At 64.3% G+C, this 112,070-nt stretch carries 108 protein-coding genes (2 of these 108 only partly in view); 48 read left to right on the top strand and 60 right to left on the bottom strand.

All coding sequences use genetic code 11. The features are described from left to right. The 6 genes from KVF90_RS00810 to KVF90_RS00785 form a co-directional block, all read right to left on the bottom strand. A protein-coding gene (locus tag KVF90_RS00810; protein WP_264392959.1) for a DUF5682 family protein crosses the window boundary here: on the bottom strand, nucleotides 1–1,679 show its 5' portion. The gene continues 613 nt to the left of window position 1, outside the view; the window shows 1,679 of its 2,292 coding nt (coding positions 1–1,679); it begins with the start codon at nucleotides 1,677–1,679; its stop codon lies beyond the left edge, outside the window. 7 nt (nucleotides 1,680–1,686) lie between these two features. After that, complete coding sequence (locus tag KVF90_RS00805) at nucleotides 1,687–2,769, bottom strand: AAA family ATPase (RefSeq protein WP_264392958.1); 1,083 nt, start codon at nucleotides 2,767–2,769, stop codon at nucleotides 1,687–1,689. Beyond that, nucleotides 2,766–3,269, bottom strand: a complete 504-nt coding sequence (locus KVF90_RS00800) for a hypothetical protein (RefSeq protein ID WP_264392957.1) — start codon at nucleotides 3,267–3,269, stop codon at nucleotides 2,766–2,768. The genes KVF90_RS00805 and KVF90_RS00800 overlap by 4 nt, the downstream gene beginning before the upstream one ends. After that, nucleotides 3,247–4,188, bottom strand: a complete 942-nt coding sequence (locus KVF90_RS00795) for a DUF5691 domain-containing protein (protein ID WP_264392956.1) — start codon at nucleotides 4,186–4,188, stop codon at nucleotides 3,247–3,249. Before KVF90_RS00795 ends, KVF90_RS00800 begins: the two co-directional genes overlap by 23 nt. After that, nucleotides 4,173–5,546 carry an SWIM zinc finger family protein gene (locus tag KVF90_RS00790; protein WP_264392955.1) on the bottom strand — a complete coding sequence of 458 codons (1,374 nt, stop codon included), beginning with the start codon at nucleotides 5,544–5,546 and terminating at the stop codon, nucleotides 4,173–4,175. The genes KVF90_RS00795 and KVF90_RS00790 overlap by 16 nt, the downstream gene beginning before the upstream one ends. A 261-nt stretch (nucleotides 5,547–5,807) precedes the next feature. After that, complete coding sequence (locus tag KVF90_RS00785; protein ID WP_264392954.1) at nucleotides 5,808–6,152, bottom strand: low molecular weight protein tyrosine phosphatase family protein; 345 nt, start codon at nucleotides 6,150–6,152, stop codon at nucleotides 5,808–5,810. A gap of 181 nt (nucleotides 6,153–6,333) precedes the next feature. On the opposite strand from KVF90_RS00785, the gene KVF90_RS00780 reads away from it, so the two are divergent. From KVF90_RS00780 to prfH, 3 genes are read left to right on the top strand one after another with little or no spacing between them, the layout of a single operon-like run. Then, entirely contained in the window at nucleotides 6,334–6,468 is a 135-nt protein-coding gene (locus KVF90_RS00780) for a hypothetical protein (protein ID WP_264392953.1), read from the top strand. Further along, complete coding sequence (locus tag KVF90_RS00775; RefSeq protein WP_264392952.1) at nucleotides 6,461–7,579, top strand: RNA ligase RtcB family protein; 1,119 nt, start codon at nucleotides 6,461–6,463, stop codon at nucleotides 7,577–7,579. Before KVF90_RS00780 ends, KVF90_RS00775 begins: the two co-directional genes overlap by 8 nt. Further along, entirely contained in the window at nucleotides 7,572–8,192 is a 621-nt protein-coding gene (gene prfH, locus KVF90_RS00770; RefSeq protein WP_264392951.1) for a peptide chain release factor H, read from the top strand. The genes KVF90_RS00775 and prfH overlap by 8 nt, the downstream gene beginning before the upstream one ends. A gap of 26 nt (nucleotides 8,193–8,218) precedes the next feature. On the opposite strand, the gene rtcA is transcribed toward prfH, so the two are convergent. From rtcA to KVF90_RS00755, 3 genes are all read right to left on the bottom strand, one after another. Beyond that, entirely contained in the window at nucleotides 8,219–9,235 is a 1,017-nt protein-coding gene (rtcA, locus tag KVF90_RS00765; RefSeq protein WP_264392950.1) for an RNA 3'-terminal phosphate cyclase, read from the bottom strand. Nucleotides 9,236–9,276: 41 nt separating this feature from the next. Continuing rightward, on the bottom strand, nucleotides 9,277–10,503 hold the full coding sequence (locus KVF90_RS00760) for an RtcB family protein (protein ID WP_264392949.1): 1,227 nt from the start codon (nucleotides 10,501–10,503) through the stop codon (nucleotides 9,277–9,279). A 612-nt stretch (nucleotides 10,504–11,115) separates the two neighbouring features. Continuing rightward, nucleotides 11,116–12,663 carry a vWA domain-containing protein gene (locus KVF90_RS00755; protein WP_264392948.1) on the bottom strand — a complete coding sequence of 516 codons (1,548 nt, stop codon included), beginning with the start codon at nucleotides 12,661–12,663 and terminating at the stop codon, nucleotides 11,116–11,118. A gap of 270 nt (nucleotides 12,664–12,933) precedes the next feature. Between KVF90_RS00755 and rtcR the strand changes: the two genes are divergently transcribed. The 4 genes from rtcR (at nucleotide 12,934) to KVF90_RS00735 (ending at nucleotide 17,952) form a co-directional block, all read left to right on the top strand. Beyond that, entirely contained in the window at nucleotides 12,934–14,532 is a 1,599-nt protein-coding gene (gene rtcR / locus KVF90_RS00750) for an RNA repair transcriptional activator RtcR (protein WP_264392947.1), read from the top strand. A 314-nt stretch (nucleotides 14,533–14,846) separates the two neighbouring features. Then, nucleotides 14,847–15,818 (top strand): complex I NDUFA9 subunit family protein, encoded by a 972-nt coding sequence (locus KVF90_RS00745; RefSeq protein WP_264392946.1) that lies wholly within the window; start codon nucleotides 14,847–14,849, stop codon nucleotides 15,816–15,818. A gap of 287 nt (nucleotides 15,819–16,105) precedes the next feature. Continuing rightward, nucleotides 16,106–17,500, top strand: coding sequence for an MATE family efflux transporter (locus KVF90_RS00740; RefSeq protein WP_264392945.1), 1,395 nt, complete (start codon nucleotides 16,106–16,108; stop codon nucleotides 17,498–17,500). Continuing rightward, on the top strand, nucleotides 17,497–17,952 hold the full coding sequence (locus tag KVF90_RS00735; protein ID WP_264392944.1) for a glyoxalase superfamily protein: 456 nt from the start codon (nucleotides 17,497–17,499) through the stop codon (nucleotides 17,950–17,952). The genes KVF90_RS00740 and KVF90_RS00735 overlap by 4 nt, the downstream gene beginning before the upstream one ends. Before the next feature lie 169 nt (nucleotides 17,953–18,121). Here KVF90_RS00735 and KVF90_RS00730 read toward each other — a convergent pair whose 3' ends face one another. After that, complete coding sequence (locus KVF90_RS00730) at nucleotides 18,122–18,997, bottom strand: dienelactone hydrolase family protein (protein WP_264392943.1); 876 nt, start codon at nucleotides 18,995–18,997, stop codon at nucleotides 18,122–18,124. A 131-nt stretch (nucleotides 18,998–19,128) separates the two neighbouring features. Between KVF90_RS00730 and KVF90_RS00725 the strand changes: the two genes are divergently transcribed. Both KVF90_RS00725 and KVF90_RS00720 read left to right on the top strand, forming a co-directional pair. Next, entirely contained in the window at nucleotides 19,129–21,306 is a 2,178-nt protein-coding gene (locus tag KVF90_RS00725) for a PQQ-dependent dehydrogenase, methanol/ethanol family (protein ID WP_264392942.1), read from the top strand. Beyond that, on the top strand, nucleotides 21,306–21,758 hold the full coding sequence (locus KVF90_RS00720; RefSeq protein WP_264392941.1) for a beta-lactamase hydrolase domain-containing protein: 453 nt from the start codon (nucleotides 21,306–21,308) through the stop codon (nucleotides 21,756–21,758). The genes KVF90_RS00725 and KVF90_RS00720 overlap by 1 nt, the downstream gene beginning before the upstream one ends. Here KVF90_RS00720 and KVF90_RS00715 read toward each other — a convergent pair. Next, entirely contained in the window at nucleotides 21,755–22,156 is a 402-nt protein-coding gene (locus KVF90_RS00715) for a VOC family protein (RefSeq protein ID WP_264392939.1), read from the bottom strand. The two genes, KVF90_RS00720 and KVF90_RS00715, sit on opposite strands and share 4 nt — an antisense overlap. A gap of 156 nt (nucleotides 22,157–22,312) precedes the next feature. On the opposite strand from KVF90_RS00715, the gene KVF90_RS00710 reads away from it, so the two are divergent. Beyond that, nucleotides 22,313–22,702, top strand: coding sequence for a hypothetical protein (locus tag KVF90_RS00710; protein ID WP_264392938.1), 390 nt, complete (start codon nucleotides 22,313–22,315; stop codon nucleotides 22,700–22,702). Nucleotides 22,703–22,705: 3 nt separating this feature from the next. Here the strand turns inward: KVF90_RS00710 and purU are convergent, their stop codons facing one another. The 6 genes from purU to KVF90_RS00680 form a co-directional block, all read right to left on the bottom strand. Beyond that, nucleotides 22,706–23,572, bottom strand: coding sequence for a formyltetrahydrofolate deformylase (purU, locus tag KVF90_RS00705; protein WP_264392937.1), 867 nt, complete (start codon nucleotides 23,570–23,572; stop codon nucleotides 22,706–22,708). Nucleotide 23,573: 1 nt separating this feature from the next. Next, nucleotides 23,574–24,587: an NAD(P)H-dependent flavin oxidoreductase gene (locus KVF90_RS00700; protein WP_264392936.1), complete on the bottom strand. Its 1,014-nt coding sequence runs from the start codon at nucleotides 24,585–24,587 to the stop codon at nucleotides 23,574–23,576. 10 nt (nucleotides 24,588–24,597) lie between these two features. Continuing rightward, nucleotides 24,598–25,785 carry a formate-dependent phosphoribosylglycinamide formyltransferase gene (purT, locus tag KVF90_RS00695; RefSeq protein ID WP_264392935.1) on the bottom strand — a complete coding sequence of 396 codons (1,188 nt, stop codon included), beginning with the start codon at nucleotides 25,783–25,785 and terminating at the stop codon, nucleotides 24,598–24,600. A gap of 36 nt (nucleotides 25,786–25,821) precedes the next feature. Beyond that, nucleotides 25,822–26,742 carry a GGDEF domain-containing protein gene (locus tag KVF90_RS00690; protein ID WP_264392934.1) on the bottom strand — a complete coding sequence of 307 codons (921 nt, stop codon included), beginning with the start codon at nucleotides 26,740–26,742 and terminating at the stop codon, nucleotides 25,822–25,824. A gap of 265 nt (nucleotides 26,743–27,007) precedes the next feature. Next, on the bottom strand, nucleotides 27,008–27,682 hold the full coding sequence (locus tag KVF90_RS00685) for a helix-turn-helix domain-containing protein (protein ID WP_264392933.1): 675 nt from the start codon (nucleotides 27,680–27,682) through the stop codon (nucleotides 27,008–27,010). A 104-nt stretch (nucleotides 27,683–27,786) separates the two neighbouring features. Next, nucleotides 27,787–29,058: an aspartate kinase gene (locus tag KVF90_RS00680; protein WP_264392932.1), complete on the bottom strand. Its 1,272-nt coding sequence runs from the start codon at nucleotides 29,056–29,058 to the stop codon at nucleotides 27,787–27,789. Nucleotides 29,059–29,107: 49 nt separating this feature from the next. On the opposite strand from KVF90_RS00680, the gene ubiG reads away from it, so the two are divergent. Next, nucleotides 29,108–29,845, top strand: coding sequence for a bifunctional 2-polyprenyl-6-hydroxyphenol methylase/3-demethylubiquinol 3-O-methyltransferase UbiG (gene ubiG, locus KVF90_RS00675; protein WP_264392931.1), 738 nt, complete (start codon nucleotides 29,108–29,110; stop codon nucleotides 29,843–29,845). 32 nt (nucleotides 29,846–29,877) lie between these two features. On the opposite strand, the gene KVF90_RS00670 is transcribed toward ubiG, so the two are convergent. From KVF90_RS00670 to KVF90_RS00655, 4 genes are all read right to left on the bottom strand, one after another. After that, entirely contained in the window at nucleotides 29,878–30,939 is a 1,062-nt protein-coding gene (locus tag KVF90_RS00670; RefSeq protein ID WP_264392930.1) for a glycerophosphodiester phosphodiesterase family protein, read from the bottom strand. Then, nucleotides 30,918–31,265 (bottom strand): arsenate reductase, encoded by a 348-nt coding sequence (locus KVF90_RS00665; RefSeq protein WP_264392929.1) that lies wholly within the window; start codon nucleotides 31,263–31,265, stop codon nucleotides 30,918–30,920. Before KVF90_RS00665 ends, KVF90_RS00670 begins: the two co-directional genes overlap by 22 nt. A 13-nt stretch (nucleotides 31,266–31,278) precedes the next feature. Next, nucleotides 31,279–31,752: a crossover junction endodeoxyribonuclease RuvC gene (gene ruvC, locus KVF90_RS00660; protein WP_264392928.1), complete on the bottom strand. Its 474-nt coding sequence runs from the start codon at nucleotides 31,750–31,752 to the stop codon at nucleotides 31,279–31,281. Between the two features lie 93 nt (nucleotides 31,753–31,845). Further along, nucleotides 31,846–32,589, bottom strand: a complete 744-nt coding sequence (locus tag KVF90_RS00655) for a YebC/PmpR family DNA-binding transcriptional regulator (RefSeq protein WP_264392927.1) — start codon at nucleotides 32,587–32,589, stop codon at nucleotides 31,846–31,848. Nucleotides 32,590–32,684: 95 nt separating this feature from the next. Between KVF90_RS00655 and KVF90_RS00650 the strand changes: the two genes are divergently transcribed. Then, nucleotides 32,685–33,383: a type II CAAX prenyl endopeptidase Rce1 family protein gene (locus KVF90_RS00650; protein ID WP_264392926.1), complete on the top strand. Its 699-nt coding sequence runs from the start codon at nucleotides 32,685–32,687 to the stop codon at nucleotides 33,381–33,383. Nucleotides 33,384–33,387: 4 nt separating this feature from the next. Here KVF90_RS00650 and KVF90_RS00645 read toward each other — a convergent pair whose 3' ends face one another. From KVF90_RS00645 to KVF90_RS00635, 3 genes are all read right to left on the bottom strand, one after another. Further along, the gene (locus KVF90_RS00645) at nucleotides 33,388–33,735 is read right to left on the bottom strand and encodes a heavy metal-binding domain-containing protein (protein ID WP_264392925.1); all 348 of its coding nucleotides are present in this window, start codon (nucleotides 33,733–33,735) and stop codon (nucleotides 33,388–33,390) included. A gap of 76 nt (nucleotides 33,736–33,811) precedes the next feature. Further along, a complete protein-coding gene (locus KVF90_RS00640) occupies nucleotides 33,812–34,057 on the bottom strand; it encodes a DUF2312 domain-containing protein (protein ID WP_264392924.1) in 246 nt (81 codons plus the stop codon). A gap of 78 nt (nucleotides 34,058–34,135) precedes the next feature. Further along, nucleotides 34,136–34,447 carry a DUF1244 domain-containing protein gene (locus KVF90_RS00635; protein ID WP_264392923.1) on the bottom strand — a complete coding sequence of 104 codons (312 nt, stop codon included), beginning with the start codon at nucleotides 34,445–34,447 and terminating at the stop codon, nucleotides 34,136–34,138. Between the two features lie 65 nt (nucleotides 34,448–34,512). Between KVF90_RS00635 and pyk the strand changes: the two genes are divergently transcribed. Together pyk and KVF90_RS00625 are read left to right on the top strand one after the other, a co-directional pair. Further along, nucleotides 34,513–35,985, top strand: a complete 1,473-nt coding sequence (gene pyk, locus KVF90_RS00630) for a pyruvate kinase (RefSeq protein WP_264392922.1) — start codon at nucleotides 34,513–34,515, stop codon at nucleotides 35,983–35,985. A 4-nt stretch (nucleotides 35,986–35,989) separates the two neighbouring features. Beyond that, complete coding sequence (locus KVF90_RS00625; protein WP_264392921.1) at nucleotides 35,990–36,286, top strand: hypothetical protein; 297 nt, start codon at nucleotides 35,990–35,992, stop codon at nucleotides 36,284–36,286. A gap of 16 nt (nucleotides 36,287–36,302) precedes the next feature. On the opposite strand, the gene KVF90_RS00620 is transcribed toward KVF90_RS00625, so the two are convergent. Further along, entirely contained in the window at nucleotides 36,303–37,916 is a 1,614-nt protein-coding gene (locus KVF90_RS00620) for a ShlB/FhaC/HecB family hemolysin secretion/activation protein (RefSeq protein ID WP_264392920.1), read from the bottom strand. 176 nt (nucleotides 37,917–38,092) lie between these two features. Here KVF90_RS00620 and KVF90_RS00615 point away from each other — a divergent pair, with 176 nt between their 5' ends. The 4 genes from KVF90_RS00615 (at nucleotide 38,093) to KVF90_RS00600 (ending at nucleotide 42,622) form a co-directional block, all read left to right on the top strand. Next, nucleotides 38,093–39,430 (top strand): FecR family protein, encoded by a 1,338-nt coding sequence (locus KVF90_RS00615; protein ID WP_264392919.1) that lies wholly within the window; start codon nucleotides 38,093–38,095, stop codon nucleotides 39,428–39,430. A gap of 19 nt (nucleotides 39,431–39,449) precedes the next feature. Beyond that, the gene (locus KVF90_RS00610; RefSeq protein ID WP_264392918.1) at nucleotides 39,450–41,795 is read left to right on the top strand and encodes a putative bifunctional diguanylate cyclase/phosphodiesterase; all 2,346 of its coding nucleotides are present in this window, start codon (nucleotides 39,450–39,452) and stop codon (nucleotides 41,793–41,795) included. An 87-nt stretch (nucleotides 41,796–41,882) separates the two neighbouring features. Continuing rightward, nucleotides 41,883–42,218, top strand: a complete 336-nt coding sequence (locus tag KVF90_RS00605) for an I78 family peptidase inhibitor (RefSeq protein ID WP_264392917.1) — start codon at nucleotides 41,883–41,885, stop codon at nucleotides 42,216–42,218. Next, complete coding sequence (locus KVF90_RS00600) at nucleotides 42,215–42,622, top strand: RidA family protein (RefSeq protein ID WP_264392916.1); 408 nt, start codon at nucleotides 42,215–42,217, stop codon at nucleotides 42,620–42,622. Before KVF90_RS00605 ends, KVF90_RS00600 begins: the two co-directional genes overlap by 4 nt. Here KVF90_RS00600 and KVF90_RS00595 read toward each other — a convergent pair. Next, a complete protein-coding gene (locus tag KVF90_RS00595) occupies nucleotides 42,612–42,992 on the bottom strand; it encodes a hypothetical protein (RefSeq protein WP_264392915.1) in 381 nt (126 codons plus the stop codon). The genes KVF90_RS00600 and KVF90_RS00595 overlap by 11 nt on opposite strands. Before the next feature lie 126 nt (nucleotides 42,993–43,118). Between KVF90_RS00595 and KVF90_RS00590 the strand changes: the two genes are divergently transcribed. The 6 genes from KVF90_RS00590 (at nucleotide 43,119) to mmsB (ending at nucleotide 47,716) form a co-directional block, all read left to right on the top strand. After that, complete coding sequence (locus KVF90_RS00590; RefSeq protein ID WP_264392914.1) at nucleotides 43,119–44,264, top strand: acyl-CoA dehydrogenase family protein; 1,146 nt, start codon at nucleotides 43,119–43,121, stop codon at nucleotides 44,262–44,264. Further along, nucleotides 44,264–44,659, top strand: a complete 396-nt coding sequence (locus KVF90_RS00585) for a VOC family protein (protein WP_264392913.1) — start codon at nucleotides 44,264–44,266, stop codon at nucleotides 44,657–44,659. Before KVF90_RS00590 ends, KVF90_RS00585 begins: the two co-directional genes overlap by 1 nt. Continuing rightward, on the top strand, nucleotides 44,656–45,714 hold the full coding sequence (locus tag KVF90_RS00580) for an enoyl-CoA hydratase/isomerase family protein (RefSeq protein ID WP_264392912.1): 1,059 nt from the start codon (nucleotides 44,656–44,658) through the stop codon (nucleotides 45,712–45,714). The genes KVF90_RS00585 and KVF90_RS00580 overlap by 4 nt, the downstream gene beginning before the upstream one ends. Before the next feature lie 141 nt (nucleotides 45,715–45,855). Then, the gene (locus KVF90_RS00575; RefSeq protein WP_264392911.1) at nucleotides 45,856–46,653 is read left to right on the top strand and encodes an enoyl-CoA hydratase-related protein; all 798 of its coding nucleotides are present in this window, start codon (nucleotides 45,856–45,858) and stop codon (nucleotides 46,651–46,653) included. Further along, a complete protein-coding gene (locus KVF90_RS00570) occupies nucleotides 46,650–46,838 on the top strand; it encodes a hypothetical protein (RefSeq protein WP_264392910.1) in 189 nt (62 codons plus the stop codon). The genes KVF90_RS00575 and KVF90_RS00570 overlap by 4 nt, the downstream gene beginning before the upstream one ends. An 11-nt stretch (nucleotides 46,839–46,849) precedes the next feature. Beyond that, a complete protein-coding gene (gene mmsB, locus KVF90_RS00565; RefSeq protein WP_264392909.1) occupies nucleotides 46,850–47,716 on the top strand; it encodes a 3-hydroxyisobutyrate dehydrogenase in 867 nt (288 codons plus the stop codon). On the opposite strand, the gene KVF90_RS00560 is transcribed toward mmsB, so the two are convergent. The 4 genes from KVF90_RS00560 to KVF90_RS00545 form a co-directional block, all read right to left on the bottom strand. Next, a complete protein-coding gene (locus KVF90_RS00560; protein WP_264392908.1) occupies nucleotides 47,713–48,435 on the bottom strand; it encodes a hypothetical protein in 723 nt (240 codons plus the stop codon). The genes mmsB and KVF90_RS00560 overlap by 4 nt on opposite strands. Beyond that, complete coding sequence (locus KVF90_RS00555) at nucleotides 48,432–49,784, bottom strand: O-antigen ligase family protein (RefSeq protein ID WP_264392907.1); 1,353 nt, start codon at nucleotides 49,782–49,784, stop codon at nucleotides 48,432–48,434. Before KVF90_RS00555 ends, KVF90_RS00560 begins: the two co-directional genes overlap by 4 nt. Before the next feature lie 127 nt (nucleotides 49,785–49,911). Continuing rightward, nucleotides 49,912–50,178, bottom strand: coding sequence for a hypothetical protein (locus KVF90_RS00550; protein ID WP_264392906.1), 267 nt, complete (start codon nucleotides 50,176–50,178; stop codon nucleotides 49,912–49,914). 118 nt (nucleotides 50,179–50,296) lie between these two features. Beyond that, nucleotides 50,297–50,698, bottom strand: coding sequence for a lasso peptide biosynthesis B2 protein (locus KVF90_RS00545; protein WP_264392905.1), 402 nt, complete (start codon nucleotides 50,696–50,698; stop codon nucleotides 50,297–50,299). 157 nt (nucleotides 50,699–50,855) lie between these two features. Here KVF90_RS00545 and KVF90_RS00540 point away from each other — a divergent pair, with 157 nt between their 5' ends. The 6 genes from KVF90_RS00540 (at nucleotide 50,856) to KVF90_RS00515 (ending at nucleotide 56,197) form a co-directional block, all read left to right on the top strand. After that, nucleotides 50,856–51,743, top strand: a complete 888-nt coding sequence (locus KVF90_RS00540; protein WP_264392904.1) for a hypothetical protein — start codon at nucleotides 50,856–50,858, stop codon at nucleotides 51,741–51,743. A gap of 13 nt (nucleotides 51,744–51,756) precedes the next feature. Next, a complete protein-coding gene (locus KVF90_RS00535) occupies nucleotides 51,757–53,616 on the top strand; it encodes an asparagine synthetase B family protein (protein WP_264392903.1) in 1,860 nt (619 codons plus the stop codon). Between the two features lie 34 nt (nucleotides 53,617–53,650). Continuing rightward, nucleotides 53,651–53,782, top strand: a complete 132-nt coding sequence (locus KVF90_RS00530) for a lasso RiPP family leader peptide-containing protein (RefSeq protein ID WP_264392902.1) — start codon at nucleotides 53,651–53,653, stop codon at nucleotides 53,780–53,782. A gap of 156 nt (nucleotides 53,783–53,938) precedes the next feature. Continuing rightward, on the top strand, nucleotides 53,939–55,066 hold the full coding sequence (locus KVF90_RS00525; protein WP_264392901.1) for a methyltransferase domain-containing protein: 1,128 nt from the start codon (nucleotides 53,939–53,941) through the stop codon (nucleotides 55,064–55,066). Beyond that, a complete protein-coding gene (locus KVF90_RS00520; RefSeq protein ID WP_264392900.1) occupies nucleotides 55,054–55,929 on the top strand; it encodes a hypothetical protein in 876 nt (291 codons plus the stop codon). The genes KVF90_RS00525 and KVF90_RS00520 overlap by 13 nt, the downstream gene beginning before the upstream one ends. Beyond that, nucleotides 55,922–56,197 (top strand): PqqD family protein, encoded by a 276-nt coding sequence (locus KVF90_RS00515; protein WP_264392899.1) that lies wholly within the window; start codon nucleotides 55,922–55,924, stop codon nucleotides 56,195–56,197. The genes KVF90_RS00520 and KVF90_RS00515 overlap by 8 nt, the downstream gene beginning before the upstream one ends. Nucleotides 56,198–56,208: 11 nt before the next feature. Here the strand turns inward: KVF90_RS00515 and KVF90_RS00510 are convergent, their stop codons facing one another. After that, complete coding sequence (locus KVF90_RS00510; RefSeq protein ID WP_264392898.1) at nucleotides 56,209–57,870, bottom strand: ABC transporter ATP-binding protein; 1,662 nt, start codon at nucleotides 57,868–57,870, stop codon at nucleotides 56,209–56,211. Next, a complete protein-coding gene (locus KVF90_RS00505) occupies nucleotides 57,867–59,132 on the bottom strand; it encodes a nucleotidyltransferase family protein (protein WP_264392897.1) in 1,266 nt (421 codons plus the stop codon). Before KVF90_RS00505 ends, KVF90_RS00510 begins: the two co-directional genes overlap by 4 nt. Before the next feature lie 154 nt (nucleotides 59,133–59,286). Here KVF90_RS00505 and rfbA point away from each other — a divergent pair, with 154 nt between their 5' ends. The 4 genes from rfbA to rfbB are packed head-to-tail and all read left to right on the top strand — an operon-like array spanning nucleotide 59,287 to nucleotide 62,624. Beyond that, nucleotides 59,287–60,192 (top strand): glucose-1-phosphate thymidylyltransferase RfbA, encoded by a 906-nt coding sequence (gene rfbA, locus KVF90_RS00500; RefSeq protein ID WP_264392896.1) that lies wholly within the window; start codon nucleotides 59,287–59,289, stop codon nucleotides 60,190–60,192. Beyond that, nucleotides 60,189–60,734, top strand: a complete 546-nt coding sequence (rfbC, locus tag KVF90_RS00495) for a dTDP-4-dehydrorhamnose 3,5-epimerase (RefSeq protein ID WP_264392895.1) — start codon at nucleotides 60,189–60,191, stop codon at nucleotides 60,732–60,734. The genes rfbA and rfbC overlap by 4 nt, the downstream gene beginning before the upstream one ends. Then, nucleotides 60,731–61,588, top strand: a complete 858-nt coding sequence (gene rfbD, locus KVF90_RS00490) for a dTDP-4-dehydrorhamnose reductase (RefSeq protein WP_264392894.1) — start codon at nucleotides 60,731–60,733, stop codon at nucleotides 61,586–61,588. The genes rfbC and rfbD overlap by 4 nt, the downstream gene beginning before the upstream one ends. Continuing rightward, nucleotides 61,581–62,624, top strand: coding sequence for a dTDP-glucose 4,6-dehydratase (gene rfbB / locus KVF90_RS00485; RefSeq protein ID WP_264392893.1), 1,044 nt, complete (start codon nucleotides 61,581–61,583; stop codon nucleotides 62,622–62,624). The genes rfbD and rfbB overlap by 8 nt, the downstream gene beginning before the upstream one ends. Here rfbB and KVF90_RS00480 read toward each other — a convergent pair. Further along, nucleotides 62,621–63,310, bottom strand: coding sequence for an SGNH/GDSL hydrolase family protein (locus KVF90_RS00480; protein WP_264392892.1), 690 nt, complete (start codon nucleotides 63,308–63,310; stop codon nucleotides 62,621–62,623). The two genes, rfbB and KVF90_RS00480, sit on opposite strands and share 4 nt — an antisense overlap. A gap of 142 nt (nucleotides 63,311–63,452) precedes the next feature. Here KVF90_RS00480 and KVF90_RS17355 point away from each other — a divergent pair, with 142 nt between their 5' ends. Beyond that, nucleotides 63,453–63,953, top strand: a complete 501-nt coding sequence (locus KVF90_RS17355; RefSeq protein ID WP_319641040.1) for an acyltransferase — start codon at nucleotides 63,453–63,455, stop codon at nucleotides 63,951–63,953. A 16-nt stretch (nucleotides 63,954–63,969) separates the two neighbouring features. Here KVF90_RS17355 and KVF90_RS00470 read toward each other — a convergent pair whose 3' ends face one another. The 3 genes from KVF90_RS00470 to KVF90_RS00460 all read right to left on the bottom strand — a co-directional run bounded on the left by KVF90_RS00470 (nucleotide 63,970) and on the right by KVF90_RS00460 (nucleotide 66,907). Then, the gene (locus tag KVF90_RS00470) at nucleotides 63,970–65,097 is read right to left on the bottom strand and encodes an acyltransferase family protein (protein WP_264392891.1); all 1,128 of its coding nucleotides are present in this window, start codon (nucleotides 65,095–65,097) and stop codon (nucleotides 63,970–63,972) included. 4 nt (nucleotides 65,098–65,101) lie between these two features. Further along, nucleotides 65,102–65,785 (bottom strand): class I SAM-dependent methyltransferase, encoded by a 684-nt coding sequence (locus KVF90_RS00465; RefSeq protein WP_264392890.1) that lies wholly within the window; start codon nucleotides 65,783–65,785, stop codon nucleotides 65,102–65,104. A 75-nt stretch (nucleotides 65,786–65,860) separates the two neighbouring features. Then, on the bottom strand, nucleotides 65,861–66,907 hold the full coding sequence (locus KVF90_RS00460) for a class I SAM-dependent methyltransferase (RefSeq protein WP_264392889.1): 1,047 nt from the start codon (nucleotides 66,905–66,907) through the stop codon (nucleotides 65,861–65,863). Nucleotides 66,908–67,177: 270 nt separating this feature from the next. On the opposite strand from KVF90_RS00460, the gene KVF90_RS00455 reads away from it, so the two are divergent. Then, entirely contained in the window at nucleotides 67,178–68,617 is a 1,440-nt protein-coding gene (locus tag KVF90_RS00455) for an oligosaccharide flippase family protein (RefSeq protein ID WP_264392887.1), read from the top strand. A 116-nt stretch (nucleotides 68,618–68,733) separates the two neighbouring features. Continuing rightward, on the top strand, nucleotides 68,734–70,134 hold the full coding sequence (locus KVF90_RS00450) for an O-antigen ligase family protein (RefSeq protein ID WP_264392886.1): 1,401 nt from the start codon (nucleotides 68,734–68,736) through the stop codon (nucleotides 70,132–70,134). Between the two features lie 20 nt (nucleotides 70,135–70,154). Here KVF90_RS00450 and KVF90_RS00445 read toward each other — a convergent pair whose 3' ends face one another. Both KVF90_RS00445 and KVF90_RS00440 read right to left on the bottom strand, forming a co-directional pair. After that, on the bottom strand, nucleotides 70,155–72,614 hold the full coding sequence (locus KVF90_RS00445) for a SwmB domain-containing protein (RefSeq protein WP_264392885.1): 2,460 nt from the start codon (nucleotides 72,612–72,614) through the stop codon (nucleotides 70,155–70,157). Continuing rightward, the gene (locus KVF90_RS00440) at nucleotides 72,614–72,883 is read right to left on the bottom strand and encodes a spike base protein, RCAP_Rcc01079 family (protein WP_264392884.1); all 270 of its coding nucleotides are present in this window, start codon (nucleotides 72,881–72,883) and stop codon (nucleotides 72,614–72,616) included. The genes KVF90_RS00445 and KVF90_RS00440 overlap by 1 nt, the downstream gene beginning before the upstream one ends. Nucleotides 72,884–73,038: 155 nt before the next feature. On the opposite strand from KVF90_RS00440, the gene KVF90_RS00435 reads away from it, so the two are divergent. Both KVF90_RS00435 and KVF90_RS00430 read left to right on the top strand, forming a co-directional pair. Next, nucleotides 73,039–74,028: a glycosyltransferase family 2 protein gene (locus tag KVF90_RS00435; RefSeq protein ID WP_264392883.1), complete on the top strand. Its 990-nt coding sequence runs from the start codon at nucleotides 73,039–73,041 to the stop codon at nucleotides 74,026–74,028. 257 nt (nucleotides 74,029–74,285) lie between these two features. Further along, nucleotides 74,286–75,047: a WecB/TagA/CpsF family glycosyltransferase gene (locus tag KVF90_RS00430; protein ID WP_264392882.1), complete on the top strand. Its 762-nt coding sequence runs from the start codon at nucleotides 74,286–74,288 to the stop codon at nucleotides 75,045–75,047. Nucleotides 75,048–75,054: 7 nt separating this feature from the next. On the opposite strand, the gene KVF90_RS00425 is transcribed toward KVF90_RS00430, so the two are convergent. The 4 genes from KVF90_RS00425 to KVF90_RS00410 form a co-directional block, all read right to left on the bottom strand. Further along, nucleotides 75,055–75,969, bottom strand: a complete 915-nt coding sequence (locus KVF90_RS00425; RefSeq protein ID WP_264392881.1) for a glycosyltransferase family 2 protein — start codon at nucleotides 75,967–75,969, stop codon at nucleotides 75,055–75,057. 75 nt (nucleotides 75,970–76,044) lie between these two features. Beyond that, the gene (locus tag KVF90_RS00420; RefSeq protein ID WP_264392880.1) at nucleotides 76,045–77,304 is read right to left on the bottom strand and encodes a glycosyltransferase; all 1,260 of its coding nucleotides are present in this window, start codon (nucleotides 77,302–77,304) and stop codon (nucleotides 76,045–76,047) included. A gap of 72 nt (nucleotides 77,305–77,376) precedes the next feature. After that, nucleotides 77,377–79,587, bottom strand: coding sequence for a GumC family protein (locus KVF90_RS00415; protein WP_264392879.1), 2,211 nt, complete (start codon nucleotides 79,585–79,587; stop codon nucleotides 77,377–77,379). A 4-nt stretch (nucleotides 79,588–79,591) separates the two neighbouring features. After that, nucleotides 79,592–80,314, bottom strand: a complete 723-nt coding sequence (locus tag KVF90_RS00410; protein ID WP_264392878.1) for a polysaccharide biosynthesis/export family protein — start codon at nucleotides 80,312–80,314, stop codon at nucleotides 79,592–79,594. A gap of 236 nt (nucleotides 80,315–80,550) precedes the next feature. On the opposite strand from KVF90_RS00410, the gene KVF90_RS00405 reads away from it, so the two are divergent. Beyond that, complete coding sequence (locus KVF90_RS00405) at nucleotides 80,551–81,132, top strand: hypothetical protein (protein WP_264392877.1); 582 nt, start codon at nucleotides 80,551–80,553, stop codon at nucleotides 81,130–81,132. Here KVF90_RS00405 and wecB read toward each other — a convergent pair. From wecB to cysD, 7 genes are all read right to left on the bottom strand, one after another. Further along, nucleotides 81,107–82,252 (bottom strand): non-hydrolyzing UDP-N-acetylglucosamine 2-epimerase, encoded by a 1,146-nt coding sequence (gene wecB / locus KVF90_RS00400; RefSeq protein WP_264392876.1) that lies wholly within the window; start codon nucleotides 82,250–82,252, stop codon nucleotides 81,107–81,109. The genes KVF90_RS00405 and wecB overlap by 26 nt on opposite strands. Continuing rightward, nucleotides 82,249–83,553, bottom strand: a complete 1,305-nt coding sequence (wecC, locus tag KVF90_RS00395; RefSeq protein ID WP_264392875.1) for a UDP-N-acetyl-D-mannosamine dehydrogenase — start codon at nucleotides 83,551–83,553, stop codon at nucleotides 82,249–82,251. The genes wecB and wecC overlap by 4 nt, the downstream gene beginning before the upstream one ends. A 104-nt stretch (nucleotides 83,554–83,657) precedes the next feature. Then, complete coding sequence (locus tag KVF90_RS00390; protein WP_264392874.1) at nucleotides 83,658–84,908, bottom strand: glycosyltransferase family 4 protein; 1,251 nt, start codon at nucleotides 84,906–84,908, stop codon at nucleotides 83,658–83,660. A gap of 2 nt (nucleotides 84,909–84,910) precedes the next feature. Then, the gene (locus KVF90_RS00385; protein WP_264392873.1) at nucleotides 84,911–86,176 is read right to left on the bottom strand and encodes a nucleotide sugar dehydrogenase; all 1,266 of its coding nucleotides are present in this window, start codon (nucleotides 86,174–86,176) and stop codon (nucleotides 84,911–84,913) included. Nucleotides 86,177–86,296: 120 nt separating this feature from the next. After that, a complete protein-coding gene (locus tag KVF90_RS00380; RefSeq protein WP_264392872.1) occupies nucleotides 86,297–87,061 on the bottom strand; it encodes a 3'(2'),5'-bisphosphate nucleotidase CysQ in 765 nt (254 codons plus the stop codon). Continuing rightward, nucleotides 87,058–88,968, bottom strand: coding sequence for a sulfate adenylyltransferase subunit CysN (cysN, locus tag KVF90_RS00375; protein WP_264392871.1), 1,911 nt, complete (start codon nucleotides 88,966–88,968; stop codon nucleotides 87,058–87,060). The genes KVF90_RS00380 and cysN overlap by 4 nt, the downstream gene beginning before the upstream one ends. Beyond that, nucleotides 88,968–89,870, bottom strand: a complete 903-nt coding sequence (gene cysD / locus KVF90_RS00370) for a sulfate adenylyltransferase subunit CysD (protein WP_264392870.1) — start codon at nucleotides 89,868–89,870, stop codon at nucleotides 88,968–88,970. The genes cysN and cysD overlap by 1 nt, the downstream gene beginning before the upstream one ends. 154 nt (nucleotides 89,871–90,024) lie before the next feature. On the opposite strand from cysD, the gene KVF90_RS00365 reads away from it, so the two are divergent. Together KVF90_RS00365 and KVF90_RS00360 are read left to right on the top strand one after the other, a co-directional pair. Next, entirely contained in the window at nucleotides 90,025–91,107 is a 1,083-nt protein-coding gene (locus KVF90_RS00365; protein WP_264392869.1) for a CaiB/BaiF CoA transferase family protein, read from the top strand. After that, complete coding sequence (locus KVF90_RS00360) at nucleotides 91,107–91,556, top strand: MaoC family dehydratase (RefSeq protein ID WP_264392868.1); 450 nt, start codon at nucleotides 91,107–91,109, stop codon at nucleotides 91,554–91,556. The genes KVF90_RS00365 and KVF90_RS00360 overlap by 1 nt, the downstream gene beginning before the upstream one ends. Here KVF90_RS00360 and KVF90_RS00355 read toward each other — a convergent pair. Genes KVF90_RS00355 through KVF90_RS00340 form a run of 4 tightly spaced genes read right to left on the bottom strand, consistent with a single transcriptional unit; the run spans nucleotide 91,536 to nucleotide 95,882 of the window. Beyond that, the gene (locus tag KVF90_RS00355) at nucleotides 91,536–92,960 is read right to left on the bottom strand and encodes an efflux transporter outer membrane subunit (protein ID WP_264392867.1); all 1,425 of its coding nucleotides are present in this window, start codon (nucleotides 92,958–92,960) and stop codon (nucleotides 91,536–91,538) included. The two genes, KVF90_RS00360 and KVF90_RS00355, sit on opposite strands and share 21 nt — an antisense overlap. 4 nt (nucleotides 92,961–92,964) lie before the next feature. Next, nucleotides 92,965–93,951: an efflux RND transporter periplasmic adaptor subunit gene (locus tag KVF90_RS00350; protein ID WP_264392866.1), complete on the bottom strand. Its 987-nt coding sequence runs from the start codon at nucleotides 93,949–93,951 to the stop codon at nucleotides 92,965–92,967. 48 nt (nucleotides 93,952–93,999) lie between these two features. Next, nucleotides 94,000–94,731: an ABC transporter ATP-binding protein gene (locus KVF90_RS00345; RefSeq protein ID WP_264392865.1), complete on the bottom strand. Its 732-nt coding sequence runs from the start codon at nucleotides 94,729–94,731 to the stop codon at nucleotides 94,000–94,002. Between the two features lie 14 nt (nucleotides 94,732–94,745). After that, nucleotides 94,746–95,882: an ABC transporter permease gene (locus KVF90_RS00340; RefSeq protein WP_264392864.1), complete on the bottom strand. Its 1,137-nt coding sequence runs from the start codon at nucleotides 95,880–95,882 to the stop codon at nucleotides 94,746–94,748. 95 nt (nucleotides 95,883–95,977) lie between these two features. Here KVF90_RS00340 and KVF90_RS00335 point away from each other — a divergent pair, with 95 nt between their 5' ends. From KVF90_RS00335 to KVF90_RS00320, 4 genes are all read left to right on the top strand, one after another. Continuing rightward, on the top strand, nucleotides 95,978–96,652 hold the full coding sequence (locus tag KVF90_RS00335; RefSeq protein ID WP_264392863.1) for a TetR/AcrR family transcriptional regulator: 675 nt from the start codon (nucleotides 95,978–95,980) through the stop codon (nucleotides 96,650–96,652). Between the two features lie 106 nt (nucleotides 96,653–96,758). Beyond that, entirely contained in the window at nucleotides 96,759–98,726 is a 1,968-nt protein-coding gene (ftsH, locus tag KVF90_RS00330; protein WP_264392861.1) for an ATP-dependent zinc metalloprotease FtsH, read from the top strand. 48 nt (nucleotides 98,727–98,774) lie between these two features. Next, nucleotides 98,775–99,485, top strand: a complete 711-nt coding sequence (locus KVF90_RS00325; protein WP_264392860.1) for a 2OG-Fe(II) oxygenase — start codon at nucleotides 98,775–98,777, stop codon at nucleotides 99,483–99,485. Nucleotides 99,486–99,510: 25 nt separating this feature from the next. Next, entirely contained in the window at nucleotides 99,511–100,503 is a 993-nt protein-coding gene (locus tag KVF90_RS00320; RefSeq protein ID WP_264392859.1) for a retroviral-like aspartic protease family protein, read from the top strand. An 8-nt stretch (nucleotides 100,504–100,511) separates the two neighbouring features. Here the strand turns inward: KVF90_RS00320 and KVF90_RS00315 are convergent, their stop codons facing one another. The 7 genes from KVF90_RS00315 to KVF90_RS00285 form a co-directional block, all read right to left on the bottom strand. Beyond that, nucleotides 100,512–101,564, bottom strand: a complete 1,053-nt coding sequence (locus KVF90_RS00315) for a DUF3667 domain-containing protein (RefSeq protein ID WP_264392858.1) — start codon at nucleotides 101,562–101,564, stop codon at nucleotides 100,512–100,514. Nucleotides 101,565–101,630: 66 nt separating this feature from the next. Continuing rightward, nucleotides 101,631–102,362, bottom strand: a complete 732-nt coding sequence (locus KVF90_RS00310) for a ParA family protein (RefSeq protein ID WP_264392857.1) — start codon at nucleotides 102,360–102,362, stop codon at nucleotides 101,631–101,633. 232 nt (nucleotides 102,363–102,594) lie between these two features. Then, nucleotides 102,595–102,939 carry a DNA-directed RNA polymerase subunit omega gene (gene rpoZ / locus KVF90_RS00305; protein ID WP_264392856.1) on the bottom strand — a complete coding sequence of 115 codons (345 nt, stop codon included), beginning with the start codon at nucleotides 102,937–102,939 and terminating at the stop codon, nucleotides 102,595–102,597. A 96-nt stretch (nucleotides 102,940–103,035) separates the two neighbouring features. Next, complete coding sequence (locus tag KVF90_RS00300; protein ID WP_264392855.1) at nucleotides 103,036–104,217, bottom strand: M14 family metallopeptidase; 1,182 nt, start codon at nucleotides 104,215–104,217, stop codon at nucleotides 103,036–103,038. Between the two features lie 14 nt (nucleotides 104,218–104,231). Next, nucleotides 104,232–107,282 (bottom strand): TonB-dependent receptor domain-containing protein, encoded by a 3,051-nt coding sequence (locus tag KVF90_RS00295; protein WP_264392854.1) that lies wholly within the window; start codon nucleotides 107,280–107,282, stop codon nucleotides 104,232–104,234. Between the two features lie 2 nt (nucleotides 107,283–107,284). Further along, entirely contained in the window at nucleotides 107,285–108,238 is a 954-nt protein-coding gene (locus tag KVF90_RS00290) for an alpha/beta hydrolase (protein ID WP_264392853.1), read from the bottom strand. Beyond that, entirely contained in the window at nucleotides 108,235–109,623 is a 1,389-nt protein-coding gene (locus tag KVF90_RS00285; RefSeq protein WP_264392852.1) for a dicarboxylate/amino acid:cation symporter, read from the bottom strand. The genes KVF90_RS00290 and KVF90_RS00285 overlap by 4 nt, the downstream gene beginning before the upstream one ends. A gap of 211 nt (nucleotides 109,624–109,834) precedes the next feature. On the opposite strand from KVF90_RS00285, the gene KVF90_RS00280 reads away from it, so the two are divergent. Then, entirely contained in the window at nucleotides 109,835–111,502 is a 1,668-nt protein-coding gene (locus tag KVF90_RS00280) for an ATP-binding protein (RefSeq protein WP_264392851.1), read from the top strand. Beyond that, a protein-coding gene (locus KVF90_RS00275) for a sigma-54-dependent transcriptional regulator (RefSeq protein ID WP_264392850.1) crosses the window boundary here: on the top strand, nucleotides 111,499–112,070 show its 5' portion. Its footprint extends 760 nt past the window's final position; only the first 572 of its 1,332 coding nucleotides appear in the window; its start codon is at nucleotides 111,499–111,501; its stop codon lies off the right edge, out of view. Before KVF90_RS00280 ends, KVF90_RS00275 begins: the two co-directional genes overlap by 4 nt.

Here is a 112,070-nt window from a genome sequence, read left to right as displayed (position 1 = left end):
ACGAGCGCGCTCAATTGCTCGGACGGGATCGGGCGGGCGGTGCCATAGCGCAGAATTGAGACCAGCGTGGGGACTGTATCCATCAGTTGCACCAGATCGCCGCTGCCGACCGCGGCGGCCTGGAGCCGGGTGATGCACTGCTCGGCGGCGTCGGGCAGGTCGGCGAGCAGGGCGGCCTTGACCAGCCCAGCGAGGACCGCGACGTCATTGGTGTCATGGCTCTGCGCCATCGTCCTGCCCGCGGCGGCCTGTTCGATGGTGACACCATAGACCAGCGCCTCCGCAAGATTGACTGCGAGGCCCGGGTTCCACGCGAGGCGCCAGGTCTGGCGAAACGTGCCGCGCCCGGCCTCGGCATCGAGCAGCCGGCCCCAAGGCACGTTGATCAGCGCCAACCTGTGCAGCAGGGTCGATTTCATCAACCCGGCCTCCGTGCGCAGGTCGAGCGCGATTTCGCGCTCGAGATCCTCGGGCTTTAACCGGCAGCGCTTCTGCCAGCGCTCGAGATCCGCCGCGAGCGGCATCTGCGGCACCGCCGGATCGACAGCACCCACCCGCTCGCCGAACAGGAGCCGGCGCTCGATCAGGCGGTAGGCGATCTCGTCGCCGTGACACAGCGCTGCGAGGGTTGCATCGTGCATATCGGCGAGCCCCGGTGTCGCCTCCCCGCGCAGTGCGGCGAGCGTGATGGCCAGCCGCGAGGCCTCGATGGTCGAGGCCGAGGCGACCGCATGGCCTTCCTCGCGCAGCAGGCCCGACACGCGCGATTGCCACCCGGCGGCGAAAGCTTCAGGCGAGATCGCCTCGCTCTCGCCCTGAAGCTGCCAAAGGTGGCGATACCAGCCCGGCGCCGTCACCCCCGCGCCGTACCCCGATGCCGAAGCAAGCCGTGAGTCGCTCCAGGGCACCCAGGCGGATTCTACCTTCACCTTCTCCAACGCACGGATGGCCGCCTTGTCCTCGGCCTGCGGCACCTTGGCGCGCAGGGCAGGGACATGCCACGCGCCGACCACGACCGCGATGTCGCCCGGCTCGTCCTTGAGCGCAGCACGCAGAGCCAACCGCATAAAGGCTTCGCGGACCCTGTCGCGCGCCTCGCGCTGCGGGCTAATGCCACCTTCCGCCTCGCTTGCGCCGCGCAGTTCGGTGATGGCCGCCTCGATCGCAGCAAACATCGCCGCGCCCGGCTGGCTACTTTCGACTAGGGCGTTCCACCACGCCTCGCCATCGGAGTAGCCCGCGACCGCCGCGAGCATATCGAGCGGGTCGGAATAGGTTGGCGGCGGGACCGGTTCAGGGGGGGTATCTTGCTCATCGCCGTCCCCCTCCGGCGGTGGCGTATCCTGCTCCTTGCCATAAGCGAGGGCATGCGCGGCAGGCCAGTCGATGAAACGGATTGGTCGACCGCGTGCGAGCGCCCAGCGTATCGCCTGCCACTCTGGCGAATACTCCGCGAAAGGCGCGAAGATCGCATTGGCGGGATCATCTGCCTGATAATGCAGGATCGCCAGCGGCGGCTGCATTCCGGCAAGCGCGGCATATCCGGCCAGCGGCTCGGCCTCGGGCGCGCCCTCGATCAGCACCAGCGCCGGATCGAGCGCATCGAGCGCCGCGACTAGGCTCGCTGCCGAGCCCGGCCCATGGTGGCGGATGCCGAAAAGATGCGCGCGCGAGTCCATCCTCGGCTTACATCACATCCCGGATCGCGCCGTAGAGATCCTTCCAGCCATCGCGCTTGCGCACCACGTTCTCGAGATACTCCTCCAGCGCCAGCGTGTCGGCTCCCGGGTCCTTGACGATCGCGCCGACCAGGTTGGCCGCCATCGCCGACGCATCGATCGCGCCATTGCCGAAATGCGCCGCTTCCGCCCATGCGCTGATCCCCACCGAGATCGCCTCGGCGGTCGACAGAGAACCGCTGACGGTCTTGAGGCGCAGCTTGCCGTCAAGCGTCTGGCCAGAGCGCAGCTCACGGAACAGCATGACGATCCGGGCAATCTCCTTGTCTGCCGGAGCGACGGGCGGGAGCGAGAGGTTCGTTCCGATCTCCCGGACGCGGCGGGTGACAATCTCGGTCTCCTCGTCGATCGTCGCCGGGGGCGGCAGCACCACCACGTTGAACCGCCGCTTGAGTGCGGAGGACAGCTCGTTCACGCCCTTGTCGCGGTTGTTTGCGGTGGCAATCACATTGAAACCGGGCCGCGCGTGCACCGCATCGTCAAGCTCGGGGATCGGCATCATCTTTTCCGACAGCACCGTGATCAGGGTGTCCTGCACGTCCGATCCCATGCGGGTCAGTTCCTCAAGGCGGACCAGTGTGCCATCCTGCATCGCCCGCATCAGCGGGGTGCGCACCAGCGCCTCGTGGCTCGGTCCTTTGGCGAGCAGCAGCGCGTAGTTCCAACCATAGCGGATCTGGTTCTCGTCGGTGCCCGCGGTGCATTGGATCACGCGGTTGGACGTGCCGGAAACCGCGGCGGCGAGGTGTTCGGATACCCACGACTTGGCGGTTCCGGGCAGGCCCAGCAGCAGCAACGCGCGGTCGGTCGCCAGCGTAGCCACGGCTGTTTCGATCAGGCGGCGGTTGCCGACGTACTTGGCGCTGATCTGGGTGCCATCCCTGGCGGTGCCGCCCATGATGTAATCGACCACGGCCTGCGGCGACATCGCCCAATTGGCCGGGCGCTGCCGGTCATCGTCGCGCTTCAGCGCGTCCAGCTCGGCAGCATAGATGTCTTCGGCGCTATGGCGCAGGCGAGGGTTGGTCATGACGGGCGAGGTCCTTCCTTGAGACGTATGAGGATGTTGGCGAGCAGTTGCACGCGCCCGGCTATGTCAGGGGGCATCTGTCCGAGCATGAGGCTGACCTCTTCGAGGCCGCCGTCGGGCATCAAGGCAACGGCGGCGGTAAGCATTTCGGATGTGATGTGGCGCGATCGGGTCGCGGCTTGAAAGATCGCGCGGGCCTGTGCCAGCGGCAAAGGGCCCTCCATGGCGCGGTGCAGCGCCACAATCTGGAACGGATCATGCCCCGAATGGCCCGGCTGCGCCCGAATGGCTGCGCTTGCCCAATCCAGCCGTTCGCGAGGGGTGACGAGGCCGAAGTTGGCAAGACCGGTTTGGAGAAACGCGGTCCAGACCTCTGGCCCATGGCCATTGCAGATATCCGAAAGCACCGGCCAGTTGCGCTCGGCACAGGCCGAAAAGGCGATCCCGCGTATCAAGCGGGCATCAAGTTGCGCGGCATCAACCATCGCCGCGGGCGTCATCCCGAATGCCTGAGCCAGTGCAGAGCAGCCAACCCCCCCCGAAACTGGACGCCAGCCAATCGGTCTCGGCGGTGGCCGATTTGACGTTGGCGGGCATTTGCAGGGTCAGGGTGACGCGCTTGCGCAGAAGTCCCGCGCTGCCCCGTGTGATCCGCGACAGCAGCTCGGCAATCTGCGCCTCGGCCGCGCCAGTGCCGGGAAGTCGCGCCAGAAGCCGGGTCACCGCGCGTTTGACTGTGGGTGCGCGGTCCCCCGCCAGGCTTTCCAGCAGGGGGCGATCATCGGTGCTCAGCCCCGCGCCCAGAGCATCTATCAGGCGCAGCCTCACTTCGGCCTTTTCGAGCGGCAATTGCGCCTCGACGAGAGCACGCGCCTTTGCCGGGTCGCTCAGGCGCAGATCGGCGATGAAATTGGCCTTGTGCGCCGGTGTGGCGAGCATCCAGGTGCTCTCATCGAGGGTTTCCCAGCTCGTCCAGTGATTGCCGGTTTCACCCTCCGCTTCGGCCAGTGCGATGCCGAGGAGGTCCGCATGCTTGCGCACGAAAGTTGCGAGGCGCGGGACATCGAAGGGATGGAGCCGGTAGCCGTGGCGATCGAGGCTCTGCGCCAGAGCCAGCGCCGCCGGATCGTCGGTCAAGTTGCCCTTGCCGGTTACCAGCTTCACGATCAGCGGCCGCACATCCTCGGGCACGATCGGGCGCTCATCGCGGGTAGCAGCGGCAGATTCTTCGAAACGCTCAGGCGACGCGGGCAGGTCGTAAAGATGCGCGTGGACGGCGAGCGCGAGCATTCGCGCGGGTGTGTTGTCCGACCCCGCATCGAGCCCCTCCCCCAGCACGCCAGCGGGCTGGAGCGGGCGGCGCCCGGTCCCTTGCATCAGAGCGTCGAGGATCGCGGCTGGCGTCACGGTGCGACCCACTCGCCGAGCGCTGTCTCCGCCAGCAACGGCGTCAATTCGCGCCCGTCCCACAACCCGAACAGGCTGATTGCATCGACCGTACAGAGCGGCCGCGCCGCCTCGTCACTGGCCGCGGCGAGCGGCAGGGCGAGATCACCTGCGCAGGCATAAAGGCGGTCACCGGCCGCGCGTACCCGCACCTGCGACGCGGCGAGCGGATAGGTATCGAGCCACGGCTTGCGGGCGAGCGCCCCACGCCATGCGTCGATGGCATCGGGAAGCGAGTTATGTTCGCCCGCCCAACTGTCCGCTGCGGCCCGCGTGCCCCGATGGGCGATGATCTGAGCGCGCAAGGGGACGGGAGAGGGGTAATAGACCAGTTCGGCGTCCAGCACCTCGCCCGGCACATACAGGTTCCCCGTCGCTCCGCCGCTGACCGGGATGAAGTCGATCAGCACGGCGCAATGCCCGCCTGCGGCATCAGTCCGCAGCCAGGTCTCGATCCGGCGCAGGCGATCGGGTTGCACTTCGTCGCGCGCCGCCAGTACCCGCCATTGCCCATCGACGCGCAGCAGGCTTGCGTCCGCCAGCAAGGCCTCGCGCGTCAGGTTCCAACCCACGGTCTGGCGGACATCGGCCCTGAGCAGATCTGGCAGATTGTCCTGCCGGGTATAGGCTTGCCCGATGAGATAGGCGGCAGCCAGAGCGCGAGCGGCAACTTGCGGGCGCTCGTCCTCGGGCACCCGGAACAGCGCGGCAGGCAGCGCGGCGATGCGGTTCGCGAGCCCGCCCGCCTTGGCGTCGACCAGTCGCTTGGCGAGTGTGGCACAGTCCTGCGCGGCACGCTGATCGAACCCTGCCAGCCCGCGCTCAAGCTGATCGGTGATCCATTGCTCCATCGCGCCAATGCCCTCGGCGATAAGACTTTCGCGCTGCGCACGGTTGCGCGCACGCTGCGCCTCGGCCCGCGCTTCCGCTTCGGCATCCGGCACGGGCGCCGCATCGTCGACCACTGCTGCGATCGAAGGGCGGTCGGCGGCAGGCTCGGCCGCCTTGGGCGCGGCTGCGCCCGGCGTTGGCCCGCGCCTCCGTCCCAGCCAGTCATTGACCCATTGGGGCGGCGTGCCTGTCGAAAAGGGGGCGCGGTTGTCGGCGCGCATCCACATCAGCGCGAGAGTGTGCTTGCACGGGAACTTCCGGCTCGGGCAGGTGCACTTGTACCCTGCATCCGCCTCCGTCACGGCGATCCGGTAGGGCGTGGCACCAGAGCCCTGGCATTCCCCCCAAACCAGCCCCTCGCCATTTTCCTGCAAGGACGGCCAGAGCGATGGCTTGAGCAGCTTCTTCGCCGCTGCAAGAGAGCCTTGGTCAGGTGCCATTTGCTCGATCTTCTGCAGAGATAGTACCAAGCGGGCCCCCGAATTGGCTATGCGCTTGTTCCTAATGGCAAATCGTTTCGGTTTAGCAAATGGTCTGTTTTGTCCGAGGGGCCATTTGCAATGTCCCTCGTCCTGCAGGTGCTTTGGCGAGGCGCGATATCGCGTTCCCATCCCTTTGAAATGAAAGCTCTGCCGCCCCGGATCCCGATCATTCCCATGGGTCCGCGGGAATGCCGGATGGCGTGGTCAGATGAATATTTGTCAGGAGCGGGGTGGCCCCATCACCGGAAGATGTTGAGCCATGCGCGACTTTAGCAACCTCACAAGTTCGGGGTCCATGAAGTCATAATCGTCGGGAATATCCAGACAGATAACGCGCTGTCCACGTAGCGCATTGCGAAAGCGCTTTTGAAGCTTTGTCCGGTGCTGGCGTTCCATCACAACGATAATGTCGGCCCAGGCGACCAGTTCGGTCGTCAGAGGGTTTTCGGCGTCTTGGTTGGTTCCTGCCGAGGAAACCTGAATTCCCGGATGCTCTGCGAAAACCTGCTCAGCAGTCGGACTGCGCAATCGGTTCTGGCTGCAGATGAACAGGATGTTTTTCAAGATTTTGTTCGATCCGATTAATGCCCGCGCGGGAGACGCTTGTATCAGAGCCGATTCTCGGATAACCGGCCGCCGCGCCAATAACGGCCTGTTCTGAAAAAGGAAAGGAGAAGACCATGCGTGCAACTTTCGCCCGTCACCACCGTCAAATCCTATTCCCCTGTGTTCAGGAACAGATTGCATGGGCAATTCTCTCAAGGGCGATAGCTATCGCCTGATTGCTGTAGGTGGCATTGAAGCCGCCCACTTTCTCAATATTTCGAATGTCGTTGCCGTCACGGCCTATCCTCATCCGGGGGAGGCTCGCCATGCGTGACGACATGAGCCCGATCACTCTGATCGCGACCGACCACCGGCGCTTCGATCCCCTTGCCGTCGACCAGCTTGAAAAAACGGCAGGCTATGAAGGGATGGCGCGTGTTGTGGGTCTGCCGGATCTGCACGCCGGAAACGGCATCGCCGTTGGTGCAGCCTTCTGGTCGCCGGATCGGATCTGGCCGCATCTGGTCGGAAGCGACATCGGCTGCGGCATGGGTCTGTGGGAGACTGATAGTCTCGTCCGCAAGTTCAGGCTGGCTGCGGCCGAACGCAAGTTGCGGGGGCTGGACGAGCCGTGGTCGGGCGACGCGAGAGCCGCCCTGGCCGATGCCGGATTGTCGCCTGATCTTGCAAGTCCGGCAATCGGCACAATTGGCGGCGGCAACCACTTTGTCGAATTCCTGCGGATCGAACAGGTCCCGGACGAGGGCCGCTTTGCGGCGCTTGGGCTTCGGCACGACCGGGTGTGGATGATGGTCCATAGCGGCTCGCGCGGGTTGGGTCAGGCCGTGCAGCAGGCGCATCGGCAGGCCGACATCTCCCACGGAATCATCGCCCACACCCCCGAAGCCCAAGCCTATCTCGCCGATCACGATGCGGCTCTACAGTGGGGGATCGTCAACCGCGCGATCATTGCGACGCGCTTTTTCGAGTGCCTCGGCATGAATGGCAGGCAGGTGCTGGATATCTGCCACAACAGCGTGACCCCACATCAGGGCGGCTGGCTGCACCGCAAGGGCGCTGCACCTGCGGACCGTGGTCTGGTGACAATCCCGGGCTCGCGCGGGGATTTCAGCTATCTGGTCGAGCCGCTCGCCGATCACGCCGACCATGCGCTGCATTCGCTCGCGCATGGTGCGGGCCGCAAATGGAGCCGCAAGGACGCTCACGCCCGCCTCTCGCGCCGCTTCAGCGTGGCGGACATGCAGCGCACCGGGCTCGGCAGCCATGTGATCTGCGAAGACCGCCGCCTGATCTTCGAGGAGGCACCCGATGCCTACAAGGACATCGCCATGGTGATCGCCGATCTGGAGCAGGCGGGCCTGATCCGTGTGATCGCGCAGCTGCGCCCGCTGCTCAGCTACAAGACGAGGGGGCGGCATGGCTGAGGTGATCCTTCACATCACGGCAGGCAAGGGCCCGCAGGAATGCCGCTGGGTCGTCGCGCAGCTGGCGCGCACCTTTGCGCGGGAGGCGCGGGATAGCGGGCTGGAGGCCGAAGTGCTCGACGGGGCCGAGGCGTTGCCAGCCTCCGTCCTGCTGCGCATTCTGGGCGAGGGAGCGTCCGCCTTTGCTATGGAGCGGGTCGGCACCAACCAGTGGATCGGCACCAGTCCCCAGCGTCCAGGGCACAAGCGCCGCAACTGGTTTGTCGGCGTGGCGCTGGCTCCGCAGCCCGATGCCGTCCCCGATCTGGGGGAGCACGACGTCGCCTATCAGGCCATGCGCGCGAGCGGGCCGGGCGGCCAGCATGTCAACAAGACCGACAGCGCGGTGCGGGCGACACACCTGCCCACCGGTCTTGTCGCCACGGCGCAAGAGCAGCGATCCCAGCACGCCAACCGCAAGTTGGCGCGGCTGAAGCTCGCGATCATGCTGGAGGAACGGCGTGGGCAGGCGCTCTGCGATGCGCGCCGATCCCAATGGCAGGCCCATCAGGAGCTCGAGCGCGGCAATGCGGTGCGGGTCTATGCCGGCCCTGCCTTCAAGCTGAAGGCGTGACGTGTGCTGGGATGGCGGTGGCTGGCTTACCCGAGGCTCGCCAGCAACCGCCCCTCGGCATCCTCGTTGAAGGCAAACTCACGCCCGGTGAAGCGTGCGATCAGCGCCGCAGCGGTGCGGGTGTGTTCGGACAGCTTGACTGTCGTGAACGCCCCCGCGCCTGCCATTGCGAAGGGCAGCAGCAGCTGGTCCTGCAAGTACGGCCCGGCGAACGCGCCGGAGGCAAGGTAGCCCGCCATCCGCTTGGCGGCGGTCTTGGCAAGGCGCTCGGCCGGAATGCCGATCTGGCCAAAGGCGGACATCACCTCGGTCACGTGGTCGCATTCCGCCGTGATCAGAAGCGCGTTGCCGGGACCGTGGTCGGCGGGTAGCTGGACCGGGCCAAAGGCGTCCTCGGGCCAATCGGCCAGCACCTTGCGCGCGGCCTTCAGCTCGCGGTCGGCGATGTCGAAGGGGATGCCTGCGATCAATGCCTCGACCTTGCCACTTCGAAACGCGCCGCGTTCGATACATGCGATGGGCGCGAGCGGCGCAGGCGCAATCTCCAGCACGATCCGCCCCCCGCCGCGCGGGAAGAAGCCGTGACGCTCCAACGTCACCGACAGGCGCGGACCCATGCGGGCGAGCACCGGGAGCAGGGTGTGGGCGAGAAACTCGAACGGCGGGGCCGAGGCCGCGTGAGTCCCGCCCTCGATCACGATGCGCGAGGGCGCGTCCGCCAGCATCAGCGGAACGAGCACGGTCTGCACCACCAGCGCGGTGCTGCCGGCAGTGCCGATGGCGAAGTGGTATTCGCCGGGCATGACCGCGCCGGGACGGAAGGTCAGCTCGGTGGAGCCGACAGCGAGGCCCGAGCACTCCGCCGAGCCAACCGCTGCCGCCGCCTCGATGGCCGTGACGTGTTGGCGCATCAGGCCGGGCTTGGCCCGCCCGCCACGGATCTTGGCAATGGTGAAAGGCTCCCCGGTCAGCAGCGAGAGCGCCGCCGCATAACGCAGCACCTGCCCCCCGCCTTCGCCTTCTGAGCCGTCGATGGTGATCATTGATCTTTCTCTGGAATTGGGCAGGTGGTGCCCGCGAAAGGTTACCCCTTCACGCACACCACCTGCTTCAGCGTGTGTACGATCTCAACCAGATCGGCCTGTGCGGCCATCACGGCTTCGATCGGCTTGTAGGCGCGCGGCGTTTCGTCGATCACGCCCGCGTCCTTGCGGCACTCCACGCCCGCCGTGTCGGCGAGGTGCTCGTCGAGCGTCACCAGCTTCTTCGCCTCGGTCCGGCTCATCACCCGGCCTGCCCCGTGCGAGCAGCTGTCGAAGCTTTCGGGGTTGCCCAGCCCGCGCACGATGAAGCTTTTCGCGCCCATCGAGCCCGGAATGATCCCCATCACGCCCGTGGCTGCACGCACCGCGCCCTTGCGGGTGACCAGCACGTTTTCGCCGAAGTGATGCTCGCGCGTCACGTAGTTGTGATGGCAGTTCACCGCCTCGCACTCCGCATCGAAGGGCTTGGCAATCTGGCTGCGTACCGCATCCAGCACATGAGCCATCATCACCTGCCGGTTGAGCCGGGCAAAGTCCTGCGCCCATTCGACCGCCTCGACATAGTCATCGAAATGGTCGGTCCCTTCCGGGAAGTAGGCCAGGTCCTGATCAGGCAGGTTGATATGCCACTTGCGCATGTCCTGCTTGGCGAGTTCGATGAAGAACGTGCCGATCGCGTTGCCCACTCCGCGGCTGCCGGAGTGGAGCATCACCCACACGCGCTGTTCCTCGTCGAGGCACAGTTCAACGAAGTGGTTGCCCGTCCCCAGCGTGCCGAGGTGCATCAGGTTGTTGGTGTTGCGCAGACGCGGATGCTTGGCGACGATCCGGCCGAACCGTTCGGCAAGCTTCGCCCAGGCATCGACCGCCGCGCGGGGCGGTTCGCCCCACGCGCCCTTGTCGCGCTTGCCACGCCCCGCCGTCCGACCGTGCGGCACCGCCGCCTCGATCGCCGAGCGGATGGCCGCAAGGTTATCCGGCAGGTCGCTGGCGACCAGCGAAGTGCGCGCCGCCATCATGCCGCAGCCGATATCGACGCCCACTGCCGCCGGGATCACCGCGCCCTTGGTCGGGATCACCGAGCCCACGGTTGCGCCGATCCCCACGTGCACATCGGGCATCGCCGCGACATGCTTGAAGATGAACGGCATCTGCGCCGCACGGGCCAGCTGCTCGCGCGCCTTGTCATCGACAGGCACGCCGCGCGTCCACATCTTGATCGGCGATCCGCCCTCTGCCTGATGGTATTCGTAAGTCGTCCGGGTCATCGCGACCTCCTGTTATGCTTTAAAAGTGCCGACGGCGAGGGTGTGGCGAGACGTTTTTCTGAGCTACTCCGGTTGCCCGGGGGCGGACTTGAACCGCCGAACTTCTGCTTTCGCAGACGCTCTACCCATGTAGTCCCGCCGGCATCCGCCAGCGTGTTGTTCAAGTAATGCTTCTCTCGGCGACGAAGGTTTGAAAGGACATTCCTGCTCTACCAGCTGAGCTACAGGTCCGCATTTGGTGGACCTGGCGGGATTCGAACCCGCGACCAGGCGATTAACATTCGATGTAGTCCTTCCGGCATTCGCCGTGAGTTGGGAAAAGGTCGTGGCGACGAAGATTTGTCGAGACGGCGGCCCTTAAGCTACTGCTCCAAGAGGGATTTGAACCCTATCTCCCCGGACCGTTGCCGGAACCGGGGCGCTTTGCCCGACGGGGCCTTCTTCGTGGTGGATGTAGTCCCGACCGGCATTCGCCCCGACCATTTCCCAAGTTGTGTTTGTGCGGTCGCGGCGACGAGGTTCGGGAAAGACGGGCGCCCTCAGCTGAGAGCCACCATCGTTGCAGGATGTAGTCCTTCCCGGCATTCGCCGCGACCGCACTGTTCAATTCATTCAAATCTCCACTTCGTTGACGACTTCGACCCAGTCGCGCGCCGTCCCGTTGGCAAAGCGCGCCATCGTGTCGAACACCGCGTCGGTGAACCCACCGACATTCATGATGTCCTTGCGGTCCTTGGCCTGCGTCGAGCCGTAAGGCTGGATGTCGATGCAGATCAGCTTCGCTTGCCGGTTACGGGTCTTCAGCCGGGTCCACTCGTTCATCGTCGCCGTTGCCCCGCGCCGGGAAGGATCGAGCCAGGATTCGTTATCCGACACAATCACCACCACATCGACCTTGGCCTTCTCGCGGTTAAGCAGTTCGAGCGGCGCCGACACGCTGGTGCCCCCGCCGCCGACCGCCGCCAGCTTCGCCGCATTGACCGCGACGCGCGCTTTGGGATCAAGCTTCACGTCCACGACGCGGTTCTCGAACGGCAGCACGCGGGTCTGCGGATTGCTCCGCAGCATCGCGGCCGCCACCAGTGCGGCGATGTCGATGCAGCGCACGACCGAGGTCGCACCCTTGCGGTACCCGGTCGCGGGCGAGCTCATCGAGCCCGACACGTCCGGACACACCACGACATGACCTTCCAGCTTCGGCACCCGCGCCAGCGAGGCTTCGAGCGCCGTTTCCAGCGCCGCCTGCACCAGCAGCGGAACCCCGTCGCCCACTTGGCCGAGCGCGGTCATCAGCTGGTAGGGCGCGGGACGAACCTTCGCCATCGCCGTCTCGTCCGACAACCGGGCCGCGACCGCCTGGGTCACGCCGTCGATCTGGAACGCACCCTTGCGGGCCAGCGTGTTGAGGTTCATCCGCAGCGCCTGCCAGCCCATGCGCTCCGCCAGCACAGCCCATTGCTTGGCCGTGAGGTCGAAGGCGGTCAGCCATTCGAAGGGCACATCGGGCAGCGGCCGCGAACGGTCCGCCTTCCATGCTTCGAACGCCGCGAGTTCCGCCGGCAGGGCGGCGACGTCATAGGGCTTGCCGATCAGCCAGCCATAGAACGCGCGCCGCTCGGCCGAGGCCGGGGCCGGGTGAACCATCTTGACGATGTCCGCCAAGCTCGGATCATTGCCGGTCGCCGCCTGCATCAGCTGGCGGGTCGAGGCGTTTTCCAGCCACTCGCGCACAAGCCGCTTCGGACGCGAACCCAGTGAGGTCCGTCCGGCCTGGCCCGAGCGCATGATCTGCACGAAAGTGCGCAGCATTCGCCCGTTGTCGATCACGCGCCGGAACACCGGAACCATCAGGTCCGGGTCCGCCGTCGAGAGCACCGCGGTGAGCAGCGCCGGCATGTCCTTCATCGCGCCTGACTGGCGGGCATAAACTGCACACTTGGCGACCCACAGCGGATCAACCGCGCGCGCTGCCTCAAGCGCCTTGGCGAGCTGCGTTTCGGCATCGGTATAGAAGCCGTCCGAAAGCGTACCCGTGGCGGCGAGCTGCGCAAGCAGCGCCTCGGGGCCATAAGCATAGGCGACACCGCCTGCCTCATTGACCGTGTCGGTTCGCGGCAGGAAGCGCGAGAGCGCCGAAGAAAAGAGCGTCTTGTTGGCCATCGTCCAACTCCATCGTGAATTCGTCCTGCGGGGCTTTGGGCGGCCGGCCCATTCCGGCCGCCCTTCATCCCGCATCACGCCGGGTGTTCGACCGCCCGGCACTTTTCCTACAGCATGGGGCGTGCCAAACCGACTTGGTACGCTTGGAGATTTCTTATCATACTGATTTTAAATGACTTGATGGCGGACGCGAGAAAGGGCCGCTTCGGGCAGCAATCCCTGAATTAGATATACTTGTATCGCAGTCGATAAAAATTTATCGTATGCGGCATGAAACCTACGACCGTCATCGGCTTTCTCGGCTCAACTCTTGATGCCGCCAAGTTCGGGCCCTCGCGCTGGAACAAGTGGCGGCCCACGGTCAGCATTTGCATGCAGGAGGATCTGAGGGTCGATCGCTTCGTGCTGATCCATGGCAGCTACCACAGCCGTCTTGCCGAGTTCATCGCCGAGGATATCCGCAGCGTCTCGCCGGAGACGGAGGTCGTCCCTCACGTGATGGACTTTGCTGATGCCTGGGACTTTGAGGAGGTTTACGGCAAGCTGCTCGATTTCGCGCGCGGCTTTCCTTTCGATCCCGAGGTGCAGGACTATCTCGTCCACATCACGACCGGCACGCACGTCGCGCAGATCTGCCTCTTCCTGCTGACCGAGGCGCGTTATCTGCCCGGCCGCCTGCTGCAGACCCAGCCGGCGCGGGGCGTGCCGCAGCCGGTGGGGACCTGGGCCGCAATCGATCTCGATCTGTCGCGCTACGATTCGATCGCCACCCGCTTTGCCGAAGCGAGCGTGGAGAGCGCCAGCTTTCTCAAGAGCGGTATCGACACCCGCAACGCGGCCTTCAATCGCATGATCGAGGAGATTGAGCAGGTCGCGGTGCGAAGCCGCGCACCCATCCTGCTGATGGGGCCAACCGGCGCGGGCAAGAGCCAGCTGGCGCGCAAGGTTTATGAATTGAAGAAGCTGCGTCACCAGGTCAGCGGGCCCTTCGTCGAGGTCAACTGCGCAACGTTGAAGGGCGACAGCGCGATGTCGGCACTGTTCGGGCACAGGAAGGGTGCGTTCACCGGCGCCGCGCAGGATCGCCCGGGCCTGCTGAAGAGCGCCAACAAGGGCGTATTGTTCCTCGACGAGATCGGCGAGCTTGGTCTCGACGAACAGGCCATGATCCTGCGCGCGATCGAAGATGGGCGATTTCTCCCCGTCGGCGCTGACAGCGAGACGAAGAGCGAGTTCCAGCTCATCGCCGGCACCAATCGCGATCTGGTCAGCGCAGTCGCAGCCGGATCGTTTCGCGATGACCTCTTCGCCCGCCTCAACCTGTGGACCTTTACCCTGCCGGGGCTTGCCGAGCGGCGCGAGGATATCGAACCCAACCTCGATTTCGAGCTCGACCGCTTCGCAGAAAGAGAGGGCACGCGAGTGACCTTCAACAAGGAGGCACGCGAGCGCTACCTCGCCTTCGCCACCGGCCCGTCAGCGCGCTGGGCAGGCAATTTCCGGGATCTCGCGGCTAGCGTCACGCGGATGGCGACACTCAGTCCCGGCGCCCGCATTGACGCTGAGACCGTCGCCGCAGAAACGGCCAGATTGGCACGGCTGTGGGCGGGCGAGACACTCGGCCGCCAGTGTCTTGAGGCGTTGTTCGCTGCCGGGCAGCTAGAAGAAATCGATCCCTTTGATAGGGTGCAGCTCGACTATGTCGTCTCCGTATGCCGCCAGAGCGCGAGCCTTGCGGACGCTGGTCGCCGTCTGTTCGCCGCATCCCGGCGCCAGCGCAGCTCGACCAATGACGGCGACCGTCTTCGAAAATACCTTGCCAAATTCAATCTCGATTGGAACGCCGTTACCGGAGTCGAGCGCGGCTGAGGCGAGCGGTTCGGGGACCGGGCTCTGGAAACTGAAGCTGGGAATTTACGGCAACGAGCAGAAGCTCACCTTCGGCACCTACCCTAAAGAGCGATTCAAGCGGGGTCTAAAGGGGGTCTAACCGGGGTCTGGAGCGCGCAAGGTCCAGCCGAGGGGGCATCTGGCGGCGGGCAAAATTCCCCCGGGCAGCGGGCCTGCGCGCGAACGATGCGGCGCCGACCCGCAACAGCCCCCATCGCACCCCTTGCCTCTCCGCTGCGCTTGCCGCAAAGCGCTGCCAGCACACAGGCAGCCACCAAGAGCGAGCACCCCCCATGCCCTCCGCATCCATCTCCTCCCCGCTTTCCGGCCAGCTGGTCACGATTTTCGGCGGCACCGGTTACATCGGCAACTACGTTGCGCAGAGCCTTCTTCAGCGCGGCGCGCGTGTTCGATTGGCGAGCCGTTCGCCCGGCAAGGCGCAGAGCCTCAAGCCGCTTGCCAATCTCGGCCAGCTTCAGCTGATGCCTTGCGACGTCACCCACGAGGAGCATGTCGCCGCCGCGCTTGAGGGGGCGAGCCATGTGGTCAATCTGGTCGGCGCTTTCGATGGCGATCTCATCAAGCTGACCGGCGAGACGCCCGGCACCGTCGCGCGGCTGGCTGCTGCCGGCGGCGTCAAGTCGCTCGTCCAGATCAGCGCCATCGGCGCCGACCCTGCCTCGCCCACCGCCTATGCGCGCGGGAAGGGGCTGGGCGAGGCCAATGTCCTCGCCGCCTTCCCCAAGGCGACGATCCTGCGTCCCTCCATCGTGTTCGGCAAGGACGACAATTTCCTCAACCTGTTCGGCGGCATGATCGAGATGCTGCCCGTGCTCCCCGTGTTCGGGCCGCAGGCGAAGCTGCAACTGGTCTATGCCGATGACGTGGCCGAAGCGGTGGCAGTGGCGCTCGAACATCCGGAGCTGCACGGCGGGCACACCTATGAACTGGGCGGGCCGGAACAGCTCACCATGATGGAAATCCACGAGCGGATCGCTGCCGCACAGGGCAGGAAGCGCACCTTCCTCGCCATGCCGGACGGGATCAGCGCGACCTTTGCCGCGATGCCGCTGACGCCGATGAGCCGCGACCAGTGGGCGCTGCTCAAGCCCGGCAGCACCGTCGCACCGGACGCGCGCGGCTTTGCAGAGCTCGGCATCGAGCCCAAGCCGCTCGGCCTGTTCCTCGACAAGTGGATGCTGCGTTACCGCAAGCACGGGCGTTTTGGCGCGGCGAACGAGCGGGCCAAGGTGCGCAAGGGGTAAGGGGGCGGCCCCTTTATTGCGCCTGCTTTCCCCGAGAGTGGGCCAAAGGCTGCGAGGCAGCCATCTACCCCATAGCAGTCATCTGGCACCCCTTCAGGAGGGCATGACCAGCATTGACATTGATATGACCTCGCCGCATTGGGCGCCGAGGTGCCGGGCACCTGCCGCCTGCAGACGCAAGTCACGGTGAAGCCCGGAACAGACAAAACCCTCACCCTCGAAGAGCATTCGCAGGTGGATAACGCAGGCACCCGCCCATTTTGAATGCTCTTTGTGGAGAGTGGGCGATGTCGTCTGTACCTTCTGAAGAATATTCGTTCCTGACAGCCCCTATCGGGCGTTTGTTGGCTGCCAATGCCGTGCCCATGGCATTTGTCATGGGGATGAGCGGACTGCTCAATGTCGTCGATGCCGCATTCCTGGGGCATTACGTGGGGCCTGACGCACTGGCCGCGGTGACCTTCAGCTTTCCCGGCGTCATGATATTGATCGCCTTGGGGTCATTGGTTGGCGGCGGAATGTCGAGCCTCTTTGCGCGCTATCTGGGAGCGGGCGACCGCACATCGGCTGCGATGATTTTCGCCAGCGCGCATGGCCTCTGCCTGATTGTCAGTTTTGGGTTGGTTGCGGTCTTCTGGCTCTTTGGCCCTTCGAGTTTTGCGGCGATGGCGAAAGACAAGGGCGACGTCGCTTCGCTTGCCAGCGCCTATCTGCTCATCCTCGTCAGCGGGGCTCCCATCCAGTTTCTGATGAATCTCCACGCCGACGCTGCGCGATGCGAAGGGCGGGCGGGTTTCATGGCGATCCTGTCCGTTGGGGTGACAGTCGCAAACATTGCGCTCAATTATGTATTGATCGTCATTCTGCAAATGGGTGTGGCGGGGTCTGCCTGGGGCACGGTGCTGGCGCAGGCCCTTGGGCTGGCTATGCTGATCGAACTGCGGCGGCGAGATTCACGCCTTCTGCCCCTGGCGACGCTGCTGCGTTTTCCCTGGAAGAATAGCTGGCGGGCGATCCTCGCGCTTGGTCTGCCGCTCAGTCTCAGCTTCATCGGCATGGCTTTGGTATCTGGAGCGGTAATCGGCGCAGTCAACCGGACCGGGGCAGAGGATCACAACGCCGTCGTCGCGGCCTATGGCATCGTGACACGCATCCTCGGATTTGCCTTCATGCCGTTGATGGCGCTTGCCCTGGCAACCCAGACAATCGTGGGAACCAACAGCGGAGCGGGTCTCGATGCACGATCGGATCAGGCTCTGACCCGAGCAGTTGGTCTGGCCTTTGGATATTGCCTGCTGCTTGAGCTGGGTCTTTTCACGGCAAGCGGATGGTTGGGGGCAGGTTTTGTCGATGACGCGCAGGTCGTGTCCGCGGTCGGTATGATCATTCGGCCAATCCTGATCTTCTACCTTTTTTCCGGGCCGATCCTTGTCCTGGCGATGTATTTCCAAGCAATCGGCATGCCCACTCGAACTGCGTCACTGATGCTGCTGAAGCCCTTTGTTCTGGCGCCCCTGGCGATCTTCGCCTTTGCAAACCTTGCGGCACCGGATCATCTCTGGTTCGCTTTCCCGGTGGTGGATGGCGCAGTTCTCATGGTCGCCCTGATGTTGTTCGCTCGGCATATCGGATCCGCCGATCATCGGGGAAACGGGGCTGGCAAGAGGAGCACCCGAACATGATCGTCCACTCGATAGAAGAGGCCAAGGCCCGGGCAGTTCACCTTCGGAAAATGGAGGCCGATAAGGGCCAGTTGCTGTCTCATGGCAAAGCGCTGGAGATGGTCGCGAAGGAGCAGGGAGCACAGGACTGGAATACGCTGGTGGCGCGGCTCTCCAAGGCCGAAGCAGCCACCCGGAAGATCGATTTTCTTACCTTGCATCACGGAGCGATGGTGGAAGGGCGTTACATGAATCAGCCTTTCACAGGCCGGATAGTGAGCGCGTCCGAAGACGGTCAGAAACTCCGGCTTGCAATCCAGCTCGATCAGGCAGTCGACACCGTAACCTTTGCCTCATTCTCAAATATGAGGCGCCGGGTTCAAGGGACAATCGGAAAGGACGGACGATCGGCCGAGCGGACATCAAACGGGATCCCTCACCTTATGATCACCAAGATCGTCGAGAAGGATTAAGTCCTGGGGGCTTGTCCGGCTGCAGATTGCGATGTCGAAGGCAAGGGCCGCCTCCCGGTCAGCATTCCTGTCTCCGGGTCAAATTCTGCCGGGCTCATCTCCAGCCATTAGCGGCCATCAGCTGGTCGATGAGCATCACCCGGAAGCGGACGGCTTGCGTGGTTGACCTCTAAGCCAGCGCGTTCGCGTAGAGCGCTTTCAGGTCGGCCTCGCCCCGCGCGGCGGCGGTGGCGTCGTAGGCCGGGCTGTCGGACACCATCCAGCCGTGATCGCCGGGATAGACGGTGACGACCGCAGAGACCTTGGCGGCTTCGGCGGCTGCGGCAAATGTCGCCTTGTCGTTCGGTGCCTCGGCGTCATCATCCTGCGCAACGGCGATCAGCAGCGCGGCATCGACCTTGTCCAGCAGCGCGTGCGGGCTCATCGGATTGTCGGGGCGCACCAGACCGCCGCCGTGGAAGCTGGCTGCGGCCTTGATGCGGGACGGCACTGCCGCCGCGCTCCACACCGTGAAGGGCCCACCCATGCAATAGCCCTGCGTGCCGATGCCCCTGTTTTTGTCGACACCCTCTTGCCCGTCGAGCCAATCCACGATCGCGGTGGCGTCGCGCATGATCGCGGCGGCATCCAGCTTCTTGCGCCACGGGCCGACCTTGCCGAACCCGCCGCCCGCGATGAAGCCCGCAAAGTCGGCGAACTGTTCGCCCGCGACGTCGCGGTAATAGGGGTTCACCACCAGCACGGCATAGCCTGCGGCGGCCAGCTTGCGGGCGATGCCGCGCTTGGCCTCGCGGATGCTGGCGATGTCGGGCCACAGGATCACGGCGGGGTGGTTGCCGCTCTCCGGCTGGACGAAGAACCCGTCCATCGTGCCGTCAGCGGTGGCAAAGGTGACGCCGCCTTCCTTGAGGCCCGCCGCGCTGTTCTGCGCTATGCCTTCACCGGGCGCACAGGCGGCGAGCGCGGCCGCGCCGGTCAGCGCGCCGAACTGGCGGCGGCTGATGGTTTGCCGGGCCCAATCGGCCAGCTTGCTCTCATCGCACATGCAAATCTCTCCTGTTGGCCCCTCAGCCACACCGCAGCTTGTGGCGCGGCCGGGCGCGGGTCGCAAGCAGCAATGGACAAGCCTGCAATCGCGGGGCAACATGCCGCAAAAGAAAACAGGGAGAGGGATCGATGGACCTGAAGCGGTGGGCGCTTGGCGCGGGGCTATTGCTGTCAGCGGGGATGCTGGCGAATTGCAGCCAGATTTTCGGTGGCAGCGCAGAAGGTGAGGGCATCACCACCGCCATGCTCGTCGGCGCGGATGGCGATAGCGCCAACTGGATCAGCCACGGGCGCACCTATTCCGAACAGCGCTATTCCCCGCTCGACGGGGTGAACCGTGAGAATGTCGGCCAGCTGGGCCTTGCCTGGTATGCCGATATGGACACCGGGCGCGGGCAGGAGGCGACCCCGCTGGTGATGGATGGCAAGCTCTACCTCACCACCGCGTGGAGCAAGGTGAAGGCGTTTGACGCCACCACCGGCAAGGCGCTGTGGGAGTATGATCCCAAGGTTCCGGGCGAGACCGCGGTCAAGGCCTGCTGTGACGTCGTGAACCGGGGCCTTGCGGCTTACGGCGACAAGCTGTTCTTCGGCACGCTGGATGGCCGGTTGATCGCGCTTGATCGGGACACCGGTGCCGTCGCGTGGGAGACAGTCACGGTCGACCAGTCCAAAAGCTACACCATCACCGGCGCGCCGCGCGTGATCGATGGCAAGGTGATCATCGGCAATGGCGGGGCGGAGTTCGGGGTGCGCGGGTTCGTTGCCGCCTATGATGCGGACAGCGGCAAGCAGCTGTGGAAGTTCTACACCGTGCCTGAAGGCGGTGACGCGAAAGACCAGCCCGCGTACCTCCAGAAGGCCGCCGAAACGTGGAACATGGACGTGCTCGGCGCGTCGGACGCGATTGGCGGCGGGGGGACCGTGTGGGACTCGATGGCCTATGACCCCGATCTCGACCTCCTCTATATCGGTGTCGGAAACGGCTCTCCGTGGAACCGCGCCTATCGCAGTCCCGGCAAGGACGGGACGGGGGAGGGGGACAACCTCTACCTCTCCAGCATCGTCGCGATCCGGCCCAAGACGGGCGAGTATGTCTGGCACTATCAGACCACGCCGGGCGAGACCTGGGACTACACCGCCACGCAGCACATCATGCTCGCCGACATGGAGATCGAGGGCAAAATGCGGAAGGTGCTGATGCAGGCACCCAAGAACGGCTTCTTCTATGTGATCGACCGCGAGACGGGGAAGTTCATCTCCGCCAAGCCCTATGTCAGCGTCAATTGGGCAAGCGGCATCGACCCTGTGACGGGCCGCCCGATCGAGAACCCCGAAACGCGGGTGGACAAGACCGGCAAGCCAGCACTGGTCACCCCCGGCGCGCTGGGCGGGCATAACTGGCATCCGATGGCCTACAGCCCGACCGAGAACCTCGTCTACATTCCGGCTTTCGAGGCGGGGATGATGTACGCGCCCGAGGCTGACTGGAAGCCCGACACCGCGCGCGGGTTCAATGTCGGTTTCAACCTCGGTGCTGGCGATCTGCCCCCTGACGGTGGCTTCCGCAAACAGGTCGCGGGGACGCTCAAGGGGATGCTGGTGGCGTGGGACCCGGTGGCGCAAAAGCCGCGCTGGACGGTCGAGCATCCCGGGCCGTGGAACGGCGGCTTGCTGGCCACGGGCGGGGGCCTTGTGTTCCAGGGCACCACCGGAAGCGAGTTCAACGCCTATGATGCGGGCAGTGGCAAGAAGCTTTGGAGCTTCGCTGCGCAGACCGGCGTGGTCGCGCCGCCTGTCACCTACACCGTCAATGGCGAGCAATATGTCGCAGTGCTGGCCGGGTGGGGCGGAGCCTATGCCCTGTCGGTCGATGGCGACCTGATCAACCGCAAGGCCCCGGTGCGCAACATCTCGCGCCTGCTGGTGTTCAAGATCGGCGGGACTGCGAAGCTGCCGCCCGAACCGGCGCTGGCCGACTTGCCGCTCGATCCGCCGCCGAGCACCGCTTCGCCCGAGGTGATTGCCGTGGGGCAGATGAAATATGGCCGCTACTGCGCCGTGTGCCATGCGCCGGGCGCGGTGGGATCGACCGTGCTGCCCGATCTGCGCCGCGCCGGATCGCTCGAAAGCGCACAGGCGTGGAGCGCGGTGGTGCATGACGGAGCGCTGAAGGACAATGGCATGGCCAGCTTCGCCGGATCGCTCAGCAAGCCGGAGATCGAGGCAATCCGCGCCTATGTCATCAAGCGCGCCAACGAGGACAAGGCGCTGGAGACGGGGACGAAGAAGGTCGCCCGGCGCTGATGCAGCCGGGCGATCCTGCGGACATCCGCAACTGGCAGCGGCGGCCCGACGGGATCACCACTTCGGGCAAGCTCGAAGCCGGTGACCCCGCACGCCTCGCCGCGATCGGCGTGCGCCATGTGGTGAACCTCGCGCTCAACACGCACCCCGAGGCGCTGGCGGATGAGGCTGCGCTTCTGGCTGCCGAGGGGATTGCCTACACGCATATCCCTGTGCCCTTCGATGCGCCCACGCCCGATCATGTCGCGGCGCTGGAGCAGGCGCTTGCCGCACAGCCGGGCCCTATCCACGTGCATTGCATCATGAACTGGCGGGTGACCGCGTTCTTCTACCTGCTCGACCGTGCCGGCGGTGTGCCGGAGCCCGAGGCCCGCGCGCGGATGGCGGCTATCTGGAACCCGCTGGAAGACGAGAATGCCCCCGCCGCATGGCGTGCCCTGCTGGAGGGCTAGCTCGCGAAGAAGTTCAGCTCCAGCAGCACGTTGTTGGGATCGGCAGTGAAGATCTGCCGCAAGCCCACCGATGATAGGTCGTTGATCGTGTAATCCGCGCCCCGCGCATCGAGCCGCGCTTTCACAGTGTCGAACGCACCGCAGCGCAGCGCGACATGGTGGATCGCCCCGGTCTCCGCCCCCGGAGCGACCGCGCGATCAAAGGCGCGCGGGCAGTCCACGGAATTGAGGTGCAGGATCGCATTGCCCGCGTGGTCGTACATCCACCGCACATGCTCGGGCAGCAGCGGCGGCGGGCCGTCGCGCTCCTCCAGATCGAGCAGTTCGGCATAGAACCGCGCGGTCTCGGCAAGCCGGTCGGTGATGATGTTCACATGGTCAAGGCGATGTACGATCATGCACGGCAGGATGCGGCGCCGCTGGCCTTTGCGCCACTGGCAAAAGCGTCCGTTCAGATAAACCCCTCCAAACCTTTCTGCCAGATAACCGAAGCGTTCAGGAAGGCGTCAAAGCGGCCAAGGCAGGCTGGTGTCCTCACTATCGGGGGAGATATCATGAAGCCGCTTATTCTTGCCTCTGCCGCGATTGCCGCCGCAGCCGTGCTGCCCGCTGTCCCTGCCACCGCGCAGGCGCTTTCGAGCGGGGACTACGCCCAGTGTACCGTTTATGACCGGGATGGCCGCAACCGCGGACTCGACAGCGTGTGTCTGGAGCGCAAGCGCACCCAGCTGCTCCGCTTGCAGAACCAGCAGAGCTTCTACAGCGCGCCGGTGCCCTATGCCTATGGCAGCGAGCCCTGCCCGCTGTGGGCCAATGGCGGGCGCGGGTTCAGCTACACGGTCTATTCCTATGGGACGCCGCCGATCGCCGCTGCGTTCGACTCGGTGCAGAACGGGCGGCCCTGCATGCCGCAGATCAATATCCGCCTGCCGGGCATGCCGTAAGGCTCAGCCTCTGAATACCACCGTGCGGCCTGCGTTCATCAGCACGCGTTCCTCAACGAACAGCCGCACGGCTTCCGCTAGCACGCGGCGCTCGATATCGCGGCCCTTGCGCACGAGATCCTCAGGGGAATCGGCATGGGTGATCCGCTCGACATCCTGATGGATGATCGGGCCTTCATCGAGATCGGCGGTGACGAAATGCGCGGTCGCACCGATGATCTTCACCCCGCGCGCATGCGCCTGATGGTAGGGCCGCGCGCCCTTGAAGCCGGGCAGGAAGCTGTGGTGGATATTGATGCAGCGCCCTGCGAAATGCGCGGATTGTTCGTCCGAGAAGACCTGCATGTAACGCGCCAGCACGACCAGTTCGGCGTCGGTTTCCTCGGCCAGCGTGCGAAAGGCGGCTTCGGCCTTTGGCTTTGTGTCGGGGGTTACCGGGATGTGGTGGAACGGGATATCGCCAATATCCACCCGGATCGCGGCGTCACGCGGATGATTGGAGACGATCGCCGCCGGATCAATGGCAAGCTCACCCGTCCGCCAGCGGTAGATGAGATCGACAAGGCAGTGGTCGAACTTGCTGACGAGGATGATGGTGCGGCGCGGGCGGTCTTCCGCCGCCATCTTCCATTCCATCCCGAAATCGCTCGCAAGGCTGGCGAAGTCGGTGCGCAAGGCTTCGGGCGTGGACCCGTCGGGATCGAACACGACGCGCATGAAGAAGCGGTCTTCACCGCCGTTGCTGGCGCGATCATTGAACTGCTGCGCGTCGAGGATGTTGCAATTGCGCTCGAACAGGAACCCGGTGACCCGCGCGGTAATGCCGGGCCGGTCAGGGCAGGCGAGGGTGAGGATCAGCGGTTCGGCCATTCTAGCGGTCGAGCGCCGCCTCGCATTGCGCCATCAGCTCGGCGATGATATCGGCGGCGGGTTCTTCCTTGGTGACCATGCCGACCGACTGGCCCGCCATGACGCTGCCGTTCTCGACATCGCCGTCGATCACCGCGCGGCGCAGGGCGCCGGCCCAGAAGTGTTCGATCTGGAGCTGGGCCTCAAGCATGTCGACTTCGCCCGCATCCAGAAGCGCGGCGACTTCGCGCTGCTTGGCGGTGAATTCCTCGGTGCCCTTGTTCTTGAGCGCACGCACCGGGATCACCGGCAGGCGCGGATCGACCTGAACGGAGGCGACCGCCTCGCGGGCCGAGGCGCGGAAAAAGGCCTTCTTGAAATCGGGGTGGGCGATGCTCTCGGTCGCGCAGGCGAAGCGCGTGCCCAATTGCACGCCGGCCGCGCCCATTTCGAGGTAGCTCGCGATCGCCTCGCCCCGGCCGATGCCGCCGGCGACGAAGATCAGGTGTTCTTCGGCCAGAGCGGGCAGAATTTCCTGCGCCAGCACCGAGGTGGAGACCGGGCCGATATGGCCGCCCGCTTCCATCCCCTCGATCACCAGCGCGTCCGCGCCGGAACGCAGCAGTTTCTTGGCGAGCGCAAGGGTCGGCGCGAAGCAGATCACCTTGATGCCGCTCTCGTCGGCCTTGATCGCTTCTACCGAGCCCTTGGGCGGGATGCCGCCTGCCAGCACCACGTGGGTCACGCCATGCTTGCGGCACACCGCGATCAGATCGAACAGCGCGGGGTGCATGGTGATGAGGTTGACGCCGAAGGGCTTGGAGGTCAGCGCCTTGGTCGCTGCGATTTCCTTGTCGAGCAGTTCGGGCGTCATCGCCCCGCAGGCGATCACGCCAAAGCCGCCCGCATTGGAGATGGCGGCGACGAGGTTGCGTTCCGACACCCAGCTCATCGCGCCGCACAGGATAGCGGTCTCGCAGCCGAGAAAGTCGGTGCCGCGCTTCATGAGGGCGGCGGTCTTGGGATAGGTTTCCATGGGCCGCGCCCTAGTCGGCTTCGGGCGAATAGACAATCCGCACCGCATCGGCAGCCTGTTTGGCCAGGTCGACGGCGCTGGCAGCATCGGCGGCGCGGGCCAGCGCCACGCCCATCCGGCGGTAGGGGCGAGTGACAGGCTTGCCGAAGATTCGCACGTCGATGTGCGGAGAGAGGGCGAGCGCATCGGCCAGCCCCTCGAAGGCGAAGCTGTCGCTGTCCCGGTCGGCGAGGATCACGGCTGAGGCGGCGGGGCGTGCAGGGATGTCGTCCGGCACTGGCAGGCCGAGGATCGCGCGGGCGTGGAGGTCGAACTCGGTGAGGTCCTGGCTGGCCAGCGTGACCATGCCGGTATCGTGGGGGCGGGGTGACAGCTCGGAGAAGATCACCTCCTCGCCCTTTACGAAGAACTCGACCCCATAAAGCCCCCAGCCGCGCCCTTCGCCTTGCAGCGCCATGACGACTTTCGCCGCCATCTCCTGCGCGCTTGCGAGGGCGGCGGGCGACATCGCGGCAGGCTGCCAGCTTTCACGATAATCGCCGCGCTCCTGCCGATGGCCGATGGGCGAGCAGAAGCTGATCCCGCCTGTATGGCGCACGGTCAGCAGCGTGATTTCATAGTCGAAGGCGATGAATTGCTCGGCGATCACCCGCGCCCGGTCGCCGCGCATATTGGCGACGGCATAATCCCATGCGGCTTCCAGCGCCTCGGCGGAATCGACCTTGCTCTGGCCCTTGCCCGATGAGGACATCACCGGCTTCATCACCAGCGGATAGCCGATGCGCGCCGCGACCTCCCGCGCTTCGGCAAAGCTCTCGGCATAGCCATATTGCGAGGTTGTGAGGCCCAGCTCACCCGCCGCCAGATCGCGGATCGCATCGCGGTTCATGGTCAGCTGCGCTGCACGGGCCGAGGGGACAATGGTGAAACCTTCGGCCTCCAGATCGGCCAGCACTTCGGTGCGGATCGCTTCGATTTCAGGGACGATCAGGTCGGGCCGGTGCTTTTCCGCCGCCGCGCGCAAGGCCGCACCGTCGAGCATCGAGAACACCTCGCGCCCGTCCGCCATTTGCATCGCGGGGGCGTTGTCATAGCTGTCACAGGCGATCACCCGCGCGCCGAGACGCTTGGCGGAAATGACGAATTCGCGGCCCAGTTCGCCCGAACCGAGCAGCAGGATGGTGGCAATGTGGCTCATGGGCCGGGGTTTAACCATCCATCGCCGTGAGTCCAGTTATGCCACCCGGTGATACCCCGCGACGCCCACCTGCCGCCCGCCGCCTGCTCGCGCCATCACCAGCCCGAGCTCTGCCTCGCGCAGGGTCCAGTCGACTGTGCATTCGACCCGCGCGAGGCCCGCGCTCGCCGTCAATTGCGGCGCCTTGGCGGAGGCAGGTGCGGCAAGGCCTGCGAAGGTTGCCACCACATCCTGCGCCCATTCGCGCGCTGCGCGGGCTGTCAGTTCCGGCAGAAGAACCGCAAACCGCTCGCCATCGAGCTGGGCGAGCTCCTGACCGGGCAACGCCATTGTTTCGAGGAACTTGGCAAACCCCCACTGCACTTCATCCGCCGTGCGCTGGCCATAACGCAGCAGCAGCGCGCGCATTCCATCGACTGCGAAGACCGCAACCATTTGCCCGCCGCCCTTGGCCAGGTGCCGCCTCAGGCTCGCGCAGAAGGCCTGGCGGTTGGCGAGGCCTGTCAGCGGATCGGTGACCGCGCGGGCGTGCAGCTCGCCCTCAAGGCTGCGCACCTGCTGGACCGAGCGCATCAGGCACATCGCGCCATCGGGCGTGCCAGTCGAATCGCGCATCGGCCGCAGGCTCAGCGCATACCAGCTCTGGCAACGCCCCTCGCGGCAGGTCTCTCGCTCCGCGCAGGCAATGACCGGGAATTCGACCCAGCCGAGGCGTGCTTGTCCCGCCAGCGCCGCAGACACGTGCTCGCCAAGAAAAGCGGAATAGTCGCGGGTCGCCAGATCGGTGATGTGCGGCAACAGCAGTGCGGCGGAAAAGTCCTGCCCCAGCTCCGCAATGTTTGCGGAGGCGTGAATGATGAAGCCATGCCGGTCGAGCCTGATCACTATATCGCCGGAGGTCTCTTCCAAAAGACCATGCAGAACATGACCTTCGACGTCACTTAAACCAATTCTCATACCGACAGTGCCCCAGCGGTCCAACGAAAGACTCGTCCATTCGCTTCTAGTCAATGCTACTTGGTAACTAACGAGAGGCGGCAATAAGAAAACGTTCCCCTGTTTTCCGATAACCGAACAGTAAACTTGTTAGTTTAGTAAAATTACAAGACTAAAAAACGAATCACCTTTGGGTTTTGTTTACCATAAATTTGTACAGTGCCAGTCGCTTCGATACGTATTTAGCGCAATTGGCAGGTTTTGCCGGTTGCCCGACCCTTGCGAATTACAATTCGATCATGATCCGCACGGCGGCTGGCGCAGTGCCGCAGGCGTCGGCAATCCGTTGGCGGCATTCGGCAATGACCGTGTCGACCTCGCGCAGGCCCGGATTCGTCGAGAGAAGATCGGGCGCCACGCCCAGCGCAGCGGCAATCGCGTCGAGCCGTTCGGGCAGGGGGCGGGCCTTGCCCTTTTCCCAGGCCCACACGGTCGGCTTGCTGACGCCGAGAGAGGTGGCGACATCGGCGAGCGTCAGCCCGGCTTCGCGCCGCAACCGGTTGAGCCGCGTGCCGAGCGTTTCGCTCGAGCCAAGCGCGGCCGCTGACGGCATTTGCAGTGTCTGGGTGGGGACGCCCGGGGCAAAGCCCTGAAGCTGCGCCGCCGCCAGCGCCGCCGGGCCGAGAGCCTGTTCGAACGCGCAGCCATACAGCCGCTCGCTGCGCCAGGCGACCGTGGCGGTGACCGCACCAGCCTCTGGCAGATCAAGCGCCAGCTGCTCGCCCGTTGCAAGGTCGAGCCCGGTTTCGAGCAGCAGGCCCGCGGCCGAGATATTGTGGATCGTGACGTTGGCTTCCGCCCCGGCCGCAAAGCCAGAGGTCTCAAGGTGCAGCGCACGGCGCGGCGCAATGCGCTGGCCTTCGCCTGTATCGTGTGAATCGAGGTGGGCCTTTATGGCCATGGTGTGCGCCCTTTCGCTCCCAGTGCGAGAGCGCGCACATTCTGGCCTTAAAAGTTAAAGCGCAGTCACCAAGAATGGTTAATTCCGGTGAAGCGGGCTACCTTTCAGCTAACTGCATCCAGACCGTAAGCTGTGTGGAGCACACGCACCGCCAACTCGGTCTCGTCCTCGTCGATCATCACGCTGATCTTGATCTCGCTGGTCGAGATCGCCTGGATGTTGATGCCGCGATCCGAAAGCGCGCGGAACATCGTGCTGGCAACGCCCGCGTGGCTTTTCATGCCGACGCCCACGACAGAAATCTTGGCGATCTTGCTGTCGGTGATGATGCGGTTGAAGCCGATCGCGTCGCGCCGGTCCTCCAGCAGCGCCTGCGCGCGGGCGAGGTCGGACTGCGGGACGGTGAAAGTCACGTCGGTCTCGCCCTTGTCGCGGCCGACGTTCTGGATGATCATGTCGACATTGATGCTGGCCGCGGCCAGCGGCTCGAAGATGTTGGCCACCGCGCCGGGGCGGTCGGGCACGCGGGTGAGGATCACCTTGGCCTCGTTCTTGTCATGCGCGATGCCGGTTACAAGCTGGCGTTCCATCAGGCCATTCTCCACCAATTCGTCCATTTCCTGTTCGGAGACGATCATCGTCCCCGGCAGATCATCAGCAGGCGGGGCGCCCTCGCCGATGAAGCTCGAAAGCACCTGCACCCGCACCTTTTCCTTCATGGCGAGGCCCACAGAGCGGGTCTGGAGCACCTTGGCGCCCACCGATGCGAGTTCGAGCATTTCCTCGTAAGTCACCGCCTTCTGCTTCTTCGCCTTGGCGACGATGCGCGGGTCGGTGGTGTAGACGCCGTCGACATCGGTGTAGATGTCGCAGCGATCCGCCTTGATCGCCGCCGCCACCGCTACCGCCGAAGTGTCCGATCCGCCGCGCCCCAATGTGGTGATGCGGCCTTCGTCCGACACGCCCTGAAAGCCCGGGATCACTGCGATCTCGCCCGCTTCCATCGAGGCGATCAGCGCGTCGGCATCGATGGCATCGATGCGCGCCTTGGCGTGGGCTTCGATGGTGTTGATCGGCAATTGCCAGCCGAGCCAGCTGCGCGATTTGCAGCCCAGCGCCTGAAGGGTGAGGGCGAGCAGCCCGCTGGTCACCTGCTCCCCGCTGGCGACCACGACATCATATTCCGCCGGATCGTAAAGCGGATTGGCTTCGCGGCAGAAGTTGACCAGCCGGTCAGTCTCGCCCGCCATGGCGCTGACGACCACCGCGACCTGATCGCCGCGAGCGGCCTGAGCGCGCACAATATTGGCCACCCGGCGGATACGCTCCGTCCCGGCCATCGACGTGCCGCCGAATTTCATCACAATGCGGGCCAAGAGGAAGCTCCTGCTGGTGAGTGTCCGCGGCGGCTGTTAAGGGCGGTTCATGGGAAACGCAAACGTATCGAATGTAACTATCCGTCCCGAGGAAGCCGATTTCTTCGCCAAGCTCGCGCGGGACTGGTGGAACCCCAAGGGTCCGATGGCGAGCCTGCATCAGGTCAACCCGGTGCGGATGGCGTTTATCCGGGACGCAATCGACGCGCATTGGCCTGAGGCGGCGCGCGCTGCGAAGCCGCTAGCGGGGAAGAGCGCGCTCGATATCGGTTGCGGGGCAGGGCTGGTGTGCGAGCCTCTGGCACGGCTCGGTGCGGCGGTGACAGGCGTGGATGCGGCGGCAGAGAATGTCGCGGCGGCAGCAGCCCATGCGGAAGGCGTGGGCCTCGATATCCGTTACATGGCGGGTGAGGTTGCCGCTCTCGATATCGGCACTTTCGATCTGGTCACCAGTGTCGAAGTGATCGAGCACGTGGCTGACAAGGCTGCCTTCCTGCGCGACGTGGCGGCGCGGGTGGCGCCTGATGGCTTGCTGGTCATGTCCACGCCCAACCGCACCGCGGCTTCGCGGGTGCTACTGGTCGGCGCGGCGGAGGCGGTGGGCTATGTCCCCAAGGGCACGCACCACTGGGAGGATTTCGTCACACCTGACGAGCTGGAGGGCCTGCTCACCGACGCGGGGCTGACCGTGACGGCCAAACGCGGCATTGCATGGCGCCCGGGCAAGGGGCTGCACCTGTCGGACGATATGTCGTTGAACTATATCCTGAGCGCGCGGCGGGCTTAACATCGTTATCCCAGCTTGCGCTGGGGAGACGGTCATTCAGGGGCGCACCAACCGTTCCATATCACGCCTTCGCGTTCGGCGACGATCTGCTTGGGGCTGTCCGTGAACACACCGTCGACTCCGGCCTTTCGGAGCGCTGCAAACAACTTGTTGTAGCAGCCCTCTCCCCCTTCGCCGGGGCGGCGCATGCGCATTGGGAGAAAGTCGTTTTCGATCCGAAGCGTCCAGGCGTGCACCTTAAGGCCCGCCGCATGGGCATCAGCGACCAGCGCTGTCGGCTCGCCATCGTCTTGCAGAATCATGCCGGTATTGGCCCCCACCGCATCGGCATATTTCGCCACTTCGGCCAGCCCCGTGGGAGTCACCATTTCGGCATAGCGCATCGCGGGTTCATCCGCCGGGCCTTCGCCGGGGGCGACCAGCTGCACCAGCTTGAACCCGCCGCCGCGCTGCTTGAGGCGTTGCAAGGGCGCGATCTCGAAGCTTTGGATGAACACCGGATCGGTGGGCGTGATGCCGAGGGTGCGGAACTCGCGCAGCAGCAGATCGACAAGGTCGATCCCTTCGTTCTGGAGCAGGAAAGTGGGGTGCTTCAATTCCGGGTAGAGCCCGATCCGCCTTCCCGTTTCGGCCTCCTTGGCGCGCACCAGCTTCACCACATCGGCGAAGGTTGGCACCTGATACAGCCCGTCGAAGCGGGCATTGTCCGGGCGCAGCGAGGGGATGCGTTCCTTGGCGCGCAAGGTGCGCAATTCGGCGAGGGTGAAGTCCTCGGCAAACCAGCCTGCCACCAACCGGCCATCGATGGTCTTGTCGCGGCGGCGATCCTCGAATTCTTCGCGGCTGGCGACATCGGTGGTGCCCGACAGCTCGTTTTCGTGGCGCGAGACCAGTACCAGATCCTTGGTCGCGACCAGATCGGGCTCGATGTAATCCGCGCCCTGATCGATCGCGCGCTCATAGGCGGCGAGCGTATGTTCGGGCCGCTCGGCACTCGCGCCGCGGTGGGCGATGATCAGCATATCGTCTCCTTGCGCCATCGCCGGAGTGGCCGCCAGCGCCAGAAGCGTGATCAAAGCAAGGTTGCGGACCATTCGTCTTCCTTGAAACCGACCAGAATGCCGCCCGGATGTTCGGCGATGGGCCGCTTGATGATGCTGGGCTGCTGGACGAGCAAAGCGACAGCGGTGTGACTGTCCGCCGCCGCAGCCTTGTCGGCATCAGACAGCGCGCGGAAGGTCGTGCCCTTGCGGTTGACGACAGTGTCGAGCCCCGCCGCGCCAATCCATGCGGCGACCTTTGCGGGGTCGGCGCCTTCCTTCTTGTAATCGTGGAAGGTGTAGTCGCGCCCCTGCGCGTCAAGCCACACGCGGGCCTTTTTCACCGTGTCGCAGTTGGGGATGCCGTAGAGGTGGATCATGCGTCGCTCCTGTTCATTGGCGCGGGGCCAGATGCGCGTCTGCAATTGCCACTGCGAGCGCGTCCGCCGCGTCGCTTCCGGTGATGGCAACACCCGGCAGCAGCACCTTGACCATCGCGGCGACCTGCGTCTTCTCCGCCGCGCCCGTGCCGGTGACGGCCTTCTTGACCAGCCGCGCGGCGTGTTCGTTCACGGTGAGGCCGGCCGCCCCGCACGCCGCCAGCACCGCCCCGCGCGCCTGAGCGAGCTTGAGGGTGGATTGCGGGTTCTTGTTGACGAAGATTTCCTCGGCGGCCGCGCGGGTCGGGCGGTGGGCGGCGATGACAGCCGCGACCCCTGCGGAGAGCATCGCGAGCCGCGCTGCCATCGGCGCGGCGGGATCGGTCTTGATCTGCCCGTTCGCCACATGGCTGATCCGCGCGCCTTCGGCCCGGATTACACCCCAACCGGTCGAGGAGAGTGAAGGGTCGAGGCCGAGGATCAGCAACGGATCAAAGCCCGACCCTGAAGCCGAACCGCCACAGCATCGCAACGAGGAACGCAGCCCCCAAAGCTATTGCCAGCAGCCATTCGCGCTTTTTCAGCCCAGCTTCTCCATCACCTCGTCAGAGATCGCGTAATTGCCCCACACGGTCTGCACGTCGTCATCATCGTCGAGCGCATCGATCAGCTTCATCAGCGTGCCGGCGGTCGCCTCGTCAACGTCGACGCTGAGCACCGGCTTCCACGCGAGCTTCACATTGTCCGCCGGGCCGAGCACCTTCTCAAGCTCGCCCGCAACGCCGTGGAGAGCGTCGGCTGCGGTCCAGATGGTGTGGCCGTCTTCGGAGCTTTCGACATCATCCGCGCCAGCCTCGATGGCGGCTTCGAGGAGCTTTTCTTCGTCACCTGCGGCGGCCGAATATTCGATCAGCCCGCGCCGTTCGAAGCCGTGGCTGACCGAACCTTCGCTGCCGAGGTTTCCGCCGTTCTTGCTGAACGCGGTGCGCACATTGGTGGCGGTGCGGTTGCGGTTGTCGGTCAGCGCCTCGACGATCAGCGCCACGCCGCCCGGGCCGTAGCCTTCGTAGCGGATTTCGACGTAATCCTCGCCGCCGGCCATGCTCGCCTTGTCGATGGCGCGCTGGATATTGTCCTTGGGCATCGACTGCGCCTTGGCTGCGTTGACCGCCAGCCGCAGACGCGGGTTCATGTCGGGATCGGGCATGCCCATCTTGGCCGCCACGGTGATCTCGCGCGAAAGCTTGGAGAACATCGCCGAGCGTTTCTTGTCCTGCGCACCCTTGCGGTGCATGATGTTCTTGAACTTGGAATGGCCTGCCATTGGACGAACTTCACCGGAATGTTGGAGATTTGAGCGGCGGCCTTACTCCGATGGGCGCGGGCGATGCAAGGGCGCGCGTTGCAGGGGCGATGACCGTGCGTGAGCGGGTTGTGGATGTGGCGCGGTTTGTGGTGCGGCCGACATTCGCTGCACAACCGATGGCGTGGGGGCGGGCGGCGGCGTTGGCGCTGCTGGTGATATTTGCGCTTGATCTGCTGGTCGATACGCTGGTTGGCGAACTCACCCTTGCGTGGGATGACTATGCGGATTTCCTGCCATTGTCGCTGGAAGTCGAAAAGACGCTTGCTGAAGATCTGTTCGAATTCCTGATTTTCGCGCCGATTATGGAAGAACTGGCGTTCCGGGGCTGGTTGACCGGGCGGATCGCGGCGCTGCGGTTCGGTGTGTATGGTATGGCGGCGATAGGCCTGCTGACGGCTAGTGCATTTGCTGCTGACCTATACGCAATCCCGATGACCTTGGTGGGCATCGCGCTGTCCTTTGCCGGACTGATCCACTGGCTGGCCACGCGTGACCGGGAAACCGCTGTGCCCGCATGGTTCACCCGTCACTTTCACTGGTTTGTGTGGGGATCGACGTTACTGTTCGGGCTGATCCATCTGGGCAATTACGAGCCGCTTACCCACCCTCTCGGCCTGCTGGTGGTGGTGCCGCAGACCATCGGCGGATTGCTGCTCGCCTACACCCGCACCCGGCTGGGGCTGGGTGCGGCGATGGCGCATCACGCCGCCTATAATGCGGTGTTTCTGGCGGGGGATTACGGCTGGTGGTGAGAGCCTAGACCCGCACCGCAGTGCCGCTGGCCGACACCATCAGCATCGATCCGTTGGGGCCAATCACTTCGTAATCGAGATCGATCGCCACCACCGCATTGGCACCCAGCGAGGCCGCTTCGGCCTGCAGTTCCTCGATCGCCTGCTTGCGCGCGTCGGCCAGAATGCGCTCGTAGCTGCCCGAGCGCCCGCCGACGATGTCGCGGATATTGGCGAAGAGATCGCGGAACAGGTTCGCGCCGACGATCACCTCGCCGGTGACGATTCCGAGGTAGTCCTGAATCGGGCGGCCTTCGAGCGTCGGTGTGGTGCTGACGATCACGCCGCGCGAATCTTTCCAGGGGGATGCCATTGGTCGTGTCTCCTCTTGATGCTGTGTTAGGAAGATAACACGGCTTGGCGACAATTCAATGGCAACCCCGTGGGCGTCACGCCATCCCGAGCGCGTTCTTGTACGTCTCCAGCAGCATGTCCTGCTCGCTGCGGTCATCGGGCTTCATTTTCCGCAGGCGCACGATCTGGCGCATGATCTTGGGATCATAGCCGACCGCCTTGGCTTCCATGTAGACGTCGCGGATATCGTCGGCGATGCCCTTCTTTTCCTCTTCGAGGCGTTCGATGCGCTCGATCAGCAGACGCAGGCGGTCGTCGGTGGAATTGGCATTGTCGGCCATAGGGGGCTCCATAGGTATGAGAATCGGTTGGCCGGTGCGATAGCCAGCCTCTTGGCCCCGGTGAACAGGCGGCGCGAATTATTCCTGTGCGTTCTTCGCCACACTCGCTTCCATCCGCGCCAGTTGTTCCTCGGTTGCGGGGCTCTGGCGGGTGGCTTTCCATTCGGCGCCGGGCATGCCGTGGATCAGCTCGCGCGCGGCATCCTTGTCGCCGGGGAAGCCCGCATCGCGGATCCAGTCGGCGAGACAATTGCGGCAGAAGCCGGCGAGGCCCATCAGCTCGATGTTCTGCGCATCATGGCGGTGCCGCAGATGCCGCACCAACCGGCGGAAGGCAGCGGCGGCCTGTGCATCGTCCAGCGTATCGAGCGGATCGGCATTGCTATTCATCGCGGCTTTTCCTTGAGTTGAAAAACGCCTGTGCCATAGGCATGGCGCAATAGGGATAGCCAATAATGTCACGACGCGACCAGTCCAGAATCGACCCGCGCGGCCGCAAGGTCAAGATTCTCGCCACCATCGGCCCGGCGAGCCGTTCGCCCGAGATGCTTGAACGGCTGGTGCGGGCAGGCGCGGACGCCTTCCGCCTCAATATGAGCCACGGCGACCATGCCGATCACGAGGCGGCCGTCCACGCCATCCGCGCGCTGGAAAAGCAATATGCCCGCCCCATCGCGATCCTTGCCGACCTTCAGGGTCCCAAGCTGCGTGTCGGGACCTTCAAGGACGGGCAGGCGGTGATCCGCCACTCGGGCCACTTCGTGCTCGACCGTGACGAGACGCCCGGTGACGAAAACCGCGTCTGCCTGCCGCACCCCGAACTGTTCGGGATCATGGAACGCGGGCAGCGTCTGCTGATCAACGACGGCAAGATCCGGCTGAAGGTGCTGGAAGCGGACGAGAGCCGCATCCTGTGCAGCGCAGAAGTGGGCGGGGTGATTTCCGATCGCAAGGGCGTGAACGTTCCCGATGCCGAAGTGCCGATCCCGGCACTCACCGAAAAGGATCGCCGCGATCTCGCCTTTGCCACCGAGCATGGGGCGGACTGGATCGCGCTGTCCTTCGTGCAGCGGCCCGAAGATATTGCCGAGGCCCGCAAGTTGATCGGCACCCATGGCACCGCAATCTGCGCCAAGATCGAAAAGCCGCAGGCCGTCCACCGGCTTGATGCGATCATCGAATTGGCCGACGGCATCATGGTCGCCCGTGGCGATCTCGGTGTGGAGCTTGAACCTTACGAGGTGCCGCCGCTCCAGAAGAAGATCGTCAACATGGCGCGCCGTGCGGGCAAGCCGGTGATCGTGGCGACGCAGATGCTCGAAAGCATGATCGAGGCTCCGACCCCGACCCGCGCCGAAGTCTCCGACGTTGCCAACGCGGTCTATGACGGGGCGGATGCGGTGATGCTTTCCGCCGAAAGTGCGGCAGGCGCATGGCCGGAAGAATCCGTGGCGATGATGGACCGCATCGCGGTACAGGTTGAACGCGACGAAGGCTACAAGGCGCGGGTGCGGTTCCTCGATACCCCGCCCGATGCGACCACCTCCGACGCGCTGGCTCATGCCTGCATGACGATCGCCGATACCGTGCCGATCAGCGCCATCACGGTGTTCACCACCAGCGGCTCGACCGCGCGGCGGGTGGCGCGGGAACGGCCCGCCACGCCGGTGCTCGTGCTCACGCCCTCGATGCGCACTGCGCGGCGCATGGCGCTGCTGTGGGGCGCGCACGCGGTGGCGACCAAGGATATTGGCAGCTTCGAAGAGATGATCGGCAAGGGCAAGCGCATGGCGCTGCGCCACAAGGTTGCAGCGGCGGGATCAAAGCTGATCGTGCTCGCAGGCGTACCGTTCGGGACACCGGGGGCGACCAACCTGCTCCACGTGGTGAGCGTGACGGGCGACGAACTGGACAAGCACAAGGACTGAAGCGATGGCCGAAGGGCATGTCTGGGACGGCGGTTGGTACGCCATCGACAACCCCGATGATGCACGCGCCTTCTCGCTCGAACTCGCCCGCGAGGTTTGCCGTGACCATGTGCTGTCGGGCCGCAAGGTAACTGCGATAGGCCGCCGCAATGGCTATGATGATTTTCTGTTCCAGCTCGATGATGGGTCGGTCGCGCAGGTTCACCTCACGTGGTCGGTTGAGCGCGATCCGCGTTGGCCTGGAACCGTGATCTATCCCGATTTCGCAGCTTGGCAGGCTATCCCGCCCGAGGACCGGTAATCAGGCGCAACGCCGTTCAGAACGACTGGCTGACCCTGAGATTGAGACGCGGCGAATTGTCGCCCGTATCGTAGCGGTCTTCGGTGAGCGGCACGGCGACCTCGAAATCGAGATCGAGATCGCGGGTGATGTCTGTGCGCAGGCCAGCGCCGCTCGATGCCAGCGTGCCGCCGCCCGTGCCTCCCGCAAGGTTTGACACCGTGCCGGCATCGGCAAAGGCATAGAGCTGTACATGCCGCACGGCGCCCAGCGCCTTGGGCCAGTCGTAACGCAGCTCCGCGAGGCCGGCAGCGCCTTCGTCCCCGATACGCTGGGCGAAATCATAGCCGCGCAGGAAACCCGTGCCGCCTAATGCGAAGCTTTCGCCGACCAGCAGCGGCGTGTTGGAGATCTGGCCGGTCGTGGCAAGCGACAGACTGACGCGGGGGGCGATCCCGCGCCGCCAGTTGAGCCACCACGACAGGGTGGTGAAATCGGGCTGCGAATCCCAGCGCGAGGCGAGCGGATCGCGGCTGTCGGTCGCGCCGAGGATGTTGAGCCCCTGGCTCGCGGTTGCGCGGCCCTGCAGCGTGCCGCCCGCCAGCGGGCCAAAGCCGTAGAAGCCGATCCGGGCCAGCGCGATCCGGTCCCAGCGCGCGAGCGTGCCGAAGCTGTCCTGCCGCAAGTCCTGCACTTCGCCGCTCGCTTCGAGCCACAGGCTGCGCGATTGCGTGCGCATCAGCGGGTGGCGCAGGCGGATGCCTGCCTGCCACGCCTCTCCCAGCAGCTCGCGATTGGCAAGGTAGGCTCCGGGTTCCGTGCGCGAGAAGGAGCCGAAAGCGCCCACACTGGTGCCGGCATCGTTGACGATCACGGTGTAGCGCGCGCTGAAGAACGCCAGCTCTTCCGGGTCGAGGGGGGTGGCCGAAAAGCTGAGATCAATGCGGTCGCGCGGGGAGATGAGGCCATTGGCGTCGAAATCGATCCGCGCGCGAACCGGACCGAGCGGCTTGGTGCCATCGGTGGCGACCAGCACGCTGCCGCCAGCATCGCTGCGCCCGGCATCCACCACCAGAATGCGCCGCGTGCCTTCCCGTGCGAACCTGGTGCCGCGAATCCACACGCCGGGGATATCGTCGGCCAGCAGCACCTCGCGCTGGAGGGCAGCGAGGGTAACGGGTTGGCCATTCACCAGCCGTTCGAGCTGGCGGCGAATCGCCGGATCATCACTGCCTTCGATGCGCACCGCATCTATGGTGCCTTCATCGATCCGCACTCGCAGCATGCCGCCGAGCAGGGTCTGTTCGGGGATCCATGCGGTGGCGAGGACATAGCCGCTCTCGCGTGCGCGCGCCGCCACGGCATCGGTCAGGCGGCGCAGTTCGGCGCGGTCGAGCGGTCTGCCAGCGTAGGGCTCGATCACGGCGGCGAAATCCGCCCGGTCGAGCGCCACCAGCCCGTCGATCACGATTGCGCCGACATCCAGTATCTCGGAACTGCCGCCTACCAGCGGGGTGTCGAGCACCGGGAGCACCTCGATCCGCACCTGATCGGGCGGGGGCGGGGCAAGATCATCGCGGTTGACCTGCTGGGCCGGATTGGTCCGGTCAAGTGCATCCTGTGCCGCCAGCGGATTCGCCGCCAGCAGCATGATAGCACTCCCGCAAAGATTAACCGGCCGAAGGATCAGTTTGCCCCCATGATCAATAATCGAGCCTGATCCCTACAATGCAAAGGTTAATCAAATTTCATCGTAAGGGCTTGTTAACCAACTGCTTAAACGGGATGTCGGCGGCTTGCGTGTATTGGATAGGCACGGAGAAACCTATGCGCATCCTGTCACGCCTCCTCTTGCCGTTACTTCTGCTGTTCTTCAGCGGCGCACCTGCGCTTGCCCAGAGCGGGGTCTGGACTGTTAGCGAGGCCAAGGGCGTCGTGACAGTAATCGACGCCAGTGGGCAGCGGCCCGCCAAGGTCGGCACGGCGCTGGTTCCCGGCGCGACGATCCGCACAGACGCGCGTGCTTCGGCAGTCCTGGTGCGCGGCCGCGAATTCGTGACCATGCGGCAGAACGCCCAGCTGCGTATCGCCCCTGCCGTACGTGAACGCGGTATCATCCAGATTCTTCAGGACTATGGCAGTGCGCTGTTCAATATCGGCAAGCAGCCCAATCCCCACTTCGGGGTGGAAACGCCCTATCTCGCGGCGGTGGTGAAGGGCACGACCTTCGTCATCACGGTGAGCGACGAGGGGACGAGCCTGCAAGTCACCGAAGGCGCGGTCGAGGCCGCGACGAATGACGGCGGTGTGCGCGAACTGATCCGCCCGGGTGCGGTCGCAATGATCGCGGCGGGCGATCCGCTGCGGATGGTGGTCGAGGGCGAAGGGCGCAAGGTTGTCGATTCGCCTGCGCGCGGCAGCGGCGGCGCTCCGGCGGCGGCTCCCCCGGCATCGGGCGCGGTCGAACCGGCTGCAGCGCAGGGCAGCCGCGGACAGGGACGCATCGATCAGGCCATCGTCAGCACCCCGCGTGATCTTGGCGAGGTATCGAACGGCTTTGTGTCGGGCGAAGTTGCCGTGCTCGCCGCGGTGGTGGTGTCGGACAACACCGGTCGCGGCAATGCGGCACCGGTCGGCAATTCGGGCGGGCGCCCCGATGATAGCCCAGTCTGCGCCAACGGGACGTGCGGCTCGGGCGGCAATTCCGACGGCAATGGCAATGGCAATGGCGGTGCCGGCAACGATGATGACGGCGGCGAAAAAGGCAACGGCAACGGTAACAGCGGCGGCGACGGCGATGGCGATGGCGACGATGGCAACGGGAACGGGAACGGGAACGGCAACGGCAACGGGAACGGGAACGGGAACGACGGTGACGATAACGGCCCTGGCGATGACGACGACGGCAACGGCAACGGCAACGGCGGTGACGGTCCCGGAAATGGCGGCGGTGGCGATCCGGGCAATGGTGGCGGAAATGGTGGCGGCGGCAACGGCAACGGCAACGGCGGGGGCGGCAACGGTGGTGGCGGCGATCCGGGCAATGGCGGCGGGAACGGTGGCGGCGGTAACGGCAATGGCAACGGCGGGCGTATCCGCGCAACGGGCGCGCAGGGTCTTGACCTCGGGGTGATGGCTACCCCGGCGGGCTATAGCCAGCGCTGATCCCTATCACTCCAAAATCATGAAATCTCTGCGCCTTTATCTTGCGCGTGCCGCAGCTTCGCTTGCCGCCGATGGCTGGCGCACCAGTGTGCCGATGATCTGTGCGCTCGCACTGATGGTGTCGATGGGCGCGTTGGCCGGGGTCTTCCGCCCTGTTGAAAATCGCTTTGCGGAAGCGACCTTCTCCATGCTCAGCCGCGAGGCGAGCGGGCAAGTCCATGTGGTCGAGATGGATGCTGCCAGCATGGCAGCGGTTCGGCGCTGGCCCTGGCCGCGCGATCATTATGCCAGAGCCGTCACCGCGCTCGACGCTGCGGGGGTACGCTCGATCAGCTTCGACGTCGACTTTTCGAGCAATGCCGACCCTGCGGGGGACCGCGCTTTGGCCGCCGCGATCGGCAATGCCCGCGCGTCAATCGCCTTGCCCACGTTTGCGCAGAAAGCCGCGTCCGGAGACATGCGCCAGCTAGATTCGCTGCCGATCCCGATCTTGCGCGAACATGCCCACCTCGCCTCGGTCTCTGTCCCGCCCGACCCGGACGGATATGTCCGGCGGCTGCCGTTGGGCACGGTGACCAGCGCCACCGCGCGGCCATCGCTCTCGGCCTTTGTCGCCGGGCGCGCGGGAGAGGTGGACGAGGCCTTCCCGGTCGACTTCGCGATCGATCCGGCAACCATTCCGCGGCACAGCTTCATCGCCATCGAGCGCGGGAGGATCCCGCCCGGCAGCTTGGCGGGCAAGGATGTAATCATCGGCGCGACCGCCATCGAATTTGGCGATCGCTATGCCGTCCCGCTTCATGGCGTGATTCCCGGCGTGATCATCCAGGCGCTCGGTGCCGAGACACTTGGCGCAGGCCTTCCTGTCTATGGCTCCTGGGAACTGCCGATGGTGCTGGCGGCGATGGTGGCGTTCACGATCCTTGCCAGCCCGCGCCGCAGTGTTGTGATGCTGCGGACGGGCGGCGTCGTGGCGATGCTGCTGGCACTCTGGCTGGTTGCCCGGATCGCGGGCGACCTGTGGTTCGAGATTGTCCCCGCGACCATGCTGGCGGGAGCTGCCGGCTTGACCCGTTACCTCGTGCTGACCCAGCGCTTTGCGGCGCTGCAGCGACAGATCGATCCGGAATCCGGCTTGCCCAACCGGCAGGCGCTCGATGCCCGTCCCGCTGCGGCTACCGATCGTTATGTTATTGCCGCCCAGATCGATGATTTCGATGCGCTCAAGCTGGCCACCGAAGGGGACCGACTCGGCACATTGTTGTGCCGTATCGCCGAGCGCTTGCAAGTCGCCAGCGGCGGTACCACGATCTACCGGACCGAGGACCGCACGCTCGTATGGGTCTCGGCGCTGCCCATGGCGGAAATCGAACCGCAACTTGCCGGCATCCGTGCGCTGATGCGTAGCCCTTTCGAGATCGCCGGGCGCAGGCTTGGTGTGTCGCTGACCTTCGGGGTGGCGGATCAGAACGGCGATCCTGCCGCCAATGCAGCCCATGCCGCCAGCATCGCCAAGCGTGCGGGCAAGTTCTGGCGCCTGCACACGGTCGAGGCAGGCGAGGCCGTGACCCAGCAGTTCTCGCTGCTCGGTGAGCTTGATGATGCGCTGAGCAGCGGCAATATCACGGTGCTTTACCAGCCCAAGCTCAACCTTGCGACGCGCGAAATCGACGCAGTGGAAGCGCTGGTGCGCTGGAACCACCCGGAGCGCGGCCTGCTCCCGCCGGATTGCTTCATTCCCCTGTTCGAAGAGCATAACCGGATCGACGATCTGACCATTGCCGTGCTGGCCAAGGCGCTCGAGGATATGCGCGGCTGGTGCGATCGCGGACTGACGATCGGGGTTGCGGTCAATATCTCGGCGGCGTTGCTGACGTCGGAAAGTTTCGCCAACCGCGCCTTGGCGCTGGTGGTCCGCGCAGGCGCGCCGGCCCAGCGGATCACTTTCGAGGTTACCGAAAGCGCCCAGTTCGAGGATACCGATGCGGCCATCGCCACGCTCGAACGGTTCCGTGCGACGGGCATCCGCATTTCGATGGACGATTACGGGACGGGCCAGTCGGCGCTCAACTATCTGAAGCTGCTGCCGCTGTCCGAACTGAAGATCGACCGGATGTTCGTCGCCCAGGCCCATGTCGACAAGGGCGACGCGATGCTGGTGCGTTCCACCGTGCAACTGGCCCATGAGCTGGGCCTCAAGGTGGTGGCCGAAGGGGTCGAGGAGGCCGCCTGCCTCGCCTTCCTCGAGACGATTGGCTGCGATTACGCGCAGGGCTACTTTATCGGGCGACCGCTTGATCCCGATGCGCTCGCCAAGGTGGCCGGAGCTTCGCTCCCGCCCGAGAAAGTCGCGGCGCTGGCTTGAGCGCCGCGCCCACTTCAAATTCCGCGCCCTGCCTGATAGCCTGATCTTGTAAGGCCGGAAGAACCCGGTCGGCACGAGGGAGAGATCATGCGGATAGTGAAAACAGCGCGGCGTGCGGCGATGGCTGTGGTGGCGACGATCGGTGTGTCAGGCTGCGTGGTGAGCATCGAGGACAATGACCCCGACACCGCCGAAGCGGTTCCGCCGCCGCCCCTGCCGATGATTTGCAACGCCGAGAAGGCGCAGTACCATGTCGGCCACAATGCGACCCAGTCGATGGGCGAGGCCGTCCTCAAGGATAGCGGCGCGCGCAGCCTGCGCTGGGGCCCTCCCGGCGGCGCTTGGACGATGGACTACCGCGAGGACCGCGTGAACGTGCGCTACGACGCCAACATGAAGATCACCGAAGTCACCTGCGGATGAGCGATCAGCCTTCGGCGCGCCGTTGGGCGACCTCCGGCTCGCCGTTCGAGGCGACCTTCGGCTTTGCCCGCGCAGTGCGGCAGGGTGACCGGATCATCGTGGCCGGAACCGGTCCGGTGGAGCCTGACGGATCGACCACGCCGGGCGGCGCGGCGGAACAGGCGGAGCGCTGCCTGACAATCATCGTCGCGGCAATCGAGGAACTGGGAGGGACTGCCGCCGATGTGGTGCGCACGCGGATGTTGCTCACCGACCCCGCAGATCAGGATGCCGTCGGCGCGGTACACGCGCGCTTCTTCGCGGAAGCCAGGCCCGCCGCTACGATGGCGGGCGTCGCTTGGCTATGCCGCCCCGAATGGCGTGTGGAGATCGAGGCCGAGGCGGTGCTGCGCGTCAGTTCTTGACCTCGGCCAGCCGCGCCTCAACCAGCGCAATCAGGGCGGCGAGATCGGCCAGAGCATCGAGTTCTGCCGCGCTCACCAGCACTTCGGGCTCTCCCGGGCCACACGCCCGCAGGATTGCCGGCAGTGCCAGTCCGGACATTCCCAGATCGCTGCGCAGCTCGTCGCGATATAGAAAGATTTTCGCATACCGCAGCCCTGACAGGAACTCCCGCCACTCGCGCCGCATCGAAAACGGCCCATAGGTGAGCGCGCATAGCGAGCACGGATAGGTCGATGGTGACACGATCTTGTGCACCATGTCGCCAAGCGCGCTCAGGATGCCGCCATCGGCATTATAGACCATGAACAAGGTGGGTGTGGCGGCTTTCATGTGTCCAGATACGATGCCAGGGCTTCGTTTGGTTTCGCGGGTGGGGGCGGCCCTAACAAATTTCCATGAGGTATGGGTGCGTGCTGCTCTTTTCGCGGGCGCACAAGGCGGCTAGAGCACGTCGCCATGCACGGACAATTCCAACTCACCGACGATCAGCTCGCCATCCGCGAGGTCGCGCAGCGCTTTACCGCGGACAACATCACGCCCCACGCGGCAGAGTGGGACGAGAAGCACATCTTCCCCAAGGATGTGATCCAGCGCAGCGCCGAACTCGGCTTCGGGGCGATCTATGTTTCCGAACAATCGGGCGGCATCGGGCTGGGGCGGCTGGAAGCGGCGCTGATCATGGAGGCGATGGCCTATGGCTGCCCTTCCACCTCCGCCTTCATCTCGATCCACAACATGGCCGCCTGGATGATCGACCGCTTCGGCGGGGAGGCGGTCAAGGCCAAGTACCTGCCCAGCCTCATCACCATGGAGCAGATTGCCAGCTATTGCCTGACCGAGCCTTCGAGCGGGTCTGACGCAGCAGCGCTTCGCACCATCGCGCGGCGGGACGGCGACCACTACGTGCTCAACGGCACCAAGCAGTTCATCTCCGGCGCGGGGTCGAACGAGGTCTATGTCGTGATGGTCCGCACCGGCGAAGATGGCCCCAAGGGCATCACCTGCATGGTGATCGAAAAGGACATGCCCGGCGTCAGCTTCGGCGCGAACGAGCGCAAGCTCGGCTGGCACTCGCAGCCGACCGCGCAGCTGATCCTCGAGGATGTGCGCGTGCCGGTGGAGAACCTCGTCGGCGGCGAGGGCGAAGGTTTCCGGATCGCGATGATGGGGCTTGATGGCGGGCGGCTGAACATCGGTGCCTGCTCGCTCGGCGGGGCGCAAAGGTGCCTGGACGAAGCGATCAAATACACCAAGGAACGCACCCAGTTCGGCCAGCCCGTGTCGGAATTCCAGAACACCCAGTTCATGCTTGCCGACATGGCGACCGATCTGGAGGCCGCGCGCGCGCTGCTTTATCTCGCGGCCGCCAAGGTGACTGACAACGCGCCGGACAAGACGCGCTTCTCTGCCATGGCCAAGCGGCTGGCGACCGATAACGGCTCGTCCGTGGTCGACCGTGCGCTTCAGCTGTTCGGGGGCTACGGCTATCTTCAGGATTACCCGATCGAGCGCTTCTGGCGCGATCTGCGCGTGCATTCGATCCTCGAAGGCACCAACCAGATCATGCGCATGGTCGTGGGCCGGGACCTGCTGCGCCAGTGATGGCCACTAGGCTTGCCCTGACAACGCTGGTGGTGCCCGATTACGATGCCGGCATTGCATTCTGCGTCGATGCGCTCGGCTTCGATCTGATCGAGGATAGCGACATGGGCGGCGGCAAGCGCTGGGTCGTGGTCGGCGGCAAGGATGGCGGACGGCTTTTGCTCGCTCAGGCCGCCAACGCCGCGCAAACCGACGCCATCGGCAATCAGACCGGCGGCCGGGTGGGCTTTTTCGCGCACACTGATGATTTCGCAGAATCCCATGCACGGCTTGTCGCCGCAGGGGTGATGTTTCAAGAGCAGCCGCGCCACGAATGCTATGGCACAGTTGCGGTGTTCAGCGATCCATTTGGAAATCGCTGGGACCTGATCGAACCGAAAGTACCGGGGCAATGACCGAAGACGTTCTGATCCGTACGAATGGCCCGATCGGCCATATCAGCCTTAACCGGCCCAAGGCGCTGCACGCGCTGACGCTGGAGATGTGCCACGCGATGAGCGCGGCCCTGACCGAATGGGCACGCGATGACACCATCAAGGCGGTGATCCTGGATCATGCCGAGGGGCGCGGCTTCTGTGCGGGCGGCGACATTGCCTTCCTGCGGGATTCGGCGCTGAACGACGGGGGCGCATCGGGCCGGAAGTTCTTTCACGACGAATACCAGCTCAACCACCAGATGTTCACCTATGCCAAGCCGATCGTCGCCTTCATGGACGGCATAACGATGGGCGGCGGCGTCGGCATCTCGCAGCCCGCGAAGTATCGCGTGGCGACGGAAAACACCCGCTTCGCCATGCCCGAAACCGGCATCGGCCTGTTTCCCGATGTCGGCGGCGGCTGGTATCTTGCGCGGCTGGGGCGGCGGCTCGGCCAGTTCCTCGCCCTCACCGGCGCGCGGCTCGACGGGGCCGAGTGCCTGTGGACCGGACTTGCTAGCCATTACGTGCCGCACGACATGATCGAGGATCTCAAGACGCGCATCCACGATCATCCTGATCGCATTCCCGGCATCCTTAGTGAACCCGTCGGCACCCCGCCCAAGGCGCGGATCGAGGCCAACGCGGACAAGATCGCCAAGCACTTCGCCTCGGATCGATACGAGGACATTCTCGCCAGCCTTGAATCGGCAGCCGATGCGGGCGACGACTGGGCGATGAAGGAGCGCGATACGCTCGGCACAAAGAGCCCGCAGACCTGCAAGGTCGCGCTGCGCCAACTGGCGGAGAGTGCCGGCATGACCGACTTTGCCGACAACATGCGGATGGAGTACCGCATCGCCAGCCGTGTGCTGACCCGTCCGGACTTCGCCGAAGGCGTGCGCGCGGTGATCGTCGACAAGACGGGCGATCCCAAGTGGAACCCGGCCACACCCGAGGAGGTCACCGACGACCTGCTCGACGCGATCTTCGCGCCACTGCCAGCGGGCGAGGAGTGGGTGCCGCTCGCCTAATCACCTCAGCACCGTCATGCTGAACTTGTTTCAGCATCCATTTTGCCAATAGCGAAATCGGTGCGGACCGAAGCATGGACCCTGGAAACGAAGTTGACCGCCGGTCAAACAAGTTCAGGGTGACGAAGGAGAGAAAGGCCGATGGCCACTTACGAAACGATTCTCGTCGAAACCGACGCGCGCGGCACAAAGGGCGTCACGCTGCTGACGATCAACCGCCCGCAGGCGCTGAATGCCCTCAATTCCAAGGTGCTGGAAGAGCTGATCCATGCCTTCGCCGCCTATCAGGCGGACGCAACGCAGCTGTGCGCGATCCTCACCGGCAGCGGTGACAAGGCCTTTGCGGCAGGCGCGGACATCAAGGAAATGAGCGACAAGGCGGCCGCCGACTTTTTCCTCGACGATTTCTTCAGCCCCTGGACGGCCGAGATCGTCAAGAAGACCCGCAAGCCATGGATCGCGGCAGTCAACGGCTTCGCTCTGGGTGGCGGGTGCGAGCTTGCGATGATGGCGGACTTCATCATCTGCTCCGACAAGGCGCGCTTTGGCCAGCCCGAAATCAAGCTTGGCGTTGCTCCCGGCATGGGCGGTAGCCAGCGGCTCACCCGCGCGATCGGCAAGTCGAAGTCGATGGAGATGTGCCTCACGGGCCGGATGATGAACGCCGAGGAGGCCGAGCGCAGCAACCTCGTTGCCCGCGTGGTTCCGCATGAAGAACTGATCGCCGAAACGCTCAAGACCGCCGCGATCATTGCCGCAATGCCGCCGATGGCGGTGATCGCCAACAAGGAAATGGTCAACTCGGCGTTTGAAATGACCCTCGATCAGGGCTTGATCGTCGAACGCCGCATCTTCCAGATCCTCACCGCCTCCGAGGATAAGGCCGAAGGCATGGCGGCGTTTATCGAAAAGCGCGAAGGACAGTGGAAGGGGCGGTGATTGCAGGCCTCATGCTGCTTTTCGGCGGTCTTGGCACCGTCGGGATCGCCATCTGGCAGGCGCGCCGGGCCACGCGCTCCCGCCTCTTGAAAACCACCAGTATTATTGAGGGTTGGTTTTACGGCGTGGGCGGCGTGTTGGTTGCGCTGCTCGGCGTAGCAATCCTGATCGAGCAGATCGGGTAAGGGAGAGTGACATGAAAATCGCCTTTATCGGCCTCGGCAACATGGGCGGCGGGATGGCCGCGAACCTTGTGAAGGCAGGCCACGAGGTCCGCGCCTTCGACCTGAGCGAAGCCGCGCTCACCGCCGCGCGTGAGGCGGGTTGCAGCACTTTCGCCACCGCCAAGGAAGCCTGCGCCACCGCTGAGGCGGTCGTCTCGATGTTGCCCAACGGCCAGATCGTCAAACAGGTCTATTGGGACGACGTGATCGGCCATGCCCCCGAGGGCGCGATCATGCTCGATTGCTCCACCATCGACGTCGCCACCGCGCGCGAGGTGATCGAGGTGACCGAGGCGCATGGCTACCAGATGGTCGATGCGCCCGTTTCGGGCGGCATCGCGGCAGCCAATGGCGGCACCTTGACCTTTATGGTCGGCGGTTCTGACGAAGCCTTCGCCCGCGCTCAGCCGATCCTTGCCGCGATGGGCAAGGCGGTGATCCACGCAGGCGGGCCCGGCACCGGACAAGCAGCCAAGATCTGCAACAACATGCTGCTGGCGATCCACATGATCGGCACCTGCGAGGCCTTTGCCATGGCTGAAAAGCTGGGGCTTGATCCGCAGACCTTCTACGACATCTCCAGCGTTTCATCCGGCCAGTGCTGGTCGATGACGTCCTATTGCCCAGTCCCCGGCGTCGGTCCGGTGACCCCGGCGGACAACGGCTATCAAGGTGGATTCGCCGCCGGGCTGATGCTGAAGGATCTCAAGCTGGCGATGGAAGCGGCGGCGGGTGCGGGGGCGACAGTCGCGCTCGGCGAACACGCCCGCGCGATCTACGAAGCCTTTGCCAAGGACAATGCCGGGACCGATTTCTCCGGCATCATTCGCACGCTTTAGGGGCACTGCCCCGCGACGGTGGCTGCGAGTTGCTGCGCAGCGGCGGCATCGCGCTGGCGCAGGCTTTCGACCGCGCGCTTCAGCGGGTCGCATTCGAACTGCGCATTGCGCGCCATCGCTTCGGCGACCACTTCGCTGAAGGCGTCGGTCGGCAAGACGCGCGCGCCGCGCTGGAGGAACATTTCGTGCCAGCGGGTCGCACCGGCGATGATCCCGGCAAAGGTCTCGCGGGCAGGCCCCTTGGGCTCACCCAGTACCTGCGGGCCGAGGTCGATCAGCAGCGCATCGGGCGTCGCATCGCGGCGGAACAGTGCGGCATAGCGACGGGCAGCTTCGGCCTTGTCCCCCGCTCCGAGCGCGAGCCGCAGCACGGTTTCCTGCGCCACCGGCTCACGCCATCCGCGCTGTGCGGCCATCTGCACGGTAAACCCGGCGGCCTCGGCCTTGCCAGCCTTGGCCTGCGCGGTTGCGAGCAGGGTGAGGTGTTCCGCAGGCATCGGGCGGCGGCGCACCAGCTCCTCGGCGGCGGCCAGCGCTGCGGCAGGGTTGTTCGCCTCAAGTGCGGCGATGGCGATTCCGGTCTGGGCGTAACCGCGCATGGGGGTCGGCACCAGCGGCGCGATCGACGGCGTTGTGTCCGCCTGCCTGTCGAACTGCAGGGCAGTCGTGATGCCCGCGACGCCCAGCAGCGCCGTGATCCAGAGAATGCGTCCGATCATCGCGCGTCCCTTTCCCGCTCGCATGCGGCGCGGGCTAGCAGCAGCAGGGCAAAGCCCGCGAAGGCGAGGATCGCCTGGTTGCGCAGGGGGTAATCTGTGATCGATTGCAGCGCGATGGCGAGCAGGAACGCGCCGCCTGCCCAGCCCGCCCAGGCGATCTGGGAGCGACGGGCTTGCCAAGCCATGACGAGGCACGCGACAAACCACAGCGCGGCCATGGTCATCCCCGCAAGACCTGCCTCGATCGCCAGTTCGATATAGTCGTTATGGGCGCGGCCAGCGGTGCGCAGGGTGAGGTTTTCGAGCGATTCATCGATCTGGAACACTTCGTCGAAGGTGCCCATTCCCGAGCCGGCCGGCCAGTATCGATCAACGGCGTAGGCCGCGTCTTCCCAGATGTAGCGGCGCGGATCGTTCTTCGCCTCGAACCGCTCCAATGTCTCGCCGACCCGGCCCGGCGCAGCGATGACAAGACCGCCGAGGGCTGTCGCGCCGAGGGCTACTGCGCCAAGCGCCATGAGGATCGGATTGAGGCCGCGCCGCTTGTCGGCGGTGGCCCGGCGCCGCTCCAGCATCCATGCCCATGCCTTGAGACCGGCGAGCCCGAGCGGAATTACCGCTAGCGCAAGGCCGGTGCGCGACTTCGTCAGCACGATCGCCACGACAAGCAGCGAGGCCACGGCAACCCGCACCCAAAGCGCCGCTGGATGGGGTCTGGGGGCAGGCAAGAGGCAGGCAAGGGCAAGGCAAAAGCCCAGCAGGATCGCGGTGGAATTGCGGTTCGCAAAGGTGCCGACAAGGAAGCTTCCGGGATCGCGCGCGGCATAGAGCAGGACATTGTCGCCAGCAGGATTGAGCTGCACCACGCCCATCAGCGTCGTGACGATGCCGAGCGCGACAACCAGCCAGCCGGCCAGCATCAGTTCGCGGCGCGGCAGGGACCAGCCCGCCATCACCACCGCGAGCGGCGTGACCAGCGCGGTCAATGCGAGCATCGTTCGCAGCGGATTGACGCTCCATGTCATCCATCCACCGACCCCGGCGGCTTCATAGGCGCGGGCGACAAGGTCGTGACCGGGCAGGGCTTTCCAGACCTGTTCGGGCAAGGGAATGACCTGAGCAAGCGGAACCAGCAAGGTGGCCGCGATGAGCAGCCGCAACAGCAGCGGCGATTCGCGCCAGAAACGTCGTGCCGAATCCCCCCGGATCGCGAGAACGGTCAGGGCGGTCAGCTGGACTGCAAGATTGGCAAGGCCGTACCGGCTACCGCCGCCGCCAAAGGCGAAGGCGACAAGCAACAGCGCCACAAGGGCGATGAGCGAAACGCGATCAGCCGCAGTTTTGTTCAAGACAAGGCCTCAGGCAGCAAAGGGGAGCGGTGCGGGGACAATGGCATGGCACCCCAAAAGAAAACGCCCGGGCCGAAGTCCGGGCGTGATCCTGTAAAACACTGATGTATCTAGCGAAAGCGCCAGATCAGGTGCCGGGCGACTGGCCTTCGTCATCCGACTGGGTGGCAAAGACGATGCCGGTGATGATCGCAGCACCGGCGAGCAGAGCCAGAATGATGGTGCCGCCGTCGTCTTCGATCGATTCACCTTTAGCGGCGCGACCGGCGCCCGGCGCGCTGACCGAGTAAACCGAACCGCTGTCGCTGGCGCGGGTGCCGGCCTGTGCTGCGATAGGCGCAATCGCGAGGCTGGACGCCGCAGCGGCGAAGATGATGCGAGAAACGGTTTTCATGGACTTAATCCCCATATTCGGAAACTTCGTAAAACTAGCTAGTGCAATGCAGCAAACTTGGCAACCCGCTTTAGGGCCACTTGGTAAAGATCGTCTTGCGATCTGCACCGTTCAGCGCTCAGGCATCACTTTGCCCTTGGCGCGGTTCGCCGAGCAGCAGGCTATAACGCGAAATGTCGCCGCCGGTGATGACCGCGTCTTCATGCACAAGCCATGCATGTGCCCCAAAAGGCCCGCTTTCCGGGCGTTCGACCCCGATTCGGATCTCGCTGGGAAGCCCCCGGCGCGCCAGCCAGTTCTGCCCGGCGATGGCCTGGATAAGGCAATCGCTGCGCCACGGCAGGCGCACGGAGATGCGCGGCAGAACATAGCTAACGCGCGCGAGCAACGCCGCCTCGTCGCCCTGTGGCGTGATCGCACTGGCCCGTCCGGCCGCGCGGCGATTGCGCGCCGGAATGTCACGCGCTTCCAGCCGGGCAAAGGCGATGCGCGCGCGGACCAGTTCGAACAAGCCGGTCATGCAATATGCGGCCACCCAGCCAGCATCGCTAAAGCGCAAGCTCTTGCGGCTATCTGGAGCCGGGGCCGGGTCCGGTGACGATTGCAAGGAAGGCATGCATTTCCTATTGCACCAGCCACGGGGTGACTCCAAGCGCCCTTGTGACCGGGAGCCGCGCATGCTGGACGACGCCATCAAGACAAAGCTGCGCGATCCCACCTATCTGGATTTGCATCTCGCTGCTGTCCGGTCGCTCAACCGTGTCGGGCCCACCTCATGGTATGATGCCCATTTCCTGCGCCGCTACGAGGTTGCCCGTGATTATCTGGCGGTCGTCAATCCGGGCGCTCTTGCAACCTTCGAACGCGGGTTCGATCCGCTGAAGCCGCCTCCTGGCTTTGATGTATCGGTGCTCCAGAACCTGTTCGACGATGATACCTGCGCGCAGATCAAGGCGATCAGCCGTTCGATCAAAGCGGGCCATCAGGACCTTTCGCTCAAGAGTCAGTGGGAGCGCGAGTATTTCGGCAGGCAAGTTGTCTGGGATCACCCCTATTTTCTCGAGTTGCAACGCGATCTGCTGGGCGTGGCGAGCGAGGCCGCCGGATGCACGCTGCGCACCGGGTACAACTTCCTCAGTCTCTACGGTTCGGGCGGGTTGTGCGATCCGCATATGGACGAGCCGATGTCGATGTTCACGCTCGATTACTGTATCGAGCAGAGCGACGAATGGCCGATCCATTTCAGTCAGGTGGTGGACTGGCCGACGGTCGAAACGTTCCGGCAGTTTGATCCTGTGGCGGTGAAGGACGATCCGGCGCTCGGTTTCCGGGCCTTTATCCTCCAGCCCAATCAGGCGCTGCTCTTCAATGGCAGCTCGCAATGGCATTACCGCAATAACATCCCGACGGGCGGGTTCTGTGACCTGCTGTTCTTCCATTATTACCCGGCTGGTTGTGACGATCTTGTCGAGCCGAAGCGCTGGGCCAGCCATTTCACCAGCATTCCCGAACTCGGCGCGCTTTGCGATCTGTTCGAGCGCGAGCGCCGGCCCGGGGAAGGCTGACGGATAGCGTCGGATGACCGGCATTGCCGCAATCTTTGCGCCCGGCCCGGCGCGGCAGGAGCAGCTTGACCGGATGATGGCCGCGATGGCGGACCGTGCGCATGACGGTACCGGCACGTGGATTCAGGGCCGTTTCGCGCTCGGCGCGGCGATGCTTCACACTACGGCCGAATCCTTTGAAGCCCCTCAGCCCTTCACCAATGAAGACGCCAGTCTGGCGCTGGTGCTGGATGGATATCTCACGAATTGGGAGGAGCTGCGCACCGATCTGGCCAGCCGCGGGGCGACGCTGCGCAACCGATCGGACGCAGAGCTCGTGCTGCGCGCCTACGAGCAATGGGGCGAGGATTGCGCCAACCGGATCGAAGGCGAGTTTGCCTTCGTCATCGCCGATCAGCGCCAGGGCAGGATTTATGCCGCGCGCGACCATCAGGGCTTGCGACCGCTGCACTTCTATCAGGACAAGGACGCGCTGCTGATCGGTTCGGATCTCGCTGCGATCATCGCTGCTGCGCAGAACCGACCTGCCCCGAACTTCGATTATCTGGCCAATGTGGCTGCGGGGGACTGGTACCTGCGCGACGCGACAGTCTGGCATGGCGTGGAACGTGTACCGCAGGCCCACTGGTTGACTTGCGACGGGTCGGACACGCGGGTGCGGCAATATTACGATCTCCCGGTCGACGTCACGATCCGCTACGCCCGCGAGGAAGAATATGTCGAGCACTACCGCGCGATGCTGTTCGATGCGGTGCGCCGGACTTCGCGTTCGCACCAGCCGCTGGCGGTCACGGTCAGCGGAGGGCTGGATTCCTCTGCGATTTACGGCATCGCGCATCAATTGGAGCAGCAGGGCCGCCTGCCTGCGCCGGGCTTTGAGGGCTATACCCTTGCCGGAGAGGAAGGCACCGACGCCTATGAGCTCCCCTTCGCCAGAGCGGTCGCCGACCATTGCGGGCGCAGCCTGACCGAAGTTCCCCTGTTCCGACCCGGGATTGACTGGTTCATCGAGAGAGGGCGGCAAGATTGCGACCTGATGATCCCTCCCAACGGCGCGATGCAGATTGATCTGGAGGGGGCGGCGGTCACACGCGGGTCGCGTGCCATGCTGCATGGTGATGGGGGCGACCAGTGGCTCGACGGGTCGATTCTCTATTATCAGGAACTGGCGCTTAACCTTGATTTGCCCGGTTTTGCTGCGGCGCTGCAGCGCGATGCCGGGGCCGATGGCTGGCGCGCGACCCTGCCCCGCGCGCTGCGAGCAGGTCTTGTCGGCTTTGTACCCGAACCGCTGCGCCGCGCGGTGCGGTCGCGTCGCATGCAGCGGCGCTATGCCGATCCCGCTTTCGTCCATTGGCTGAAACCGGAATGGCGCCGCCGCCTGCAAACGATGGAAGAGGCCTATCGGGCACAGGTGCCGGGAAGCACGATGGAACGCAGCAAGAGGGGGCGTCTGTTTTCGCCTTACCGCCAGCTGGCGCTGGATATCATGCAGCGACAACGCGCGCAGAGCGGGCTGGAAACGCGCGAGCCGATGCAGACCCGGCAATTCATCGAGTTTGCCTGCCAGACGCCGGAATGGATTCGCAATCAGGCGGGCGTGACCAGAGTGGTGCATCGCAAAGCGATGGCGGACGTCTTGCCGGCGAACATCCTTGAACGAAGGTCAAAGGCCGACTTCACCGCGCCCCATCTCAATGCCGCGTTTGCCGGCTTCGTCCGCGAGCGAACAGATGGCCCGAATTCGCAGTTTTGTACCGCGGCAGGGCTACGTAAGCTGACGGAGCTTGACAGCGAGATGCATGTTGACTCGGAACTTGGCTGGGAAGTATGGGGATGTTGTGCGGTCGCAGCATTTTTACAGACTCGTTAACGATGTGATCGAGTGAATTTGAAAAGGGATTGCCATGGCTCAACCTACCGAAAAGTCCGTCTATGAGACGCCGCGCCTCGTCGAGTACGGTTCCGTGCGCAACCTCACCGGCGGCAGCGGTGCCTCGGGTTCCGATGGCGGCGGCTCGATGACGATGATGCTCTAATCAGCCGTCTTATAGTTTTTGGTCTGTGGCGGCCTGGCCGCCCAGCTTCCGTGATCGCCCCAGCCCTCTACCAAGGGGCCGGGGCTTTCCTTATGCAGTGACGACGCGCGCATCGGCGGCTGACCTGTCGCCGCGCGATGCCCGATGGGTTTCCGAATGACGAACGCGCTGGGCGAACATATCGAATACCTGACCCTGCCCGGGCGTAATGCATTGTATCGTCAGGCGATCAGCGCAACGCTGCGTGATGGCGACACGGTCGCCGACCTTGGCTGCGGCGTGGGCGTGCTGGGCCTGTTCTGCCTTGAGGCCGGGGCCAGCCACTGCTGGGGCATCGACAGCAGCGAAGCGATCCACCTCGCGCGCGACACCATGCAGCGCGCTGGTATGGCCGATCGCTACACCACGATTGCCGGCTCCACCTTCCGCACCGAGCTGCCCGAACCGGTCGATCTGATTATCTGCGATCATGTCGGCTACATGGGCTTTGATTATGGCATCGTCCGGCTGATGCAGGATGCGCGCCAGCGGTTTCTCAAGCCCGGCGGAAGGATGATTCCCGAGGCGCTCGATCTGATGGTCGCACCGGTATCGTCCGATGTCTGCCTTCAGAAAGCCGCGGTCTGGGGGCAAGACCCGGTGCCGGAGCAGTATCACTGGCTTGAGACGCTCAACCGCAATCAGCGATTCGCCTACAGTTTTGAGCCCGAAGAGCTGGCGGGCGCCCCGGCAAGGCTAGGGCGGATCGATTTTGCCGAAGACGCGCCGTCGCTTTTCAGGTTTGAGGCTGTGTTGCAAATCGACCGAGCTGGACAGTTCCACGGCTTTGCCGGCTGGTTCGACTGCCAGTTGGCGGGCGATGTGCGGATGACGAATTCTCCGCTCGATCCCGCCAGCATCCGGCGCTCGCAGGCTTACTTCCCCACGCTCGAGAGTTTTGCGGTGAACGCCGGAGACGAGATCGGCATCACGCTGCGGTTCGCGGCGGATGGCGATCCGATTGCGTGGACCATCCAGCCGCCGCGCAACGCCAAGCGGCAGCGGCTTTCGACCTTCAACGCCCGTGCGCTCGCGCCCGAGGATATGTCCCGTGACCAGGGCCGTCCTCCTGTTCTCGGCAAGGTGGGTGAGGCGCGGGCCTTTGTCCTGGCGCAGGTCGATGGCCAGCGCACCCGCGAAGCGATTATCGCCAAGGTGCTTGAAGAACGCCCCGATCTCATGCCCACGCCCGACGCGATCCGCGAATTTGTCGAAACCGTGCTGAAGCGCGATTGTTCGGCCTGACGGCGATGGTCGATTTCCGACCCTTACCCGCGCGCGCGCAGCAACCATTGGCAAGCCAGCCCTTTGACCGCTGGATCCTGCCAGACGGCTTTGTGAAGGCGGAATTCCACCGTCTGCCTGACGGGTTCCTGTTGCGCTTTCCGGACGAGGCCGACTTCGAAATTCTGCCCGCGACCTCGGCAGTGACCGGTTGGCCCGTTCCGGACACCGCGCCCGATCATTTCCGCAGCCTGTTCGACAATGCCGTCCTGCCGCTGATCGGGGATCACGCGGGCGGATTGTTTCTGCACGGCAGCGCGGTGACGATTGACGGACGCGCGGCGGCGTTCCTCGGACAGTCGGGTGATGGCAAGACCACGCTGGCGGGCGCCTTTGCCAAGGCTGGCTATCCGTTTCTGACCGAGGATGTGATCGAGCTTGTGCCGGACGACGACGGCTATCAGCTTCAGCCAAAGCCATCGGGTCTGCGGCTCTATGCCGACAGCGCTGCCTTCCTGACCGGAGCGGAGCACATCGACGCCGATTCCGACGCCAAGTTCGATGTGGCCGATGCGATGCGGCTGCCGTTCCGCAACGAGCCAGCGCCGCTGGCGGCGATCTTCGTGCTCGGCGCGGATCACGAAGCGCCGCTCGGTATCACTCGGCTGACCGAGAACCGGGCCGCACAGGCGTTGATGCCGCATTCCTTCGTCCTCGATGTGGAGGACAAAAACCGCCTGCGCGGACATTTCAGTCGCATAGTGGGGCTGTGTTGTAACACCCCCTGCTACGCGCTTGACTACGTCAGAGATTACGACGAATTGCCCCGGGTGATCGCGGCAATCGCGACAGCAATAAGCGAAGTTGGGGCTGCGAATGACTAATAGTGAACGCCTCCGTGCCTCCGACGACGTGGTCGCTCGGGAGGTTGGCGGAGAGATGGTGCTGCTCGATCTTGTTAGCGGTACCTATTTCGGGCTGGACCCTGTCGGAACCCGCGTGTGGAGCAAGCTGTCGGAAGACGGGGCGAGCCTCGTCGAACTTGCCGACCTGATCGAAGCCGAATTCGATGCGCCGCGCGACCGGATCGAGCAGGACTTGCGCGACTTGCTGGCGCAGCTTTCGGAAAAGGCACTGGTCGTCCCGGCCTGAACCTTGCCCTTTCAGGGGTGAGCGGCAGGCGGGCCCGAGACCAATCCTTCAGGCGTCGCGTGGATGATCCGGTCGGCCAGCGCCAGGCTCGCGGGCCGGTGTGTGATGATGATCACGGTCCGGCCCTTCAACACATCGATGCAGGTTTCAACAAACGCCGCCTCGCCATCCAGATCATACATGCTGGTGGCTTCATCGAAGATATAGACCGGCGGATCGCGGAACAGCGCGCGGGCAAGCGCCAGGCGCTGCTGCTGCCCGCCCGACAAGCGGATGCCGTTATCGCCAATCTCTGTGGCTAATCCGCGGGGGAGCTGCGCGATGAATTCGCCCGCCTGCGCCAGCTGCACGGCGCGTTCGATCGCGGCAGGATCGGGGTTGTCGTTGCCGAAGGCGATGTTGTCGGCGATGGTGCCGTTGAACAATAGGGGGCGCTGCGGGACATAGCCGAACTGGCGGCGCAAATGCTGCACTTGAAGGCCGGCGATGTCGACGCCGTCAAGCGTGATGCGCCCGCCATCGGGATCGTAGAAGCGCAGCAGCAGGCGGACGAGCGTCGATTTGCCGACGCCGTTATCGCCGGTAAGCGCAACGATCTCTCCCGGCGCAATCGCCAGATTGACCGATGTCAGCACTGCGGGGCGTCCGGGGTAGGCGAAGCTCACGCCTTCGAATGCGATCGCACCCGCAGCCCGGTCGATGATGCCGGGCTCGCCATATCCCGGCTCGATCTTCTTGGCGAAAACCGCCTCCAGCCGGGCGAGCGTGCCTTTGGCCACCTGGAAACGGCCATAGGTGTCGGCCAGTTGACCAACGGGGCGGGTCAGCAGCGCGGCATAGAGAAGAAACGCGAACAGGTCTGAAGGGCTGCGGCTGCCATCGGCTAGCTGCGCGCTGCCCAGCAGCAGGATGGCAATCGCCCCCAAGGCCGCGACCAGGGCCACCAGCGGGCTGATGAAAGCCATCATCCGCGTCTGGTCGAGGAACAGAACCCGCGCCTTTTCCACCGCCTGGTGATAGCGGCGGCGCTGGAAATCCTCAGTTGCGAAGGCCTTGATCGCGGGGAGCATTTCGAGATCGCTCTCGCCGATCCACATCACGTCGGATTCAGCCTTGCGAACCTTGCGCGCCACAGTGCGCAGGCGGCGGCCGACCAGCTTCATCAAGAGGTAGAACAGCGCCACCAGCACCGGCACCACCAGCGCCATCACCGGATCGAGCAGGAACAGCAGCAGCACCGCGCCGGCCGCGGTCAGCAGGATCGAGGGGACATTGGCGAGCGTGGCGGTCAGAAAGCCGCTGAGGTTGCTGACCTCATACGTCATCAGCGAGAGCAGGTCGCCGCTCTTGCTGCGATCATGGAACGCGATCGGCATGGCCTGCAGCCGGTCGTAGGTTTCCTGCCGAAGCCGCGCCAGAATGCGCCCCGCCGCAGCGGCGGAAAGATACTGGACGAGAATGCTGATCGCTGTCAGCACCGCCAGTGCCGTGACCAGTAGGGCGATGGTGGTCGATAAATCGACGCTCGCGTCCCCGATCACCCCGGCGAGAAATTGCCCTGCCAGCCAGGGGATCGCCAGCGTCGCGGTCGATGCCAGCACGGACATGGCACTTATAAGGATGAGATCGCGCAGGAAGGGCCGGGCCCGCGTGACCAGAAAGCCAAGGTTCACGGGCGTGGTCCCTGCTTTTCCGGAGCATGACGCAGCTGATAGGCCGCACCGCGCTGGCTCAGGCCGATCACCCGTGCGAGCGCTCCGCCATAGCGGCGCAGCTGCAACAGCGCGGTAGGCCAATGGGAATGCTGCGGATAGCGCTTCACCAATTGCTCGCGCGAGACCAGCACGGACGCACTCAACAGCCGAAGCCGGGTTGCGGTACTATCCGCCGCCATGAAGTCCGCGCGGATGTCCTTCAATCGGTCGAAGCGGCGGATGTAGTCCATGGTCGGCGACCGGCCTGATACCGGGAGCAATCGCTCGGGAAAGCCATCTGGCAGGGCAAGGCCGATATCCTGCTGCGCGCCCGCCAATACGGCGTGGACGATGCCCCCCGCATCGCGTGCGGCGCAGAAAGCGGCCAGCCGTTCCCAGTCCGCAGGCGTCAAACTTGCGGTCATATGGTGGTAGTCCGCCGCCCAGATCAGGCGCCGACCGCCGACCACACGCTCGCCCTCGACAAGGATGCCGCGTGTCTGGTGCCAGAACTGGTTGATCGCGCCATGCACCAGCATGATCACCGGATCAGGCGCGGCGGCGCGCGGCGACAGGCGGGGAAGCGGGCGAGTGCTTGCCCAGTAATCTTCGGGTCGCAGTACTTTCTGGATCACAGGGCGATCGGTCGGGTGCCAGTGCAGGTCGAGCGTATGCAGCATGCCGAGGCCGCAATCGATGTCCCAGCTTTCCTGAAAATACAGGCCGCGGCTGGGCGGGGGGCTGATCCAGCCCGCTTCGCGCAAGGCCGCGCGGGTTGTATCCAGATCCTCGGGCTGGATCAGCAGATCGGTATCGCCTCTGCGCCGCAGCGCCGGATCGGGGTAATGCAGATAGGCGAGGGCCGAACCCTTGAGCACGATCGAGGCAACCCCGCGGTCCGCCAGCATGTCTATCAGACCGGCAATCCGCGGGCGGTGCAGCTCTTCCCACAGGCCGGAAAGGCGGGCGAGCTGCGTCAGCTGCGCCATGACCGGGCCGGGCCAGTCGCTGCCCTGCGTGCCGCGATAGGTGAGCAGCAGGGCAATTCCGTGGAACTCGGCCCGCCTGATCAGGGCGTCAGCCAGATCGGCCTCGGGAAGGCTGCTTTGTTGAGCGGAACCGAACGGCCATGGAGGCAGGGGCGCATCGGCGAGCGTGGCCGGCACGCAGGACGCCAGAAACTTGTCGGCCGCTTGTGTGGCATCGTCAACCGTACCGGACTGCAGGCTGGACACGCTCATGGCCTGTCTCTTGCGTCAATTTGCTGCCCTTTGCCAGCCCCGTTAGTGCCCGTCGCAGCCCTCGCATAACCCACCCCGAGAGTTGTTGACGATGCACGGCATTGCTGCAATGCAGCGCCCGGTCGCTGGCTCTTGGGCGTTTGAGGATAGACAGGTGATATCTGCTAAGGACGGCCCGGCAAGGCGCGGTATCATTCTGGCGGGCGGATCGGGAACCCGGCTCTACCCCCTGACCCGCGGCGTTTCGAAGCAGCTGATGCCGGTCTTCGACAAGCCGATGATCTACTATCCGCTCAGCACGCTGATGCTGGCGGGGATCAATGACATCCTGATCATCACCACCCCCGAAGACGCCGCGCAGTTCCAGCGCGTGCTGGGCGACGGATCGGATTTCGGCGTGTCGCTGTCCTATGCGGTGCAGCCCAAGCCCGAAGGGCTGGCGCAGGCCTTCCACATCGGCGCCGATTTCGTGCGCGGCGGGCCGAGTGCGCTGATTCTGGGCGATAACATCTTCTATGGCCACGGCCTGCCCGCCCTGCTGCAAAACGCGAATGCCCGCGAAGCCGGGTCAACCGTGTTCGCTTACCGGGTCAACGATCCGCAGGCCTTCGGCGTTGTCGCCTTCGATGCCGAAGGCAAGGCGATCTCGATCGAGGAAAAGCCGGCGGCGCCCAAGTCGAACTATGCGGTGACGGGCCTCTATTTCTACGACGAGACGGTGGTTGATCGCGCCCGCGATCTCAAGCCCTCGCCGCGCGGCGAGCTGGAGATCACCGATCTCAACCGGCTCTATCTCGATGAAGGCGCGATGTCGGTCGAGATCATGGGCCGGGGCTTCGCGTGGCTCGATACCGGCACCCACGCCTCGCTTCTGGACGCCGCGACCTATGTGCGCATCACCGAGGAGCGGCAGGGCCTCAAGATTTGCTGCCCCGAGGAAATCGCCTGGCGCAAAGGCTTCATCACGGCTGACCGCCTGCGCGAAATCGCCGAACCGCTGCGCAAATCGGGTTACGGCGAATATCTCATCAAGCTGCTCGAAAGCCCGGTGCTGCCGTGAACATCATTGAAACCGCTCTTCCCGGCGTACTGATCATCGAGCCGCGCGTTTTCGGCGATGCGCGGGGGTTCTTCATGGAAACATGGAACGCGGCCGCTTTTGCGGCAGCGGCGCTTGATCTGACCTTCGTGCAGGACAATCACAGCCGCTCGCAGAAGGGCGTTCTGCGCGGCCTGCATTTCCAGAATCCGGGACCACAGGGCAAGCTGGTGCGGGTCACCAATGGCGCAGTCTTCGATGTCGCGGTCGATCTGCGTGCGTCTTCGCCCACCTTCGGCCAGTGGGTCGGGGTTGAACTCAGTGCGGAAAACAAGCGCATGTTCTGGGTGCCGGAAGGCTTCGCCCACGGCTTCCTGACGCTCGAAGACGATACCGACTTCCTCTACAAATGCACCGCGCCCTATGCCCCGCAGAGCGAATTCACGCTGGCGTGGGACGATCCGGCGGTCGGCATCGCATGGCCGGTGGCGGGGCTTGATCCGATCATCTCCGAAAAGGACACGCGCGGGCTTGCCCTTGCCGACGTGCCGGTGTTCCCATGAGAGTTCTGATCACCGGAGCGAACGGCCAGCTGGGCGGTGCCTTGCAGCGAACCGCACCTGCCTGGGCCGACATCAACGCGATCGATGTTGATGACTGCGATCTCACCGATGTGCCGATGCTGCGCGCCCGGCTGGTGGTCGAGGCGCCTGAGCTGATCATCAATGCCGCAGCCTACACCGCGGTCGACAAGGCAGAGACCGACGAGGCACTCGCCCGCGCGATCAATGCCGAAGCGGTCGCCGCCATGGTCGCGGCGATGGCCGAGACGGGGGGCAAGGTGGTGCATGTCTCCACCGACTATGTCTTCGATGGCACCGCCGCTTCGCCCTATCCGCCAGACGCCGCGCGCAATCCGCAGTCGGCCTATGGCCGCACCAAGGCTGAAGGTGAGGATGCCTTGCGTCCTGAAGACCTGCTGGTGCGCACCGCATGGGTCTATGAAGCGGGCGGGGCGAACTTCGTGCGCACCATGATCCGCCTGATGAAGGAGCGCGAGGAGCTTGGCGTGGTTGCCGACCAGATCGGTTCGCCGACCTGGGCCACGGGCCTTGCGCGGACCATCTGGGGGCTTGCCGAACGCCAGGCGAGCGGCACCTTCCATCACTCCGATGATGGGGCCGCCAGCTGGCACGAATTCGCGGTTGCGATAGCAGAGGAAGCCCAAGCGCTGGGCCTGCTGCCCCGCATTCCTGTAATCCGCCCCATCACCACCGCCGAATACCCCACACCTGCGCGCCGACCCGCATTCTCGCTGCTCGACAGTTCGGCGACCCGCGCCTTTCTGGGTGATGCGCCGGTGCCATGGCGCGAGAACCTGCGCCTGATGCTGAAAGAGGAAGCGAAGCTTGGCTAACGTGCTTGTCACCGGCGGCGCCGGGTTCATCGGCGGCAATTTCGTGCATTACTGGAATGCGAAGCATCCCGAAGACCGGGTGATCGTGCTCGATGCGCTGACCTATGCCGGGAACCGCTCGACGCTGGAGGGCACTTCGGCAGAGTTGGTCGAAGGTGACATCCGCGATACGGCGCTGGTCGAAGCACTGCTGCGCGACCATGCCATCACCACGCTGGTGCACTTCGCTGCCGAAAGCCATGTCGACCGTTCGATCAGCGGGCCGGATGCCTTCATCGACACCAACATCCTCGGCACCAACAGCCTCCTGAAGGCCGCCCGTGCCGTCTGGCTTTCGGGCAGCGGCGTGGCCCACCGCTTCCACCACATCTCGACCGACGAGGTGTTCGGATCGCTCGGGCCCAATGATCCGGCCTTCTCGGAAGTGACACCCTACGCGCCCAACTCGCCCTATTCGGCGTCAAAGGCTGCTTCCGACCATCTGGTGCGCGCCTATCATCACACCTTCGGTCTTGAGGTGACGACCAGCAATTGTTCGAACAATTACGGGCCGTATCAGTACCCCGAAAAGCTGATCCCGCTGTTCTTCCTCAACGCGCTGCATGGTCGCAATCTGCCGATCTATGGCGACGGGATGAACGTGCGCGACTGGCTGCATGTCGAGGATCACTGCCGCGGGATCGAGGCCTGTCTGCTGCACGGGCAGCCGGGTGAGACCTATAATATCGGCGGCGGGGCCGAGCTGCCCAACATGACCGTGATCGATACGATCTGCGCCGAGGTGGACCGCGCCTTTGCCGAAGTCGACGGTCTGGCCGCGCGCTATCCCGATGCGCCTGCGGCCAAGGGGCAGGCGACCGCCAGCCTCAAGACCTTCGTCACCGACCGCGCGGGTCACGATCGCCGCTATGCGATCGATGAAACCAAGGCTCGCGCCGAACTCGGCTATGCGTCTGCGCACGGTTTCGAGGACGGGATGCGCCAGACCTTGCGCTGGTATCTCGCCAACGAAGCTTGGTGGCGGCCGCTGCTTTAAGACCCACCGGGACAGAGCTGTTCTGCCAGCCACCTGCCGAGGCACTGGTGGCCCGCCGCACTCATGTGCAGCCCGTCATAGCCGAGCAGTTTGCCTGATCCGGTGCAGCGCGCAAAAGCTTCAGCCGGATCGAGAACCGCTATCGCCCTTTCCTCGCCCAGCGTGGCAACAGCCTTGCGATAGGGGGTGAGCCTTTTCGCCATGGCACTGCTGCTGCCCGGCGGCGGGGCCATCAGCACGGTCTGCGTGCCGCGCGCCTGCCAAAAGTCGATCTGGCGCCTGAGCGCATTTGTGAAACGTGGGATCGGGACCGGTTCCTTGTCGCCCAGCCAGCCGCGAGGCGCGGCGTCGTTGGTGCCATAGGCGAGGATGACAAGATCGGCCTCCGGCTGTGCTGTTGCCAGCCAGCGCTGTTCCCCCATCTCGGCGGTATCGCCGCCCGCGCCCCTGAGATCGGCCGTGAGGCGCAGTCGCAACGTGTTTTGCATTACCTTGCCAAACGGCACCGTATCGCCGCCGTTGCCCGCCACGTGACTATCGCCATAGATCGCGATCCGGCTACCGGAGGCAGGGCAGGCGAGCCGCTCCCGGCCTCTCGATAGCGAAGCCGCCGGCAAAGGCGCTGCGCCGCCGATCCGCCATTGCGGCCATTCTTCCCATCCCGCGGCGACCAGCGCGAGCAGCAAGAAAAGCCCTAGCAATGCGAACCGCCGCGTTCCGGTCAAAAGCTGCGCCCTTCAGGTCAGTATTGGGGGCAGGATTGCACGAAGACCTGTTTTGAGCCATCCCAGACGCGCAAAGAAGCCGGGTCGGCTGTAGGGGAATGTTGTGAGCTTCACTTTGGGTCGGCTCTCGCTGCTGCGCCGGATGCTGACCGGACCGCGCATGTGGTTCTATCGCTCGGTCATGGGTATGGACATCCACCCGACCGTCGAGCTGTCGCTCAGCGCCAAGCTCGATCTTACCTTTCCGCGCGGCCTGCACATCGCAGAATACAGCTATGTCGCCTTCAACGCCCGGATCATGACACATGATCGCACCCGCGGACTGTATGTGCATACCCGGATCGGACGGAATTGCTTCATCGGCGGGGAAAGCATCATCCTGCCGGGCGTCACGATCGGCGACAATTGCGTGATCGGTGCCGGCAGCGTGGTGACGCGCGATGTGCCGCCAAACTCGGTCGTTGCGGGCAATCCTGCCAAGGTGATCCGCAGCAATATCGAGGTCGGCCGCTACGGCCGATTTCTCGATGCGGACGAAACAGAGCGCCGGTTGCGCGCCCAAGACCCGGCGGTTTCATCCTTGCACGATGGCATGGAGCGTTAAGTCTGGCGCGTCGCAGTCAGGCCGTCTTTGCCCCGGAGCCTCGCGTAAACAGATCGGCCAGCGGGCCAACCGCGCTAAGCGCGCGTGCCTCTACCAGAGTCCATGACAGCACCGCCAGGACCAGCGTAACCGGCAATGCCAGTGCGATATTGGCCGCGGGTGTTACCCCCGGCACCAGATAGGCGACCGCCTGCTGCACCGGGAATGCATAGATATAGACCCCGTAGGAATAGTCCCCCAGCCGGTTGTAGGCGAGCAGCGCGCCTTTGGGAACGAAGCCGAACCATAGGGAGGAGTAGACCAGCGCCAGCACGATCCAGCTCTCCATCAGCAGCCCCGCTGCCATGAACGGTACCGGCACCCAAAGCAGCAAGGCGAGCCATCCCGACAGGCGGATATGCTCGCGCCAGACATAGGCGAAAGTGCCCAGCATGAAGGGGAAGGAGAGCGAGGCGAGAAGGCCGACGGGCACTGCCAGCCCCCAGAGGGGCAATCCGCCCTCTCCGGTCATCCATTCTCCGGCAAAGTGGAACAGCGCGACCAGCACCAACGCCCCGAGCGCCAGCCAGCGGCTTCTCAGTCCGCCGAGAAGCCCGAGGACGACCACCCCGCCATAACATGCGACCTCGTAGAACAGCGTCCACAGGCTGCCATTGATCGGCGGCCCATAAGGATTGCTCTCGAAAACGCCGGGCAGCGGATATTGCAGAAAATAGAGGCTGAGGTTGGCGGGGATATAACGCCAGGTCTCCGGGCGGGTGACATAGTCCTGCAAGGACAGCCGGGTGAACCACGCTCCGGCAATGACGGTCAGGACAAGCACGGCCAATAGCCCCGGGAACAGGCGCAAGACGCGGGCGATGGCGAAATGCGCGTAGCTGCGCCGACGGTCGAAACTGCGCGCGATCAGCAGCCCCGAAATTCCGAAGAACACTGCCACGGCAAAGTGGCCGATTGTCGACCCGGTCAGCGCAAACAGCGGATCGGCGGCGCCCCAGGCAATCGGCCACGCGTGGCTGACCAGCACTGCGGCGGCCGCCACCATGCGGATCACGTTGAGATTGTTGTCCCGCCCCGCCAGCACCTCGTCCAGCACCGGGCCGCCTACCCATAATGACTGCAACAAAGGTTTGTTGGTGGACACTGCTTCAGTCCGTTCGGCGTGCGATGAGGGACTTCTTGAAGATCAGGGCGAAGCGCTCGGCCGAATGGTTTGCATCAGGGAACAGCGTGCGCATCATGCCTTGGCTGATCATCCGGCAATCATCCAGCCGGTTCACGGCGCCCGCAAAATCGGTGCGACGGGCAAGCCCGATATCGAACCGCTGCTCCATGCCGATGCGGATCGGGTCGGGCAGCCAGTGCAGCAGCGGGAAGGCATTGTGCGGATCGATCGGGAACCAGAAGTTCGGCGTCTGCACATAATAGGCCTGCCCGACGCGGCGTATCTCGTTAGCGAAGGCAATCATCCGGGTGTAATTGCCGACATGCTCGATCACCGAATTCGAGTGGACGAGGTGGAATGCGCCATCGGCAAATTGCGGCATGTTGCAGGCATCGCCGGTCAGGTTCTCGTAGCGGACATGTGGCGCGGTGAGAGCGCTGTAATCTTCCAGCTCCGACGAATAGTTGAGGATCGTCAGCTGCACCTTTTCGGCCAGTGCGGGGGTGAGCATGTTCCAGTACTCTGCCCGTCCGCCGGCATCGAGCACAGTGATCTCGCCATGGCGAAGTACCAACCGCTCGATCAGGGTCTGGACCTGCCGGAACCGGGCCGCGCGGAACCGCGCCTGGGCCTTCTCGAACAGGGCAGGGGTTTCACGTCTCGCCATTTTTCCAAGTTCTCCAGCGACCGGGCGGCGCGCGAAATGGGCATATTTGATGGTTCAAAAGCATTGTGGCCGAAATCACGCAGGCTTTCGTGCCACGAACGTCAGGAGCTCTGCATTGGTTTCGGTCTCAGGCGGCGCATCAGCCATGCCCTGCCGCATTGCTTGATGCTGATTGTCAGGGCTGGCCGAAAGGGACTTGTTCCAGAGCCACGGGCGCGCTGCCGGGTCAATATGCTGACGCTCGATCTTCAGGCCGGCGCGTGCAAAAGCCGCGACCAGAGCTTTCTGGCTGGGCAGCGCGAAATGCCGTGGTGCCTCAAGCCCCCGCCAGTAACGGCCGAAAATCGCAAGTCCCGTCGCATCGGCGTTCGGCAACTCGACATACAAGCTACCGCCCGGCTTCAGCCATCGGGACAGACGGCCCAGCAAAGCCACCGGGTCGGGCACGTGTTCCAGCACATGCGATAAGGTGATGTGATCGAATGTCGCGTCCCAATGATCATCGGTCAAAGCAGCGACATCATGGATCGCGATCCCTGATCTCGCCAGCTGTCCGAGAAGGTGTGGATCATACTCGGCGCCGTGCAGCTCGTAATCCATCTCCTTGAGCTGCAGGAGATAGAAGCCGCTGCCGCAGCCGTAATCGAGGATCCGCGCAGGTGCTGCCGGAGCAAAGCGCAGGCTCTTGTCGAGCCCGGACGTATCGTACCCGGCAAGCATCACGCCGCGCGCCACGATCCGGTCCGTAAAGCCTGGGGCCTTCAGCAGCCGGCTGCGAAGATAGGATGCTCTGATCCAGCGCCGCAGACCGGACATCTCGCCATTCTCGCCCGCTTCAGAGCCATGGGTGTAGTAGTTGGCATAAGCGTCCAGCAGTCGCTGTCCGAAGGGACGCTTGCCTAGCCAGAGCGAACCACAATTGTCACAACGCAGGAAATCAAACCGGCCTTCATCAGCCGCAAAGAACACGTCCCGCACGTCAACCACGTCTTGATGGCTCTGCTCACCGCCGCAAAACAGGCAGTTCGAACAGTTCTCCAGGCCGTCATCCCAAGCGGGCTCGACAAGCTCATTGTGGCTTGCTGGACCGTCCATGTCGTTTCCTGAAAAAATCTGGCGCAAAAGACGGGTATTCTCTGGCGGCGACCCAGAGGAGAGAGGCGAATGCAACGCGGGCTGAGCCTTTTCTGCGGCGATTTGCCGCGGGGCTTTTACCGGTTGCGCAACGCATCTCGCACAGGCAATAGCGGTCGGCAAGTGGTTTGATACAGCGATATTGAGGCGGACCCTAGTGAACGCGAGCGCAAGGGCGATGGCCCGCCTTCGTCTCCCCCTCGAGCGGATATCTGCAGTCGGCGAAACGGTGATCGGACCCGTGCGAGCGGGTTGCTGATGGCGCTCGCCAGAAACTCTGTCCTGAACCTGATGCCGACCCTCACCGGGGTGGCCGTCAGCATTGCGACCGTGCCGTTCTATCTCTCGATCGTCGGCACCGAACGCTATGGCGCCTTGCTCCTGGCGCTCGTGCTGCTCGGCTACTTCGGTCAAGCGGATTTCGGGCTGGGGCGCGCGATAACCCAGCGCCTTTCGTCCATGCCCGATGCCTCCGCCCAAGATCGTGCCGGTGTGGTGTGGTCGGCATTGGCGGGGGCCGCGGTCATTTCGCTTATTGGCGGCATCGTGGTCTATTTCGTCGCCGAGATATTCTTCAGATCATTTTTCGATGCAGAGCCGGCCTTGCGGGGCGAGGTGCTGTCGTCGGTATGGCTGTTCGCCCTGTGCGTGCCCGTCATCATGCTGACCGGCGTGACCTCCGGAGCGCTGGTCGGCGTCGAACGGTTCGGGGTGGTCTCCATTGGAACGACGATCGGCAACCTGCTGTCACTGGTCTTGCCGCTGGTTGTCGCTGGTGTGCACTCGGTGGATTTCAGCTGGCTGCTGGCAGCCTCGCTCGCCGGCAGGGCAATTGGCCTGATACCGGTCGTGGCGAGCATGATCGCGGTGTTCCTGCGCCACCAGCCGGTCAACCCGTCGCGCGCGCAGTTGCGGCGGCTCTTTTCTTTCGGAAGCTGGATCATGGTGACTGCGATCGTCGGCCCGCTGATGACGATGGCGGACCGTGTCGTGATTGGCGCCGTGCTCGGGGCCGCAGCAGTGGTTGCCTATTCCGTACCAGTCCAGATCGCGGCCCGCACCGTGATGTTCCCGATGGCGATTGTGCAGGCGCTATTCCCGCGCCTTGCCTCGCAAGACGACGCCGAGGCGGCAAGACTGGGCAAGGCTTCGGTCGTGCTGATCGGTCAGCTGTACGGTTTCATTGTCATCGGTCTCATCTGCCTCGCCGCGCCGCTGCTGCGACTGTGGCTGGGAGAGGGGCTTGATCCTCGCTCCATTCTGGTCGGACAGATCACGATCATCGGCGTGTGGGTGAATGCGCTTGCCAACGTGCCCTATGCGCTGATCCAGGCGCGCGGAAACTCGCGCTACACTGCGCTGCTGCATGTGCTGGAACTGCCGGTCTACGGCGCAATGCTGTATGTTTTCGGCGTGTTTTTCGGGCTTTATGGCGTGGCGCTAGCCTTCACCCTGCGTGTGATCCTCGATTGTGCCGCGCTGTTCCACAAGGCTCGCTTTGTCGATGCAGGCGTCATGACCCGGATTGCTGGCCCGGCAGTGCTGATCGCTGCGGCGATGGCGGCTGCCCCATGGATGCAGGATTGGCTTGCGGGGATCATCGGAGCGAGCGTGCTATGCTCGGCGTTGCTGGTGATCACGTGGTTTCATATGCCCGAAGAAGCGCGCAGCTGGATCAACCAGCGGATCGGGCGGTAACCGTGCCAGCGCTGGCCGCTGCGGGCTTGAACGCAGGTGATCTCTGGCCTACCAGAGGCCCCCGGTCCGCTTGGTCACGCCCTGTCAGGCCCCCTGTCTAGCGTGTGGAAAACGTGATGCCCCTGCCCGCACCACATATGGCTGCTCCGCCGCACCAGGCCCAGTGGCAAGCGCCTGCGGTCCAAAGCCGCCGGCCGACCGCGCTTATCCCGCTGCTTGTGGTCTTTTATTCGTTCCTGCTTCTGCCGCCCGAGGTGGAAATCAACGTCTTCGGCGTCAACCTGCCGTCGTACCGCCAAGCGCTGCTGCTGATGGCTGTGCCAGCCTTGCGGATGATCCTGAACAATCGACGAGGCTCGGTCTCGCCCATCGATATCGTCGTGATGATCATGGGCTTCTGGATCATGCTCTCGTTCATGACGATTTACGGGTTTGGATCCGGGATCATCCGCGGTGCGGGGATCGTGACCGATACTGTCGTGATCTACATGATCGCGCGGGCGTGCATCAGGGCGCCTGATGAGCTGCGATATTTCCTGATCCTGTGCTTGCCCGGGCTGATGTTCGCAGGAGGCAGTCTGGCGGTCGAGAGCCTCTCCGGACAGCTCCTGTTACGGCCCATGTTCCAATCGATCTTCGGCAATATCGAGTCCTTCGCGGGGGGCGAAGCGACTGGCGCCCTGTTCCTCGAGCACGAGTATCGCATTGGCATGCTGCGGGCTTACGGGCCGTTCCCGCACCCCATCCTTGCGGGTGCCGTGATGGTGGGCTTCCTGCCGCTCTACTATTTCAGCGGGTTGCGATCGTGGCCCTACTTCTTTGGCATCGCCATCGCTTTCACAGGCTTCTTCTCGCTGAGTTCCGCGGCCTTTCTGGGACTTATGATGTCCATCGCCGCGATCGCGGTGAACCACGTGAAGCCCTACTTCCCGAAGATCTCATGGTGGACTCTGGTCTCGATGCTTGTGCTGCTGGCTGGTGCTGTCCACGTGAGCACAAAGAATGGCATTGTGCCGGTGCTCGCCCGAATGACGCTGACGCCGGCCACCGCCGAATACCGGACCCTTATCTGGGAGTATGGTTCCGCCAGCGTTGTCAGAAATCCCTGGTTCGGGATCGGCTACCAGCAATGGGACCGGCTCAGCTGGATGGCGGGCGATAGCGTCGATGCACATTTCCTTCTTCTTGCCATGCGCCACGGATTGATCGTGCCTGTGATTTTTCTCGCGGGCATTATCTATGGCATGATCAAACTCGGGACGATCATGCCAAGCCTCACTCCGAGAGACCGCACGCTCATGCTGGGTCTCAATATCACCATGTTCGTTTATGTGATCGTGGGGCAGACGGTGAACTACTTCGGTTCGACGGGTCTGGTCTTCATGACCATGGTCGCGCTGCTTGCGTCAATGGTGGAATGGGGCAAAGGCGAACTCAAGGTGCAGACGCAAATACGGATGATGCAGACCCGGAGCAGCCTTTTCGCGCCTCCACCGCAGGGCTTCCATAAGGCCTGACCCGCCGCTCCGGCGAAGCATTACACCCACTTGCTGCCGCTCACCTGGGCCACAGTCCCTTCGGTGACAAAGAACCTGTTTCCAGTCCCACGGTTTATCCCGGAACTTTCGTTCCATTGCTCGGCGTCACCCACATGGAACAGGGTCGGCCGACTGCCGGTAACCCCGTTGCCGAGCGTCAGGATGGCGAGGTCGCCGGTGATCACATTGGTGAACTTCGCCCGGTTCGCGGCGTTGCTCAAATCGAGGCGGGCACTCGTATCCAGCCAGAATGCGCCCATATCGAAGGTGGCGTTGTTGTTGTGGTTCCACTGGTAATCGCCCACATTTGTCCACCCGATCGAACCGCCAACCACCCAGCTGAAATTGGTGAGGGTCTGCGGCTGCCCGTTGATATAGCAGTCATGCCCGATTGCGGCGGTGGCTCGCGACAGATCGACGCTCCACAAGATGTCATATTCCGTGTTGGGCAAAAGGGCCGGCGTTGTCGGCCTGGTGACAATCGCTGCGGACCCGTTCAGCAACCGCATCTCGATGGACCCGTTCGCGTTGAGGAACAGGCTGAGGGCAGGCGCTCCTGCAGTGAAGCCGAAAATGCGGGTGGCAGCAGAAGGCAGCGCGGGGAACCGGAACTTCAGTAACGCGGCCGTGCAGACAGCGCTGTTCGCCTCGGCCAGTCGCCGGGTGCCGCCGATTGTCCGGCGGACGCCCGGGGTGAAGCGGACGACCGGATAAGCCGGGTTCGGCCCGCCCACCCGATCGGTCGCGTTGCTGGACGCTCGGTCGACAAAGCTGGCGACATTGACATTGTCGACGCTCCGCAGCTTGTTGGTGCCGCTGGTATAGCTGACCGTCACCGTATCGTTGCCCGTCACCGCGGCAGCCAGCGTAAGGCCAGCATTCTGCCGCCACACGCTTGCGTTGCTCACGGTCACGGGCGCGCCGTTGACCTTTACGACAAAGTCGGCGGCTGCGGGCGGGGAAACGCTTTCGTTGAGAGCCTGGTCGAACCTGATCCAGACAGCGGCGTTCTTCACACCAGCCTCAACGATCGCCGGTGCCGCCAATTTGGGCACACGATATGCGGTCAGCATCTCCTGAACGAAGGGAAGAACGGTATTGCCCGCCCCGCCTTCCGTGCGCCGTCCGTAGACCGTGTCCATGTACAGCCAGAACTCCGGGTAGTCCCAAAGCGCCTTTGCACCGGTTGTCAGCTCCACCGCCAAGGTGCCCCCGATCAGTGAATAGTTGACGATGTCGCGGTACAGGGCATCCCAGTTCGACCCGCTGTTCTGCGGCGCTGTCATCTGCTGTTCGCCCCATTCCGCGCTGCCGATCATCTGCTGCGTGTATGCGCTGCGTGGCCGTCCGTCCGCGGTGAAGCGGGGCAAGGCGATGTCGTAGCCGCTTACCCGGAAAATCTGGCTGTTCTCGGCCCAGATGGAGCGTTTGTCCGGAGCCAGCTGCGCCAGCCATGATGCCGGGGCCCGGGTACCCAGGGCTGCGGCACAGACGACGATGATCGGGACCTTCCAGCTGTTGCCACCCCCTGCACCCAAGGTGATCGAACCTTCCTCGGCGCGGCTGACCAGATCATCAGCGATTGCTGCCAGCGCGGTGAGAATCTCGCGTTTCTGGGTGGCGGTAAAGCTCGACAGGTGCAGGCACAGCAGTGCGCTGTGCAGGTTCCGGGCGATGTCGCGCCCGTATTCGGGGTGGTTGTTGATCCCCTTGGTGCGGGTGTTGTTGATCGAGTCCGGCATCGAAGTTTCGTGATACCGGGACACCCAACTGATCGCCTGACCGTAGGTGGGAGTGTTGGCCGTCGGCGCGAAGTTCTTGAAGACTGACACATCGAAATCGGAGGCGCGAACTTGCGTTGCCTTGCTCTGCCTTGAAACGCCCGGCCTGATTGCGTCAGGCGCCGGAACATCGCTGACAACGGTGAGCACCACCATGTCATTGCCGGCAGGGCGGTTGTTGATCGGCAGATCGGTGAGGCGCGAGACGAACTTGACTACGCTTCCGCTGGTCACGGCCAGCGCCGTACCGGTCGCGCCGGGATCGACGTTGCTCGGAGCGCTGTAAACCGGCGAAGGCAATCCGCCCAACCCGAGGCTGTCCCAGCCCTGCAGCGTATTCGTGCTGTTGTTGGCAAGGTTGCCGCCGGACGCAAAGCTGCGATTGCCGGGATTTATCATCGTCCCGTGCACCACGCGTCCGGTATAGGGCGGGGTGGTGTTGCCAGAGCCGGTGAGCAAGCCGCTCGTGCCATTGTGCAAGGTACTTGCCGGACTGATCGCCGTGATCGTAACCGGTCCCAAGACCCACCAGTCGCCGTTTGCATACTGGCCTGCGGGTCGCGGCGATCCGAAGGTGAAGGTAACCCCCGACCGACTGACCTGGCTTGCCAAGGATGCGCCGTCATCGACCTTGCGCTGGCGTGGTGCACGACCATAGCCGAAACCGAAGCGCGCCATCAGGCCAGGCCGATCATGTTGCTGGCGGTGGTGCCGGTCGCCCGGATATGCATTGCCCGCACGTCCAGGATGGTGCCGCCAGTGACGTTCATGAACGTCACGTCCTGGGCGCTGTCGACTGCCCGAAGGGCAATGTTGCCGCCGGTGCCGACATAGATGGCTTTGGGCAGCGAGGGGACAGTCGCGACATCGTGCGGGGTGATCGAAAAACAATTGCGGGCAGGAGCAATGAGGCTATCAAGGGCTGTGCCGAAGGTGTCGAATGACATGTGAAACTCCTCGCAGGGTCAAATGGAGGCGTTTCGGTATTTGTTGATTTTCGAGTAGGAAAATCAAAAATCTCCTTCAATCAAGAAGGGCAAGGCAGTCTTCATGTCTGCAATTCCGGTCGCGCGGTTCACCCCTCGGGAAGATGAAGAAGTAAATGTTAGGCGATCTTACGATGGACTTCGTTACGCAGCAGAATGAGCTCGACGAAGAGCTTACGATCATTGTCGTCAGCTACAATACCAGGGCACTTACGCTTCGTGCGCTTGAGACGCTTTACGAGAATGCAGGCGATGTGCGGATGCGGGTAATCGTCTGGGACAACGCATCCGCTGACGATTCCGCGGATGCGATCGCTGCAGCATTTCCCCAGGTCGAACTGGTGCGCTGCCCCGATAATCTCGGATTCGCGGTCGCCAATAATCGGGCATCGGAAATGGTACGCAGCGAATGGATGCTGCTGCTCAATCCGGATACCGAAACCTATCCCAATGCCATCGCGGCCTTGCTGGACTTCGCCAAGGCCAATCCCCGCGCAGGGATCGTCGGTGGGCGCACTGTGTTCCCCGATGGGTCGCTCAACCCCGCTTCGTGCTGGAACAAGATCACAATCTGGAGCCTGATCTGCAACGCATTCGGCCTTGCCGCCGCATTCCCGGCGAGCCCGATTTTCAACCCCGAAGGCATCGGAGGTTGGAAGCGCGACAGCGTCCGTCAGGTCGATATCGTGGTCGGCTGCTTTCTGCTGATCCCGACCGCCTTGTGGCGCAAGCTGGACGGGTTTCAGGCCAAATACTTCATGTACGGGGAAGAGGCGGATCTTTGCCTGAGGGCGGCCAAGGCGGGATACCGCCCGATGATTACGCCCGACGCCCAGATCATGCATCTGGTCGGCGCCTCCACCCCCCAACTGGCGCGCAAGCTGCTCCAGCTGATGCAGGCGCGGGCGACGCTGGTCCACGATCACTGGAGCCCCGCGACCCGCTGGCTTGGACTTTTGCTCCTTCAGCTGTGGTCGTTTAACCACGTGATCAAGAGCAGATTGATGCAAGTGATCGGCAAGGGCGGGCCGAAGAATGACGCATGGTTCGAACTTTGGGGCAGTCGCAGCCATTGGCTCAAAGGGTATGGGCAAAACACCAACTAACGTTCCTGCGCGTTCAGGTTTGCGCCCGATCGCGCGGTGGGTTGCGACTATATCCGCGAGTGGACCTCCCCGGTTGAATTCCACCTAACCGCGTAACGCGCGCTTTGTGGCGCGCTCTCCCCAAAATGAGACGAGTCGACAAAACTTGTCGACAAGCGGCGCCTATTTGATCATCAGAAACGCAGCGGCCGGTGTCTGAGTTTTCCGGGGCCGCGAGATACAGGAACCGCGTTATCAAAGGGCCCCCCGGTGCTTGCATGCCGACTGATTTGCGCACCACCAATTTCCTGGGATTCGATTTAGTCAACGCGACTTACGCGCAGGTTGCGGCTGAGCTGGATCGCCTGTCGCGCGAGGACCGCTTGTCCCTCGTTGTGACCCCCAACGTCGATCACTTCGTAATGCTGCGGGGCAACGAAAGCTCCAGCGAAACAACCCAAAGGTTCGACCGCGCATATCAATCTGCCACGCTACGTCTATGCGATAGCAGGGTTTTGCAGGGCCTAGCCTGGTTGCGCGGCGTTCAACTGAACGTAATCACGGGTAGCGATCTCACCGAAATGCTCTTCAGGGGCGGCTGGCTTGACGGGCGCAAAGTCGCACTTGTCGGCGGGGATGAAAGCATGCTCGCCGACCTGAGGGCGCGGTTTCCCGAGGTCGATTTGTCGCAGCACATTCCCCCGATGGGTGTTCTCGACAACGAGCCGGCAATCGCCCGGATCGAGGAATTTCTGAAGGGCGGAGATTGGCATTATATCCTCTTCGCCATTGGAGCGCCCAGAAGCGAGATCATCGCCCACCGGCTGATGGCGGTAGAGGGGGTGCGCGGTGTCGCATTCTGTATCGGCGCGTCGATCGAGTTTTTGCTTGGCCGCAAGGCCAGAGCGCCGAAGTGGATGCAGGCCGCGCGCCTCGAATGGGCTTTCAGACTCGCCACCGAACCGCGCCGCCTGTGGCGCCGCTATCTGCTGTCAGGGCCCAAAATCATCGCCATTGTTCGCGAATGGCAGCGGTCCTGATCGCGCTCTACCCGTTGCTATAGCCGCGCATCCGCGCCTGACGCCACCATAGGATCTTGCCCGCACCGCCACTCTCTTGGCAAAGGAAGTCGGATCTGCGCTGCCGGGCGATGGCTGACGCGACCAGCGCCGCGGAACGGTATCCAATGAACTGAACCGCGCCGATTGCCATCCACATCGCGACACGCGCAAATCCGGAAAGTCCGCCGTCGCCGAATACGAGAACACAGCGCAACTGCCCCTGATTGAACCGGCGCAACCTGAGCGAGGGGAGCGTCATGCGGTCCTGCGGGACAAGCTCTTCGACCAGCGCCTCGTGGTTCCACAACAGTTGCCGCCCTTGCTTCGTCAGGCCTCGGATCAGCCAGACATCCTCCCCGCCGCGCGCGTTGAAGCGAAGATCGAAGGGCTCGTCCCCGATGAGGCAGCGGGCTTTGTGAAACATCGCGTTGCCAGTGCCGAGATAGGCGGAGCGATCAGAGATATTGTCGCCGGTCGCCGAATGCATGTTCCGGCTGAAATTGCGTTCGACCTGCGCAAAGAGGTCGGCCGGGCAATGGCCGAGCAGCCGCGGCACGATCCGGCCGAAGCTCGCATCTGTGCGGCCATCGGCCTGCGTCAGCCACGCATCGAGCCACCCGGGCGCGGGGACTTCGTCATCATCGAGAAAGATCACATAGGTTCCGCGCGCATTGGCGACCCCGCGATTGCGCGCGTGTACGACTCCGCTCCGACCTTCGTGAACATAGCGCAGCGACGCATCGTCAACCCCTTCCACGACCGGGCGAGCGCTTGCATCCGGGCAGTTGTCGACCACGACGACTTCCACGGAGCGATGCGCAAGCTGCGGACGCAAAGCCGCAATCAGTTCGGCCAGCATTTCCATGCGGCGGTAGGTCGTGATGACGATGCTTGCGTCCATGCGGTTTGCGCCTGTTTACCCCTGATACGCTGTGAGCGCGTGTGCGCTGTCCATAGCTTGCGTGTGATCGCGCCGCTAATGGTCTTGCGCAGATTGCGAGCGGATATTCCGGTGCGGCACAGATGAGTTGTGCGCGGCGAGAGCTCCATCCAGTCCATCGGCGAAGGTGCGAGCGATTGCTGACCGTGAAAAGCGTTCCAAGCCTCCTGTGGCTTGCCATTGGGCAAGGTCGGCCTTGAGCTCGGCTTCGCGGTCGATCACGTGCCGGATGGCCTTGCTGATTTCGCGCGTGCTGCTCGAATCCACACCGATGGCAAACGAGAGGCCGTCAAAGTAGCCGTCGACGCTAGCGTGCTGCGGATAGATGATCGGAAGCCCCGCAAACAGTGCTTCGATGAAGACAAGGCCGAAGGATTCCCGCTTCGACGGCATCACGAATGCGGTTGCGCCGTTCATGATCGGGCCGAGCTCATCTTGCGTGCGCGGACCCATCAGGTGGATGCCCGGCACTTCTCCGATGATGGCTTGGCATTGGGCAGTTTCCTCCGGCGTACCGCCTCCGAAGATTCGCACTTCGCAAGGCTGGCCGGCGGCGGTTGCGCTCCGGACGGCAGCGGCAAGGCCGGTTAAATTCTTGATTGCATGATTGCGCAGGTGAAATGCGCTGATGACGCCCGAACCCCGCGCGACGGGAGCACGGATCATGTCGTTGACCGTGGGGCAGGGCAGATCGACGGTCAGGCCGCGCCTTTCGCCGAGGTGCTGCTCGACAGCGCGGCGCGCCCAAGGTGCAAAGGAAAATACACAGGCCGCCTCGTGGTAGACGGCGCCGAACCTGCCTGCGAGATCCCTGCGGAATGACAGGATCTTCTGATCGGTATTGCCCTGGATCGTCAGTGCGTACGGAATCCCGAGCTGCGTGGCGACTGCTCGGGCGATTAGCCCTTCCACCGTCAGTTTGTGCCCGATGACGAGGTCTGGCACCGCATCCTCTGCGATCAGCCGACGGACGATCCATGCGGCCAACCGCTCGAGCATTGCAGCGTGGAGAATGCCTTTGGGCGGCGCCAGATATTCAAGGCATTCGCCACCCTTGATCGCGCGGATCGAATCCGCACGGACAGGCGACGCGCGCCCGGTGAGGACTTCGGCAACCTGCACAATACTTGGGGTGCGGCGGTTCAGCGAAATGACGCGATGGTCGTACCGGTCTTCGACAAGCTCGATAAGCCGGGAAATGACCGGAGTTTTGCGCGGGTCGATGAGGTCGGGATAATCGGCGCTGAGGTGGAGTATTCGTGGCCGCCCGGTAAGCGCACCCTGACCGTCCGGCATATCTTCCTCCCGGGGGGCTGCTTGCAGGGTGTGGCTCCGGGCGAGCTTTTGCGTTCGCCCGGAGCGATAGGCTTAGTCGCGCGGGCCGTACTGATAATAGGTGTACTGATAATCGTAGGACTGGCCTGCTTCGAGCGCGCGATACTTCGTGAGGATCGCCCCGACCGTCTTGCCGCCAGCAGCCGAGATGCGGCGAACGGCAGCACGGGCGCGGCTGAAGGGCATCGTATTTGCTTCGAGCACGAACACCGTGGCGTCGACGAGGCGGGCCAGCATGGGGGCATCAGCAAGCCCCATGACCGGACAGGAATCGAAGATCACCAGCGAATATTGGCCACGGCAGCGATCAATGAAGTCCGCAAATTCCTGCGAAGCGAGGATTTCGGTCGGGTTCGGCGGTACCTCCCCGATCGGCAGGATTTCGAGGTTTTCGTGCACGCCCTTGACGATCGCGTCTTCAAGCTGGACGTGGCCGAGCACAACCTCGACCAATCCGACCTTCGGCTTCTCGATGCCGAGCAGCTTGGCCACCGAGGGGCGACGGAGATCGGCATCGACGAGCAGGGTCTTTCGGCCGAAGCTCGCAAACATCTCGGCCAGAACCACAGAGGTCGTCGACTTGCCTTCGCCCGCCTGACTGCTGGTCATCTGGATGACGTTGCTGCTGCGCGGCAATGAAAAGTCGATACCGGCCCTGATCGACGAGTAAGCTTCCATCAAGGCGCTGAAGCGGTTCGAACCATCGATCGAAATGTCGCGTTCGGCCACGTAAGGGGTATAGCCGATGAACGGCAGCCCCAGCTTGTCTTCGACATCTTCCAGCGAGCGGATGCGATCGTCAAAGGTTTCGCGAAGCACAGCCAGGCCGGCCGCCAAGGCCACGCCCAAGGCTAGCGCAATCGAAAGATTGCGCAGCAAATTGGGCGAATAGGGCGACGACGGTACCAGCGCTGCATCCAGCGTCTGCAGCGTGCCGGGATTGACGTTGGCGGCGCTGGTGACTTCGTTATAGCGATCAAGCAGGATCTTGAGCTGGTCACGAAGCGCCTGCGCCTCACGGTCAAGCACGCTCAGCTCGACCTTCTGGTCCTGCTCGCCGAGGGTTGCCCCGGTCAGCTGCTCAAGCTCGCGGGCTAGCGCCTGTTCCTGATTGCGGGTGACCGTCAACTGGTTGCGCAGCGCCGATTTGATATCGGAGGTGCTGCGTTCGAGCTGGGCGTTGATCGTGTCGATCTGCGCGCGCAGGTTGACGATCTGCGGGAAGTCATTGTTGTACCGCTGACGCAATTCGGCAAGCTGGGCGCGCTTCGCGGTCAGATCGGCCACCAAACCTTGGAGCGACGCGCTGGTCTGCACTTCCGGAAGTTGGCTCGCCGGCAGATTCTGTACCGCGCGCCAGCGTTCCTCGGCCGCGATGCGGGCCGCGCGTGCTTCGATGAAGCGCTGGTTGATATTGCCGAGTTTGGCACTCGTCAGCGTCGCCGCAGTGCCCGAATCCTCGGATTCCATGCCGCCGACAGGCTGGACAATGATCCCGCGCGACCGGGCATATTCGTTTGCCACTTCTTCGGCGCCCTGCAGGCGGGCGCGGGTCTGTTCGATCTGTTCTGTCAGATAGGACAGCGCATACTTGTTACTTTCAACCGATGTTTGCGTGTCGGACTCAACGAAGGCATCAGCATAGCCATTGGCGATTTCTGCGGCCAGAACCGGGCTTTCGGACTGGACGCCGATTTCGATCACCCAGTTCCCCTGGGGTGCTTCGACGATAACTGAATCGGCAATCTTCGAGATTGCCATTTCGCGCTTGGCAGCCTGCCACTGCGCGTCAGTTGTTCCCGGGGCGCGGCCTTCATCGACGTTCGGCCCGAGCAGATCATTACGCTCGGCCAATTTGAGATTGTCGACCACCACTGCGGCCAGCTTGCGGCTCTTGATCCGTTCAACCAGCGTCGAGAGATATTCGTAGATCTGGTTGGTCGGGACGCTTTGGTCGTTCTGGCTCTCGACTACGGTTTCGCCGTAGGGCTTCACGCTGACCTTGGCAGTCGCCTGATACATCGGCGTCACCAGCAAGGTGATGATCAGACCGATCGTAGCCGCTGCGAACAGAACGCCCGCCACCAACCAGCGCTGCCGGAACAGGATCCCGCGAATGACCGACACATTGATAAGCTGTGTCGACGGTTGTTGCACCGCCATTTGGCGCGATGCGATATAGGGATCAAGCCAATTGCCCTGACCTGCGGGCTCAGCACTACTGATGATTGGACGTTCAGTCATGATCTCACTGTATGCCTGCCACTGCAAAGACGCCGAACGCAGGCAGCGCCTTGAGCAGGTCTTCCCAGAACTGCGAAAGCCCGTCGGTCCCCATGACCACACGATCTCCCGGCTCTAGGACCGGATCAAGCATCGTGCCTTGCTGGATCTGAGCATAATCGAACTTGGCGATCATGATGCCTTCGGGCGTTTCCCGGAATACCGCCATCTGGGATTCCTTGGTTGTCCGCTTGAGGCCGCTCGCCAAGGCGACGGCAGTCGATAGCCGGGCACCGGGCTGGAATGCATAAACGCCAGGCTTGTCGACCGCGCCTTCGACAGTGACAAGATGTGAGGCGTATTCAGCGATGTTCACGCTGACAATCGGGTTTTTCAGGCCAGCGGCAGCCATACGCCGGGTCACGTCCTGCTCAAGCTGCTTGGCGGTCATGCCGGCTGCGGGGATCGATCCGATCATGGGCAGCGACACATTGCCTTCGACGCCAATCCGCACCTCTTCAAGAGACAGTTCCGGTTCGCGGAAAACGACCACCGAAATCTGATCCGAAGGACGCAGTGCGTAAGTGGTGGGGCGGGTGACGCTAAAGTTCGCCTGACCCAGTTCGGCCACTGGCTGGCTCGCAGCGCGACCGATTTTTGGTTCGGGTGTAGAGGCGCAACCAGCTATCGAGAATGCTGCGGCAAGCCAGATGGAAGTGCCAATTGCACGGCGCGCATTATGTGACATATCTTTCCCCTCGCTGCTTGGAAAACGGGCCTTAGCCTCTGGCATGACGCGGCGCAACATCATTGAATCCGCGCTGCAGCACGGCCTGCCGTGTCGTCTTTAACCTATCCTAGGAAACCGTGCCTTGAGGTCATTTGCAAGAGCGCGCGAACGCGAATACATCACGGGCGCAGACCTGCACGGCGCATCAAGCGTTTAGCGATGGGGCAGGCGCAAGAAGACGGGAGCACGCATTGATGACCGGGGCACCATCGGCGCTCAGCCTTGCTGCTGCGGGCATGTACATGATCGTTGTGGCAGCGGTCGTGCTGGCCTTTGTGCGGGCGATCGGGCTGCAGCAGGTTACGTGGCACAAGATCGCATGGGGCGCGATTGCTGCCATATTCTTGGGCCTTGTATTGATGCGCATTTTTGCAGTCGAGGAGTTGGTGCGAAGCGAACTTCGCGGCAAGCTCTACACTGAAGGTGTCTATCAGAACCGCCGCTCCTTGCAGGCGCCTTTGTTTGTATTCGTATTTGCCATGGCCACTGTGATTGCCGGCGGATTGTTCAATTTCGTAGCGCGCGGCATCAGGGGGCGGCGGAACATTGCCGCGGTCATCGCTATCGGTTGCACCGGCGGTATGGTGTTTCTTCTGGCGCTGCGTCTGGTCTCGCTGCACTCGGTGGACGAGTTGCTTTATGGCACCTTGAAGCTCAACTGGGTGGCCGATCTTGGCTTGAGCCTGATCGTGCTGGGCTGCGCGGTCCGCTATGTCCGGGTCGTGCGGGCCGGACCATCTGGCAGGTCGGCTAGCCCGCCTCGGTCGCAGCGATAACGCGTTCGGCAATCCGGCGTGACGCTGTCCCGTCGCCGTAGGGATTGTGGGCCCGCGCCATCGCCTGATAGGCGGCGGGATCATCAAGAAGGCGCGACGTTTCCCGAACAATGACAGATGCATCGGCCCCGACCAGCTTGGCAGTGCCGGCTGCCACGCCCTCGGGGCGCTCGGTCGTATCGCGCATTACCAGGACCGGTTTGCCGAGGCTCGGGGCCTCTTCCTGGATGCCGCCGGAATCGGTCAGCACAATGTCGCTCGCCGCCATCATGGCGACAAAATCTAGATAATCCAGAGGGTTGATGAGCGCGATGTTGCCATATCCCGCCAGCGCGGGACGCATGACGTCTGCGACATTGGGATTGGGGTGCAGCGGGTAGATGATGGCAACATCATCCCGCGCGGCAAGTGCCTGCAATCCTTGTGCAATCTGCGCCATCCCCGCGCCGAAATTCTCGCGCCGGTGGGCGGTGACGGCAATAATACGTTTGCCCGCGAACCGTTCTTTCAGCGGTGCGATGGCGGGGGCCAGAGCCGGATCGGCGGCGATTTTACCCTGCGCGAACAGTAGGGCATCAATCACTGTATTGCCGGTAACGTGTATGGAGTTTTCCGCAACGTTTTCAGCGCGCAAGGCCGCCGCAGCAGTCTCGGTCGGGGCAAAGTGAAGGTCTGCGACCACGCCGGTGACCTTGCGGTTCACCTCTTCGGGCCAAGGCGAATAGATGTCGCCGCTGCGCAGGCCAGCCTCGACATGACCCACAGGAATCCGCCGAAAATAGCACGCCAGCGATGCCATCATCGTGGTCAGCGTATCGCCGTGCACCAGCACCCGGTCAGGCCGTAGGGTGTCCAAAGCCTGCCCGAAGCTGGTCAAAATGCGGCTCGAAAGGCCATCCAGGGACTGGTCTGGAAGCATCAAGTCGAGGTCTAGGTCGGGTCTAAGCCCGGCTAGAGCGAGCACAGCGTCGAGCAATTCGCGGTGTTGGGCCGTCACCACCACCTTCACATCGAACCGGCCGGTTTCGCGCAGCGCGAACACCACCGGGAACATCTTGATCGCTTCGGGCCGGGTACCAAAGGTCACCAGAATGCGGGGCTTCCCGCCGCTGGCGGTCATCGCCGCAGCATGCCCCGCGTGTCGAACACGATCTTCCCCGCCAGCTCGTGCGGAGAGAGATGTTTGAACGCGGTGTGATCGACCAGCACCACCACAATCTCCGCCTGCCGGAGGCCTGCGTCAAGCGTCACCAGCTCTGCGCCCGTACCTTCAAACGCCTTGGGCAGATCGTCGGTGAAGGGTTCGACCACCAGTATCCGGTCACCATGCGTGTGGGAAAGCGCCTCGGCGATTTCGAGGGCGGGGCTTTCGCGGAAGTCGTCAATGTCGGGTTTGAAGGCGAGGCCAAGCAGTGCGACCTTGCCATCCGGCGCGGCATCAAGCAGCGCGCGGATCTTGTTTTCGGTGTGGACGGCTTTGTGATCGTTGACCTCGCGCGCGGTGCGCACCAAGCGGGCCGCCTCCGGAGCGCCGGAGACGAGGAACCACGGGTCGACCGCGATGCAGTGCCCGCCGACGCCGGGGCCGGGCTGGAGGATGCTGACGCGCGGGTGGCGGTTGGCGAGGCGGATCACCTCCCACACGTCCACGCCGATCACGTCGGCAATCATCGACAGCTCGTTTGCAAACGCAATATTGACGTCGCGGAAGCTGTTTTCGACGAGCTTGACCGTCTCGGCCACGCGGGCGGTGGTGTAAAGACAATCGCCCTTCACGAAACTGGTATAGAGCACCGCGGCCCGCTCGGCGCAGGCCGCAGTCACGCCGCCTATGACGCGGTCATTGTGGACGAGTTCGTTGACGATCCGTCCGGGCAAGACGCGTTCCGGGCAATAGGCCAGCGCAATGTCTGCCTCTTCGCTGGAACCGTCGCGCGGCACCACGATATCCGGGCGCAATTCGGCGATGATCGCTGCGACACGTTCGGTGGTGCCGACCGGCGATGTGCTCTCGACGATCACGCAGGCACCCGGCAGAATCTTGGGCGCGATCGCGCGGGCGGCGGCCTCGACAAAGGAAACATCGGGCGCATTGTCCGGCCCCAGCGGGGTCGGCACGGCGATCATGTAAAAGCTCGCCGTCGGCACCTCGGTCGAAGCGACCAGCGTCTGCGCGGTGATGGCGTCATGCACCAGCTTGTCGAGATCGCGTTCCTCGATGTGAACACCGCCTGCGTTGACCGTTTCCACCACGCGCGGCGATACATCCACCCCGCACACGCTCCAGCCATAGCTGGCGAGCAGCGCTGCGGTCGGCAGGCCGATATAGCCCAGCCCGATCACCGCAACCTGATGGTCAGGGGCAGGATGAGCCAGGGCCTTGCGCCCGAGCGCTGCGGTGGCATCGAATGGAGCGTTCATGCAGGTCTTGTTCCGGTTTTCAGCGGGAACAATGGCCGCAAAGCCCTTAAAATCGCGTTAGGCTTGCTACGCTTTTACCATGGGGGGGCAGGCGCAGGTTTGGCTTACTTCGCCAGCGCCTGCTGGTAGGCGGCGAGCAGCGGTGCAATCTGGTGCTGCCAGTTGAGTTCGTTCACCACGCGCGCACGGCCATAGGCACCCATGCGTTCGCGCGCGGCAGGGTCATCAACCAGCGCGACGATCTTTTCCGCCAGATCGACCGGATCGTTCGGCGCCGCATAGAGCGATGCCTCCTGCGCGGAGAAACGCCCTTCGGTCACATCGAACTGCACCATCGGCTTGCCGAGGCTCATATATTCCATGATCTTGTTCATGGTCGACTTGTCGTTCATCGGATTGACCCGGTCAGGGTTGACGCCGAGGTCCATGGTCGAAAGCACTTCGAACAGGGTCTGGTCGGGCGCGCGTCCGGCGAAGGTGATGAAGTCGTCCAGACCGCGCGCGGCCGTGAGGGCCTGCAACTTGTCGAGTGACGACCCGGCGCCGACCAGCACGAACTGGATGTCCTCGCGGCCCAGCTTGCGCACGATATGATCGGTGGCTTCGATCAGCAGATCGATACCCTCCTGCTCGCCCATGACTCCGACATAGCCGACCATGTGCGCGCGGCCGTTCTTCCAGCTTTCCACCGGCGGCACCAGCTTGAGCCGGGAAAGATCGGGGCCTGAACGCACCACGTGGACGCGATCGGGGGCCATCCCGCCGCGTTCGATGGCAATCTTCCGGTAGGAATGGTTGGTGGCGATTGAGACGTCAGCGGCCTTGAAGGTCATCTTTTCGAACAACCTCATCAGCCACCAGAAGAAGCCCCGCTTGCCGAACTTGGCTTCGTAAAGCTCGGGATTGATGTCGTGGTGATCGAAAATGTAGCGCGTGCCCGCCAGCTTGAACGGCAGCGCGACGAGGACGATCAGATCGGGCGGATTGCAGCCCTGGATCACGTCGATCCGGCGCTTGCGGTGGATCTTCCATGTCAGCACCGTCTCCCAGAACAGCGCGGCGCTGTATTCGGCGAGGAAGCCAAGCGCGGTCTTGGCTTCAAACGGCAGGGGGTGACGGTGGATCTCGATCCCCTCGATCACCTCGAAACGCGCCTCGTATCCCTTGCCGATGGGGCAGATGATCGAAACATGCGCGCCGGCGGCCTTGAGCGTGCGGGCTTCCTGCCACACCCGCCGGTCGAAAGGCAGCGGCAGGTTCTCGACCACGATCAGCACGTGCCGCCCCGCAAGCGGTTCGCCCGGTATGGTGACCGGGATGCCTTCTTCGGCCGTGGTGGCTGCAACGTTACTCATCGTCAGGCGATAGCGCTGGTATCGACGAGCTTGGTACGGTCAATAGCGAGAGTATCGATCAGGCGATTGGTGGCGATGATCCGGGCATATTCGCGGGATTCTGCGGTTTGCTGCGTCACCATCAGATCATCGATGCGCGGCAGCACGGAATAGGCATAGCCGAGGTTCTGGCCGACAAGGCTGCTCGGTGCGACCTTGGGATCGTAGATATCGACGTCGTATCCCGCTTCGAGCAGTTTGCGGGCCATGTCCACCGCCGGGCTTTCGCGCAGGTCGTCGGTCTCCAGCTTGAAGGCGAGGCCAACAAGCAGCACCCTGGCGCCCGCTTCAAGGCCCTGCGTGGCGTGCAGGAACTGGTGATGCTTGTGCGCCTCGTTCGACCGGATCAGCGCATCCACCAAATGTGTCGCCGATCCGGTGTCGGCAGCGATGTATTGCAGCGCGCGGACGTCCTTGGGCAGGCAGCTCCCGCCGAACGGGCCGCCGGGGCGCGTGTAATAGGCGGAAAGGTTGAGCTTGGTGTCGCTCTTGAAGATCGCGTGCACCTCGCTCGCGGAAATGCCGAGGTTCTGGCACACGCGCCCGATCTCATTGGCGAAGGCGACCTTCACCGCATGCCACGAATTGTCGACGAACTTGGTGATCTCGGCCTCGCGCAGGCCGACTTCGAAGACCGGCGCGTTGATGCCCTCGTTGAGCTTTGCCATGTTGGCAGATGGCTTTCCGCCGAGCGTGCCGATGACGATCTTGGGCGGATGGAAGAAATCCTCGATGGCCGAAGCTTCGCGCAGGAATTCGGGATTGTAGACCAGTTCCACGGTCTTTTCCGCTTCCGCGCCGAGGTGGCTTTCGATGATCGGCCAGATGATGTTCTCGCACGATCCGGGACGCATGGTCGAACGGTAGACGAGAGTCAGCGGGCTCGCGCGATCAGGCTTCAGCGCGGCGGCGATTTCACGGGTGACCTGCGCGATAAAGCTCATGTCGTGCGCGCCATCGACGCCTGACGGCGTGCCGACGCAGACGATCGCGATGTCGCAATTGTCGAGTTCGTCCGACACACGGGTGACAGCCTTGATCCGGCCATCGGCATGCGCAGCTGCAATCAGTTCATCGAGGCCGGGTTCGTAAACAGGTGCGCGCCCCGAATTCAGTGCTGCGACCTTGGCGTCGCTGACATCGACGCCGATGATGGTGTGTCCCTGACTGGCAATACAGCCCGCCGCAGCCGAGCCGACATAACCCAGTCCGAAAATCACAACGTTCACAATGTTTCCCCGGTGGCGCGCGGCGACACCCCTAGCTCGTCGATAGCAATCGAATCTTAACGTAGTAAACAGCAGCCCTGCGAACTAACGCAGATAAGCAACACTTGATCGTAAAAGTACCTATAGGCGCACGGTCTGTCCTAGCACAAGTTCCGACCACTCCGGACGACAAATCAATAGGTTGGGCATATAGGTGTCCGCCCGATTATAGACCAGCGGGCGGCCATCGATGCATGAGGCGTGGAGACCATGCGCAAGCGCCACGGCGACGGGGGCGCAGCTGTCCCATTCGTGCTGGCCGCCGGAGTGGAGATAGACCTCGGCCTCGCCGCGCACCACCGCCATCGCCTTGGCCCCGGCACTGCCCATCGCAATCAATTCGCCGCCAAGCGCGGCTGCGACGGCCTCCGCCTCGCGCGGGGGGCGGGTGCGGCTGACGACAAAGCGCGGGCACTCGGCTGGCGGGGGCAGGGGGCGCGGCTGGTCTGATCGCAGCACGATACCGCCGTCCAGCCCCGGCAGGGCCACCGCGCCGACGCGGGGGATGCCATCGACCGCCAGCGCGACATGCACCGCCCAATCGGATCGGCCCTCGCTGTACTCGCGCGTGCCGTCGACCGGATCGATGATCCACACACGCGACTTGGCGAGGCGGGCGGGGTTGTCCTTCTCCTCTTCCGAAAGCAGGCCGTCATCGGGCCGCGCGCTGCGGATCGCGTCACACAGCAGCCGGTTGGCGGCCGCGTCCCCGGCATCGCCCAGCGCCTTGCCGCTCAGCCCGCTGCCCGCGCGCACTTCCAGCAACAGCCGCCCGGCGACTTCGGCCAGTTGCGCGGCCAGCGCGGCATCATCGCGGTAGGCCAAGTTGGGTCCAGAGGGCGTCATTTCAGCGGCAGGATCCGGTCGATGATGTAACGTGCCGCTTCCTCGGGGGTCATGTCCACCGTGTTGACCCGGATTTCCGGATGTTCGGGCGGTTCATAGGGACTGTCGATCCCGGTGAAGTTCTTGAGCTGACCAGAACGTGCCTTCTTGTAGAGCCCCTTCACATCGCGCGCCTCGGCCACCGAGAGTGGCGTGTCGACGAAGATTTCGATGAACTCGCCCTCGGGCAGCATCTTGCGCACCATCTCGCGCTCGGCACGGAAGGGGCTGATGAAGGCGGTGAGCACGATCAGCCCCGCGTCTGCCATCAGTTTGGCGACTTCGCCGACGCGGCGGATATTCTCGATCCGGTCGGCCTCGGTAAAGCCGAGATCGCGGTTGAGGCCGTGGCGCACATTGTCGCCATCCAGCAGGAAGGTGTGCCGGTTCATCACGAACAGCTGCTTTTCGACCTCGTTGGCGATGGTCGATTTGCCGCTGCCCGACAGGCCGGTGAACCACAGCACCCGGGGCCGCTGGTTTTTCATCCCCGCGTGATCGTCCCGCGTGATCGAAACCGGCTGCCAGTGGACGTTTTCGGCACGGCGCAGGTTGAACTCGATCATCCCCGCCGCGACCGTCGCGTTGGTGAACTTGTCGATCAGGATGAACCCGCCGAGGTGGCGGTTGGTGGCATAGGGCTCGAAGGCGACCGGGCGGTCTGTCGCGAATTCGGCGACCCCGATAGCGTTAAGGCCGAGGGTCTTGGCCGCGAGATGTTCGAGGCTGTTGACGTCGATTTCATATTTGGGCGGCTGGACCGTGGCCGTGACCATCTGGGTGCCGAGCTTCAGCCAGTAGCCGCGCCCGGGCTTCAGCGCCTCCTCGTCCATCCACACGAAGGTCGCGCAGAACTGGTCCGAGGCTTGCGGCGGATCGCCTGCGGCGGCGATGAGGTCGCCGCGTGAGCAATCGACCTCGTCGGCGAGGGTGAGGGTGACGGACTGGCCAGCTACTGCTTCGTCAAGATCGCCATCGAAGCTGACGACCCGCGCCACCGTACTGGTCTTGCCAGAGGGCACGATCCGCACCGCATCGCCCGGGCGCACCACGCCGCTGGCGATCTGCCCCGCAAACCCGCGGAAGTCGAGATTGGGGCGGTTGACCCATTGCACAGGCATCCGGAACGGCTGCCCCTGCGCTGCGGCAGCATCGACTTCGACGGTCTCGAGGTGCTGGATCAGTGCCGGCCCACCGTACCAAGGCGTGTTGGCGGACAGCGCCGTGATATTGTCGCCCTTGAAGCCCGAGATCGGAATGGCGGCGAAGTCCGTGATGCCGATGCTGGTCGCAAAGGTGCGGTAATCGGCGACGATGCTGTCAAAAACGGACTGATCGTAACCGACCAGATCCATCTTGTTCACCGCCAGCACCACGTGGCGGATGCCGAGCAGGTGGACGAGGTAGGAGTGCCGCCGCGTCTGTTGCAGCACGCCCTTGCGGGCGTCGATCAGGATCACGGCGAGATCGGCGGTCGATGCGCCGGTCACCATGTTGCGGGTATATTGTTCATGCCCCGGCGTGTCGGCGACGATGAACTTGCGTTTCTCGGTCGTGAAGAAGCGGTAGGCGACGTCGATGGTGATCCCCTGCTCGCGCTCGGCGGCGAGGCCATCGACCAGCAGCGCGAAGTCGATGTTTTCGCCTTGCGTGCCATGCTTCACGCTGTCGCTTTCCAGCGCGGTCAGCTGGTCTTCGAAGATCATCTTGGAATCATAGAGCAGCCGCCCGATCAGGGTGGACTTGCCGTCATCGACCGAGCCGCAGGTGATGAAGCGCAGCAAGCTCTTGTGCTGGTGTGCTTCGAGATAGGCGTCGATATCCTCGGCGATGAGCGCGTCGGTCTGGAAGGACGATTGGTCGTTCATCAGAAGTACCCCTCCGCCTTCTTGTCTTCCATGCTGGCCGACTGCCCCTTGTCGATTGCACGGCCTTGGCGTTCCGATCCGGTGGCGAGCAGCATTTCCTGGATGATGTCGTTCATTGCGGTCGCCTCGCTCACCGTCGCGCCGGTCAGCGGGTAGCAGCCCAGCGTGCGGAAGCGGACGGAACGCGTCACCGGCTCCTCGCCCGGTTCCAGCCGGAACCGGCCATCATCAACCACCAGCAGCATCCCGTCGCGCTCCACCGTGGGGCGGGGCTTGCTGAAATAGAGCGGCACGATGCCGATGTTTTCGAGCGCGATATATTGCCAGATGTCGAGCTCGGTCCAGTTGGAGATCGGGAAGACGCGGATGCTTTCGCCCTTGGCCTTCTTGGCATTGTAGAGGTTCCACAATTCCGGGCGCTGGTTCTTCGGGTCCCAGCGGTGTGCGGCGCTGCGGAAGCTGAAAATGCGTTCCTTGGCGCGGGCCTTTTCCTCGTCGCGCCGCCCGCCGCCGAAGGCTGCATCGAAGCCGTGTGCGGTCAGCGCGCGCTTCAAGGGGTCGGTGAGCTGGGCCTGACTATAGAGTGCGCTGCCCGTGTCGAAGGGATTGATGCCCTGCGCCTCGGCCTCGTCATTCTGGGCGATGATCAGCCGCAGCCCGTATTCGCGCACGGTCTTGTCACGATGGGCGAGCAGATCGGCGAAGTCCCACCCGCTTGCCACATGCAACATCGGGAAGGGCGGGGGCGCAGGGTAGAAGGCCTTGCGCGCCAGATGCAGCATCACCGAACTGTCCTTGCCCACCGAATAGAGCATGACCGGGTTCTCCGCCTCGGCCACGACCTCGCGGAAGATGTGGATGCTTTCGGCTTCGAGCCGTTCGAGATGGGTAAGGGAGCGCATGATGGTGCAGTTAGACGCTCAAATGCCGCTCACAAGCAAGATTGCCTTGTGCATGGCCAAGGCGAGGCTTTGAAGGGTGGCAGGGGGGCTGGCAATGTGGAGACTTGCTCTCGCTCGGCCGGCTTGCTTAAGGCTGGGGCAAAGGGAGAGACATATGAGCCAATCGTCAGGGCCGCTTTCGGGCCTTCGCGTTCTCGAATTCAGCGGTATCGGGCCGGGGCCGCACGTTGCGATGCTGCTGGCCGATCTGGGGGCCGAAGTGGTGCGGATCGACCGGCCGGGGGCAGGGGTGAGCAACCCCGTGGTCGAACGCGCGCGGCACCGGCTGGCGGTCGATCTGAAAAGCGACGAGGGCAAAGCGGCAGTGCGCGCTGCTGCCGCCCACGCCGACGTGCTGATTGAAGGCTTCCGCCCCGGGGTGATGGAGCGGCTGGGGCTGGGGCCGGAGGCGCTGCTCGCCGCCAACCCGCGCCTTGTCTATGCCCGCATGACCGGTTGGGGGCAGGACGGGCCGCTCGCGCAGGCTGCCGGGCACGACATCAATTATATCGCCATCACCGGCGCGCTTGCGGCGGTCGGCAAGGCTGGCGAGACCGCGACCCCGCCACAGAACCTCGTCGGCGATTTCGGCGGCGGGTCGATGTATTGCGCCTTCGGGATCATGGCGGCGCTCTATGAACGCGAACGCTCGGGCAAGGGGCAGGTCGTCGATGCTGCGATTGTCGACGGGGCGACCAGCCTGATGAGCTTCTTCTTCGGCGTGCGCCATCTGCCGCACCTCTCCACGGAGCGGGGCAAGGGGATGCTCGGCGGGGCGGCGCATTTCTACCGCTGCTTCAAATGCGCGGACGGGAAGGAAATCTCATTGGGGTCGATCGAGCCGCAGTTCTATGCCGAGATGCTCCAGCGCGCCGGTGCGCCCGAGGAACTCGCGCAGGCGCAGATGAATCCCGCCAACTGGGACGACTACGCCGAAAAGCTGGCCGCATTGTTCCTGACGAAGACGCAGGCCGAATGGTGCGAATTGCTCGAAGGGACCGACGCCTGCTTCGCCCCCGTGCTGGGGATCGAGGAAGCGCGTGACCATCCGCACATGAAGGCGCGCGGAGCTTACGTGGAGCATGACGGCGCATGGCACACTGCCCCCGCCCCCCGCTTCAGCCGCACGCCGGGGGCGGTGCGTTCCAGCGCCGATGATGGCGCGGACGTCGTCTCCCGTTGGCAGGGGGCCGCGTAATGGCGGGCAAGTTCTTCGACGAATGGGTGGTGGGCGAACGGATCGAACACCCGATCCGCCGGACAGTGACCGAGACCGACAACCTGCTGTTCTCCACGATGACCCACAACCCGCAGCCGCTGCACATCGATGTGGAAGCCGCCAAGGCAAGCGGGTTCGGGCAGATCCTCGTCAACTCCACTTTCACCTTCAGCCTGCTGGTCGGCCTGTCGGTAGGGGAGACGACGCTGGGCACGCTGGTCGCCAATCTCGGCTTCGACAAGGTCGTGACACCCAAACCGGTGTTCATCGGCGATACCCTGCGCGCCTATTCCGAGGTCAAGGACTTGCGCGAAAGCAAGTCGCGGCCCGATGCCGGGATCGTCACCTGGGTCCATGAAATGTGGAACCAGCGCGACGAGGTGGTGTGCCGGTGTGAACGTTCGGCCTTAATCCACCGTCGCGGCTGAGGCCATCACCTCGCCGCCCAGTGCCTGCCACAACACGATCCGCGCGCGGGCTGCCCGGCCCAATGCCGCCGCTGCCCGCTCGCCGCTTGAATCTGCCGCGCGGCGGGCTTCGAGCACTTCGAGGAAGCTGGCAAGGCCCGCACGGTAGCGGGTTTCGGCAAGGCTGGCGGCGCGGGTCAGCTGATCGCGCTCGTTGACCGAAAGCTGCGCCTCGGCATCGGCTGCTGCCACCACGCCGTAAGCGGCCTCGGCATCGCCCAGAGCGGTGAACACCGCCCCGCGATAGGCAGCAAAGGCAGCGCGCTTGTCGGCTGCGGCGAGGTCAATCCCGGCACCGACCCGTCCGAAATCGAGCAGCGGCCCGGCAATCCCGGCGGTCAGCGTGCCGATGATGGAGTCGTTGAAGAAATCTTCGGGATCGAAAGCCAGAAGCCCGATGACGCCGGACAAGGTGATGCGCGGGAAGCGGGCGCGTGCGGCGGCGGCGAGGTCGGCATCACTGGCGGCGAGGTTCGCAGCGGCAGCGGCCACATCGGGGCGGTTGGCGAGGAGTTCGGAAGGCAAGCCGGCGGGCGCAGGCGCGGGGGCCAGCACCGGCGCGGCGGTCGCCAGCGCGGCGCGCACGCTGGCTGCGTTTTCGCCGGTCAGCGTCACAAGCCGTCCGATCAGCCGCGCGCGTTCGCTATCGAGCGCGGCGAGCCGGACTTGCGATGAACTCGCGGTCGCCTCGGCCCGGACGCGGTCGAAACCGGGGGCGATGCCTGCGTTCTCCCGCACCTTCGCCAGCGCTGCGAGCTGCTGTGCGGCGCGCATATCCTCGCTGATGGCAGCGGCGCGCGCGTCGAGCACCCGCCAGTCGGTGATGCTGGCAGCAATCTCGGCAAGCAGGCTCAGCCGCACAGCTTGGGCCTGCGCGCTGGCGGCATCGATCCGGGCAAGCGCGGCGCGCTCTTCCGCCTTGAGGCGCCCGAAAATGTCCGGGTCCCAGCTCGCCGTGATGTTCGCGCCATAAGAAGTCTGCTCGCGCGGGATGAAGCCCTGCTGCCCCGCCTGACCGAACTGCGCGGGGTTGATACGGTTGCGGGTGACGTCGCCATCGGCGCCGATGTTGGGCAGGCGCTCCGCCCCGGCGCGGCGGGCGCCGGCACGCGCCGCGTCGATCCGCGCCACCGCTTCGGCAAGGCTGGGGCCCTGCGCAAGCGCGGCTTGGGACAGCGCGCGATAGGCCGGATCGCCTTCCGGCATTAGCGCGGCGAGTGCCGTGCCGGTGCCCCCGTCGGGCTGGAAGAAGAACGCCTGCGGCAGATCGGGCGCGGGCGTCGCGATCTCGGGTGCGGGCTGCATCACGCAGGCGGCGAGCGCCAGCGGGAGCAAGGCCACAGCAGCGGAGGAAATGCGGCGCATGGCCTCAGTTCCCCTTCTTGGCAGCCGCGCCAGGCTTGGCCGGGATGAAGGCATCGATCTGCTGGCCGACGCGGAAAGCATCGCTCGGCGGGAGGGCGTAGATCAGCTGGAGCACGCGCACATCGACGCGTTCGGCGGCGCTGTTGGTCAGCGAACGCTTGGGCACCACTTGCGGTTCGGCCCGCACGAAGGTGGCATTGACGTGCAGCTCGGCAGCGCCGCGCGGGGAGATCACTGCAGGCTCGCCCAGCGCAACGCGCGCCACTTCGTTCTCGTCGATGTCGACGCGCACGTGCAGCGGGTTGGTCTCGCCCATCTGGATGAAGGGTTGGCTGTTGCCGCCGCCCTGTGTGGCTACGAACTCGCCCGCACGGATATTCACCGCGAGGATCTCGCCCGCAATCGGCGCGCGGATCACCAGTCGCTCGATCTCGGTGCGCGCGGTAGCGGCGGCGGACTGGGCGGAGGCAAGGCGCGCACGGGCGAGCCCGAGGCGGCTGGTCGCGGCGGCTTCCTCCCCCTCGGCGCGGATCACCTCGGACCGGCTGACGGCAGCGGTGTCGGTCAGGTTGCGATACAGCGCCAGCTGCTCACGCGCGGTCTTTTGCGCGGCGCTAGCCTCGGCAATCGATGCGCGCGCTTCCTGGATTGCGGCATTGGCCTGATCGAACTGCGCGCGGGCGGCGCGGGCGTCCACCAGGAATAGCACGTCACCCTTCGCGACCCTGTCGCCGGGGCGTACCCGGACATCGGTGACGAGGCCCGATAGTGCCGAGCCGATGTCGATCACTTCGCTCGCCGGCTCGACAATTCCGGCCCCTGCGACGCGCGGCTGGTTGGCAAGCTTGCCGACTGCCTTGGGCGGCTGCTCGGTCGGCTCGGCGGTCGAACGGTCGGGCAGGCCGAAAAAGATCAGCCAGGCGGCAAAGGCCACGCCGATCAGCGCGGCAATCGGCAGGATCTGGCGGGCAAAGCTCACATTGCGCAGCATGGCGTCCTCAGCGGGTTCAGGAGGGAGAGGGGGGCGGAAAGAGCCGCATCAATGATCATCGGGCATTTCCTTGCCGTCATGGGTGATGCGTCCGTCTTCCAGAACGATGATCCGGTCAGCCAGATCGAAGATGCGGTTATCGTGGGTGACGATGATGCAGGCGCGATCCGGTGCGACCGCGACTTCGCGCAGCAGGTCCATCACCCGGCGGCCCGAACTGGCGTCGAGCGCGGCGGTCGGCTCGTCGCACACGACAAGGCGCGGTTCGTGCACCAGTGCGCGGGCGATGGCGACGCGCTGCTGCTGCCCGCCGGAAAGCTGGCGCGGCAGCTTGTCGGCCTGATTGCCGATGTTGAGCTTGTCGAGCAGCACCTTGGCCCGCTCGCGCGCTTCCTCGCGGGGTACACCCTGCGCGATCAGCGGTACGGCGGCGTTGCTGGCAACATCAATCGAGGGGATCAGGTTATACTGCTGGAAGATGAAGCCGATATTGTTGAGCCGGAACTTCACCAGTTCGGTGTCCGACAGCTTGTAGATGTCGGTGCCGAACACCTTCACCTCGCCCTCGGTCGGCCACAGGATGCCGCACATGATCGAGATCAGCGTCGTCTTGCCCGACCCGCTCTCGCCCACGACATAGGTCATCTCGCCCGGGCGGATATCGGTATTGATGTCGTGCAGCACGCGGATGGTGGTCTGCCCGGCCTCGAAATCGCGCGAGATGCCGCGCGCGCAGATCGCCGCTTCGGGGGCGCAACCGCCGATGGTTGTTGTGTCCATGATTGCTTCCCCGCTCACCTGAACACCGATGCCGGTTCGGTATTGAGCACAGAGCGGATCGCGATCAGGCCGGTGATGGCCAGGATCACGAAAACCGCAGCGAGACTGATGAGCGGGATCTGCCAAGGAATGTAGAACCCCTTGAAGAAGGGATTGGCGCCGAAACCCTTGATGAAGGCGACCGTGCCGATCACCCCCAGCGCATAGCCGATCAGACCGACCATTCCCGCCTGCGCCGCGACCATCTGCACGATCTTGGCATTGGTGACGCCAATCGCCTTCAAGGCGCCGAACTGCTTGATGTTGTCACGCAGGAACAGGCTGAAGGTCAGGCCGACAATCGCCACGCCAACCACGAATCCGAGAAACACGGTGATGCCGAAATTGGTGGGGATGCCGGTGTTCTCGATGATGAAATCGACGCCTGCGCGCGCAAATTCTGTGCGGGTTTCCGCCTTCAACCCCGTCTCAGCCTCGATCCGCGCGGCGACGGCCTCGGGCGTTTCGCCTTCGCTCACGCCGACCAGCACGAAGGACAGGCGGTTGCGGGTGCCGGGGACGAAGTTCAATGCGTTGGAATAGCGGGTGTAGAGCACCACGGTGCTGGTGAAGCTGGGGATCGAATCCGCGATGCCGCGAATCACCGCACGCTGGTCATTGAGTTCGAGCCGCTCGCCGATCGCGCTTGCGCCGTTGGAGAACAGGCGGGTCGTGCCGACATCGTCGATCACCACGGTATCGGGGGCGAACAGCACAGCCCTGTCACCATCGGCCATGCGCTTGGGCAGGCCGATCAGCGTTGAATCGTCGACCCCGATCACCGCCACGCCCTCAAGGTCGCCGTCCTTGGTGCGGACGTTGGCCTGCGCCCGCAGGTGCGGCACCGCCCATTCGACTCCGCGCACCGACCGCACCTTGTCGAGCGCGGTTCCCGGCATGGCATAGCTGACATCGGTCGTGCGGCTGACCGGGTCCATCACCCACACCTCGGCCTCGGGCGCGTTGTAAACGCCGCTCGCCCCGCGTTCGACGAGGTTGACGAAGATCGTCATCTGCTGGGTGATAAGGAGGGTGGAAAAACCGATACCGAACAACAGCCCATAGAACTTCTGGGCGTCCCCGGTGAGCATCCTGATGGCGATCCAAAGCACGTTGGCAGGAACCTTTATCAGCAGATAGGGTTGCGCGAATAATCGATTCGGCGCATTATTGAACGGTAGCGTTTAACTGAACGGAGCCGTTCATTTTGTCAATCGGAGGTTCATCCGAGCCCGAAAATAATTCTGGTCGGCGCAAGGTCGGGCGGCCGCTCGACGCTGCCAAACGGTCTGCGATTGTCCATGCTGCGGCACATCACTTCTTTCATCACGGTTACGCCGCCACCGCGATCGAGCAGGTCGCTTCCGACGCGGGCGTTTCCAAGGTGACGATCTACAACCAGTTCGGCGACAAGCGCGCCTTGTTCGCCGCAGCGGTCGAATCCGAATGCGAAAAGATGCGCGGGCATTTCTCCATGGATGCGATGCCGCAGGGCACGATCCGCGAGCGTCTGACAGCCATCGGCCAGGCGATCTTCGCCTTTCTGTTCCGCCCGGAAATGATGCAGTTCGAACGCCGTATTGCGGCCGAGACCGAAGTGGATCCGGCAATCGGCGCGGCCTTTCTCGAAGCCGGGCCGCGGCGCATGAAGCAGGCCTTCGGCGCATGGCTTGCGCACGCGGTGGAGGCGGGTGAGCTGGTCATTCCCGACCCTATGCTCGCTGCCGAGCAATTCGTTTCGATGTGCAAGGGCATGGGCGATCTCGAACGGCGGTTCGGTGCGGAGGTTTGCCCGGCACAGCGCGACCATCGGATCGCAGGCGCGGTCGACGTTTTCCTCGCCGCCTACGGCACGCATGCTGCGCGCGCGCAGGATCGATAATTCGCATCACGCTGTTCGAAAATTAGCATCACGCGCAGTCCGGCGCATTATCTTGCCATTCAGCCTCAGCGTCCTACATTGTGGATGACGAAAGGAATTGCCCGAGATGAGTCAGCCGAACGAACCCCAGCCGCAAGGCGAAGGCCCCAACCCCTGGGTCAAGCAGCTGATGATCTGGGGCGGGATTTTTCTCGCCCTGCTGCTCGTCGTGACCATGTTCAGCAACGCGGGCCAGACGGCCGGCACGGCGATGCGCTATTCCGACTTCCGCTCCGCAGTGGCGGAAGGCGAGGTGCAGGATGTGCAGATCGGTGAAGAACTGATCACCGGCACGCTCAAGAACGGCGAGGCATTCACCACCGTCCCTGTGCCCAATGATGTCGAAATCACCAAGCTGATGGAAGACAACGGCGTGCGCTTCACCGGCAAGCAGCGTGAAGGGCAGAACGTCCTTCTTTTCATCCTGCTCAATTCCCTGCCGTTCATCCTCATCCTCGGCATCGCCTTCTTCGCGCTGCGTCAGGTGCAGAAGGGCGGCGGCGGCGGCGCGATGGGCTTCGGCAAGTCCAAGGCCAAGATGCTGACCGAACGTTCGGGCCGCGTGACGTTTGACGACGTTGCCGGTATCGATGAAGCGCGCGAGGAACTTCAGGAAATCGTCGAATTCCTGCGCGATCCGCAGCGGTTCTCAAAGCTCGGCGGCCAGATCCCCAAGGGCGCGCTGCTGGTCGGCTCGCCCGGTACCGGCAAGACCCTGCTGGCCCGCGCCATCGCGGGTGAAGCGGGCGTGCCGTTCTTCACCATCTCGGGTTCCGACTTTGTCGAGATGTTCGTCGGCGTCGGCGCGAGCCGTGTGCGCGACATGTTCGAGCAAGCCAAGAAGAACGCGCCGTGCATCGTCTTCATCGACGAAATCGACGCGGTCGGCCGTTCGCGTGGCAACGGCCTCGGCAATTCGAATGACGAGCGCGAGCAGACGCTGAACCAGCTGCTGGTGGAGATGGATGGCTTCGAAGCCAATGAAGGCATCATCATCATCGCCGCGACCAACCGCCCCGACGTGCTTGACCCTGCGCTGCTGCGTCCGGGCCGGTTCGATCGTCAGGTGGTCGTCCCCATCCCCGATATCGACGGGCGCGAGAAGATCCTCGGCGTGCACATGAAGAAGGTGCCGCTGGCCCCCGACGTCAACTCGCGCGTGATTGCGCGGGGCACTCCGGGCTTCTCGGGTGCGGACCTTGCCAACCTCGTCAACGAAGCCGCCTTGCTGGCCGCGCGCCGCAACAAGCGGTTGGTGGCAATGCAGGAGTTCGAGGACGCCAAGGACAAGGTCATGATGGGCGCGGAGCGTCGCAGCATGGTGATGACCGACGACGAAAAGCGCATGACCGCCTATCACGAGGCCGGCCACGCCATCGTCTCGGTGCACGAAGAAGCGTCCGATCCGATCCACAAGGCGACCATCATCCCGCGCGGTCGTGCGCTGGGCATGGTGATGCGTCTGCCGGAGCGTGACAGCTATTCCTACCACCGCGACAAGATGCACGCGAACCTCTCGGTCAGCATGGGCGGCCGTGTGGCGGAGGAGATCATCTTCGGCCACAGCAAGGTCAGCTCGGGTGCCTCCTCGGACATCCAGTATGCGACCAAACTGGCGCGCAGCATGGTGACCCAGTGGGGCATGTCGGACAAGCTCGGCCCGCTCCAGTACGAGGAGCAGTCCGAGGGCTATCTGGGTTACGGGGCCTCGCAGCGGACATTCCGTTCGGGCCAGACCAACGAGTTGATCGACAACGAGATCAAGGGCCTTGTCGAAGGTGCTCATGCCCGCGCCACCGACATCCTCAAGACTCACGAGGACCAGCTCCACCTGCTCGCCCAGGCGCTGCTCGAATACGAGACGCTGACTGGCGATGAGATCAATTCGCTGCTCGAAAACGGCAAGATTGATCGTCCCGATACCCCGCGTGGACCGCTGGTCGCCAACCCCGTGCGTGGATCGGCGATCCCCAAGGCGGGCAAGCGCTTCGGTGCCAAGGATGCTGGTGGTGACGAGGCTCCGCAGGGGGCGTAAGCCAATCCAGCGGCTGCATACCGACCTGATAGGTTAGGCTCCGCTGTGGTGTTCACGCTTCATGAAGCAATCGACGCCGACGCGCTCGCTGCGGAATATGCCCGTAGCGGGCGCGTTACGATTGCACCGTTTCTGGCAGACGCCGAGGCCGAGGCACTCCACCATCAACTCCGCGAACGGGGCGATTGGCGGAAGGTCATCAACAGCGGTGCAGAGCGAGTGTTCGAACTCGACCGTGCGGCACAAGGCGGCATGTCAGCTGACCAGCGCAGTGCTCTCGACGAGGCTGTTTACGCAGGCGCGCGGCACGATTTCCAGTTCCGCTACGAGACCGTGCGGGTCCCCGATGAAGATGCTGCGCGCGCTGCATCCGAAGACCCGTTGTTCGCCTTTGCCCGGTTCATGTCCTCCGGTCCTGCCCGAGAACTTCTGCGTACCGTGACCGGCACGGCGGCCATCCGCTTCGCCGATGCGCAAGCGACGGCCTATTCGCCAGGCGATTTCCTGACACGTCACGACGACGCGGTAGCGGGAAAGAATCGCGTGGCGGCCTATGTGATGAGCCTCAATCCCGTCTGGCGCATCGAATGGGGCGGCCTGCTGCTGATGCACGACGCACAGGGTCATGGTGCCGCTGCGCTGGTGCCCGGGTTTAACCGGCTCAACCTGTTCAGCGTCCCGCAGATGCATTCCGTTTCGGAAGTCACGCGGGCGGCGCCCTACCGCCGGTACTCGATCACAGGTTGGCTGCGGAGCTGACGTCAGCCCCGCCACCGTGGTCAGAATGCGTGTAGCGCGTAAATCTCCGGATTTGACACCCTCCGCTTTAGTGTATTATTGCAGCAATACACAACAGCGAGGCTCTCCAATGTCCAATGCATGGCGTTCTTTGTCGGTCTTTGCGGCGATCGCAGGTGCCGCCTTTCCCGCAGCCGCCTCACCGCCGACGCAAGCCTGTGCGCTGGCGGCGGACCTGTCGGCTGGCGTGAATGGCGATCCCGTGGTTGATCTGCCGTTCCGGACAATCGACGGCAGGATCTATCTCGATGTTCTGGTCGACGGGCGCGGGCCGTTTGTCTTTGCTGTCGATACTGGTGCAAGCGGGATTGGCCGCGCCGATGCCAGCCTCGTTGCCGAACTGGCACTGCCTTATGACGGGGAAGGCCAGACGTCGGATGGCATCGCGACAGCCAAGGTCGACACCGTGCGCATCGCCAGCTTGGCGCTGGGCGACCTGGTGCGAAGCGACGTGTCGGTCATTGCCCGCGATTACCGCAGCCGTGTTTCAGCCGAAGCGGCCTTCTCCGGCATTTTGGGACGCGAATTCTTCGCTGATGGCTTGCTGATGATCGACTTCCCGGCAAAACGCCTCCGGTTCTTCAACAGCAGCGAACTGCGCGCCGATCAGTCCGGCGCAATGGCATATGAACGCGCTTTCCGTGTGCCCGTCACCCTCGGGTCCATGAAGACCACAGGTAATCTCGATACCGGAGCAGATGTCACCCTCGTCATCCCCGCTGCGCTCTATGACCAGTTGCAAGGTGCACCGTTGCAATCGGCTGGCAACGTCAGCCTGACCAATACGCGCATCGAATCTTCGGCAGGGCAATTCGCTGGCCCGGTGCAGGTCGGAGAAGCCACGCTGACTGACGTGCCTGTCCGGGTGGTTGCCGAGTTTCCCGAGGTTCTGGTCGGTGCTCATGCTCTGAAGGGTCAAAGGGTTTTGATCGACCAGCGGCACAAGGCCGTGGCTGTCTGTCCCTCTCAGGTTCCATGAAGCGGCGCTCAGAACGCGCCCAGCACACCCAGGATCAGCACGAACAGCATCACCACAATCTGCATGCAGAATAACAGCACGCAAAAGCGCCAGAAGGCTGAGAAACGGCTCAGCCCGTATGCGTGGCGCAGCTGCTTGTAGAGGTGCAATGGCGCGCCCACCACGAACAGCAGAAACGCCCAGCCAGCTCCGTCAGGAATGGTGCTGATGATCGACATGACGATGAACAGCAGCGACATGAAGCTGAGCGAATAGGTGACGAACACCGCGTGGTCATAGGCCTTGAACTGCCGTCGCCATGCGAACATCAGCCACAGGAACGGCACCGATAGCGGGATCAGCAGCCAGCTGAACTTGTACCCGTTCGCCTGCAGCTTGTAGAGCATCAGACCGGGGTTTTTCTTCCACTTCTCAACCAGATGCTCATCAAACCACGGAACGCCCGTCTTGACGTTGACGCCTTTCTCCGGGGCGCTTGCTCCGGTCGTCCCCTGTGCCAGCACAAAGTTGAGGCCTTTGAGCTCCTTGTCGATTTGTGATCGCCGCTCGCTGGTGACAGGCAGAGCCGCTCGCTCTTTCTCCAGCGCGTTGATCTGGTTGCGCACCTCGGTCTTGGCCGGATTGTCGCTGTCCGATCCGAACAGGTCATTCGCCAGTTCGGTCGGCGCGCCGATACCCACCATCTGGAATACCGCGAACATCGCGAAGACGGTGAACAGGAACATCGCCATCGGGCTGACGAATTTTGCCCGTTCACCTACGACATAGCGGCGCGTCAACTCGCCCGGCTTGAACGCCAGCAGGGGCAGCGTCGCCCAGAGCTTGCCGTCGAGGTGCAGCACGCCGTGCATGATGTCATGGCCGATCGCGGCGAGGCTGCGGTGGATATGCGCCTTCTGGCCGCACTGGGGGCAGAAGTGGCCCTGATAGCTGGTGCCGCAATTGCCGCAGGTGACGGGGCCTGCTGGGTGACCCGCTGTCTCGCCAGCGCCCGGTTCGACGGCACGGCCAAACAGGCCGCCTTCGATGACCGTTCCGATGCTGTCGCCAAATCCGCTCATCGCCTGCGCCCCTCCGGCTCCGAATGGCGGTGGTTATAAGCCGAGTTTCCGCACCTGCGAAAGCGGCTATTTCTGCGCCAGCTTCCGTTCGATCGCGGTCCAGAGTTGGGTGATGGCGCGCGCTGCCGGAGAGCGCGGGGCGAAGGCGCCTACCGGCTTGCGCTCCACCGCGCATTGCTCGACTGCGCTGGCCAGCGGGATCACGGGCCATTTCGGGTTCGCCTCACGCGCCTCGCGGTGGAGGGTGCGGCGCAGGTCGATCATCGACAGGACAGGGAGGATCGGCGGATGGCCCTTGCCCTGACCGCGGACCTCCTCGACCACCACGTCCAGCGCGCGGGCGGACAGGGGGGAGGGCGGCAGGGGGACAATCACGACATCGGCGGCGCGGATGATCTGGGCGCTTAAGGTGTTGAGAACAGGCGGACAATCGAAGATGATCCGGTCATATTCCTTGGCCAGTTCCGCCGTCAGTTTGGCGATCCGCTTCTTCTTGCCGAGCCGGTCCAGTTCGCGGTCCAGCGACCGGATGCTTTCGTCAGCGGGCAGCAGGTCGAGCCCGGCATAGGCGGTTGGCACGATCAGCTTGGCGGGATCGCTCCCTTCGGCGAAGATACTGTCTGCGCTGCGTTTCTTCCGGGGGTCCACCCCCAGCAGGAAGCCCGATCCGCTTGACGCATCGAGGTCCCACAACAGGGTCTTGCGGCGCGAGATGCTGGCCGAGCACCATGCCAGATTGACCGCCAGCGTGGTTTTGCCGACCCCGCCCTTGACGCTGTAAACCGCAATCGATGCCATGCGTCTGCGCTGCCCCCATGCTGCCGCGACTTTGCCGCTGTGAAACGGGTTAACGTTCATCCGGAGGATGGCAAGCCGCGGGCAAAGCCGGTCAAGAACCGGTCAAACGGGGGTCAAAGTGGGGTCTTGAGGGGGTCTAACAGGGGTCTAGAGGGGGCCAAACCCACCCTGGATGACCCATGAAAATCACCCAAAGCATTGAAGCGAAAGCATAAGCTTCCGCTTGCAATGCTTACCCGTCGTAATCGCTGCCAAGCGAGGAAGTGCGCGCCGGTGCCGAGGCGGTGATGCGCAGCGCTTCGGCCGACTGGCTGAGCGAGCCGATTTCGTCGGCCTCGTCCTCGTCATCGGGGAGAATCTTCTGCAAGCCCGTGACCAGCGATTCATGCAGACCGCCAGGCGTCACAGTCTCTTCGGCGATTTCGCGCAGCGCCACGACCGGGTTCTTGTCACGATCGCGGTCAATGGTCAGCTCGCTTCCGCCCGAAATCTCGCGCGCACGCTGTGCAGCGAGCAACACCAGGTCGAACCGGTTCGGAATCTTGTCGACGCAATCTTCAACGGTAACGCGTGCCATGGGCGGCCTTTTTTCAGAATCGCGAGGGATCGGGAAGCGCGCGAGGTAGGCGCGGGGGGGCGAGAAGTCAAGGAAAAGGGGGCGTCCGGCCCCGCTTCACTCTTCCAGACTGGCGAGGGCCGGAAGCAGCCCGACAGCCAGCTCCCGCGCCGCCTTGCGCGCAGCGTCCCGGTCCGCCACGTCGCCGACCTCGTAGGTATAGGCCGGGATCGCATAGGTGGCGTGGAACCAGTTCTTGGCCGTGCCGCTTCCGGGATTGGCGTTGCGCGGTTCGATGGTGAAGGGATAGCCGGCAAAGGCCGCTTCACGCCCGCCCAGCCATGCGGCAAGGAAGCGCGCCTGCGCCGGGCTCGCTTCGTCACCCTGCACATAGAACAGGTTGCGCCCCGTCGAGTGGAAGTCGACCATCAGGACCGGACGCACGCCTGCGGGCAAGGCATCCAGCCACGCCTTTACGGCCCGCGTTTCGGGCTGGGTGAATTCGCCCCAATCGCGGTTGAGATCCACCGCGCCGCGATTGGCGCGCCAGTGGCCGCGCGCCACACCGTCGGGGTTGAGCATCGGCACCACCAGCACCTGCACATCGCCCAGCGTGTCGGCACGTTCTGCCAGCGCATCGACGAAGGCTTCCATCGCGATGGCGCCGGTCACTTCGGGCGGATGCTGGCGGCCAAGCAGTACCACCAGCCTGGGCGCATCGGCGCGGCCCAGCCGGATCGCGTGGATCGCGCGGCCATCATGCGAAGTGCCAATCGTGAACACCGGCGCGCCGCCCAGCGCGCTCCATGCCTCAAGGTTCGTTTCGTTGTTGATCGGCGTGATCAGTTCTTGCGCCGCGACCAGCCCTTCACCCGGCGGCAGATCGAAGCTTGCGCTTTCCCCTTCGGCATTCACCGTGGCGGGCAGTTCGCGCCATGTGGCGCCGTCCGCGCTCAGCTTGGGGGCATAGCGATGCGCCCCTTCGATATAGCGCAGCGTCACCCGTACCGGATCACCGCCCGCCGCTGTGTAGCGGAAGGCATACCACGGGCTGGGATTGATCGGCGGCGCATGCTCGGGGCTGACCAGCAGGGTAAAGTCGCGCGCGCCTGTGACGGCGCAAGCGAGCGGCGGCGCACCTGCGAAGTCGAAGGCGATGGTGACCGCGGCGGTGCGGCACGCCGCGATCGGCGCTGTCCCCGTCCGCGCTGCGATCCCTGCTGGCGGCGGCGGTGCCGAAGCACACGCCCCCGCCAGCAGGGCGAGACCGGCCCATACGTATCGCTTCACGATGCCCATGGGCGGCAGGCCTCTCAGAAGTTCTTGCGCAGTTCAACCCGGAACACCCGTCCACGGGCCGAATGCAGCGCGCTGAAGAAGCCGAGTTCTTCGTCTGCGAGCGGCGGGTCCTTGTCGAACAGGTTGTTGACGCCAAGCCGGATGCGGGTGCCGTCCAGCGCGCCGTCTTCGAAGGTGTAGGCCACCGCGAGGTTGAAGGTCAGGAAATCGTCCACGCGGAAGAAGTTGATGTTGGGATCATCCGAGGTGAACGGCACGTCGCGGCTGACGCTGGTGTCCCACACCTGCCCGACATATTGCGCGAACAGCGACACATCGACCGGGCCGCTGCCCCAGTTGACCGAGCTGCTGAAGCGCCACTTGGGCCGCCCTTCGACTTCAAGCAGCTGGCCGAGCCCGCCCACGGTGACTTCCGCCGGCAGCACGCCAGCGGCGATCCCGTCGAGCAGTTCCTGACCGTCAGCGCCTGCCGACTGCACGAAGCCGACCAGTCGCGCCGCGTTGAAGCGCAGGCGGAAGTCACCCGCGCCGAAATCGGGCACGTCGTAGAACAGTCCGAAGTCCCAGCCCTTCGATACGCGGCTGTCGAGGTTGAGATAGGGATCGTTGACCAGCAGGATCTCGCCCGCCGGGGCAAGGCCGGTGCCCGCAAACAGTGCGATCTGCTCTGCCGAAGGCGTGTCGCGGATCACCGCGGGGTTGCTACCGCCGTCAAGACGCCGCAGCAGATCGAGCGCGATGGCGTTGTCATCGCCGAAAGTGCCAACCAGGCCGGTCTGCTTCACCCGCCAGTAGTCCGCCGTCAGGGTCAGGCCGGGGATGAAGCTGGGTTCGAGCACGATGCCCAGGTTGATGCTCTCGCTGTCTTCCGGCTCGAGCTGATCGGTGCCCGAACGGAAGCTGATCACCCCTTCACCCGGACATACGCCGAGATTGGCGAGCTGCCCCTTGGCGACCTGCGCCTGACAGATCACGAAGTCATCGCGGGTGTTGGAACGGGTGGTGCCTTCGTCATTGACCTGCACGAGGTTCGGCGCGCGGAAGCCCTGCGACCACGCCCCGCGGAAGGTCACGCCGGGAATGGTGGTCCATGACACGGCGACGCGCGGGACGATGGCGGTCTGGTCGATGTCGCGGAAATGCTCCATGCGGCCAGCAAGCTGGAGGTTCAGTGCCTCGACCAGCGGAATGTCCATATCCTCGCTGACCAGCGGCACGAAGGTTTCGGCAAAGGCCGACCACACATCGCGCGTGCCGCGGGTATCGGGCGAGGGGCTGGTGCCGACCACGTCGCTGCCGAAGGTCACGCCGGGGATGACGCTATCGGTCCAGGTGATGGTGCCATCAAGCCGCGGGTCGCGATCGTCGAAGAAGGTCTCGCGCCGCCATTCGATCCCCGCCGCGATCCCGACATCGCCGCCGGGCAGAGTGAGCAAGCGGGAATTGCTGACCTTGAAATCGGCCAGTGCAAGGCTGGTGCCGCCCTTGCGGAACACGCTGATGCGGAACGGATCGATCGAACTGGCGGGGTTGGGGGTGCAATCGCCATTACCCGGATCGCCGGTCACGCAGCCGCCGTTGAAGGGGTTGTAGGCGTCCGGCGTCGACCGGTTGATCGCCTGCTGGAGCAGCGTGAGCGAGACGCGGTTGCCTTCAAGATCGGTGGTCCGGGCTTCGGAATAGACGAAGCCGGTGTCGAAGTCCCACGATCCGAAATTGCCCTTCAAACCGGCGACGAGGCGATAGGAATCCTTGTCGACCGAAACCGTGCGGTTGCCCGCATCGACGAAGCGGTACCGCTCCATGATCACGTCCGCGCCGGTGGTGGGGATGGAGGTGCCGTCGATGCGGTTGGGGTTGGTCGCGCCGCCGGGGAAGGTCACCGGACCGAACGGGTTCCAGTAGGCATTGCGGCTGATCCCCACCGGCACTGCGCTGAGGATCGCGGCCGGGGTGATGTTGCGTTCGCTTTCCGAGCGGTAATAGCTGCCCTCGAAATAGGCTTCGAGGCTGTTGCTGAACTCGTAATTCAGCAGCGCCATGGTGTTGATGCGGGTCTTTTCGCTGATCAGCGTGGTGCCGAAATTGGTGTTGTAACGCACCGGCACATCGGGCGTGATGCCGGGGCGCATGCACAGCCCGTTCGGCAGGTTGATGCGGCAGCCGGTCTGGGTGGAGGGCTGGTAGTAAAAGTCGTCATCCGCCAGCGGCGTCCGGTTGGTGGGCGCCTGAATGTCGAACTGCCCGAACGGGCCAAAGGTGTTGCGGTTGTTGAACTGGGTGTCGCCTTCGAACGGCGTGCCCACCACCAGCGAACGGCGGTCATCATCGGCGGCATAATCGCGCTCGGACGAGGGCATGCCGGTTTCGTGGAAATAGCCGCCATAGACGGTGAAGTTGGCCTTGCCCCCGGCAAAATCGAAGCCGTAGCCGCCCGCGACCGAGGTGGTGTCGAGGCTGGTACCTTCCGAGGTGCGGAACTCGCCTTCGATGAAGCCGCCCTTGCGGTTGCCGCGCAGCACGGTGTTGACCACGCCCGCCACAGCATCCGCGCCGTAGATCGCCGAAGCACCGTCGCGCAGCACTTCGATCCGGCGCACGGAACCCGGTGCGATTTCGTTGGTGTCGGGGCTGACCACGGGGACCAGCAGTTCGGTCTGGAAGCCGGGGTTCAGCACCATGCGGCGGCCGTTGATGAGCAGCAGCGTGTTGCCGGTGCCAAGATCGCGCAGGTTGATCGAGGCGGCATCGCCGCGCGCGTTGTTGACGGTGGTGTCGTTCTGTTCGTTGAAGGCGACCCCGCCCGCCTGCGGGATCGAGCGGAACAGCTCGTCGCCCGAGGTTGCCGCGACGTTGGCGATGTCGACCTCGTCGAGCACGGTGACGGGCAGGACATCATTGATCTTGGCGCCCTGGATCTGGGTGCCGGTGACGATAATCTCGCGCGAGACATCGTCTTCGGGCGCGGGCGCGGCAGGATCGGCCTCTTGCGCGTGGGCGGCGGTGGCGGCGATCAGGCTGCTGCCGCACAGCAGGACAAGCCTGCTCAGGAACTTCCTCGACATGGTTATTCTCCCCGTTTTTCAGTAATTTTGAGTGATTGCGCCCAGTGGGCGAAAAGCCCCGGCCATTGGCTGATGACCTGTTCCGGCTGACCCAGCCCCCATCCGTGCCCGCCGTCGCGGAACAGGTGCAGTTCCGCGCTCGCCCCGGCGGCAATGAGGGTCTGGAACAGAAGGATGCCGTGCCCCGGCGGCGTGGTCGGATCGTCGGCGGCGGCAAAGATGATGGTCGGCGGTGCGTCCTTGCTCGCATAGGTATCGAGCGACCACGCCGCCTCGGCCTCGGGCGTCGCCTTGTCACCCACGATCTCGCGGCGGGTGCGGGTGGTGTCGTAGGGCTTGCGCAGGGTGACGACCGGAAACAGCAGCACCGCAAAATCGGGCCGGGCCGAGACATGCTCGAAACGGTCGCGCCCTTCATAAAGCGCGCGGGCGGGCTGGTAGGCGGTGAAGCCCGCCAGATGTCCGCCTGCCGAAAAGCCCATGATCCCGATCCGCTGCGGATCGATGCCGAATTCGCCCGCGCGGGTGCGGATGATCTTCATGGCCCGCTGCGCATCCATGAAGGGCGCGCTGGAATCCCAGCCATCATTGGGCAGACGGTAGAGCAGCTCGAACACGGTGAAGCCCTGACCGCGCAGCCACTCGGCGGCGGGGGTGCTTTCCTTCTTGAGCTGGATGCGGAAGTAACCGCCACCGCCCGCCACCAGCACGGCAGCGCCGTTCGGCACGGCCGGGCGATAGACGCGCATCCGCGGCGTCGCGATGTTCGAGATCGCGCCCAGACCGCTGCCTTCGCCGCCGATCTTCTCCTCGCCGGTGACCTTGCCATTGCCCGGCGGGGTGCCCGGCCACAGACGGATTTCCTCGAGCGGCGCGGGCGTTTCTGCCGCCAGCGGCAGCGCCGGGGCCAGCAGCGCCAGCGCGGCGGCCAGCGCAATGATCGCGCGGCGGATCACGGCGTCTTCTCCAGTATGTCGGCGATCTTTTCGCTCACCGGCCCGCTGCGCTCGTGGCGCTCGATATCCTCCTCGGGAAGCGGCATCGGCGATCCCGCCAGCGCCGCTGTCAGCCGTTCGCGGTCGAGCGCGCCTTCCCAGCGTGCGACCACGATCGTCGCCACCGCATTGCCGACGAAATTGGTCAGCGCGCGGCATTCGCTCATGAAGCGGTCGATGCCGAGGATCAGCGCCATGCCCGCCACCGGCACGCCCGGCACCACAGAGAGCGTGGCGGCAAGGATCACGAAACCCGATCCCGTCACGCCTGCTGCTCCCTTGGAGCTGATCATTGCCACCAGCACCAGCGTCAGCTGCTCGCCGAGGCTCAGTTCCACCCCCACCGCCTGCGCGATGAACAGCGTGGCCAGCGTCATGTAGATATTGGTGCCATCGAGATTGAAGGAATAGCCGGTCGGCACGACCAGCCCGACCACCGCTTTGCGGCACCCGGCGATCTCCATCTTCTCCATCAGGCTCGGCAAGGCGGCTTCGGATGAGGATGTGCCCAGCACCAGCAGCAGTTCTTCGCGCAGGAAGCGGATCAGCGCGAAGATCGAAAAGCCGTTAAACCAGCCGACCAGCCCCAGAACCACCAGCACGAACAACAGCGAGGTGACGTAGAACGTCGCCACCAGCGCCGCGAGATTGGCAAGGCTGCCGATCCCGAATTCGCCGATGGTGAAGGCCATCGCCCCGAAGGCTCCGATGGGCGCAAGCTTCATCAGCATGTGCACCAGCTTGAAGACGACCTCGCCGAATGATGCGAGCACATCCATCACCAGATCACTCGCCGGACGGGTCATGGCGATGGCCACGCCGGCCAGGATCGCCACCAGCAGAACCTGCAGGATCTGCCCGTCGGTCACTGCGCTGAACAGGGTGTCGGGGATAATGCCCAGCAGGAATCCGGTGATGCTCGTCGCTTCGGCCTTGTCGGCATAATCGGCGACAGCGGCGGTATCGAGCGTGGCCGGATCAATGTTCAGCCCTTCGCCCGGGCGCACCACGTTGCCGACCACCAGCCCGATGATCAGCGCCAGTGTCGAGAAGGTCAGGAAATAGGCGAAGGCCTTGCCCGCGACCGAGCCGACCGCCTTCATGTCGCGCATCCCGGCAATGCCGGTGGCAACGGTCACGAAGATCACCGGCGCGATGATCATCTTCACCAGCTTGATAAAGCCATCGCCCAGCGGCTTCAGCGCGGCGCCGAATTCGGGGAACAGGTGGCCGACCAACGCGCCTAAGGCGATGGCGGTCAGCACCTGCACGTAAAGCTGGCGATAGAACGGCTTGCGCGCAGGCACGCCATTCGCGTCCTGTATCGTGGCTGCGTGCGAACCCATGGGCTAGCCGTGTCCTCCCCTGCTTTATCTCTCCGCGCGGGACAATCGAGCCTCGCTCGCCCAACCGCAAGCGCTGCTTGTGGAGGGCGGGAGTTGCTCGAAATCAGAATGTTACGGCAGCACTGGTGTCGCTTTGTGCGGAATTCCGCACAAATATGTTGCGTCCTGTGCGGAAAAACGCACAAGCAGTGTCAGGGAAGGGGGCGTTCGCATGGCAAGGCAGGTCACGCTGGGGCGCCGCTATCTGGTGGCGATCGGACTGGTGGCCCTTGCCCTGCTGGCCGCACTGGCCATGCTCGTCCTTGATCGCGCTGTGCGGGTCAATGCGCTCGCCGAGACCCGTGCCGCAGCGACCAGTCAGGCAGCCATTCTTGCCGCCGGGCTGGAGAGCGAGCTCAACAAGTTCAGTCTGGTGCCGCGCGTACTGGCTGTCGATCCCGAGGTCGCCGCGCTGCTGGGCGGAGAACCGGGCGGCAGCGCGGTGCTGAACCGCCGCCTTGCCGCGCTGGCCGGTCAGACCAATGCGGCCGCGATCTATCTGATGGATGCGCGCGGGATGACCTTGGCCGCGAGCAACTGGGACCGGCCGGACAGCTTCGTGGGCTCCAATTATCGCTTCCGCGGTTATTTCAGCGGTGCGCTGAAGGATGGCACTGCGAGCGAGTTTGCGCTGGGCACGGTCAGCCGCCGCCCGGGGCTTTATCTTGCCGAGCGGGTCGGCCCCGCCAGCGCGCCGCGCGGGGTGGTGGCGGTGAAGGTCGAATTCGACAGCCTCGAGACCAAGTGGCGCGATGCCGAGGATGGCGTGTTTGTCACCGACAGCGACGGGATCGTGCTGCTTGCCAGCGATCCGGCATGGCGGTTCCGGGCGACGGAAGATGCCGGAACCCGCAATCCGGCGCGCAATGCGATGCGGTTTGGCGCGGCCGAGCTGAAGCCTTTTGCCCTGCCCGGCGGGGATGCCGGATCGCCGGTGCGGATGATCGAGAAGATCCAGCCGATTGCGCCGACGGGGTGGGAGCTGCACCTGCTCGCCGATCCCGCGCCGCGCCTGTCGGTCGCGCTGGCCAATGGCCGGCTGGCGGGCGTGATCGTGCTTGCGCTGCTGGGGCTGGCGGGCGCGGGGGGCTATGTGTGGCGGCGCCAGCGCCAAGCCCGCGCCGCTGCCGAGATCGCGGCCCAGACTGCCACCTTGCGCGAACAGCTTCAGCAGGCCAACCGGCTCGCGACACTGGGGCAGGTCACCGCCGGGCTGGGGCACGAGATCCGTCAGCCGCTCGCCGCGATGCGCGTCTATGCCGAGAATGGCGAGCGCTTGCTGGCCGCTGACCGGCAGGCCGAGGCGGCGGAGAATTTCGGCAAGATTGCCCAGCTGGCCGGGCGGATCGGCGAGATCACGGCCGAACAGCTCAACTTCAGCCGCCGCTCTGCCGAGGAGCCGCGTGATATCCGGCTGGCGGACGTCATCGATGGTTCGCTGCTGCTGCTGCGCGACCAGATCCGGCACAAGGAGCTGACGCTGGAACGCCCCGCCGCAGACCTTGCCGCGACCACTGTCCGCGCGCGGCATGTCCAGCTGGAACAGGTGCTGGTCAACCTGCTGCAGAATGCGGTGCATGCCTGCGCGCCGGGTGGCCGGATCGTGCTGGCGATCACCACCAGCGCGCAGACCGTCAGCCTTAGCGTCACCGATGACGGGCCGGGGGTCAGTCCCGAGGTCCGCGACACGCTGTTCCAGCCCTTCGTCACTGCCAGGAGCGACGGGATCGGGCTGGGCCTTGCCATCGCGCGCGACATCATGCGCCAGCTGGGCGGCGATCTGATCCACGCCCCCAGCGCCACCGGCGCGTGCTTCATCATGGAGATACCCGCCGCATGACCGCCGCCGCTCTGCCGCTTCGGGTTGCGCTGGTCGAGGATGATCCGCCGCTGCGCGATGCTACGATGCAGACCCTCGCGCTTGAAGGGGCCGAGGTGGTGGCTTTCCCCGATGCCCGCGCCGCGCTCGCCGCGCTTGATGCCGACTTCCCCGGTGTGGTGGTTAGCGACGTGCGGATGCCCGGGATTGACGGGATCGCCTTCTTCGCGCGGCTGCGGGAGATTGATCCCGATCTGCCGGTCATCCTCACCACCGGCCACGGCGATATCGCCATGGCGGTGGCGGCGATGAAGAACGGTGCGGCCGACTTCCTGACCAAGCCCTATGCCTCTGCCGATCTGATCCGCGCGGTGCGCAGCGCGAGCGAACGGCGCGCGCTGGCGCTGGAAAACCGGCGACTGCGTGAGGAAGCCGGGCGCAGCGTCGGTCTGGCGGTTCCGGGCTCCTCGGCAGCGGCGCAGCGGCTGCGGTCGGTGATCGAGGGGGTCGCGCGTTCGGAAATCGACGTGGTGCTGACCGGCCCGGCCGGAACCGGCAAGAGCCACGGCGCGCGGCTGATCCATGACCT

Source organism: Porphyrobacter sp. ULC335 (assembly GCF_025917005.1).
In the GTDB taxonomy this organism is placed as follows: domain Bacteria; phylum Pseudomonadota; class Alphaproteobacteria; order Sphingomonadales; family Sphingomonadaceae; genus Erythrobacter.
The sequence above is the reverse complement of the archived record's forward strand: the minus strand, read 5'-3'. Positions and strand labels throughout refer to the sequence as shown.

Excerpts from the sequence above, each read along its gene's own strand:
- KVF90_RS00425 (WP_264392881.1), bottom strand. The coding sequence starts at position 75,969 with ATGGACGCAAGCATCGTCATCACGACCTACCGCCGCATGGAAATGCTG.
- KVF90_RS00465 (WP_264392890.1), bottom strand. The coding sequence starts at position 65,785 with ATGGCGAGACGTGAAACCCCTGCCCTGTTCGAGAAGGCCCAGGCGCGG.
- ubiG (WP_264392931.1), top strand. The coding sequence starts at position 29,108 with ATGGGAAACGCAAACGTATCGAATGTAACTATCCGTCCCGAGGAAGCC.
- KVF90_RS00415 (WP_264392879.1), bottom strand. The coding sequence starts at position 79,587 with ATGACTGAACGTCCAATCATCAGTAGTGCTGAGCCCGCAGGTCAGGGC.
- wecB (WP_264392876.1), bottom strand. The coding sequence starts at position 82,252 with ATGACCGCCAGCGGCGGGAAGCCCCGCATTCTGGTGACCTTTGGTACC.
- KVF90_RS00355 (WP_264392867.1), bottom strand. The coding sequence starts at position 92,960 with ATGCGCCGCATTTCCTCCGCTGCTGTGGCCTTGCTCCCGCTGGCGCTC.
- KVF90_RS00610 (WP_264392918.1), top strand. The coding sequence starts at position 39,450 with ATGAAATCTCTGCGCCTTTATCTTGCGCGTGCCGCAGCTTCGCTTGCC.
- KVF90_RS00615 (WP_264392919.1), top strand. The coding sequence starts at position 38,093 with ATGCGCATCCTGTCACGCCTCCTCTTGCCGTTACTTCTGCTGTTCTTC.
- KVF90_RS00285 (WP_264392852.1), bottom strand. The coding sequence starts at position 109,623 with ATGGGTTCGCACGCAGCCACGATACAGGACGCGAATGGCGTGCCTGCG.
- KVF90_RS00620 (WP_264392920.1), bottom strand. The coding sequence starts at position 37,916 with ATGCTGCTGGCGGCGAATCCGCTGGCGGCACAGGATGCACTTGACCGG.
- KVF90_RS00575 (WP_264392911.1), top strand. The coding sequence starts at position 45,856 with ATGGCCACTTACGAAACGATTCTCGTCGAAACCGACGCGCGCGGCACA.
- KVF90_RS00535 (WP_264392903.1), top strand. The coding sequence starts at position 51,757 with ATGACCGGCATTGCCGCAATCTTTGCGCCCGGCCCGGCGCGGCAGGAG.
- KVF90_RS00380 (WP_264392872.1), bottom strand. The coding sequence starts at position 87,061 with ATGACGCCCTCTGGACCCAACTTGGCCTACCGCGATGATGCCGCGCTG.
- rtcR (WP_264392947.1), top strand. The coding sequence starts at position 12,934 with ATGAAACCTACGACCGTCATCGGCTTTCTCGGCTCAACTCTTGATGCC.
- KVF90_RS00605 (WP_264392917.1), top strand. The coding sequence starts at position 41,883 with ATGCGGATAGTGAAAACAGCGCGGCGTGCGGCGATGGCTGTGGTGGCG.
- KVF90_RS00710 (WP_264392938.1), top strand. The coding sequence starts at position 22,313 with ATGAAGCCGCTTATTCTTGCCTCTGCCGCGATTGCCGCCGCAGCCGTG.
- KVF90_RS00315 (WP_264392858.1), bottom strand. The coding sequence starts at position 101,564 with ATGAGCGGATTTGGCGACAGCATCGGAACGGTCATCGAAGGCGGCCTG.
- rtcA (WP_264392950.1), bottom strand. The coding sequence starts at position 9,235 with ATGATCACCATCGACGGCTCAGAAGGCGAAGGCGGGGGGCAGGTGCTG.
- KVF90_RS00730 (WP_264392943.1), bottom strand. The coding sequence starts at position 18,997 with ATGTGCGATGAGAGCAAGCTGGCCGATTGGGCCCGGCAAACCATCAGC.
- KVF90_RS00700 (WP_264392936.1), bottom strand. The coding sequence starts at position 24,587 with ATGGAAACCTATCCCAAGACCGCCGCCCTCATGAAGCGCGGCACCGAC.
- KVF90_RS00670 (WP_264392930.1), bottom strand. The coding sequence starts at position 30,939 with ATGGTCCGCAACCTTGCTTTGATCACGCTTCTGGCGCTGGCGGCCACT.
- purT (WP_264392935.1), bottom strand. The coding sequence starts at position 25,785 with ATGAGCCACATTGCCACCATCCTGCTGCTCGGTTCGGGCGAACTGGGC.
- wecC (WP_264392875.1), bottom strand. The coding sequence starts at position 83,553 with ATGAACGCTCCATTCGATGCCACCGCAGCGCTCGGGCGCAAGGCCCTG.
- KVF90_RS00440 (WP_264392884.1), bottom strand. The coding sequence starts at position 72,883 with ATGTCATTCGACACCTTCGGCACAGCCCTTGATAGCCTCATTGCTCCT.
- KVF90_RS00420 (WP_264392880.1), bottom strand. The coding sequence starts at position 77,304 with ATGCCGGACGGTCAGGGTGCGCTTACCGGGCGGCCACGAATACTCCAC.
- KVF90_RS00665 (WP_264392929.1), bottom strand. The coding sequence starts at position 31,265 with ATGATCCACCTCTACGGCATCCCCAACTGCGACACGGTGAAAAAGGCC.
- KVF90_RS00580 (WP_264392912.1), top strand. The coding sequence starts at position 44,656 with ATGACCGAAGACGTTCTGATCCGTACGAATGGCCCGATCGGCCATATC.
- KVF90_RS00360 (WP_264392868.1), top strand. The coding sequence starts at position 91,107 with ATGGCGGGCAAGTTCTTCGACGAATGGGTGGTGGGCGAACGGATCGAA.
- rfbD (WP_264392894.1), top strand. The coding sequence starts at position 60,731 with ATGAGAGTTCTGATCACCGGAGCGAACGGCCAGCTGGGCGGTGCCTTG.
- KVF90_RS00690 (WP_264392934.1), bottom strand. The coding sequence starts at position 26,742 with ATGAGAATTGGTTTAAGTGACGTCGAAGGTCATGTTCTGCATGGTCTT.
- cysD (WP_264392870.1), bottom strand. The coding sequence starts at position 89,870 with ATGCGCTCCCTTACCCATCTCGAACGGCTCGAAGCCGAAAGCATCCAC.
- KVF90_RS00525 (WP_264392901.1), top strand. The coding sequence starts at position 53,939 with ATGACGAACGCGCTGGGCGAACATATCGAATACCTGACCCTGCCCGGG.
- KVF90_RS00430 (WP_264392882.1), top strand. The coding sequence starts at position 74,286 with ATGCCGACTGATTTGCGCACCACCAATTTCCTGGGATTCGATTTAGTC.
- KVF90_RS00645 (WP_264392925.1), bottom strand. The coding sequence starts at position 33,735 with ATGGCATCCCCCTGGAAAGATTCGCGCGGCGTGATCGTCAGCACCACA.
- KVF90_RS00410 (WP_264392878.1), bottom strand. The coding sequence starts at position 80,314 with ATGTCACATAATGCGCGCCGTGCAATTGGCACTTCCATCTGGCTTGCC.
- KVF90_RS00640 (WP_264392924.1), bottom strand. The coding sequence starts at position 34,057 with ATGGCCGACAATGCCAATTCCACCGACGACCGCCTGCGTCTGCTGATC.
- cysN (WP_264392871.1), bottom strand. The coding sequence starts at position 88,968 with ATGAACGACCAATCGTCCTTCCAGACCGACGCGCTCATCGCCGAGGAT.
- KVF90_RS00780 (WP_264392953.1), top strand. The coding sequence starts at position 6,334 with ATGGGCAATTCTCTCAAGGGCGATAGCTATCGCCTGATTGCTGTAGGT.
- KVF90_RS00735 (WP_264392944.1), top strand. The coding sequence starts at position 17,497 with ATGATCGTCCACTCGATAGAAGAGGCCAAGGCCCGGGCAGTTCACCTT.
- KVF90_RS00550 (WP_264392906.1), bottom strand. The coding sequence starts at position 50,178 with ATGAAAACCGTTTCTCGCATCATCTTCGCCGCTGCGGCGTCCAGCCTC.
- rpoZ (WP_264392856.1), bottom strand. The coding sequence starts at position 102,939 with ATGGCACGCGTTACCGTTGAAGATTGCGTCGACAAGATTCCGAACCGG.
- KVF90_RS00320 (WP_264392859.1), top strand. The coding sequence starts at position 99,511 with ATGCGTGTAGCGCGTAAATCTCCGGATTTGACACCCTCCGCTTTAGTG.
- ftsH (WP_264392861.1), top strand. The coding sequence starts at position 96,759 with ATGAGTCAGCCGAACGAACCCCAGCCGCAAGGCGAAGGCCCCAACCCC.
- KVF90_RS00450 (WP_264392886.1), top strand. The coding sequence starts at position 68,734 with ATGCCCCTGCCCGCACCACATATGGCTGCTCCGCCGCACCAGGCCCAG.
- KVF90_RS00740 (WP_264392945.1), top strand. The coding sequence starts at position 16,106 with ATGTCGTCTGTACCTTCTGAAGAATATTCGTTCCTGACAGCCCCTATC.
- KVF90_RS00540 (WP_264392904.1), top strand. The coding sequence starts at position 50,856 with ATGCTGGACGACGCCATCAAGACAAAGCTGCGCGATCCCACCTATCTG.
- KVF90_RS00280 (WP_264392851.1), top strand. The coding sequence starts at position 109,835 with ATGGCAAGGCAGGTCACGCTGGGGCGCCGCTATCTGGTGGCGATCGGA.
- KVF90_RS00390 (WP_264392874.1), bottom strand. The coding sequence starts at position 84,908 with ATGAGTAACGTTGCAGCCACCACGGCCGAAGAAGGCATCCCGGTCACC.
- KVF90_RS00800 (WP_264392957.1), bottom strand. The coding sequence starts at position 3,269 with ATGACGCCCGCGGCGATGGTTGATGCCGCGCAACTTGATGCCCGCTTG.
- KVF90_RS00715 (WP_264392939.1), bottom strand. The coding sequence starts at position 22,156 with ATGATCGTACATCGCCTTGACCATGTGAACATCATCACCGACCGGCTT.
- KVF90_RS00725 (WP_264392942.1), top strand. The coding sequence starts at position 19,129 with ATGGACCTGAAGCGGTGGGCGCTTGGCGCGGGGCTATTGCTGTCAGCG.
- KVF90_RS00635 (WP_264392923.1), bottom strand. The coding sequence starts at position 34,447 with ATGAATAGCAATGCCGATCCGCTCGATACGCTGGACGATGCACAGGCC.
- mmsB (WP_264392909.1), top strand. The coding sequence starts at position 46,850 with ATGAAAATCGCCTTTATCGGCCTCGGCAACATGGGCGGCGGGATGGCC.
- KVF90_RS00435 (WP_264392883.1), top strand. The coding sequence starts at position 73,039 with ATGTTAGGCGATCTTACGATGGACTTCGTTACGCAGCAGAATGAGCTC.
- KVF90_RS00625 (WP_264392921.1), top strand. The coding sequence starts at position 35,990 with ATGGCCGAAGGGCATGTCTGGGACGGCGGTTGGTACGCCATCGACAAC.
- KVF90_RS00655 (WP_264392927.1), bottom strand. The coding sequence starts at position 32,589 with ATGGCAGGCCATTCCAAGTTCAAGAACATCATGCACCGCAAGGGTGCG.
- prfH (WP_264392951.1), top strand. The coding sequence starts at position 7,572 with ATGGCTGAGGTGATCCTTCACATCACGGCAGGCAAGGGCCCGCAGGAA.
- KVF90_RS00295 (WP_264392854.1), bottom strand. The coding sequence starts at position 107,282 with ATGTCGAGGAAGTTCCTGAGCAGGCTTGTCCTGCTGTGCGGCAGCAGC.
- KVF90_RS00685 (WP_264392933.1), bottom strand. The coding sequence starts at position 27,682 with ATGGCCATAAAGGCCCACCTCGATTCACACGATACAGGCGAAGGCCAG.
- KVF90_RS00310 (WP_264392857.1), bottom strand. The coding sequence starts at position 102,362 with ATGGCATCGATTGCGGTTTACAGCGTCAAGGGCGGGGTCGGCAAAACC.
- KVF90_RS00545 (WP_264392905.1), bottom strand. The coding sequence starts at position 50,698 with ATGACCGGCTTGTTCGAACTGGTCCGCGCGCGCATCGCCTTTGCCCGG.
- KVF90_RS00805 (WP_264392958.1), bottom strand. The coding sequence starts at position 2,769 with ATGACCAACCCTCGCCTGCGCCATAGCGCCGAAGACATCTATGCTGCC.
- KVF90_RS00590 (WP_264392914.1), top strand. The coding sequence starts at position 43,119 with ATGCACGGACAATTCCAACTCACCGACGATCAGCTCGCCATCCGCGAG.
- KVF90_RS00350 (WP_264392866.1), bottom strand. The coding sequence starts at position 93,951 with ATGCTGCGCAATGTGAGCTTTGCCCGCCAGATCCTGCCGATTGCCGCG.
- KVF90_RS00775 (WP_264392952.1), top strand. The coding sequence starts at position 6,461 with ATGCGTGACGACATGAGCCCGATCACTCTGATCGCGACCGACCACCGG.
- KVF90_RS00505 (WP_264392897.1), bottom strand. The coding sequence starts at position 59,132 with ATGAGCGTGTCCAGCCTGCAGTCCGGTACGGTTGACGATGCCACACAA.
- KVF90_RS00365 (WP_264392869.1), top strand. The coding sequence starts at position 90,025 with ATGAGCCAATCGTCAGGGCCGCTTTCGGGCCTTCGCGTTCTCGAATTC.
- KVF90_RS00300 (WP_264392855.1), bottom strand. The coding sequence starts at position 104,217 with ATGGGCATCGTGAAGCGATACGTATGGGCCGGTCTCGCCCTGCTGGCG.
- KVF90_RS00790 (WP_264392955.1), bottom strand. The coding sequence starts at position 5,546 with ATGGCACCTGACCAAGGCTCTCTTGCAGCGGCGAAGAAGCTGCTCAAG.
- KVF90_RS00600 (WP_264392916.1), top strand. The coding sequence starts at position 42,215 with ATGAGCGATCAGCCTTCGGCGCGCCGTTGGGCGACCTCCGGCTCGCCG.
- KVF90_RS00560 (WP_264392908.1), bottom strand. The coding sequence starts at position 48,435 with ATGATCGGACGCATTCTCTGGATCACGGCGCTGCTGGGCGTCGCGGGC.
- KVF90_RS00405 (WP_264392877.1), top strand. The coding sequence starts at position 80,551 with ATGACCGGGGCACCATCGGCGCTCAGCCTTGCTGCTGCGGGCATGTAC.
- KVF90_RS00745 (WP_264392946.1), top strand. The coding sequence starts at position 14,847 with ATGCCCTCCGCATCCATCTCCTCCCCGCTTTCCGGCCAGCTGGTCACG.
- KVF90_RS00530 (WP_264392902.1), top strand. The coding sequence starts at position 53,651 with ATGGCTCAACCTACCGAAAAGTCCGTCTATGAGACGCCGCGCCTCGTC.
- KVF90_RS00455 (WP_264392887.1), top strand. The coding sequence starts at position 67,178 with ATGGCGCTCGCCAGAAACTCTGTCCTGAACCTGATGCCGACCCTCACC.
- KVF90_RS00445 (WP_264392885.1), bottom strand. The coding sequence starts at position 72,614 with ATGGCGCGCTTCGGTTTCGGCTATGGTCGTGCACCACGCCAGCGCAAG.
- KVF90_RS00515 (WP_264392899.1), top strand. The coding sequence starts at position 55,922 with ATGACTAATAGTGAACGCCTCCGTGCCTCCGACGACGTGGTCGCTCGG.
- KVF90_RS00345 (WP_264392865.1), bottom strand. The coding sequence starts at position 94,731 with ATGGACACAACAACCATCGGCGGTTGCGCCCCCGAAGCGGCGATCTGC.
- KVF90_RS00755 (WP_264392948.1), bottom strand. The coding sequence starts at position 12,663 with ATGGCCAACAAGACGCTCTTTTCTTCGGCGCTCTCGCGCTTCCTGCCG.
- KVF90_RS00720 (WP_264392941.1), top strand. The coding sequence starts at position 21,306 with ATGCAGCCGGGCGATCCTGCGGACATCCGCAACTGGCAGCGGCGGCCC.
- purU (WP_264392937.1), bottom strand. The coding sequence starts at position 23,572 with ATGGCCGAACCGCTGATCCTCACCCTCGCCTGCCCTGACCGGCCCGGC.
- pyk (WP_264392922.1), top strand. The coding sequence starts at position 34,513 with ATGTCACGACGCGACCAGTCCAGAATCGACCCGCGCGGCCGCAAGGTC.
- KVF90_RS00760 (WP_264392949.1), bottom strand. The coding sequence starts at position 10,503 with ATGACCCGGACGACTTACGAATACCATCAGGCAGAGGGCGGATCGCCG.
- KVF90_RS00595 (WP_264392915.1), bottom strand. The coding sequence starts at position 42,992 with ATGAAAGCCGCCACACCCACCTTGTTCATGGTCTATAATGCCGATGGC.
- KVF90_RS00585 (WP_264392913.1), top strand. The coding sequence starts at position 44,264 with ATGGCCACTAGGCTTGCCCTGACAACGCTGGTGGTGCCCGATTACGAT.